Here is a 99,857-nt window from a genome sequence, read left to right as displayed (position 1 = left end):
GACATCCTCGCCCGGATCGGCGACCACAAGATCAACCGCCTCGACGACCTGCTGCCGTGGAACTGGGTGCCGCTCACTCAGGAGGACAAGGCCGTCGCCTGAGCTGCGGTCCTAACCGGCCGGTTACGTTTCAACGTGACACGCGGTGCGATCTCGTCGCTCAGTGGCCTCGATCAAGACAACACGCAGATGCAGATCACGGCTCCTGTTCAACCGGGAGATTCCGGCGGTCCTGTCGTCGATATGTACGGGCATGTCGTCGGCGTCGTGGTTAGCCGTCTCAGCGACAGGTATCTCCTCACCTCGTCAGGATCGATCCCACAGAACGTCAACTTCGCAATCAGGGGCGAGTTCGGCTCGGCCTTCGCGCGGATCAACATGATCGATCTGCCCGTTCCGGTGCCAACCGACCCTCTGTCCGGGGTCGATCTCGCGAAACGTCTCCAGGCGGCGACCGTTCGGCTCGATTGCTACTGAGCATGGCCTGACAGACCACGGGAGCTCTGCCCTCTTCTTAACGCAAGCTAACGCAAATTGACTAACGGTAGCTAACGCACTATGTCGAACGGTGGAGGCCAGAGATGACCGAAGCTCTTCACGTTCCCGCCGAGTTCCTCGGCAACAAGCAAACGAAGTCGGATCTCGATGCGATCCTGAAGGCGTTGTCAGACGACAAGACGCGCCGGATCGCCGAGGTCGCGCTGTCGCTGACCGCGCAGATCGTCGAACGTGACGAGGATGCGGAGGGAGATCTGACCGATGCCGAGCAGGAAGCGCTTGCGCTGTCGGGCATCGACACGTCGAGCGAGATGTCACGTGAGGACTTCTACGCATCGGAGCCAGTGAAAGAAGGTCTCAGCGGGCTTGCACGGATGACGGGGGAGGCGATCCCCCTGGCGGAGGCCGCGAGCCTGATGGGTGTCGGCGACAGTCGGCTGCGGCAGAGGATCAGCGACGGCAGCCTCGTGGCGATCCCGCGACCGCGCGGCCGGGGATGGCTTATCCCTGCGTTCCAGCTTTCCGAAAGGGGGGAGCTGCCGTACCTTTCCAAGGTCCTGAAGGCCGCTCGGACACGGCTTTCCGCCAGGGAGTACGACCGGTTGTTCCGTGCCCCTCAGGACGACCTCGAGGGGATGTCGATCAGGGACTGGCTGCTCGGCGGCGGCGACCCTGAACGTGCAGCGTTCATCGTGGCCTCGCAGTAACCGGGCCCGGGCTGCGTGGAGGGCCTGCCACCGTCACCTGGTGTCGACGCACTGCAGCGGATCGATCCGGACGTGCATGTCCTGCCAGCAGGCTCTCCTCTGGGAAGGGTCTGGTTCTCGAAGGTAGACTATCCGACCGGTCCTTTTGCCTTCCGGCGCTTCGAGCCGACATCATCCCGAAGAGAAGGTCACTGTCCGATCCCGCTCAGCACCGCCGCTGAACGAAGGTCGCGATGCCGGTCGTCCCGGGGCACAGAAGATCGACACGCAGACTTCAAGAGGTAACGAACGGTCGGTCAAATTGGATCTTTGGCATAGGGAGCTACGCCCGTGCCCGTCTTTGCGTCGTAGACAAGAAGCAACTACCGATCGCGGTCTGTCCAGCAGGGCGATCGGCGTTGCTGATCAGAGAATCGACCCTGTGCATCCACCCGAGGCTGCGCGCTGCGGCCTGGATCGAGAGTCATGAATCTAGACCGATGGGGGCCGGAGAGGCCTGATGCTGTGAGGGCTCACAGTTGCCCTCAAAAAGCAGCGTGATTATTCCCGCTGCAAGTGACGGAAAATACTGGTCGGAGTGAGAGGATTCGAACCTCCGGCCCCTGCCTCCCGAAGACAGTGCTCTACCAGGCTGAGCTACACTCCGACCGTGCGGCGTCCCTAGAGAGGGCGGCGAGGTTTGGCAAGGGTCATTCGGCTTTGTCGGGCGGGTCCTTCGGGCCGTGGACCCGGTCTTCGGGGTGAATCCCGCGCAGGCGCATGAGCGCGCTGATGCGCAGGCTCGACGGCGTCCCCGGCCGCGAGCGCGACCGCAGGACCGGGGTCGTCGAGGACGTGCCCGCGCGGCTTTCGCGCAGGACGATGTAGAGGCCGCTCGCGATGATGATGGACGTGCCGATGGCGGTGGCGGCGTCGAGGGTCTCGCCGAAGAAGACATAGCCGTAGACGGTGGCCCAGATGATCTGGGAGTATTGCATCGGCGCGACGATGGCGGCTTCGGCGGTGTTGTAGGCCGAGACGATGAGGCGCGCGCCGATCCAGCCGAGAAGCGAGATCAGGACCATCAGGCCGAGGTCCTCGACGGGCATCGGCTCGTAGATCCAGATGAGCGCGATCCCCATGACGAGGACGTTGGCGAGAAGGGGGTAGAGCAGCAGGACGACGGCCCGCTCGTCGGCGCCGATCTTGCGCACCACAACGGAGGCCACCGCTCCGCCGATGGCCGCGGTCAGGGCCGCGGCATGGCCGAGGCCAAGCTCGGCGCCGCCCGGGCGGAGCACCACGATGACGCCGACCAGGCCGACGATCACCGCCGCCCAGCGCCGGATGCGCACGACCTCCCCCAGGATCGGAATGGCGATCACGGTGATGATCAGCGGCGCCGCGAAGAGGATGGCGTAGGTCTGCGCCAGCGGCAGGACCGAGAAGGCGTAGAAGGCCGCGACTCCGGTGATCACCGAGGCCACGGTGCGGAGCGCGAGCCACCAGGGATGTGAGGGCACCAGTGTGCCGGGCTCCGCGTCGCGGATCAGCATCAGCGTCGCGAGCGGAAAACTGAGCAGGGCCGAGAAGAAGATGATCTGGAACGGCGCGTAGTCGCCGCCGAGAACCTTGACGATGACGTCGTGGGTGGCGAACACGCCGAAGGCGGCGAGGGCGAAGAGCGCGCCCCTCGTATTTGACTGCATCGGAGGACCCTGAGACCTGTCTCTCAGGGTCTTGTCACGACCGGGCGCGAGAGGTCAAACGCTCTCGGCGAGCTTTGCCACGATCGCGTCGCCCATCTCCGATGTGGTGACCGGCTGCACGCCGTCCTCGCCCAGAAGGTCGGCCGTCCGGAGGCCGTCCGCCAGCACCGCCTCGACCGCGGCCTCGACCCGGTCGGCCTCGGCGCCCATGTCGAAGGAGTAGCGCAGGGCCATGGCGAACGACAGGATGCAGGCGATGGGATTGGCCTTGCCGGTGCCCGCGATGTCGGGTGCAGATCCGTGCACCGGCTCGTAGAGCGCCTTGGGCCGGCCGTTCGCCATGGGCGCCCCGAGCGAGGCAGAAGGCAGCATCCCGAGCGAGCCCGTCAGCATGGCCGCGGCATCGGACAGGAGGTCGCCGAAGAGGTTGTCGGTGACGATCACGTCGAACTGCTTCGGCCAGCGGCAGAGCTGCATGGCGCCCGCGTCGGCATACATGTGGCTGAGCGCGACCTCGGGGTAGTCGCGGCCAACCTCGGTGACGACCTCGCGCCAGAGGACGCCCGATTCCATCACGTTGGCCTTTTCCATCGAGCAGAGCTTCCTGCCGCGGCGCATGGCGAGCTCGAAGGCGGAGCGGGCGACGCGCTCGATCTCGCTCTCGGTGTAGCGCTGGGTGTTGATGCCCACGCGCTCGTTGCCTTCCTCGATGATCCCGCGGGGCTCTCCGAAGTAGATGCCGGAGGTCAGCTCGCGGACGATGACGATGTCGAGGCCGGCCACCACGTCGCGCTTGAGAGAGGAGAAATCCGCAAGCGCATCGAAGCACTGGGCGGGGCGGAGGTTGGCATAGAGGTCCATCTCCTTGCGCAGGCGCAGGAGGCCGCGCTCGGGCTTCACGGAAAAGTCGAGGACATCGTATTTCGGGCCGCCCACCGCGCCGAGAAGGACGGCGTCGACGGACTGGGCCTTGTCCATCGTGGCGTCGGTGAGGGGGGTTCCGTGGGCGTCGTAGGCGGCGCCGCCCACCAGGTCCTCGGTCACGTCGAAGGCGAGGCCGCGGGTCCCGAACCAGTCGATGACCTTGCGCACCTCGGCCATGACCTCGGGGCCGATCCCGTCGCCTGCGAGGATGAGAAGGGAGGGATTGGCCATGGTCTTGGGCTCCGTTGCGTCGGGTCAGGGCTGATCGGGTCGGGGTCGCGTAGCGTGGCCGTCAGGGGGGGTCAAGCGGCGGCAGGGCGCGGCAGAGCGGCCGCAAGCCCTCGGCCAGCAGGTCCCATGTGCGGCGGATGCGCGGAGTGGACCGGATTGCCTCGTGCGCCGTCAGCCAGATCGGCAGGACGGGCAGGTCGAGGCCGGTCTCGATCCGCTCCACGCCGGGGTCGGCGTCGCCGACCGGGCGCTGGGCGAAGCCCGCGCCGGCCCCGGCCCGCACCAGCTCCCAGTAGACGGCATTGTCGTCGCAGCGGACGGGAAACCAGTCACGGGTCACCGTGACCCCGGCATGGGCGAAACCGTCGACCAGGAGGCGGCTGCGGTCGTGGCCCACGAAATCGAGCCGGAGCGCCTCTTCGGTCGTCCTGGGGCGGCCCGCCCGGTCGAGATAGGCTGTCGCGGCATAAAGACCAATGGGCACGTCGCCGAGGTGGCGGGTCACGAGATCGAGCTGGCGGGGACGGTACATGCGGACCGCGATGTCGGCCTCGCCATAAAGCAGGTTGCGGCTGTCATCGGAGGGCAGGATCTCCACCTCGATCTCGGGTTCCTCGCGGCGCAGGCGGGCAACAAGGGGGGGCAGGTGATGCAGCGCGGTGACGTCGCTGGCGGTGATGCGGACGACGCCGCTGAGCCGTTCCTCGCGGCCGGCTGCGGCGAGGGCGATGCGGCTTGCGGCCTCCTGCATCTGGCGCGCGGGGGCGAGGAGATCGGCCCCGGTTTCGGTCAGGGCGAGGCCGCGGGCATGTCGGCGAAAGAGCGGCGTGCCGAGGGCGGTCTCGGCGGCCTGCACATGCCGGCCGACGGTGGGCTGGGACAGGCCGAGGCGCGCGGCGGCTGCGGTGAGGCTGCCGGTCTCGGCCACGGCGAGGAAGGTCTGCAGGAGGGACCAGTCGAGTCGATCAATGTAAGCCATGCAGTATTGAATGGGCATCCATCGGAAATGGTCAATTTCCCTTCGGATTCGAATGGGCGACGGAGGAGCGTCATCGAAAGGAGGTTTCCATGCCCAGTATCCTGATCCTCGGTTCCAGCGGAAAGTTCGGCGCCCATTGCGCGAGCGTGTTCGGTGCGGCCGGATGGACCGTCGCGCGCTATCGGCGCGGCACCGACATGACGGCTGCGGCGCGCGGCGCGGATGTCATCCTGAACGGGCTCAATCCGCCGGATTACCACGCCTGGGACAGGCTGGTTCCCGAAATCACGGAGCAGGTCATCGCTGCGGCGAAGGCCTGCGGGGCGACGGTCATCCTGCCGGGCAACGTCTACAATTTCGGCTCCGACGGCGGCGTCTGGGATGAGAGGACGCCGCAGCGCCCCTGCTCGAGAAAGGGGCGGGTGCGGGTCGCGATGGAACGTCGTTATCGCGAATCGGGCGTGCGGACGATCGTGCTGCGGGCGGGGAATTTCATTGACCCGGACTCGGGCACGGACGTCATGGCGCTTCTTCTGTTGCGGCAGATCCGGCGCGGTCGCCTGACCGCGCCGGGGGATCCGGACGCGATGCAGGCCTATGCCTATGTGCCGGACGTGGCGCGGGCGGCGCTGGCACTTGCGGAGATCAGGGAGACCCTGCCGATCTTTGCCGATATCCCGTTTCCGGGCCATGCCTTCAGCCTTCGGGAGCTGCAGGCGGATCTCGAGTCGGCTCTGGGCAGGCGGGTGCGGATCGCGGGCTTTCCCTGGTGGGCGATGCGGCTCGGCGCGCCGGTCTGGGAGCTGGCGCGCGAACTGCTGGAGATGCGCTACCTATGGTCGGTCTCGCACCGGCTCTCCGGCGAGACGTTCGGGCGGCTTGTGCCGGGGTTCGTTGCGACCGACATCGCCACCGTCATGCGGGCCGGGCTGCCGCCGGATATCCGCCCAGACGAGGCGGTGGGGTCCCGCGGCCTCGGCCTCCGCGTGTAGCGGTGTCCGGGGGGCGGGCCAGAGGGTGCCCCCGTCGAGAACTTCCCAGTGGAGCGACGGCAGGACGTAGCTGACGCGCAGGTTGCCGGGGGCGCCGTCGGGCCAGTCGGCGGTGTCGAGAGCCGGATCGCCCCGGTGCCCGGGGTCCGCTGTCAGAAGGGCGCCGGGGCTGGAAGGGCGCGGGTCGAGAAGGTCGGGACGGGCGAGGAAGGCGGCCATCGCGGCGGTGTCGCCCTCGCCGTCCACGGGGTCGAGATTGGTCTTGGCGAGAAGCACGAAGGGCAGGTCGGGCCGGTGACCCAGCGCGCCGTCGAGCCAGGCCTCCCAGAGGCGCAGCTCGTCCCGGGCGCGCAGGCCGTTGCGGTCCTCGGGACCGTCGAAGACGGGAGGCGTCGCGGCGTGCGCGAGGATCAGCAGGCGTCCCTCGGGCGTATCGACGGGGACGACCCAGTGCCCGGTGGAAGAGAGGCGCTGCAGGGCCTGAGCCTCGGCCGAGGGGAAGGGGGCGCCGTCCAGTTGCGGCAGGACGGCGCCGGGAAGGTCGCGCCACAGGAGGGGTGTGAAGTCCCGCACAGCCCCGGTGTCGATCGGCCAGCGGGACAGCAGCGCCAACCCTCCGTCTCCGGCGAAGCGCCCGTAGCCCTGGGCATCCCGGGCGTCGCCACTGCGGCCGTCTCCATCCATGTCGAGCCCGGTGGGCATCCCCGAATTGGGCCGGAGGGCGAAGACATGGGGATACCCGCCCGCGACCCCGGCAAAGGCGCGGGCGGCGGCGAGGCCGCCGTCGTGGTCGAACTCGGCCAGGAGCAGGATGTCGGGGGAGACCGCGCGGATGATGGCGGCGGCGGCCATGGCCTGCCCTTCCTCGCGGAGGATGTCGCGCAGGAGCAGGCCCGGCCCGGCGCGGGAGAGAGGGGCGGAATAGACCGCGACCCGGATGGTTTCGGCGGCGGCGGCCGTGACCAGGAGAGCTGCCACGAGATGGCCGGCCAGGGCCGCGATCAGGCGGGGGCGAACGTATCCTCGCCGCGCGCCTCGGCGTAGGCGCGGCGCTGGTTGGAGATCATCTGCGCGACCCGGTTCATGGCGATGCCGCGCATGAAGAGGGAGGCCGGAAGAAACGCCCATGCGGTCATGGTCCAGATCAGCGTATGCGGGTTTTCGAGGCTCACCGGGTTCAGAAGTTCGGACGAGAGCTTCACCAGCGCCGGTATCACGAATGGCAGCAGAAAGCCTAAGATCAGGTTAATCTGGGCGTCCCGGCGCAGGCGCTCGACCACGTCGCCGCGACCGGTCGGGTCGAAGGTCGGCAGGTTCACCCAGACGTTGAAGCCGCCGAGCCGTGCCGGCCAGTGGCGCAGGCGGAGGATGACGACGAAGGCGCAGAGCGAGAGAATCGAGATGAGGTAGCTCAGGCCGGCGGCGGTGCGGACCTTTTCGATCAGGGCCGGGGAGCTGTGCTCGGGCATCATCAGCACCACGAGACGCACGGGCGAGTAGGGAAAATCGATCCACAGACCGACCTGATGTCCGATGACCGAGAACATGTCGGTCAGGGTGGTCGGATAGCTCTGGCCGCGGGCGATCAGCGAGAGCAGCAGGACGCAGGCGAAGAGCGACAGGAAGCGCACCCGGTTGAAGGGCGGCGCCTCTCGGAACTCCACGAGGCTGGGATAGTGCGAATTGTACTCGATCAGGGTGAAGAGGGCGCCGACGAGGGCCACCAGCACCACGATCTCCACCGTATCGACGGGCGTGCCGGGCAGGAGCGCCGAGGGTGTGGCGACCATGAGCACCACGAGCAGCGCCCGCAGGAGCGCCCCCGTCAGACGGGAGATCATGTCCCGAACTCCCGGTTCGGGTGGTGCAAAGCGCATGGCTGCCTGCCGCCTGTCGATTCCGTTCGGCGGTTGGCCGCCGACTGCCTCAGTTTTGCCATGATTCTGCCCAACTCGTTCCGACCCTTCAAGGCACGGCCGGAAGAAGGCCTGCGCAAGGTGGCGGTTTTGAGGCGAGTCTGGTGCAGGGGTGCAACCATTTTCGAGCACGCCTGTGGCAGGGTGAAGGCGGCTACGACATGCTGCGGGAGGGGCGGGTCAGACCCTCGACATGTTGACCGGGTGTGCCGCCGGAAAGTTAACCCTGAGGTAGGCTTCCCGGCGGTTTTCCGGCCGTCCCGGTCAGACCCAGGGGCGTTCGAGGCCTGCGCGGGCCTCGAAGGCGTCGATGGAGGGGCCTTTCTCGAGCGTCAGGGCGATGTCGTCAAGCCCGTTCAGAAGGCAGTGCTTCTTGAACGAATCGAGCTCGAAGCGGAACACCTGCCCGTCCGAAGCGGTGATTTCCTGGGCCTCGAGGTCGACGGTCATGCGGGCGTTGGCGCCTTTCTCGGCGTCGGCCATCAGGATGTCGACCTGCTCCTGGGGCAGGACGATGGGCAGGATGCCGTTCTTGAAGCAGTTGTTGTAGAAGATGTCGGCATAGCTCGGCGCCACGATGCAGCGGATGCCGAAATCGCGGATCGCCCAGGGCGCATGCTCACGGCTGGAGCCGCAACCGAAGTTCTCGCCGGCGATCAGGATCTCGGCCTCACGATACGCCGGCTGGTTGAGCACGAAGGAGGGGATCTCCGCGCCGTTGTCGTCGTAGCGCATCTCGTCGAAGAGGTTCACGCCGAGGCCGGTGCGCTTGATCGTCTTCAGGAACTGTTTGGGGATGATCATGTCGGTGTCGACGTTGATCTGGGGCAGGGGAGCGGCGATGCCTGTGAAGGTTTCGTACTTGTCCATGGGATCAGGGTCCTGTGGCGCGGGCCGGTCTGGGGCCGCGCGTTGCGTGTTGCGGGAGTTGCGCGGCCCGGCCGGACGCGGCGGTGATGCAGGCTGTGCACGGGGCGTGCACAGGCACGCCGAATGCAACGGCCGCAACGGCACTCCCAGGGCCGGACCGCGCGTCCATCAGGCGGGTTCCGGCGCGGGGGCCATCATCTCGCGGACGTCGGTCAGCCGGCCGGTGATCGCGGCGGCGGCGGCCATCTGCGGCGACATCAGGTGCGTGCGGCCGCCCCGGCCCTGCCGGCCCTCGAAATTGCGGTTCGAGGTGGCGGCGCAGCGCTCGCCGGGCGAGAGCTGGTCGGGGTTCATGGCGAGACACATGGAGCAGCCCGCGAGGCGCCATTCGAAGCCCGCCTCGCGGAAGATGTCGGCGAGGCCTTCCTCTTCGGCCTGGGCGCGCACGAGGCCCGAGCCCGGCACGACCATTGCGCGCTTCACGGCGATCTTCTTGCCCTTGAGCACCGCCGCGGCAGCGCGCAGGTCCTCGATCCGGCCATTTGTGCAGGAGCCGATGAAGACCGTGTCGATCTCGATGTCCGACAGTTTCGTGCCCGGCTTCAGGCCCATGTAGTCGAGCGCGCGGCGGGCGCCCTGCACCTTGCCGCCCTGGAAGCTCTCGGGGTCGGGGACCTCGGCGGTGATCGGCAGCACGTCCTCGGGCGAGGTGCCCCAGGTCACGACCGGGGCGATATCCTCGCCCCGGATCGTCACGACCTTGTCCCAATGGGCGTCGTCGTCGGAATAGAGCGTCTGCCACCAGGCCATCGCGGCCTCCCACTGCGCACCCTTCGGCGCGTGGGGGCGGCCCTTGATATACTCGAAGGTCTTTTCGTCGGGCGCGATCAGGCCGGCGCGGGCGCCGCCCTCGATGGCCATGTTGCAGACGGTCATCCGGCCTTCCATGGACAGGGACCGGATCGCCTCGCCGCAATACTCGATGACGTAGCCGGTGCCGCCCGCCGTGCCGGTCTTGCCGATCACGCTGAGGGTGATGTCCTTGGCGGTGACCCCGGGGCCGAGTTTCCCGGTGATCTCGACTTTCATGTTCTTCGACTTCTTCTGGATCAGCGTCTGGGTGGCGAGGACGTGCTCCACCTCGGATGTGCCGATCCCATGGGCCAGAGCGCCGAAGGCGCCGTGGGTCGCGGTGTGGCTGTCGCCGCAGACGATGGTCATGCCGGGCAAGGTCCAGCCCTGCTCGGGGCCGATGATGTGCACGATCCCCTGCCGGATGTCGGAGACGGGATAGTAGTGGATCCCGAAGTCCTTGGCGTTGCGGTCCAGCGCCTCGACCTGGATGCGGCTTTCCTCGTTGGTGATGCCGTTCACGCGGTCATCTGTCGTGGGCACGTTGTGGTCCGGCACGGCGATGGTCTTTTCGGGCGCGCGGACCTTGCGGTTCGCCAGGCGCAGGCCCTCGAAGGCCTGGGGGCTGGTGACCTCGTGCACGAGGTGGCGGTCTATGTAGAGCAGGCTGGTGCCGTCCTCGGCCTCGTGGGCGACGTGGGCATCCCAGATCTTGTCGTAGAGCGTCTTGGGGGACATCGGTCCTCTCCCGTCATGGAACGTGAAAACAGTCGTCGCAGGCGCACCCCGGGTGCGCGGCCGTCATGGGCGTGCGAGGATCGAGAAGGTCGCGCCATAGAAGCGCCAGGGCAGGCGCGCGCGGTCATCCATGTCGAAGAAGCGTTGCATGGGCCGCAGATACACCCGCGCCCGGCGTCAGGCAAGGGCGCGCGCCGGCCGGCACGCGGCCGGGTGACGGAGCGTCGTTTCGCGCTTGGGGTTGCCAGAGGCCACCCCGATGCGAGAATCTGACGACAGGCGAGGACAACATCGCCACAGCAACCTGTCGGAGCAGATATGACCAGAAGACTGTTTGCCGTGCTGATCGCGGCGGGAACGGGTGTCGCCAGCCCGGCGCTGGCCGTCGATGTGACCGGCGGATCGGTCACGCTGAGCTATTCGGGCCTTGTCGAGGAGGTGACGAACCGCGACGGCGACAGGGCGGACGCCGAGCGCCGGAGCCTTTCCGGATCGGCGGAAGTCGAACTGGGGCGGATCTTCGCGGTTCAGGGCGATCTCGCCTTCCACGGCTACGGCCTCGACGACGCGGGCGGGCAGAGCCTCGCGCTGCACGGGATCGTCCACGCCATGCCGGAGCTGTCCATCGGCCTCTTCGCGGGGATCGAGAGCCTCGACGGCCGCGACGCGGATTTCGCCGGGATCGAGGCGGTCTACGATTTCGCGCAGGGCACGGCGGAGGCGTTCTACGCCTCGGGGCAGTACGGCGGGTCGGATGGCCACGCCATGGGCATCTCGGGCGAGTACTACGCCAATCACTGGCTGTCCTTCACCGCCTCCGCCGCGAGCGCGGATTTCGGCGGCAGGCTGGAGGTGGGGCGGGCCGCCGTCGGGGCGCGGGTGGCGCTGGGCGCGGTGGACCTGACGGCGGAGTACGGCCGGGCCGACGTGGGCTTCGGCCGCTTCGGCGACGACGGGGCCTTTGCCAGCCTCGGCGCGACATACACCTTCGGGTTCAAGGGCGGGGCGACCTTCGAGGGGCGCAGCCTCGGCGCGCTGCTGCCGGGCCTGTGAGATGAGGGGACGGGCGCAGACGGGCGGCCGTCCCTTCATTGAATTGTGGCCCTCCTGTTGCTACCTTTGTGCCATGCCCGGCGCCGGGGCATTGGCAGGCGCGACAGTTCGGAGGACTGCACACTGTCTTTCCCCTCATTGGCGGCATATCCCGCTTCTGAAGGCGCCGGCATGACGGCCGCGCACCATTCGGCGACGAGCGAGACGATCCTCGACGCCATCCTTTCCTCACTCGATGACGACAAGGCCGAGGAGATCGTGACGATCGATCTGCGCGGACGGTCGGAAATGGCCGACTGGATGGTCATCTGTTCCGGCCGGTCCACCCGGCAGGTCGTCTCCATTGCCGAGAAGCTGACCGACCGGCTGAAGCAGGGGCAGGGCGTCCTCTGCAAGGTCGAGGGCAAGGAGAGCGGCGACTGGGTGCTGATCGACGCGGGCGACGTGATCGTCCATGTGTTCCGCCCCGAAGTGCGCGAGTTCTACCAGCTGGAGAAGATGTGGCTGCCTCAGGGGCAGTCCGCGGGCGCGACCGAGCGCTGATCCGGTGAAGGTCGTCATCGCCGCCGTGGGCCGGCAGCGGGCCGGGCCGGAGAAGGCGTTGTGGGATGACTACCTGCTGCGTTTCGACCGCACCGGGAGGGCCCTGGGCCTCGGACCGGCAAGGCTGGTGGAGGTCGAGGATCGCAAGGGCGGCGGTCCCGAGGCGGAGGCGGCGCTGCTGGATCGGGCGGTGCCCGGCGGCGCGGCGCTCTGCGTGCTCGACGAAAGGGGGCGGGGGATGACCTCGCCCGGGTTCGCGGAGCTGCTGGGCGGCTGGCGCGACGCGGGGCGCGGCGAGGCGGCCTTCGTCATCGGCGGCGCTGACGGGGTGGCGCCGGGGTTCAGGGAGCGGGCCGACCTGATGCTGTCCTTCGGGGCGATGGTCTGGCCGCACATGCTGGCGCGGGTGATGCTGGCCGAGCAGCTTTACCGCGCAGCGGCGATCCTTGCGGGGACACCCTATCACCGGGCCTGAGGCGGCCGGTCCGGGGCATCGCACCGGGAGAGACGGCGGGGCGGGACGGAACGGCGGGATCGGCCGCCGCGGACCCGGGACTTTTCGCGCATGGCGGCGTCAGGGCGGTCAGGTTGCGGTGTCGGCGGCGAGGGCGGCGATCCGCAGCGCCACGTCCGCGCGGGCGCGGGACGGGTCGTTGGAGGCGTGTTCCTCCAGCGAGACGCGCGCGCCGTAGGCCACGGCCCAGCGGCGCAGGCGGTCGGCCTCGACCCCGCTTTCGGCGGCGACCCGGGCGAGGCGGTCGCGGAAGGTGGCGGGATTCGCCGCGATCTCCTGCGAGGGATCGGCGAGGTCGGGCTGGAACAGCATCGGAACGTAATCGAAGGCCCGTTCACCGACCAGGCCGAGGGGGTCGATGGCGCGCCAGTCGCCCGGCCCGAAGAGGAGCGCGGTCGTGTGATGCAGGTCGCCGTGGAGGACCTGGGCGGGGCCGTCGGGCTCTGCCAAGAGGGCCTCGGCATGGCTGGCGGCGAGGGGGAACTTCGCCCGACCGCGCTGGGAGAGCAGGTGACGGAAGTGCTCGGCAAGACCGGGGATTCCCCCGGGCGCGGGCCGTTCGGTGCCGCGCGGCGCGTGGAGCCGGGCGGCGAGGGTGCAGAGGATGCGGACCGTCCCCTCGTCGTCCTGGACCGCGCGCCAGATCAGCCCCTCGGCCCGCCCGCCCCGCGCCATGAGGAGCGCGGGTCCGTCGATGGCGAGCACGTCGGCGGCCCCGCCGCCGCGCCACCACGTGAGCACCCGTGCGCCGGTCTGCTTGCCCGGGTCGAAGGAGATGCGCAGCATGGCCGCCCGCCGCCGCCAGACCACGGGCAGGAAGTCCGACTGGCGCGTGGCGAACGCCGGACCGTCGGGCCGGAGTTCCCATCGCCTGAGCCATGGCTGAAAACGTTGCATACAGACGCATACCCGGAAAACGCGAGTGGCCCAAACATCTAACTCTCATGGGCTGCAAGTGAAGGGCGGGAGCGGGTGGCGGACCGTCGCGACGCAGGCCCGGGCGGACCGGGCGGGCGAAGCCGGCCCGATGCGACCCGGCCCGGTCAGGAGAGCGGGCGGCGCGCCCGGCCGACCGCGGTCTGCCGGGGCGGTGGGGCGAATCCTCGGGCGGGACGTCTTGCCGCGTCGCCCGGCCGCAGGGGGCGGCGTCAGGCGGCCTCCGCCTCGGTGAGCAGGCCCGCGGCGACGAGGCGGGAGGCGAGGCCCCCGGGGCCGTCGAAGTGGTGGATGTGCCAGCCGCGGGCGGCGGCGGCGGCCACGTTCTCGGCCTTGTCGTCGGTGAAGAGCAGCGCCTCGGGTGGCTGGCCGGTCTCGGTCTCGAGGATCTCGTAGATCCGCGCACCGGGCTTCATGGCAGCATGGTGCGCGGAGATCACCCTGTGATCGAATTCCTCGAGGAAGGGATAGTGGCTCTCGGAGATCACGAAGGTCTCGCGGCCGAAGTTCGAGAGCGCGTAGACGGGCACGCCCTTGCGACGGAGCGCGCGCAGGAGCCGCACGGACCGGTCGATCACCGGGCCGGTGAGGTCGATCCAGCGCGTCTGCCAGGTGGCGATGGCCTCGTGCCAGTCGGGATGGGCGCGCACGAGGGCGGCGATCTCCTCGTCCAGGGGCGCGCCGTTGTCGACGCGCTCGTTCATGGCGAGAAGCGGCACCTCTGCGAAGAGGCGGGCGCTTTCGGCCGGGCCGAGGACGCGGTCGTAGAAGGCTTCTGGCGCCCAGTGGAAGAGCACGTTGCCGATGTCGAAGACGACGGCCTTGGGTGCGGTCATGGATGTGTCCTTGCGAGGCTGCGGAGGGTGCGTTCCAGCGCGTCGAGAAAGCGCGACCGGTCGGCGCGGGAAAAGGCGCGACCCGAGCCCTGCCGGAACGGATCGGCGGCGCGCAGGTCCGTCATCAGGTCGCGGCTCGCCAGCGCATGGCCGACGTTGGCGGAGGTCAGCGCCGTGCCGTCGGGCTTGAGCACCAGGGCGCCGGCGGCCACGGCGCGGGCGGCGAGAGGGATGTCGGAGGTGATGACGAGATCGCCGGGCCCGGCCCGATCGGCGATCCATCTGTCGGCCACGTCGGGGCCTTCGGGGACCACGACGATCTCCACCAGGGGGTTGGGGGAGGGGCGGATGCCGCCGTTCGACACGAGGACCACGGGGGTCGCGTGGCGGCTGGCCACGCGTTCGACCTCTGCCTTGACCGGGCAGGCATCGGCATCGACGTAGATCATGGGGCGGAACGGTCCGCGTCGGTGACCTGGTCCTGCCGTTGCGTGTCGGCGCCCGCCCCGGCCTCCTCGATCGCGACACGGGACATGGCGGTATCCGGGCGCGCGCCGTGCCGACGCGGCCCGCTGGTCGCAGGGTTGACCTGCACCGTGCCGGGGGCTTCGGCCCCGGAGAGGGCGGCCATGCAGACCGGGCCGGTGAACCGGTCGGCGGAGCCTTGTTCAGAGGCCGTGTGGCCGGCGGGGGAGATCCTCATGGGCGGGTCTTCCGGGTCAGGACCAGAGCGCCTCTGCGTGAAAGGCGATGTGGTCGGCGATGAAGGTGGAGACGAAGAAATAGCTGTGATCGTAGCCCGGCTGCAGGCGGATCTGCGCGGGCGCGCGGGCGCGGGCGCAGGCGGCGGCGAAGGCCTCGGTTCCCAGGAGGTCCCAGAACTGGTCGGCGGTTCCGGTGTCCAGCAGAAGGGGGATGTCGAGGCCCGTCGCCTCCATCAGCCGGGTGGCGTCGGCCTCCGCCCAGCGCTCGGTATCGGGGCCGAGGTAGGCGGTGAGCTGCTTTCGGCCCCAGTCGCTTTCTGTCGGGTTGCAGATGGGCGAGAAGGCGGAGACCGAGCGGAAGCGGCCCGGGTCGGTCATGGCCAGCGTCAGCGCGCCGTGGCCGCCCATGGAATGGCCGGTGATCCCCTGCCGTCCGGGGTCGACCGGAAAGTGGCGGGCGAGGAGGGCGGGCAGCTCCCCCGCCAGGTAGCTCTTCATGCGGAAGTGCGGAGACCACGGCGCCTCGGTCGCATCGACGTAGAAGCCGGCACCCTGGCCGAGATCGTAGGCGTCGTCGTCCGCCACGCCCTCGCCCCGGGGGGAGGTGTCGGGAAAGCAGAGCGCGATCCCGGCCTCGGCGGCATGGGCCTGGGCACCGGCCTTCACCATGGCGTTCTCGTGGGTGCAGGTGAGGCCCGAGAGATACCACAGGAGCGGCACCGGCGCGGCGGCGGCGGCGCCGGGGGGCAGGTAGAGGCCGAAGGTCATGTCGGTCCCCGTGGCCTCGGAACGGTGGGTGAGGACATGCTGGGTGCGGCCGAAGCAGCGGGTCTCGGACAGGGTCTGCATCGTGTCTCCGTCGCCGGGTGTCCGGGCGAGAGTGGCACGGGGAACCGCGGACCGGAAGGGTGGGACGGCGGGACGTCGCTCGCGCGTGCCGCGCATCGCCCCGCCCGCCGTCCCGCGGGGTGAGGTGTCCCGCAGGACGGGCAAGGGGAGAGGGCGCGAGGGAATATTTCGGGCCAGATGAGGAGGGGGCGGGGAACCCCGGGGCGGGCCGGGGGCTCAGGGCAGGGCCAGCACCCCGGCGATGATCGCGGGCAGGGTGAGGATCGAGAGGGCGGTGGACAGCAGGATCGCGGCGGAGACACGCTGGGGGGCGACGCCGTAGTGCTGGGCGAGGATGTAGATGTTGCCCGCCACGGGAAGGGCGGCGGCGGCGATCATCACCGCGGCGGGATAGGGCGCGACCTCGAAGAACCACAGGGCGGAGAGGGCGACGGCGGCCGGGTGGAGCAGGAGCTTCGCGGTCGTGAGCCAGCCCGCCACGGCAAGGCGTTCCGCGGATTTCGTGGCGAGGGACGCGCCGATGGCGAAGAGGGCGCCGGGGGTGGCGGCGTTGCCGAGAAGGACGAGGAAGTCCATCGCGGGGGCGGGCAGGGTCCAGCCGAGGGCGGAGACCGCCAGGCCCGCCACGATGGCCACGATCATCGGGTTCTTCACGAGGCCGAGGGCGACGGTGCCCAGCACCCGGGGCCGCAGGCGACCCTCGCGGGAGATCGTCACGAGGATCACGATCAGCGAGGAGAAGACCACGAGGTCCACCGCGAGCACCATCATGTTGTAGCCGATGGAGGCTTCGCCCAGCAGGAGCGCCAGCATGGGAATGCCGAGAAAGCCGGTGTTGCCGATGGCTGCGCATTGGGCCTCGACCGCGGCCTCGGCCATGCTGCGACGGCGCAGCAGGGCCACGAGGGTGGCCAGAAGATAGACCGCTCCCGTGCCGAGGAGATAGGCACAGACGAAGTCGCGGTCCCAGAGCTCGCCGAGGGAGAGGGTGGCGGAGAAGCGGAAGAGCATCGCCGAGAGGGCGAAGTAGAAGACGAACTTCGTGAGGTACGCGGTGGCCTCGGGGGGGAAGAAGCCGGTGCGGCCCGCCCCGTAGCCGAGGGCGATGAGCGCGAAGAACGGCAGGGTTTCGAGAAAGACCGCGAGCACGTCAGATCAGGCTGCGCATCCGGCCCACCGCGAGGCCTGCCCAGTTGCGCAACTCGGGCGCCAGGCGGGCCGCGACCGCCGGGTGGGCGGGGTCGGCCGCGCCGAGGCGGACGAGAAGGGCGGCGAGGGTGCATTCGGAGGCGCGGGCGGCGCCGTCCTCGATCTTGAGCGCGATGCCGAGGCCGGGGCCGGGCAGCATCGCCACGTTCACGCCCTCCGCCCCGCCCTTGATCGCGGCGCGGCCCGCGCAGGCGCGCATGAGCTCGGTGCAGGCGCGGCCTTCGCCGGCCACCAGTTCGGGATGGGCCGTCATGGCCTCGCGGATGCGGACCATGGCGCCCTCGCGGCCCTCCGTGCCGGAGGCAGTGGCGAATCGGGCCATGGCCCGGGCGAGGCCCCGGAGGCTGACCGCGAAATTCGGCGCCGAGCAGCCGTCGATGCCGTAGCCGGGACTGATCTCTCCGCAGAGGTCCTCGAGGGCGTCGCGGACGCGCCGCTGCACGGGGTGGGCGGGGTCGCAATAGTCGGGGCCCGCGCCGAGATGGCGGGACAGCTGCAGGAAGCCCGTGTGCTTGCCCGAGCAGTTGTTGTGGATCCGGCCCGGCGTGCCATGGGCGCGGATCAGGGCGTCGCGGGCGGGGCGGTCGCGGGGCTCCTCGGGGCCGCAGAGCAGCGCCTCGGAGGTGTGGTCCATTGCGGTCAGCCAGGCCGCCGCGAGGTCGGTGTGGTCCTGCGCCGCCTCGTGGCTGGCGCAGGCGAGGGCGAGGCGGCGCGGGGCAAGATCCGGAAGCGCCTCGGCGAGCGGCAGGGCCTGGATCGGCTTCAGGGAGGAGCGGGGATAGATGACGATGCCGGGATCGCCCCAGGCCTCGAGGACGGCGCCCGAGGCGTCGGCGATGACCGCGTGACCGCGGTGCAGGCATTCGCGGCGGTCGCCGCGCGTCAGTTCCACGAGGTCTGCCGGAGTCGACATCGATTTCGCCCTGTTCTAGCGCCCTGTTTTGCAGCGGCTTTCCGCACGCGGCCGTGACCGGGCGGGGGTTTCGCCCCACGGCGGAATCCTGCTACATGGGCCGGTAAAGGGTTGCAGCGATGTCTGCCAGCCGGAAAGAAGAGACGCGCCGGGCGCTGGACGCGGGGTCACCGAGCAGGGGCCGTGCGGTCCGCATCGCGGTGGGGCGGGCGGAACAGGACGGACCGGAACAGGTCCGGAGAGAACGTGGAGGCGGGAACGATGAGTTTCGGAGCGATGCGCAAGGGACTCCTTGCCGCGGCCTTGCTGGCCGCGACCGGCGCGGTCGCGCAGGAGTCGACGAACCGGGTCGCCGCAGATACGGACTGGAGCGTGTTCGTCGAGCAGAACCCGCGGGAATGCTGGAGCGTCTCGGCTCCGAAATCCACGCGGCTGGTGGATTCGAGCGGCAATCCCACGTCGGGCAATCGCGGCGAGATCCTGCTCTTCGTCTTCTTCCGGCCGGGACAGGGCGTGGAGGGCCAGGTGACCTTTACCGGCGGCTATCCTTTTGCGGGCGGCTCCACCGTGACCATGACCATCGGCGGTGAGACGTTCGAGCTTTTCACGGAGGGCGAGTGGGCCTGGCCCGCGACGCCGCAGGACGACGCGCGGCTGGTGGCGGCGATGCGGCGCGGCGCCGAGGCCGAGGTGCGTGGCCGGTCGGGCCGGGGCAACGTGACGATCGACGAGTTCTCGCTGCTCGGCTTCACGGCCGCGCTGGAAGAGGCACAGAACCGCTGTGCAGGCTGATACGGGGAATGGGCGCATGACGAGAGTTCTGACGGGCGCGGTCCTGGTGGCGTTCCTCGCGGGGAACGCCGCGGCACAGGAGGCGGCGACGCCCGAGGTCGAGACGGACTGGTATGTCTACGTTGCCGAGGACGGCTCGGAGTGCTTCGCCATGGCCTCGCCCCAGGAGGCGCGGTACTTCCGGGACGGGACCGAGGTGACGGCCAATACCGATCCGCCGTATCTCACGGTGGTCTACCGCCCGGCGGAGGGCGCCGAGGGGCAGGTGGCCTATCACGGCGGCTTCACCTTCGACACGGAGCAGACCATCGAGGTCACGGTCGGCTCGGCGGAGCACGAACTCTTCACCGAGGCGACATGGGCCTGGCCTGCCAACCCCGAGGCGGATGCCGCGCTGATCCGCTCGATGAAGCAGGCGTCCCAGGTGGAGCTGTCGTCCTTCTCGAACCGCGGGACGAACGTGGTGCACGATTTCTCGCTGCTGGGGTTCACCGCGGCGGTGGAAGAGGCGGAGCGGCGCTGCGCGGGGTGACGCCGCGGGCGGTTTCGCCTATATGTGACGGAATTGGGGAGGGGTCGCTCGGGGAGCGGCCCCTTTCGCACTGGATGACTGGGGGCGGCCCCGTGGAGAGACCGATGACCGACGCGCCAATCACCCAGGACGTGATGACGATTCCGCGCAGGCTGCCGGAGGGCGCCCGCGTCAACATCGTCGGCCTGACCCGCGACGCCCTGCGCGCCGCGCTGATCGAGGCCGGCACGCCCGAGAAGCAGGCGAAGATGCGCGTCAACCAGCTCTGGCAGTGGGTCTATCACTGGGGCGTGCGGGATTTCGCGGAGATGACGAACCTCGCCAAGCCCTATCGCGCGATGCTGGCCGAGCGGTTCGAGATCGCGCTGCCCGAGGTGGTGAGCCGGCAGGTCTCGGCGGACGGGACGCGCAAGTATCTCGTGCGGATCGCGGGCGGGCACGAGGTGGAGGTGGTCTACATCCCCGAGGAGGATCGCGGGACGCTGTGCATTTCCTCCCAGGTGGGCTGCACGCTGACCTGTTCCTTCTGCCACACGGGCACGCAGAAGCTGGTGCGGAACCTGACCGCAGGCGAGATCGTGGGCCAGATCATGCTGGCGCGGGACGATCTGGGCGAATGGCCGGAACCCGGGCAAGGGACGGGCGAGAGCGGGCCGAGGCTTCTGTCGAACATCGTGCTGATGGGGATGGGCGAGCCGCTCTACAATTTCGACAACGTGCGGGATGCCATGAAGATCGCCATGGACGGTGAGGGGATCGCCCTGAGCCGCCGCCGGATCACCCTGTCGACGAGCGGCGTCGTGCCCGAGATCGCGCGCTGCGCCACGGAAATCGGCTGCCAGCTCGCCGTCTCGTTCCACGCCACCACGGACGAGGTGCGCGACCGGCTGGTGCCGATCAACAAGCGCTGGAACATCGCGGCGCTGCTGGAGGCGCTGAAGGCCTATCCGAAGGCCAGCAACAGCGAGCGGATCACCTTCGAATACGTGATGCTGAAGGGCGTGAACGACACCGACGCCGATGCGCGGCGGCTTGTGGGGCTGCTGAGGGGCATTCCGGCGAAGATCAACCTGATCCCCTTCAACGAATGGCCCGGCGCGCCCTACGAGCGGTCGGAGTGGCAGCGGATCGAGGCCTTTGCCGACATCGTCTACAAGGCCGGCTATGCCGCGCCGATCCGCACCCCGAGGGGCGAGGACATCATGGCGGCCTGCGGACAGCTGAAATCCGCGACCGAGCGGGCGCGGAAGAGCCGGGCGGAGATCGCGGCGGAGACCGGGCTCGGCTGAGGCTTCCTCTTCCGGGCGGGGGGCTGTATCGGGTTCGGACCTGAGGACAGGGGAACCGCCATGGCCGACCGGCTGACCATCAACGGCATCGCTTTCGACGTTCTGTCGGTCCCTGCGCCCATCGGCGCCGCAGTGCTTCGCGACCCGGTCGTGGCGCAGGTGCGCACGCGGGTCGTGTGGTCCTGGGACGGTGCGGTTGCGCGCTTTCACGGGCCGGTGACGGAGCAGGGCGCGGTGCCCCTCGCGAACGCGCTGGTGTTCTTCGCGCCCGTGGTGCTGAAGGGCGGGGCCGTGGCGGCCGATCCAGCGAAGGCGAAGCGGCAGGGCGAGCGGTTTCTCGAGGCGACGGGGGCGGTTTCGGTGCCCGAGGCGGTCAAGGCGATCAGCGGCATCGTGCCCGTGGCGCGCAAGGTCGTGCCGCTCTCGCCCTACGAGGCGCTGAAGCCGTCCTGCACCTTCGAACTGGTGCAGGGAACGGATTACCTCGTCGTGCAGCTTGTCGAGCGGGCGAAGGAGCTTTCGGCCTGGCTCTGCCTGCCGAACCGGGTGAGCTACCGGCACAAGGTCGGGGAGGTCCGCGATCCCGAGGCGCTCGAGCCGGTCGCGGCCCGGCTCGACGGATACGAGCCGAGCTTCGCCGTTCCGGCCAGGTCGCGTGCCGCGAAGGGGCTGCGGCGGATCGGTCTGGAGCAGCGGGGGCGCGACCTCTTGCAGGCGCAGAAGGTGCTGCCCGAGGGCGTGGGCGGCGCCGTGGCACGGGACAACCTCGCCCGCGCGGCGCTCAGGCTCGAGGAGGAGCGGCAGGCGATCGGGCTGGCGCCGCGGCGGGTGAACTAGGGCGCGGCGGAGCGCTGTTTCGGGAAGCGTTCGGGAGAGATGGGTTGGAAACCCATCCTACCTTGGGGTGAGCGGACTCTTCGCCAACATCATCATCGGAATGATGGTCGACATTGCGGAACTGCGATCATGGCTCAGGTGGTACGGTTCTTGATCGCTGGGTAGGATCAGGCAAGTATCAGATCAGTAGGAATTCCGATCTGGGGTTGACCGATGAAATGGCCGAAGCTCCTGCGGACGGAAGTAGATCCTAGCGCCGAGAAGATGCTCAGGGAGGCGTCGGCCTTTGGTCGGAAGAGTTTTCTGACGCAGCAGTTGCTCGCCACCGGACATCTAGTCGGAGTGGAGGGCGCGGCTGAAATTCAAGATAATCCGGACGACATGCTGGCAATCGAACTTTCCTTCATGTGGGGGTGGTCCTTTGCATATGCCGAAGGTCGTGGCGGATGGCCGACGACGCCAGATCAGCGCGCGACACTGCAAATGATCCAGTATTGTATGGATCACCATAGTATGGACCTTGAGCAGGCTCGGGCAGAAGGTTCCGCTCTTGATCGAATGTGGAACGAGGTCGATCCGCTGTTCGATGCGCTGCAGAAACGTGGCCAGGAGTCCTTTCATGACCCCGATCAGCCAATTCTTGCATACGCCATTGAGCGGATCGCTCAATACCGGCAGGAGAACCCAACGGCAAGATAGCCGGTAAGGGCTACCGCCCCGGGATGACCACGCGGCGCTGACCGGCGCCTTCCCAGGTGTCGATCGCCTCGAGGGCCTCCTCGGCGGTCTCCACGTAGCGGAAGAGCTCGAGATCCTCGGGGGAGATCGTGCCGGCGTCGGCGAGGGCCTCCCAGTTGACGATCCGCTCCCAGAAGGGCCGCCCGAAGAGGAGGACCGGCACGCGTTCCATGCGGCCGGTCTGGATCAGCGTCAGGCTTTCGAAGAGCTCGTCCATGGTGCCGAAGCCACCGGGGAAGACGCAGATCGCGCGGGCGCGCATCAGGAAGTGCATCTTGCGGATCGCGAAGTAGTGGAAGTTGAAGCTGAGCTCGGGGGTGATGTAGGGGTTCGGGCTCTGTTCGTGGGGCAGCACGATGCCGAGGCCGATGGACCGGCCGCCTGCGTCCTCGGCGCCGCGGTTTCCGGCCTCCATGACGCCCGGCCCGCCGCCGGTGACGATGACGTCCGCGCCGCCGCCCGAGGCGACACTGCGCTCGGTCACCATCCGGGCGAAGCGGCGGGCCTGGTCGTAGTAGCGGCTGAGCTCTGCCAGCGTCTCGGTGCGGGCGGTGTCGCGCCGGGAGGGCTCGGGGATGCGGGCGCCGCCGAAGAGCACGATCGTCGAGACGATGCCGGCCTCGTCCATGGCCAGTTCGGGCTTAAGGAGTTCGAGCTGGAGCCGCACGGGCCGCAGTTCGGGCCGCGTCAGGAAATCGGGATCGTCGAAGGCGAGCCGGTAGGTGGGCGAGAGAGCCTGCGGCGTCGCCTGACGGTGTTCGGCCGTCGTGCGGTCGAGGCGGCTGTCGCGCAGGGGGTGGCGGTGCTTGTCGTCCATCTGGTCCTCGTCCGGGGCGGTCTGCCGGGTCGGACGCTAGATGGCAGGGTCCGGCGGGGAAGTCCAACGCGGGGTGCCGCGGGCCCGGACGTCGGGAGGGGACGGCGCCACGGCGGAGGCGGGCGCCGCCCGTGCGCTCAGCCGCCGGCGCGCAGCGTGACGGCGCAGCCCCGGCGCGCGTTCGTCAGGCCGATTTGCGCGCCGTTGCGGATCAGGTGCCAGGCGGGCGGCCAGCCGGGCACATGGGTGCGGACGTAGGAACAGCCGGTCGCGGGGTCGATCCAGTAGTCGCCCGAGGCGGGCTGCGTCATGGCGGGCGTGCGGGGCATCTGCTGGGCGATGGCCGAGAGAGGCAGGACCGTCAGGAGAGCTGCGGCGAGGGCGAGGGGTCTGGTCATGGAGAGGCTCCTGTCGAGGGGGACGAGGCCTTGTGCCGGGCGGTCCCGGCGGGGACGCGGTCCCGATGTGGCGGCGCCGGGGCGAAAGCCGCAGATTTTTCGCGTCCCCGCGCGATTGCGCCGGGGGGGACGTTGCGGCACAAGGCGCCAACTTAGCATGAGAGGAGCGCGAGGCATGTCCCTGCATCAGCTGGAATCCGTGATCGAGGCCGCCTGGGACGACCGCGACGGCATCACGCCCGCGACCGGGGGCGAGACCCGGGAGGCGATCGAGGCCACGCTGAACGCGCTCGACAGCGGCGAGCTGCGCGTGGCGGAGCGGGGGGCTGACGGAGACTGGCACGTCAACCAGTGGGCCAAGAAGGCGGTGCTGCTGGGGTTCCGGATCAAGGACATGGAATTGCAGCCCGGCGGGCCCCAGGGTGGCGGCTGGTGGGACAAGGTGGACAGCAAGTTCGCGGGCTGGGGCGAGGCGGAATGGCGCGCGGCGGGGTTCCGCGCCGTGCCGAACTGCGTCGTGAGGAAGTCGGCCTTCATCGGCAGGGGCGTCGTGCTGATGCCGTCCTTCGTGAACCTCGGCGCCTATGTGGGCGAGGGCACGATGGTGGACACATGGGCCACGGTCGGCTCCTGCGCGCAGATCGGCCGGAACGTGCATCTGTCGGGCGGCGTCGGGATCGGCGGCGTGCTGGAGCCGATGCAGGCGAACCCGACGATCATCGAGGACAACTGCTTCATCGGCGCGCGGTCCGAGGTGGTGGAGGGCTGCATCGTGCGGGAGGGGTCCGTGCTCGGCATGGGCGTCTACATCGGGCAGTCGACGAAGATCGTGGACCGGGAAACCGGCAGCGTGAGCTATGGCGAGGTGCCGCCGTACTCGGTGGTGGTCTCGGGCTCGATGCCGTCAGCCGGCGGCGTGAACCTTTACTGCGCGGTCATCGTGAAGCGGGTGGACGAGCGGACCCGCTCGAAGGTCGGGATCAACGAGCTTCTGCGGGACTGAGGCCTCCGGGGGCGTCCACGCGTGGACGGCCGGTCAGGGCATTGATTTCAATTGAAAATCGGCGCGCAACAGAATCGGGACGGTGCGGTCGCGCGTTCTTGAGGGTTTTGTGGCGGGGGAAGGGGGCGTTGCCGGGCCAAGCCCGGCCTACCCGGTGCGAGAGCGTTGTGCAGGTGCGGCGGCGCGGTGCGGGGCGCTGTGGAGGGGTGGCGGGGATTGCGGGCCTGTCCGGCGGCGGGCGGGGAGCGGTTGGAACACCCGCGGCGGGACGTGGTTCCCCCTTTACCGTGCGCCCGCACCGGCCGGCCCGGTCCGGACGCTCCGACCAACACGGAGGTACATTCCATGACACGTCTTGCCGCTCTTCTGACCCCGATCTGGCTGCTCGCGGCCTGCGAGAACCCAGCCGGCACCGCCGCCGCCGGCGCGGCCGCCGGCGCGCTGATCGACGACGACGAACCGGTGCGCGGGGCGCTGATCGGCGGCGCGACCGCCGCCATCGCGCAGGACGTGTTGCGGCGCACCCAGGCCGGCAACTGCGTCTACCGCGATCCGCAGACCGGCGGCACCTTCACCGCGGCCTGCCCGTAAGGCGCGGCGGAACACCGTCCCGGCCCGGCCGTTACCGCGGGTAGTGCCCGCAACGGCCGGGCGAACGGACGGAAAGGACTGACTCAATGCAAGGTGTAGGCTGGATCATGGCCATCATCATCGGCGGACTCGCCGGGTGGCTGGCCGAGAAATTCATGAACGCGAACATGGGGCTCCTGATGAACATCCTTCTGGGGATCGTCGGCGCCATCGTGTTCAACTTCCTCGCTTCGCTGATCTTCGGGACCGCGGCCTACGGCTGGTTCGGATCGCTGATCGCGGGGTTCATCGGGGCAAGCCTGCTGATCTGGGTCGCGCGGATGTTCAAGCGCTCCGCCTGAGGCGGACGGTGGCGGGCCGGGCTTGACGCCGGCCCGCCGCCGACCCACAGGAGGGCATGGCGCAAGAGGTCTACACCCTGCTCGTCGAGGTCGGCCGGAAGGCCGGCGACGGTCTGCCCGAGGCGGCGACCGGGGCGGCTCTCATGGTCTATGCGAGCGGCGTGGACGAGGCCGAGGCGGTGCGGGAAACCGTGGCGATCCTCAAGCGCGCCGACATGGCGCCGCTCGACGTGTCGGGCTACGGCACGCTGGCCGAGCGGGAGGCCGAGGGGCACGACATTCCCGAGGAGGAGCGGGCGCTGATGGCCCGCGCGCTCGAGGAGAACTCCGTCATCGTCGCGCAGATGACGCCCTTCTACGACTGAGGGCGGCGCGGCTCAGGCCGCGCTGCGGCGGTGGAGGAGATCCATCGCCTCGTAATCGGCCAGGGTCCGCGGCGGGGCCGGGTCTTCGCTCGGGCAGAGGGTACGCGGCATCCGGGCGAGCACCGTCCGCGGATGCAGGGCCTCCGGGCCGGGGCGCAGGGTCTCGCAGCCGAGGCCCGCCACGTCGAGCAGCGCGGGCCGGTCCAGCACCGGGGAGACGTAGCGCATGAGCGGCGGCGCGGGCTCGCGCCGCGCCATAGGGCTGCGCAGGAGCTGGGACGCGGTGCAGCGGACGCGGTCGGTGTCGAAGAGGTATTCCACGTCGGAGCCGGTCAGCTCGAACCGCTGCGCGCCGAAGGCGGAGATGTCGCGCGAAAGGCCCATGTAGGGCGAGAGCCATGGTCAGGGGCGGGGGGCCCGCGATGGAGGTCTCCGCCGCGATGCGGCCGTCGGGATCGAGGAGCGCGAGCCGCCCGCTTCGAGCGGGTCCGTCCCAGGCCACGGCGACGAGAAAGCCGTGCACGGCGCGCGCCGCATCGACGGGGAGCGAGGCGCTGGCGAGGCTCGGGCCCTGGCGGATCTCGATCCGCAGCCGGTCCCGGGCGAAGCGCAGGGCGACACCCGCCTCCCAGGGCGCGCGGGTGGCGTAATCGAGAAGCGGCAGGGCGGCGAAGGCCGGCTCGAACCGCCAGTCGAGGAGGAGCGTGCCGCGCGCCACGGGCCAGTCCGGCGACGCGCCGGACGCGGGCAGGAGGCGCGCGCCGTCCGGTCGGGGCGGCTCCGTGCGGAGGGCGAGCCAGCTCATCGGACGGCGCCGGGCGTCGGCCCTGCGGTCGTCGGTGCCGGGCTCCGGGGCGGCTTCGGGATCGGCGGCATGGTCACCTTCGCGCGGGTCGAGGGGGCGACCGCACGGACCGGCGCACGGGGGCGGGCCGGGCGTCGGGGGATACGGCTCGTGCGACCCTGCCTCGGGGTTCTCGTTGGGGAAAGTGTAGCCGGGCGCCGATCCCGTGTCACCGAGGCGCGTCGCAGCGTCGGAGGGTTGTCGCCCCGCCGCCACAGGGGTGGCGTTGCGGCGCGGGCCGCTTCGCGCTAGCGCTGGCCGCGAAGGAGAGCCCGCCCATGTCCCCGAGCCCCGATCCCGTCGCCCTGACCCAGGCCCTTGTCCGCTGCGCCTCCGTCACCCCGCGCGACGCGGGCGCGCTCGGGGTGCTGGAGGAGGCGCTGTCGGCGGCGGGCTTTGCCTGCGAGCGGGTGGAGAGGGGCGGTGTCGGCAACCTCTTCGCGCGCTGGGGCGAGAGGGGGGCTGTGCGGACCTTCGGCTTCAACGGGCATGTGGACGTGGTTCCGCCGGGGGATGCGGCGGACTGGTCCCGGCCGCCGTTCTCGGGCGAGATCGCGGAGGGCGCTCTCTGGGGGCGGGGCGCGGTGGACATGAAATCGGGCGTCGCGGCCTTTGCCGCCGCCGCAATCCGGTTCGTGACCGAGACGCCGCCCGGGGGCGGTGCGGTGATCCTCGCCATCACGGGCGACGAGGAGGGCGACGCGGTGGACGGCACGCGGGCGCTGCTCGACTGGATGGACCGGGAGGGCGAGCGGATGGACGTCTGTCTCGTCGGCGAGCCGACCTGCCCCGAGACGCTGGGCGAGATGATGAAGATCGGCCGGCGCGGGTCGCTCAACGCCTTCCTGACGGTGACGGGGGTGCAGGGGCATTCGGCCTATCCGGACCGGGCACGGAACCCGGTGCACGCGCTGGTGCGGCTGGCGGACCGGCTCGCCGCGCACCGGCTCGACGAGGGGACGGCGCATTTCGACCCCTCGACACTGGCGGTGGTGACAGTGGACACCGGGAACCCCGCGACCAACGTGATCCCGGAGCGGGCGAGGGCCACGGTGAACATCCGCTTCAACGACCTGCATTCCGGTGCGTCGTTGACCGGGTGGCTGGAGGCGGAGGCCGCGGCGGTGGGCGCCGAGTTCGGGGTGCATGTGGACGTGTCGGTGAAGGTCTCGGGCGAAGCCTTCCTGACGCCGCCGGGCGCGCTGTCGGATCTCGTCGCGGGCGCGGTGGAGGCGGAGACCGGGCTGCGGCCGGTCCTGTCGACCACGGGCGGAACCTCGGACGCGCGGTTCGTGAAGGACCACTGCCCGGTGGTGGAGTTCGGCCTCGTGGGCCGGGGGATGCATGCCGTGGACGAGCGCGTGGCGGTCGAGGACGTGGTCCGGCTGACGGCGATCTACGGGCGGGTGCTGGAGCGGTATTTCGCCGGGTGATCCTCGGGGGTGGCCGGTGGGTTGGAAACCCACCCTACGCGGGAGCCGCTTCTTTCGGGACGGCGAGGCTTGTGGCGCGGGCGGTGGGTTGGAAACCCACCCTACGCGGGAGGCGCTTTTTCCGGGACGGCGAGGCATGTGGCACTGGCGCGACGGGCTGGACCCTCGGCCGGGGGATGCATGGTGCGGTGAGGGGGCGGTGCGCAGGACTGCGTACCCGGGGAGAGGTGGGCTTTCGGCCATGACGGGGGCGGGCGGGCGTGCTAGGTGCGCTGCATGGCCCAGATCCCCTCCAAGGAGGAGGTCCTCGACTGGATCTCCGAGAACCCCACGCAGACGTCCAAGCGCGACATCGCCAAGGCCTTCGGCCTCAAGGGCGCGGCGCGGATCGACCTCAAGCGGCTCCTCAGGGAACTGGAGGACGAGGGGCATCTCGAGAAGCGCGGACGCAGCTACCGCGACCCCGACAAGCTGCCGCCGGTTGCGATCCTGCAGGTGACCGGGCCCGATGCGGACGGCGATCTTTTCGCGCGGCCGCTGGAATGGCAGGGGGAGGGGCCGGAGCCCCGGGTGCTCGTGATCCCGAGGGACAGCGATCCGGCACTGGGCGCAGGCAACCGCATTCTCGCCCGGCTGACCGAGGTCGAGGGCGAGGACCATGCCTACAGCGCGCGGCTGATCCGCAGGATCGGCTCCAACCCGCTGAAGATCCTCGGGGTGTTCCGCAAGGGCTCCGAGGGCGGGCGGATCCTGCCGGTGGACAAGGGCTCCGATCGGGAATGGACCGTGGCGCCGGGCGAGGACCACGGCGCGCGGGACGGCGAGCTGGTCGAGGCCGAACAGGCGGGGCCGAAGGGGCGCCTCGGCTTGCCGCGGGCGCGCATCCTCGCGCGGCTGGGCGATCCGTCGGAGCCGCGGGCGGTGAGCCTGATCGCCATCCACCAGCACGGGATTCCCGACCGCTTCCCGGATGCGGTGGTGGCGGAGGCGGACGGGATGACGCCGGCGGGCCTCTCGGGGCGGGAGGACCTGCGGGACCTGCCGCTGATCACCATCGACCCGTCCGATGCCCGGGACCATGACGACGCCTGCCACGCCCATCCGGACGAGGACCCGAAGAACACGGGCGGGCATGTGCTGTGGGTCGCCATCGCGGATGTGGCCCATTACGTCCGGCCCGGCTCGGCGCTGGACCGCGAGGCGAGGAAGCGCGGCAATTCCACCTATTTCCCGGACCGTGTGGTGCCGATGCTGCCGGACCGGCTGTCGGGGGATCTCTGCTCGCTCCACGAGGGCGTGCCGCGGGCCTGCATCGCCGTGCGGATGCGGATCGACGCCGAGGGCGAGAAGATCGGGCATTCGTTCCATCGGGGCCTGATGCGCTCGCCCGCCTCGCTGACCTACGAGGAGGTGCAGGCGGCCGTGGACGGAGAGCCCAATGACAGGACCGGGCCGCTTCTGGCGCCGGTGCTGGAGCCGCTCTATGCCGCCTATCGCGCGCTGAAGGCGGCGCGGGAGAGGCGGCAGCCGCTGGAGCTCGACCTGCCGGAGCGCAAGATCGTGCTGGGCGAGGACGGCAAGGTGGTGTCGGTCGAGCAGAAGGAGCGGCTGGACGCGCACCGGCTGATCGAGGAGTTCATGGTGCTGGCCAATGTGGCCGCCGCCGAGACCCTGATCGAGAAGCGGTCGCCGCTGCTCTTCCGGGTGCACGAGGAGCCCGATCCCGACAAGCTCGATGCGCTGCGCGAGGTGGCGGAGGCGGCGGGGCTGACGCTGGCCAAGGGACAGGTGCTGAAGACGGCGCATCTCAACCGGCTGCTGGGGCAGGCGGCGGAGACAGAGGAGAGCGAGCTCATCTCGATGGCGACGCTCAGATCCATGCAGCAGGCCTATTACAGTCCGGAGAATTTCGGCCATTTCGGTCTGGCCTTGCGGAACTACGCGCATTTCACCTCGCCGATCCGGCGGTACTCGGACCTCGTGGTGCATCGCGCCCTGGTGTCGGCCCATGGTTGGGGGAAGGACGGTCTTTCACGGGACGAGATCGAAGACCTGGAGGCGACGGCCAAGCATATCTCCGACACCGAGCGACGGTCGATGGCGGCGGAGCGGGACACGACGGACAGGTATCTGGCCGCCTATCTGGCGGACCGTGTCGGCGCGGAGATCGGCGGACGGATCGCGGGGATCGCGAAGTTCGGGGTCTTCGTGAAGCTCGACGGGACGGGGGCGGACGGGCTGGTTCCGATCCGCGACCTCGGTGACGAATATTTCCATTACGACCGCGACAGCCAGACACTCATGGGGTCCGAGACGGGGATCGAGATCCGCATGGGGATGCGGGTGAAGGTGCGTATCCGCGAGGTGGCGCCGGTGACCGGCGGGCTGATCCTAGACATGATCGACATGCCGGGCGGCGGCAGCGGCAGCGGCGGCGGTGGCAGGCCGGGTCGCAAGGGCGGGCCGAGAGGCAAGCCGCCGCGCCGCAAGATTGCGCAGGCCAAGCAGAAAGCCGCCAAGACGGCACGGAAGGTCAAGCGGACGCGGCGCTAGGCTGGCCTCGGGGGTGGGGGCTCGGCTAGGCTGACGGGAAAGCGGGACGACAGTGGAGGCCCGAGTGCGGATCATCGGCGCGCTGGTTCTGACAGTGACGGCTCTGGCCGCGTCCCCGGGCGTGGCCCAGGGGGCGCTGGGCAATCTGGCGACGGAGGATGGCGTGCGGGGCGAGGAGATCGGGACGGTCGGATTCGCGGCCTGGAAGGACGGGTTCCGCGAACGGGCGATCGCCCGGGGCATCGACGCCGCCACGCTGGACCGCGCCCTGCCGCGCATGGACTACAGCGAACAGATCATCCGGCTGGACCGCAATCAGGCGGAATTCGTCAAGCCGATCTGGGAGTATCTCGACACCGCCGTGTCCGAGGCGCGGATCGTCAACGGCCGGGCGGCGCTGGCGGCGAACGAAGCGCTGCTGCGGGAGATCGAGGCGCGCTACGGCGTGGACCGGCATGTGGTGGTCGCGATCTGGGGGCTGGAGAGCGCCTACGGGACCTATCGCGGCACCACGGACACGCTGTCTGCGCTGGCGACGCTTGCGGCCGATTCGCGGCGGGGGGCGTTCTTCGAGGGACAGCTGATCGCGGCGCTGCGGATCCTGCAGGGGGGCGACGCGGAGCTGGAGGAGCTGGAGGGAAGCTGGGCGGGGGCCATGGGGCACACGCAGTTCATGCCGACCTCGTACCTCGCCTTCGCTGTGGATTGGGACGGGGACGGGAGGCGGCATATCTGGGGCGACGATCCGGCGGATGCGCTGGCCTCGACGGCGGCCTATCTGGCGCGGTTCGGCTGGGTGACGGGGCAGCCCTGGGGGGTGGAGGTGCAGCTGCCGGAGGGGTTCGACTACCGTCTCGCGGATCGCGAGATCGAGCGGATGCCGCGGCAGTGGGCGGAGATCGGGGTTCTGGGGCTCGACGGGGCGGCGGTGCCGGACCACGGCGCGGCCTCGGTGCTGCTGCCGGCGGGGCACGAGGGGGCGGCCTTCCTCGTCTTCGAGAACTTCGCGGTGATCGAGAGGTACAACACGGCCGATGCCTATGTGATCGCGGTGGGGCATCTGGCGGACCGGATCCGGGGCGGGGCGGAGATCAGCGTGCCCTGGCCGCGGCATCTCGGCGGGCTCGCGGGGCCGGAGCGGATGGAGTTGCAGGAGCGGCTGACGGCGGCGGGGTTCGACACGCTGGGAATCGACGGGAAGATCGGGCCCAACACGGTGGCGGCGATCCGGGCCTACCAGGTCTCGGAGGGGCTGGTTCCCGACGGTTATGGTTCGCCGGCGCTGCTGGAGCGGCTGAGGTAGGCCAGCGTTTCACGATGAACAGCGCCTCAAGATATTGATGTAATTGAGATTTTCTGGTTAACGCCGTGCGGCGTCGGCCTGTCTCGGGGGCGGGGTTCCTATGCGCCCGGCTCCGCCGCAGCTGCCTCGATGGCCCGTGCGAGGCGGTCCACGAGCTGGGCGATCTCGGCCTCGTCGATCACGAGGGGCGGGCAGATGGCGATGGTGTCTCCTATCGCCCTGACGATGAGGCCGTTGTCCTCGGCCAGGGCGGCGACGCGGGGGCCGAAACGGGCGCTGGCGTCGAACAGGGTCAGAGGGTCGCGACGCGCCACGAGCTGGACGCCGGCGAGAAGGCCCGTGCCGCGGATGTCCCCGACGTTCGGATGCCCGCCGAGGCGGTCGCGCAGGCCGCCCAGAAGGACCGGCTCGAGCGCCTTGGTCCGCTCGGGGATGGCGAGCTCCTCGTAGAGGGCGATGGCCTCGCGCGCGACGGCGGCGGCGACGGGGTGACCCGAATAGGTCATGGTCAGGCCGAAGATGCCGAGGCGGCCCGAATAGGCGGAGATCGCGTCGAAGATGCGCGCGTTCATCATCAGGGCCGACATCGGGATGTAGGCGCTCGTCAGGCCCTTGGCGAGGACGATCAGGTCGGGCTCGAGGCCCATGCGGGTGGTGCCGAACATCTCTCCGGTGCGGCCGAAGGCGGTGACCACCTCGTCCGCGACGAGAAGGATGTCGTGCTTATTCAGGAGGCGCTGGAGGCCGTCGAAATAGCCCTCGGGCGGGACGATGACGCCGCCCGCGGCCATGACCGGCTCGGTGAAGAAGGCGGCGATGGTCTCCGGTCCCTCGGCGAGGATGCGGGCCTCGAGTTCGGCGAGGAGTCGGGCGACGAACTGCTCTTCGGTTTCGTCCGGCTGCGCCCCGGTGAGATAATGGGGCGTGGCGACGTGCAGAAAGCCGTCGAGCGGGAGGTTGAACCCCTCGTGGGCGTAGGATGTGCCGGTGAGGGAGGCCGCGGCGATGGTGTTGCCGTGGTAGGCGCGGTCATGGGCGAGGAACTTGCGCTTCTGCGGCTGGCCCACGGCGTTCCAGTAGTACCAGCAGAGGCGCGCGGCGCAGTCGGCGGATTCGGAGCCGGAATTGGCGAACCAGACATGCGACATGGGCACGGGGGCGATCTCGAGCAGCTTCTCCGCCAGCTCTATGGGCGCGGGATGCCCCTTGTGGTTGGTCAGGTGGTAATAGGCGAGCTTGCGCATCTGCGCCTCGCAGGCGGCGATGAGCCGTTCCTGCCCGTAGCCGAGCGAGATGCACCAAAGGCCGGACATGCCTTCGAGGTAGGTCCGGCCTTCGCCGTCGGAGACCCAGACGCCCCGGCCGCTCTCGATGATCTTCGGGCCGATCTCGAGGTGGCGAGCGAGGTCCGTCAGGCCATGGACGAGCGACCGGCGGTCGCGGGCTTCAAGGGAATTCGGAAGGGAGGGAAGGTCGGTGTCCACGTCGGGCCTCTGGAGGATGCGGCGGTCTTCGGCTGGCGGGGGCCTTGCGGCACCGGGCGGCGGCGCCTGTGCACGCGCCGCCGCCCGGGGGGCGGGTCACTGCGGGAGGCCGTCCGCCGGCGTGCAGTCGCCGCCCTGGATGCAGGAGACCATCTGCGCCAGTGTCTCGCGCGAGGGGTCCGGGAAGACGCGGGTGGCGCAGGGGTCGAGGACGAGAGTGGGGCCGCCGTCGTCCACGAGGACGAAGGCCAGCGCCTCCACCGGGCTCGGGAGCTGCCCGCACCAGGGGCCGCCGCAGACGGGCTGGAGGATCACCGGGCCCATCCAGCTCTCGGTGAAGCCCTCGGGGCCCAGGACATGGCCCATGAATTCGGAGACCACCGGCTCGGGCTGGGGATCGTCGGGCGTGCGCTCGGTGAGGAGGCCGCCGGGCATCCGGCCCGCGTCGAAGCTGAAGCGGCCGTGGATCACGGCGAAGACCCGCTCGGAGGCGTCCGCCTCCTGGAACGTGCGCGCGGGATCGGGCCTGAGGCAGGAGAGCGCCGCGGCGGGGGAAGCGAGGGCGGCCAGGACAAGGGCGGCCAGGGCGAGGCGGGGGGTCATATGAGGTCTCCGAATTCTTCGAGCACGCGGGCATAGACCGCCCGCTTGAATGGGACGATCCTCGGGACGACATCCTTGGGCGCCACCCAGTCCCAGGATGAGAATTCCGGGTGGTCGGTGTCGATCCGCACCTCGGCATCCTCTCCGAGAAAACGCAGGAGGAGCCATTTCTGGCTCTGCCCCCGGTAGCGCCCGCCCCAGCGGGTGTCGGCGACGCCGGGCGGGAAATCGTAGGAGAGCCAGTCCGAGGTCTCTGCCTCGATCCGCACGAGGCGGGCGGGGACGCCGGTTTCCTCTTCCAGTTCGCGCAGGGCGGCCTGTTCGGGGGTTTCGCCCGGGTCGATGCCGCCCTGGGGCATCTGCCAGGCAGGCTCGCTTTGGTCGGCGCGCTGGCCCATGAAGACGCGGCCGTCGCGGCTGGCGAGCATGACACCGACGCACGGACGGTAGGGGCGGCGCTCGGGCTCCATCAGGCGCGCTCGAGGGCGAGGCGGCCGGCGAGGGCGGCGAAGACCGCGGCGAAGCCCCGGCGTGCCCAGCGCATGGCGGTCTCGGAGCCGAGGACCCGGGTCCGGGCGGTGGCGGCGAAGAGGCCGTAGAGCACGAAGACGGCGAAGGTCATCGCCATGAAGACCGCGCCGAGAAGCGCCATCTCGGCGGTGGCTGTCGCGGGATCGCCGGACAGGAACGGCGGCAGCAGCGCGAGGAAGAAGATCGACAGCTTGGGGTTCAGGATGTTGATGAGCGCCCCGCGCCGGGCGATGCGCCAGCCGGGATCGCGGTTCTCCTGCGCCTTGACGGCGAGGGCGCCGCCGGCGCGCAGGCTGTCCCAGGCGAGCCAGAGGAGGTAGGCGACGCCCGCGTATTTCACCGTCGTGAAGAGGAGCGCGGAGGTGTGGAGCAGCGCCGCGAGGCCGAGGGCGGCGGCGGCGAGGTGGGGCACGATGCCCAGCGTGCAGCCCGCCGCGGCCCAGAGGGCGGCGCGCCGTCCCTGACCGAGGCCGAGGGCGAGGGTGTAGACGACGCCGGTGCCGGGGGCGATGACGACGACGAAGGCGGTGACGAGGAACTGCAGGCTGATCATGGGCACTCCGGGACGGTCCTGTCCGAGGGTCCCGGTTTTACGGGCGGCGTCAAGGCGCGGAGGCGGGGCGATGCCGGCAGGGGGCGGGCGGCGACGCGAGGGAGGCCGCGCCGCCGCCGGAGGGGCGTTACGGGTTCGCCACCTGTGCGGGCGCCGCGACCGCAGCCGCCGGGCCGAGGGCGGAGAGGCCCTTCAGGATGTCGAGCGCATAGGCGAGCTGGTAGTCCTCCTCGCGCAGGGCGGCGGTGGCCTCGGCGCGGGCGCGCTCCCGTTCGAGAAGCTCGGTTTCCTCCGGCGACAGGCTGTCGCTGGCGAGGGCGCCGCGCAGGTCGGCCTCGCCGCGGAAGCGGGGCATCTCCTCCTCCTCGGCATCCATCTCCTCGTCGAGGGGGCGGGGTGCCGGCTGTTCGACGATGATGTCGGGCGAGATGCCGAGGGCCTGGATCGAGCGGCCCGAGGGCGTGTAGTAGCGCGCCGTGGTGAGCCGCATGGCGGCGTCGCCGCGGAGGGGAATGACCGTCTGGACCGACCCCTTGCCGAAGCTCTGGGTGCCCACGACGATGGCGCGCCTGTGGTCCTGAAGGGCGCCCGCGACGATCTCCGAGGCGGAGGCGGAGCCCTGGTTGATCAGCACGACGATGGGCTTGCCCTCGGCGATGTCGCCCTCGCGCGCCTGGTAGCGGTCGCTGTCGATCGGGTCGCGGCCCCGGGTGGAGACGATCTCGCCCTCGTCGAGGAAGGCGTCGGTGACCCGGATCGCCTGGTCGAGCAGGCCGCCGGGGTTGTTGCGGAGGTCGAGCACGATGCCGGTGATTCCGTCCCAGCCTCCGGCCGCCTCCACCTGCTCCTCGAGCCCCGAGGTGAGGTTCGGATAGGTCTGGTCGTTGAAGGTGGAGACCCGCAGCACGACGGCCTGCCCCTCGGTGCGCGCGCGCACGGCGGTGAGGCGGATGGTGTCGCGGATGATCGAGACCTGGAAGGGTTCCGGCCGGTTCTCGCGCACCACGGTCACGGTGATCTCAGAGCCCACGGGGCCGCGCATCATTTCCACCGCCTCGTCGAGGGTGAGGCCGAGCAGGCTTTCGCCGTCCACCGCGGTGATGAAGTCGCCGGCCATGATCCCGGCGGCGTCGGCGGGCGTGCCGTCCATGGGGGCCACGACCTTCACATAACCCTCTTCCTGGGTCACCTCGATGCCGAGCCCGCCGAACTGGCCGCGGGTCTGCACGCGCATGTCGGCGGCGTCCTCGGGCGAGAGATAGGAGGAATGCGGATCGAGCGAGGTCAGCATCCCGTCGATCGCCGCCTCGATCAGGTCGCCCTCGTTCACCTCCTCGACGTATTGCGCGCGGATGCGTTCGAAGATGTCGCCGAAGAGGTCGAGCTGTTCGTAGACGCTGGCCTGGTTCGCGCCTTCCTGCGCGAGGAGGGGGCCGGCGACCTGTGTGGTGACGATCGCGCCGCCAAGGATGCCGGCGACGGCGGCCATCGCGAATCTCTTCATAGTCGTCTCCTCATGGCCGGGACGCGAACCACGCCGCCGGATCTACGGCACTCTGCCCGTTCCTGACCTCGACATATAGCGTCTCGGAGCGGGTGCCCGCCACGGGTCCCGTGGTTTCAGTCAAAATCTGTTGAACGTCTGCCGGCTCGGCCCCGCCCATGAGCCCGAGCGGCGTCCCGGCGGGGACCACCTCGCCGGGGGTGCCGTAGACCGTGGCGAGACCGGCGAGGACGATCAGGAGGTCCGGTCCCGGCTCGACGATGACGACCTGCCCGTAGTCGAGCAGCGGCCCCGCGTAGCGGATCGTGGCGGCCGCGGGCGCGGTGACGAGCGCGCCGGGGCGGGCGGCGAGGATCCAGCCGGGGCGGCGGATGCCGGCGGCGTCGGGCTGGTCGAACCCGCGCAGGAGCGTGCCCTCGACCGGCAGGGGAAGGCTGCCCGGCTCCGGCGCGGGCGGCGCGGCGCCGGGGCCCTCGGCGGCGACGGTGACGGGCAGGCCCTCGGCGAAGGCGGCGAGCGTGTCGGCGGAGGCGAGGAGCGCGGCCATGGCGATGCGGTCCTCGGAAAAGCGGCGCGGCAGGTCGGTGCGTTCGGCGATGGCCTCGGACAGGGCGGCGCGGGCCTCCTGGGCGCCTGCAAGGCCGCCCGAGAGCGTCTCCGCGGCCTCGTCCTGCAGGAGGCGCAGCAGCGCGAGCTCCTCGAGCTGGCTGCGCAGGGCCTCGGCCTCGGCATGGAGGGCAGGGGTCACGTCCGACAGGATCATGCCGGAGCGCGCGGTTCCCGTCGGCCCGGAGGGATGCAGCAGCAGGAGCGGAGCGGGCGCGGAGGACAGCGTGGAGAGCACGCCCAGAAGGCGGGAGACCTCGGCCTCGCGCGCCGCGAGATCGAGCTCGATGGCCCGGGCGCGGATCGCGGCGCGGCGGAGGCCGTCGCGCAGGGCGGCGAGCCCGTCCTCGTAGGCGCGCAGGGTCGCGGTCAGGGCCTCGACGCGGTCCCGGCCGCCCTCGGCGCTGTCGAGCAGGCGCGCCGCCTCCTCCAGCCGGGCGGCGGCCTCGGCGGCGGCCCGGGCGGGATCGTCCTGCGCGGCGGCAGGCCAGGCGAGCAGGAGGCAGAGGGCGAGAACCGCGCGGATCATCGCTCGATCAGGCTGCGCCCCGTCATCTCGGGCGGCAGGTCGAGGCCCATGAGGTCGAGCACCGTGGGCGCGAGATCGGCGAGGATGCCGTCGCGCAGCCGCACGCCCTCGGGACCGCCCCAGACGATGACGGGCACCGGGTTCAGCGTGTGCGCCGTATGGGGCCCGCCGGTCTCGGGATCGGCCATGAGTTCGCAATTGCCGTGGTCGGCGGTCACCACGATGGCGCCGCCCGCCTGCTCCAGCGCCTCCATGACGCGGCCCAGCCCCTGGTCCACCGCCTCGCAGGCCCTGATCGCGGCCGAGAGATCGCCGGTATGGCCGACCATGTCGGGGTTGGCGTAGTTCACCACGATGAGGTCGTAGCCCTTGCCGATGGCGGCGACGAGGCTGTCCGTGACCTCGGGGGCGCTCATCTCGGGTTGCAGATCGTAGGTCGCCACCTTGGGCGATTTCGGCATGTGCCGGTCCTCGCCCTCCTCGGGGGTTTCCTTGCCGCCGTTCAGGAAGAAGGTGACATGGGGGTATTTCTCGGTCTCGGCGAGGCGGAACTGCGTCAGCCCCTTGGAGGCGACCCAGGCGCCGAGGGTGTTGGTGACCTCGGTCTTGGGGAAGACGGTGGTCATGTAGCGGTCGTGGCTTTTCGAATAGTCCACCATGCCCAGGCGGGCGGCGAGGGTCGGGCGCCGGGAGACGTCGAATTCGGAGAAGTCCGGATCGCCGATGGCGGCGAGGATCTCGCGCGCGCGGTCGGCGCGGAAGTTGAGAAAGAAGATGCCGTCGCCGTCCTTCATCCCGGCATAGGTGCCGATGGTGGTGGCGGGCAGGAATTCGTCGGTGACGTCCTTGTCGTAGCCCGCGCGGATCGCGGCGACGGGGTCGTCGGCCCGGGCCTCTCCCTTCGCCTCCACCATGGTGCGGTAGGCCTTCTCGATCCGGTCCCAGCGGGTGTCGCGGTCCATGGCGAAATAGCGCCCGGTCACGGTGACGATCTTCGCCGCCCCGGGCAGGTCCGCGACGAGCTGCGACACGCAGTCCGCGCCGGAGCGGGGGGAGACGTCGCGGCCGTCTGTGATGGCATGGACCGCGACGGGCACGCCGGCCTCCGCGATGACGTGGGCGGCGCGCGCTAGGTGGCGCTGGTGGGCATGGACGCCGCCGGGGGAGGCGAGGCCGATCAGGTGGGCGGTGCCGCCGCTGTCCTTCAGCGTCTCGATGAACTCCGTGAGGGCGGGGCGGGTGTCGAAGCTGCCGTCCTCCATGGCGAGGTCGATCTGCCCGAGATCCATGGCCACGGTGCGGCCCGCGCCGATGTTGGTGTGGCCCACCTCGGAATTGCCCATCTGGCCCTTCGGCAGGCCCACGACGGGGCCATGGGTGGTGAGCGTGGCGTGGGGGCAGGTCGCCCAGAGCCGGTCGAAGGTCGGGGTCTCGGCCAGGGCGGGCGCGTTGGCCTCTCGGTCTTCGCGCAGGCCCCAGCCGTCGAGGATGCACAGAACGACGGGTTTTCTTGCCATGGGTCGTCTCCGGGTTCGTCGCGCCCGGCTTAACGCGGGCGGGCGGGGAAAAGAACCGTCCCTGTCCTCATCTGGCCAGAAATACTCCCTTACCTGCCGAAGCCGTAGAGCCGTTCGGTGATCGGGGTCCCGCCGATGCGGTCCGCGCGCGTCAGGAGCTGCCGCCCGCCCATCTTCTCGTAGAAGGCGCAGGCACGGGCGTTGGCCTCGACCACGAGAGCGGTGAAGGGCGCGGCGCCGCGCACGAAGGCCAGCAGCGCCTGTCCGAGACCGGTGCCGTAGGCCCGGGCGAGGACATAGAGGCAGTAGAGCTCGTCAGGGTAGGGGCGCGCCTCGGGCGCGGGGTCGCGCTGGGGACCCATCTGGGCGAAGCCGAGGCCGGGGGCGAGGGCGATGCGGCTGCCGCCGCGCGCGATCTGGCCGGACCATTGCGCAAGCCGCGCGTCGAGCGGGCGGGCCGCGATGGCGGAGGCGGGCAGGATCAGGCGGTAGGTTTCGGCCCAGGTCTCCACATGGAGCCGGGCCAGCATCGGCGCGTCGCGCGGCGCCGCGTCCCGGATGCCGAAGCCGGTCAATACTCCACGCCGATCTGTGCCTTGATCCCCGAGCGGAACGGGTGCTTGACCAGCTCCATCTCGGTCACGAGGTCGGCGGCCTCGATCAGGTCCGGGTGCGCGTTGCGGCCCGTCAGCACGACATGGGTCATGGGCGGCTTTTCCGCGGCGAGGAAAGCCAGCACCTCGGCGATGTCGAGGTAGTCGTAGCGCAGGGCGATGTTGATCTCGTCGAGCAGGACCATGCGGTTCGCCGGATCGCGGATCAGGTCCTTCGCGATCTTCCAGGCGGCCTGCGCCATCTCGGTGTCGCGGGTCTTGTCCTGGGTCTCCCAGGTGAAGCCCTCGCCCATGGTGTGGAACTGGCAGACGTCCGAAAAGCGCGCGAGGATCAGGTCGCGCTCGCCCGTGGACATGCCGCCCTTGATGAACTGCACCACGGCAGAGGGCATGCCGTGGGCGATGCAGCGGAAGATCATGCCGAAGGCGGCGGAGGACTTTCCCTTGCCCTTGCCGGTATGGACGATGATCAGGCCCTTCTCCTCGGTCTTGGTGGCCATGATCTTGTCCCGCGCGGCCTTCTTCTTGGCCATCTTCTGCGCGTGGCGCTCCGTGTCGTCGGTCATCGTCCGTCTCCTGTCTTGAGCGGCGATGGTGGCGCGGGTCAGAGTGGCGGGCAAGGGGGAGGTGGCCCATGCCCAACTACAACGACCTGCGTCCCGAGGCAGATTTCCGCGAGCGGGACTATGCGCTGGTGTTCCCGGGCATGACGCTCGTCGAGAAGCGGCGCTGCATCGAGGGGCTGCTGCGGCTGAAGATGGGGCTGGGCAGCCTGGTGCCGCCGCGCAGGACCGAGGCGAACCTGCTGATCGCAAGCTGGAACATCGTGCGGTTCGGGGCGAGCAAGCAGCGGCTGCCGGAGAGCTATTACTACCTTGCAGAGATCATCGCGGCCTTCGATCTGGTGGCCGTGCAGGAGGTGCGGACCTCGCTGAGGGAGCTGGAGCTGGTCATGCGCATCCTCGGCTCCGACTGGCGCTACATGGTCAACGACGTGACCGGCGGGCCCGCGGGGAACCACGAGCGGTCGGCCTACATTTACAACACGCGCCGGGTGGAGCTGTCGGGCCTCGCCGCCGAGATCGCGCTCTGGAAGGAGATGCGGGGGCCGGGCGCGCTGATCGAGCAGATCCAGCGGGCGCCCTTCGTCACCGGGTTCCGCGCGGGGTGGAAGGACTTCGCCATGGTGAACCTGCACCTCCAGCCGGGGGACGGGCGCAGGGACGTGGAACTGCGGATGGAGGAGGTGCGGCTGCTGCTGGCGGCGCTGGACCACAAGGCGCGGGAGGTCTGGACGGAGAACCTCGTGCTGGTGGGGGACATGAACCTCTATTTCGACGCCGACATTCCCACGGTGGCGGCGATCGAGGCGGCGGGGTTCCGCGAGAACGACGGGGCGAAGGGCATTCCGACCAACGTGGGCGGGACCGAGGCCTATGACCGGATGTTCTTCCGGGAGGGGGAGTATTTCAGCTTCGAGACCGCGGAGGGGCGGGAGATCGGCGGGGTGTTCGATCTCTTCGGCTTCGTGTTCCGGGACGAGGACTGGCCGGTCTACCGCGCGGAGATGGCCGCCGATCACGGCACCCCCGCGCGGGCCGCCGCGATCCCCCACGACGATGCGCTGGCGGAGAGCTACTACCGGAACCCGTGGCGCAAGAACCAGATCTCCGACCACCTGCCGGTCTGGGTGGAGTTGCGGTCCGACGATTCGGCGAAGTTCCTCTCGGGCAACCTCGGCGCGCTGGGGTCATGAAAAAGGCGGCGCCGGGGGCGCCGCCTTTGGTCGCGGTGGCGAGATCACTCGGCGGGGACGGCGTGGCCGGCGCGGGGCTGGCCGAAGTGCCGCCGGTTCAGGTGCCAGACGAGGGCGATCATGGCGACCTGCAGCGCGAGGGCGACGGCGGTGAGCGCCCAGTAGGCCGCGCCGAACTTCGCGATGAGCTCCGCGCCGACGAGGCCCTTGTTGATCCAGAAGTGCATCATCACCGAGAGCGCCACGCCCGGGCAGACGAGGGCGTAGGAGCCCGGGCTGTTGCCGTCGCCGGTCAGAAAGGCCGAGGCATAGCCCTGGCGGCGGAGCACCAGGAGGCCAAGGGCGGTGAAGGCGAGCTGCACGGCGAGGATCTTCGTCAGTGTCATGAAGGTGGCGGCGTCTTCCACATGGGCGCCCAGCGTCGTGTGCAGGCCGTGGGACTGGCGCAGCCACATGATGCCGAGGACCGTCAGGAGCGGGACGACGATCAGGAGCGTGGGGCCGGATTCCCTTGCCGTGCCGTGCTGGAGCATGGAGGCGAAGGCGGTCACGGCGGCGACGGCGGCATAGAGCGCGGCGACGGTGCCGAGCGCGCCCGAGAGCACGAGGCTGAGGCCCACGACGGAGGGCACGGTCGAGAGGGCGGCGGGGGCCGAGAGACCCACGGCGACCATCGACAGGGCGAAGGCGGGCAGAAGCTGCGCGAAGCTGTTGTTGGCGGTCACGTCGAAGATGCCGCCCGAGGACAGGATGCGCCCGAGGAAGTGGCCGATCTGCGCGAAGGCGAGGGCCGCGATGGCGAGGAAGGCGACCATGGCGAGCGGGAAGAGGTATTCCACGACGCCCCAGAGGCCGGGGACGAAGACGAGGCCGAGGATGAAGCCCACGTTGACCGTCATGGCGAGCGCGAGCGGCAGGGCGAGAAGCTGCGTCTCGGCGTTGGAGCCGCGCAGTTTCGTATAGGCCTCGGTGCGGCGGAAGGCCTGCATCTGCCGCAGGTTCCAGACGAGCGACTTGACGTTGAGAATGGCGAAGCCCGCGATGCCGGTCACGGCGGCGGCGATGGCGAGTTTCAGCGCGGGGCCGCCCGCGGCCCAGGCGGCGGCGATGTCCTCGAACACCGGCACCGGCTGGCCGGGATGGGGCACCCAGAACATCAGATACATGAAGAAGGTGACGGCGAGCCCTCCCGCGCCGAGCGAGGCGAGGAAGTAGAGCGGCGAATAGCGGTCCGCGGGGCGGGGGCTGGGTGTCATGGCGAGACTCCGATTCGATACATTACACAGTTGGTATATATCGGCGGCGTAACGCCCGGATTGATACATGTCAAAGACGGAATGTCTTAGCGGGGGAGGTCCAGCGGCGCGCTGTCAGACAGGCTCTTGGCGAGGTAGCTGCGCACGCGGGCGGGGTCGGGGTGGCCGAGGCGTCCGAAGGTCCGGTAGCCGTGCCGCTCGTAGAAGCCGGGCGCCTGGAAGCCGTAGGTGTCGATGAAGATGCCGAGCATCCCCTCGGCTCGGGCCTTGTCCTCTGCCTCCGAGAGGAGCCGCGATCCAAGGCCGAGTCCGCGGTGGGAGGGCGCCACGGCCAGGAAGCGCACGAAGAGCCAGCCGTAGAGGCGATAGCCCGCGAAGCCCGCGACGACCTGTCCGTCCTCGTGCAGCTCGAGCGCGAAGGGCGCGTTGTCGAAGGAGTGGCCGGCGGCGGTGGCGTGATCGGACGGCCAGTCGGTGAGGCGCTTGTGACTCGTCTCTTCGGGATCGGTGGGGATGATCGTCCGGATTGTGCTCATGAAACAGGCAGAACCCGGCGGGCGGGCGGGGTCAAGTCTTCGTGATGGGCAGGAGGCCGCTGCGTCAGGGGCGGTCCGGCAGGAAGGTGCCGATCCGGAAGGTGGTCGCGACGGGGGCGCGAAGGTTTCGCAGGATCGCAAGGGGGAGTGGTGGCAGGATGACCGCGAACCCGCCCGGACCGTGGCGGGATGTTGAGGTCTTGCAGAAGGACGACCACGATGAAGATTTCGCCTCGAGTCTCCCTGTTTCTCTTCGCCGGAATGCTGGCCCTGGCCGGGTTGTCGGGATTGATCGGGTAACCCGACCGCGGTCTGGAGCGGGTGCCGGGCGGCGGTCCGGCCGACGGGCGGAGGCGTGCCGGGCAGAAGCCCGACCTACGGGCGGGAGGGCGGCGTCGCGGCGAGGGTCTCGATCCGGGCGCGGGCGGAGTTGGAGGCGGGCGTCCAGAGGCCGCGGTCGATGGCCTCCGCGAGTCGCTGGGCGATCTCGGTGAGGGCGGACGGGTTGGCGTCCTCGATGAAGGCGCGGGTGGCGTCGTCCTCGAGGAAGGCCTTTTCCACGAGGTCGAAGTGGTGGTTGCGCACCGCGCGGGTCGTGGCGGCGAAGGCGAAGAGGTAGTCCACCGTCGCGGCGATCTCGAAGGCGCCCTTGTAGCCGTGGCGTTTCACCCCCTCGATCCATTTGGGGTTCACCACGCGGGACCGGATGACGCGGGCGATCTCGTCCTCGAGCGTGCGGATGCGCGGGCTTTCGGGGCGCGAGTGGTCGTTGTGGTAGGAGGGCCGCTCGCGGCCCTGGAGCGTGGCGACGGCGGCCGCCGCGCCGCCCTCGAACTGGTAGTAGTCGTCCGAGTCGAGCAGGTCGTGCTCGCGGTTGTCCTGGTTCTGGACGATGGCCTCGACGGTTTCGAGGCGGGCTTCGAGCCCCGCGCGGTCAGGGCGGCCTTCCTGGCCCGCGGTATAGGCGTAGCCGCCCCAGTCGAGCCAGGCCTCGGCGAGGTCGGCGCGGTCGGACCAGAGGCGTTCGTCGATCATGGCCTGGAGGCCCGCGCCGTAGGCACCGGGCTTCGCGCCGTAGATGCGGGGGCCGGGGCTGTGGGCGGCCGCGTTCATGTCGGGGGGTTCGTGGAGGGCCTGCACGGCGCGGGCGGCGCTGTCGAAAAGGTCGATGAGGGCGGGGAAGGCGTCGCGGAAGAAGCCCGAGATGCGGAGCGTGACATCGACGCGGGGTCGGTCGAGGACGGCGAGCGGCAGGATCTCGAAGCCGGTGACGCGGCGGGACAGGGCGTCCCAGGTGGGCTTGACGCCCATGAGCGCCATGGCCTGCGCGATGTCGTCGCCGCCGGTGCGCATGTTGGACGTGCCCCAGGCGGTGACGAGCAGGCTGCGGGGCCAGTCGCCCTCGCGCTGGAGGTGGGTCTCGATCAGCAGGTTCGCGGAGTTCCACCCGAGCGCCCAGGCGGTCTGGGTGGGCACGGCGCGGCTGTCGACGGAGAAGAAGTTGCGTCCCGTGGGCAGCGTGTCGAGGCGGCCACGGGTGGGCGCGCCGGAGGGGCCGGGGGGGATGGCGCGGCCTTCCAGAGCGGTCAGGAGCCCGGTGCCCTCGGCCGGGCCGCAGGCGGCGACGGTGGGCAGGATGCGGGTGTCGATCTCGGAGAGGACGGCGGCGCTCGCCGCGCCCTGCGGGCGAGTCTCGCCGTCGACGAGTCGCCGGGCGAAAAGTTCGAGGCGTTCGACCGTGTCGCCGTTGCTGCGCCAGGGGTCGGGGGTGAGGTCCGCGAGCGCCGGCGGTTTCTCCGCGGCGGGGGCGGCCATGTCGCAGTCGAGGGGATCGAGGGAGAGGTCGAGATCGGCGGCCAGCGCGCGCAGGAGCGAGGCGTCGGGGCCGGTGCCGGAGCCTCTTGGGACGCGCGCGAGCGCGATGGCGAGGTCGCGGGCGAGGGCGCCCTTGGGCGACTGGCCGAAGACGTGGAGGCCGTCGCGGATCTGCGCCTCTTTCAATTCGCAGAGCCAGGCGTCGAGTTTCGCCAGATCCGTCTCCGCCTCGCCGCGGAGGCCCGCGTCGGAGGCGAGGCCGGTGGCCTGGCTGAGGGAGAGGATCTCCCCGCGCAGGCGCGCGGCGCGGGCGGGATCGAGGCCGGCGGCCTCGTAATATTCGTCCACCAGCGCCTCGAGGTCGCGGAGGGGGCCGTAGGTCTCGGCGCGCGTCAGGGGCGGGGTGAGGTGGTCGACGATCACCGCCTGCGCGCGGCGCTTGGCCTGCGTGCCCTCGCCGGGGTCGTTGACGATGAAGGGGTAGACATGGGGCATGGGGCCGAGCGCGATCTCGGGCCAGCAGGTTCCGGACAGGGCCAGCGCCTTGCCGGGGAGCCATTCGAGAGTGCCGTGCTTGCCCATGTGCACGATGGCATGGGCCTCCCAGTGCAGGCGGAGCCAGAGGTAGAAGGCGAGGTAGTTGTGGGGCGGCACGAGGTCGGGGGAGTGGTAGGTCTCCTCGGGGTCGATGTTGTAGCCGCGGGCCGGTTGCAGCCCCACGGTCACGTTTCCGAAGCGGTGGATCGAGAGGGCGAAGGCCGCGCCCGCCTCGGGCCGGTCTCCCGAAGGGAGTATTTCGGGCCAGATGAGGAAGGGGTCGGTCTCGGGCGGGCCCCAGCGGTCGGTGAGCTGGCGCTTGGCGTCCCAGGGGAGGGCGTCGAACCAGGCCTTGTAGGTGGCGAGGGGGAGGCGTTCGCCGCCCTCCTTCGCGGCGCGGTCGGGGAGCCAGTTGGTGGGGCCCGCAAGGAGGCGGTCCATCAGGGCGGCGCCGTCCGCCGGAGGCTCGGTGGTGTAGCCCGCCTCCCGCATCAGGTGCAGGGCGTGGGCGGTGGCGGCGGGGGTGTCGAGGCCGACGCCGTTGGCGAGGCGGCCGTCGCGGTTGGGGTAGTTGGCGAGGACGAGGGCCACGCGGCGGTCTTCCGCGGGGGTGCGGCGGAGGCGGGCGGTCCGGGCGGCGAGTTCGGTGACGAAGTCGATGCGGTCGCCCCGGGGCCGGTAGGCGGCGATGGGGCACTGGGTGGCCTCGTCGATGCCCGCGGCGTCCTTGAAGCTGATGGCCCGCGCGAGAATCCGGCCGTCGATCTCGGGCAGGGCCACGTTCATGGCAATGTCGCGGGCGGAGAGGCCGGTGAGGCCCTCGGACCAGGCCTCCTCGGTGCCGCCCGAGAGCACGATCTGGTAGACCGGGGCGCCGTGGCGGCCGGCGAGGGGGTTCTCGGCGCCGTCGCCCGAGGGGGTGCCGGTGGCGAAGGCGGTGGCGTTGAGGATCACGTCGGGGGGCGCCTCTGCGAAGGTCTCCCGCAGGAGCGCGGCGCCGAGGGGGTCCTTGAGGGAGGAGACGTAGACGGGCAGGGGCGCGAGCCCCGCGCGCAGGAGGCTGCGGGTCAGGCGGGCGACCGGGGCGAGGCCCGCGCCCTGCAGGAGCGCGCGGTAGAAGATCACCGGGACGATCGGGGCGCCTTCCGGCCAGTGCGCGCGGATCGCGGCGAGGTCCGGGTCGGTCTCTCCGGGCCAGTGGAGGCCGGCCTTGAGAAGCGGTTTCGCCGGGGGCGGGCGGTCGGGCTCGTCCCGGGCGAGGGCGCGGGCGCGGGCGAGAAAGCGGGTGGCGTTCTCGGGGCCGCCCTCGACGAGGCAGGACCAGAGGGCGTCGTAGTCCTCGGCCGGGAGGGTGGACAGGGCGCGGAGTTCCGGGTCGGGCTTGTCGTCGCCGGGCAGGAAGGCCACAGGCACGCCCGCCTCGTGGAGCCGGGCGGAATATTGCGCGAGGCCGTAGCGCCAGTAGCCCGCGCCGCCGAGAAGGCGGGCGATCACCAGCCGGCAGCGGGTGGCGCAGGTGTCGAGATGCAGGTCCACCGACATCGGGTGGCGCAGGTGGGCGAGGCTGGCGAGGCGCAGGGCGGGCGGGTCGTCCATGGCGCCGCGGGCCTGCGCGAGGAGCGCGAGCTCGGTGTCGGCGGCGGAGATCACCAGCACCTCGGCGGGGGTCTGGCCCAGGTCGACGGGCTCCTGGCCGTCGTCGGCCTGGCCCGGAGTGGCGGCGAGAAGGTGCATCAGCGGAACCGGGGCCGGGGCGCGGGGCTTGGGCCGGTATGAGCGAGAAGAAAGACAGACCCGATCGGCACAGGCCGGACAGACCCGACCTGGACAAGCCCGCCAGGCCCGAGGACCGGACCGCGATCGACCAGCTCGGGAAGAAGCCGGTGCAGGGTCCGGAGAATATCGAGCAGGGGCGGAAGTATCCGCAGAAGCCCCCGCCGAACGACTGAGGGCCGGACGACGCGTTGCCGCCCTCCACGCTCCTCGGGCGGGGGAGGTGACCCGGGCGCATGCCTTCTGTCGGCGCGGGAAGGGGGGCTGTCTGCCCTCCATGTGGCAAGCGCGGGGCGCTCGCGCCGTCCCCCCGAGGACCGTGTCTCGCAAGAGAAACGCAGGGGGAAGGCGCTGGCGGCGGAGCGGTGGGCGCCCGTTCGGAAGAGCCCGGCGCAGGGCCTCGCGTGCGGCCCGTCACCCCAGGCCGCCAGTGGCCAATGAGGACGCCGGAGGCCGATCACGTCAGGCGCTTTTCCATGAAGATGCTGGTGGCGTTCTCGCGATAGGCCCCGAATGGCCCGCAGGGGACGAAGCCGTGGCGGGCGTAGAGCTTGCGCGCCTCCTCGAGCAGGGTGCCCGTCTCCAGCCGCAGCATGTCGAGGCCTTCGAGCCGGGCGACCTGTTCGAGCCGGTCGAGGATCAGCGCCGCGACGCCGCGACGGCGGGCCTCGGGCGCGGTGAACATGGATTTCACCTCGCCGTAGTCGCCGCGCAGCGCCAGCGCCCCGGTGCCGAGGCAGGCGCCGTCCTCGCGGGCGACGAAGAAGCGGATGTCGGGGGCGGTCAGCTCCTCGATCGACAGGAAATGGTTCTCCTCGGGCGCGAAGAGATCCTGCATCAGCGCGTGGCTCGCCTCGAGCAGGGCCCGCGGACCGGGGTCGCGCGGATCTGCCGGGGCGACGGTGATCATGCCGAGAGCGCCGTGGAGATGGCGGCGCGGTCGAGGCCCGACTGGCCGATGACGACGAGGCGGGTGGCGCGGTCGGGGCCCGCGGCGCGGTCGAACCAGGTGTCGACGCGGGGGCCGACGGCCTGGACGGCGAGGCGCATGGGCTTGCCCGAGACCGCGGCGAAACCCTTGAGGCGCAGGATGTCGTGGGCGCGGATCACCTCGGCCACGGTTTCGGCGAAGGCCTTGGGGTCGGCGATCTCGCCGCGCTCGACGACGAAGCTTTCGAAGGCGTCGTGGCCATGGTCGTGGTGGTGATGATCGTGGTCGTCGTCGTCGTGGTGGTCGTCGTCATCATCGTGGTGGTGATGGTGGTGAACTTCGTGGCGGGCCTCGAGGTCGGTTTCGGCGGCCGTGTTCCGGCCCAGCAGGACCTCGACGGGAAGGGCGCCCATGGCGGTGCGGAGGACCTGGACTCCGGGGCGGGCGGCCTCGCCGAGACGGTGGCGCAGGGCCTCGGCGGCCTCCTCGCCGAGGAGGTCGGACTTGTTCACCACGATCATGTCGGCGCAGGCGATCTGGTCGTCGAAAAGCTCCGAGAGCGGGGTCTCGTGGTCGAGGGTGTCATCGGCCGCGCGCTGGCGGTCGACGGCCGCCTCGTCATGGGCGAAGCGGCCCTCGGAGACGGCCTGGCCGTCCACCACGGTCACCACGCCGTCGACGGTGAGGCGGGTGGCGAGGCCGGGCCAGTTGAAGGCGCGGACCAGCGGCTGGGGCAGGGCGAGGCCCGAGGTCTCGATCACGATGTGGTCGGGGGGTGTGGCGCGGGCGAGGAGTTTTTCCATCGTGGGGACGAAATCCTCGGCCACGGTGCAGCAGATGCAGCCGTTCGACAGCTCCATGATGTCGTCGTCGGAGCAGGTGGCGTCGCCGCAGCCCCTGAGACTTTCGCCGTCGACGCCGAGGTCGCCGAACTCGTTGATGATGAGGGCGATCCGCTTGCCGTTCGCGTTCTGCAGCATGTGGCGGATCAGGGTCGTCTTTCCGGCGCCGAGAAAGCCGGTGACGATGGTCGCGGGGATCTTGGCGGGCATGTCCGGGTCCATCCAGGGTAACGGGAAGGGTAGCGGGACAGCGCGCGGCGGCCGCGCACTGTCCGCAGGATGCGTTCGCCGCGTGTCAGTGCGCAGGGCCGTGGAGGCGCGGATGCGTGAGATGCACGTTGCGCAATCCGCCCCGGCCGGCCTTGGCCGCGGCCAGCACGGCGAGGTCGAGGACCGGCTCGATCAGGATGACGAGGAGATAGGCCATGCCGAAGGTGCCCACGGCGGACAGGGTCTCCGCGCCCGCGCCCTGGCCGTAGATCGCCCAGAAGGCGACCCAGGCGACGATGCCGCCCTGGTAGGCCGCCGAGAGCTTGAGCACCTGCAGGTAGGACAGGTCCACGTAAGCCGTGCCGGGCGCCACGATCCGCCGGGCGAGGCCGGCGATGGCGAAGAGCGGGAAGAGCAGCGTGGTCACGTTGACCCAGTACATCGGCAGGTCGGAGGGCGCGAAGAACAGCGACTGGATCGCGAGACCGGCGGCGAGGCCGAGCGCGGCGGGGGCGATGCCGAGCAGCAGCAGGATCGTCGTGCCGAGGATGAAGTGCACCTCCGACACGCCCACCGGGAAGGTCGGCAGGACCTCGAAGAAGATGAAGACGGTGGCGGTGGCGATGACGCTGCGGGTGGCCAGCGGGATGGCGCCGTGGGCCTTGAGGTCGTCCCACGCGAATTTCGCGGCGAGGCCGAGGCCCCCCGCGGCGGTGCCATAGGCGAGCGCCATCTTGGCGCCGTGGACGATTCCGGGTTCGATATGCATCTGTTCTGTCCCCTTTGCCGTCCCTCCGACGGCGTGGTTGATATGGCCGCGGGAGTGGTCTCCGGCGGTGCGCGGCAGGTCTCCTGGCTCGCGGGTCGCTGCGACCTGTCGCCTTCCCGGAGCGGGTGCCCCAGTGGCCGAGTGACAGGCCGCTCGCCGCTGACAGTCGCGGGGGCGGCTGCGGAATTGGGCCTCCTGGATGGATCGGCCCGCACCGCATTCCCTTTTGAGCCCCGACCGCTGGGCGGCCTTCGCGGGGCACCGTGCGGGGACTGTTGTGCGTCCGTGACAGCATTGGCGTCAAGTTCGTTTGCGACCTGTCGGCGCGCTCGTCCGCCCTTACGGGCGGTCTCGCCAGCGAATGCGCTATATCTTGGGGATAAGGCGGCGGGGGTGGGCCGATGTGGTGGCGCGCGCGTTGACATGCCGCGGCGGGGTTCGGCAGAGTCTCCCAGCAGGCAGAATCGGACCCCTCATGAAATTCACGCGGCTCAGGCTGAACGGCTTCAAGTCCTTCGTGGACCCGACGGACCTTGTCATCGCGCAGGGGCTGACCGGCGTCGTGGGGCCGAACGGCTGCGGCAAGTCGAACCTGCTCGAGGCCTTGCGCTGGGTGATGGGGGAGAACCGGCCCACCGCCATGCGCGGCGGGGGCATGGAGGACGTGATCTTTGCCGGGGCGGCGACGCGGCCCGCGCGCAACCATGCCGAGGTGAGCCTGGTGCTCGACAATTCCGAGCGACTCGCGCCGGCGGAGTTCAACGACTCGGACCTGCTGGAGATCACGCGGCGGATCACGCGGGACGTGGGCTCGGCCTACAAGGTCGGCTCGAAGGACGTGCGCGCGCGGGATGTGCAGATGCTGTTTGCCGATGCCGCGACGGGGGCGCATTCGCCCGCGCTGGTGCGGCAGGGACAGATCAGCGAGCTGATCAACGCGCGGCCGCGGTCGCGGCGGCGGGTGCTGGAGGATGCGGCGGGGATCGGCGGGCTTTACCAGCGGCGGCACGAGGCGGAGCTGAAGCTGAAGAGTGCCGAGGCCAACCTCGCCCGCGTCGACGACGTGGTGGAGCAGCTCGCCGCGCAGCTGGCGCAGCTCGCCCGGCAGGCGAAGCAGGCGGCGCGCTACCGGGAAATCGGCGCGGCGCTGCGGCAGGCGGAGGGCGCGCTGCTCTACATGCGCTGGCGCGAGGCGGATGGCGTCAGGCTCGAGGCCGAGGCCGCGCTGCGGGAGGCGGTGGTCGCGGCGAGCCGGGCCGAGGGCGCCGCGCGCGCGGCGGCGGCGGCACGAGAGACGGCGGAGGCCGCCCTGCCGCCCCGGCGCGAGGAGGAAGCGGTTGCCGCGGCGGTGCTGCAGCGGCTGGCGGTGGAGCGCGACGGGCTGGTCGCCGAGGAGACGCGGGCGCGGGCGGCGCTGGACGCGCTGGAGGCGCGGATCGCGCAGATGGGACGGGACCTCGAGCGCGAGGCGGCGCTGAATCGCGACGCGGGTCAGTCGATCGCGGCGCTGGAGAAGGAGGCGGGCGAGCTGGCGAGGGCAGGCGAGGGCCATGACGCGGCGCTCGACGAGGCCGAGGCGCGGGCGGCGGAGGCGGCCGACGTGCTGCGGGACCGCGAGAGCGACCTGACGCGGCTGACCGAGGACATGGCGCGCCTGTCCGCGCGGCACCAGGCGGCGCACCGCCGGGTGGAGGACAACGGGCGCACCCTCGCGCGGGCGGAGGCCGAGGCCGCAAGGGCGGAGGCGGCGAAGGGCGAGGCGGCACGGGCGCTGGAGGCAGCGGGACGCGCCATGGACGAGGCCGCGGAGCGGGATGAGACGGCGCGGGCCACGGCGGAGAAGGCCGAGCGGACGCTGGCCGAGGCGGATACCGCGCTGACCGAATGCCAGGGCCGCGAGGCGGAGGCGCGGGCGGCGCGGTCGGGCGCCGAGGGCGAGACGGCGGCGCTGCGCGCGGAAGTCGCGGCGCTCGAGCGGCTGGTGGCGCGGGACCAGCCCGACGGGGCGCAGTTGCTGGACCGGCTGTCGGTGGACCCGGGCTACGAGCGGGCGCTGGGCGCGGCGCTCGCAGACGATCTGCGCGCGCCGCTCGTTGCGGCGGACGCGGCCTCGGGCTGGGTGGTGCTGCCGGGCTATTCGGAGGCGGCCGCGCTGCCCGGGGGCGTGCGCGCGCTCTCGGAGGTGGTCGGGTTCCCGGATGTGCTGGCGCGGCGGATGGGGCAGGTGGGCCTTGTCGAGGCGCGGGACGGCCCGGCGCTGCAGGCGGCGCTGGCGCCGGGGCAACGGCTGGTGTCGGTGGAGGGCGACCTATGGCGCTGGGACGGGTTCCGGGCTGGCGCCGAGGATGCACCGAGCGCCGCCGCCTTGCGGCTGCAGCAGCTGAACCGGCTGACGGAACTGAAGCGCGATCTGGAGGAGGCGCAGGCCCGGGCGCAGGGCGCGCGGCAGGCGCATGAGGCGCTCTCGGCGCGGATGGCGGACCTGCGCGGCGCGGACAAGGCGGCCCGGGACGCGCGGCGGCAGGCGGACCAGCTGGTGGCCGAGGCCTCGCGCGCCATGAGCCGGGCCGAATCGGACCGCACGCTGGCGGAGGGCAAGCTGGAGACGGCGGGCCTGGCGGTGGCGCGGTTCCGCGCGGAGGCCGAGGGCGCGCGGGGCGCGCTTCGGGAGGCGGAAGCCGCGGTGCGGGACCTGCCGGACCTGAGCGTGGCGAAGGGCGAGCTCGACCAGGTGAAGGCCGCGGTGGAGGCGGCGCGGATCGCGATGATGTCGCGGCGCTCCGCGCTGGACGAACTCCGGCGCGCGGGCGAGGCGCGGGCGGCGCGGGCGCGGACGGTGGCGAAGGACCTCGACAGCTGGCGCGCGCGGCTCGCCACGGCGGCGGAGCGCAGCGCGGAGATCGAGGCGCGCCGCGCGGAGGCGGAGGCGGAGCGGGCGACGGCGACGGGCGTTCCGGCGGAGATCGCCGGGCGGCGCGAGCGGCTGGCGCAGGGGATGGAGCAGGCCGAGGCGCGGCGCCGGGCCGCGGCGGATGCGCTCGCGGAGGCGGAGAGCGCCGCCCGCGCGGCGGTGGTCGCCGAGCGCGATGCCGAGCGCGCGGCGGGCGATGCGCGCGAGGCGCGGGCGCGGGCCGAGACGCGGGTGGAGGCGGCGCGCGATGCCGTGGCGGCGGCCGTGACGCGCTGCGTCGAGACGCTGGAGCTGGCACCGGACGCGCTGCCCGGGGCCCTCGGGCTCGATGGGGAGCGGCTGGGCGAGGCGCAGGCGATCGAGGCGCAGGTCAACGGGCTGAAGCGCCAGCGCGATGCGCTGGGCGCGGTGAACCTGCGCGCGGAGGAGGATGCCGCGGAGGTGCGGGTGGAGCATGACGCGCTGGTGCGCGACAAGACCGACCTCGAGGAGGCGATCCGCACGCTGCGGTCCGGGATCGCGAGCCTGAACCGGGAGGGGCGAGAGCGGCTGCTGACGGCCTTCGAGGAGGTGAACCGGAATTTCTCGACGCTCTTCACCCACCTCTTCGGGGGCGGTGAGGCGAACCTGCTGCTGGTGGAAAGCGACGATCCGCTGGAGGCGGGGCTCGAGATCATGTGCCAGCCGCCCGGCAAGAAGCTGCAGGTGCTGTCGCTTTTGTCGGGGGGCGAGCAGACGCTGACGGCGCTGGCGCTGATCTTTGCCGTGTTCCTCGCCAATCCGGCGCCGATCTGCGTGCTGGACGAGGTGGACGCGCCGCTGGACGACGCCAACGTGGGGCGGTTCTGCGATCTTCTCGACGAGATGACCCGGCGCACGGAGACGCGGTTCCTGATCATCACCCACCACGCCGTGACCATGAGCCGGATGGACCGGCTCTTCGGGGTCACCATGGGTGAGCAGGGGGTGAGCCAGCTGGTTTCCGTGGATCTCAGGCGCGCCGAGGCGATGGTGGCCTGACGGCGGGACGCCGCTCGCGCGGGACGCGCATCGCCCCGCCCGCCGTCCCGCATGGCGCCCCGCCCCCCTGGCGGCGCGTTCTGCGGGCGGTGCGTGTCGATACTTGTGGCCAGAGACGACGCAGGGAGGGGGGTGGTGGCCGCCGGTCGGCGCGGGTCAGAGGTCCCGGCGCGGCGGGACGTCGACGCTGACGATGGTGCCGGCGGAGCCCCGGCCGACGGAGAGGCCGGCGTCGAGGGCCTCGACGAGCTGGGCGACGATGCGGCCGCCGAGGCTGCCCTCGTCGGGCCAGGTGGCCCCGGGCGGCAGGCCCACGCCGTCATCGGAGATCTGCAGGCGGAGCGTGCCGTTCGACAGCGCCTTGAGCCGCATCTCCACCACGCCCGCGTCCCGACCCACGAAAGCGTGCTGCATCGCGTTGGTCATCAGCTCCGACGTGATCAGGCCCAGGCGGGTGGCGTCCTCGAAGGGCATGGACACGGCATCCACGTCGATATTCACGCGCACGCCGCGGCGGCCGTCGATATGGGCGATCGCGTTGGCCACCCGGCTGAGGTAGGAGCCGAGCGACACCGGCGCGCGGTTCGAGGAGCCGTCCTTCACCGCCTCGGACATCTCCTCGTAGAGGAGCTGCAGCGCCTCGATGCGGTGGGACAGGGTCTCGAATTCCTCGCGGGCGCTGGAGGCGCGGGCCTGCACGCGGATCATGCCGACGATCATCGACAGGTGGTTCTTCACCCGGTGCTGGATTTCCGACAGGGCCGCGTCGAGTTCGCGCGAGCGCACCTCGGGCGGTTTCGGGCCGTTCTCGGGCAGGGCCATCTGCACACCGAGGAAATAGCGCGGGCGGCTGCTGTCGTCCGCCAGGGGCGCGATCATCAGGCGGTTCCAGAAGGCGGTGCCGTCGGCGCGGTAGTTCCGCAGGTCCGTTGTCACCGAGCGGCCCTGGGCCACCGCGTCGCGGAGCGTGTCGAGGCTCTCGCGGTCGGTCTCGGGCCCCTGCAGGAAGCGGCAGTTGCGGCCGATGGCGGCGGCGCGGGAATAGCCTGTCACCTCGGTGAAGGCGTCGTTGACGTAGACGATCGGGTTGTCGGCCTGCCGGGGGTCGGTGAGGACCATGGCGAACGGGGCCTTGGTCAGGGCGCTGAGGGCGATCTGACCGCTGTCGAGGGGGAGGGATGCTTCGTCGAGTGGTGTCGTCACGGGTCGCGGGGCCTCGGTTGTGTCTGAAGGTCGTGATCTCGGGCCGCCGTCGCTGCCCGGCGTCTCGTCGTCTGCACGTCATGCCTGCCCCGGTGCCGGGACAACGGGTCGACAGGTGTCGAATGCACGACGTGCCGCATGGTTCCATGCTTTCTTGGAGTCATGTGCGGAAAATAGCGGAGAGGGCGACGGTTGCCAGGCCGAGGGCCCAGGCGCGCCAGAGGAGGGCCACCGCCGCGTCGATCCGGGCGGGACCGGGAGAGGGGTCTCCCGCGGGGTTCACGAAGGGATCGTCCGTCAGCTTGCCGCCGTAGCTGCGCGGGCCGGCGAGGGCGGTCTCGGTGGCGCGGGCCATGGCGGCCTCGGGCCAGCCCGCATTGGGCGAGCGGTGGCGGCGGGCGTCGGCGAGAAAGCCGGTCCAGCCGGAGGGCGCGCCGGCGGCGAGCCACAGGAGGAGCGCGGTGAGACGGGCCGGGATCCAGTTCGCCACGTCGTCGGCGCGGGCGGCGGCCCAGCCGAAGGCCTCGTGCCGGGGCGTGCGGTGGCCGATCATGCTGTCGGCGGTGTTGAGCGCCTTGTAGGCGACGAGGCCGGGAAGGCCGCCCAGGAGGAACCAGAAGGCGGGGGCGGTGACGCCGTCGGAAAGGTTCTCTGCGGCGCTCTCGATGGCGGCGCGGGCCACGGCGGGTTCGTCCATCGCGGCGGTGTCGCGGCCGACGATCATCGCCACCGCGCGGCGCCCGTCGCCGAGCGAGACGCGCAGGGCGCGGGCGACGGCGCGCACATGGTCCGACAGCGAGCGCTGGGCCAGCAGGATCGCGGCGACGATCACCTCTGCGGCCATGCCGGGCAGGGCGGCGAGGGCCGCGCCGGTGAGGAGCGCGCCGGCGAGGAGGAGCGCGAGCGCAAGACAGCCCTTGAGCCGGCGATGGGGGCCGCGGTTCAGGTGGCGGTCGAGGATGGCTATGGCGCGGCCCATCAGGACGGCAGGGTGGGGCAGGCGGGACCAGAGCCAGCGCGGCTCTCCGAGGGCGGCATCGAGAAGGAGCGCCGCGACGAGGGCGGCGGTCATGCCAAGGCGTCCTCGAGGCGGGGCCAGCCTGCGGGCGCGGGCAGGCCGAGGCGCAGCCAGCCCCGGGACCAGGGAAAGATGCGGGACCAGATGCGGTGGCGGGCGAGGCGGTCCTGCCAGGCCGCGGCGTCGCCGGTCTCGTAGAGCCGGAAGAGCGGCGTGCCGCCGAGGGGCCGTGCGCCACGGCCGGCCATGAGCCGGTCGAGCCGCGCGGCGTCGGCGGCGAGGCGCGCCCGGGTGCTCTCGGCCCAGGGGATGTCGGAGAGGGCGGCGGCGCCGATGGCCAGCGCCGGACCGGAGACGGGCCAGGGGCCGAGGCGCTCGGCGAGATCGGCGAGGGTCTCGGGATGGGCGATGGCCGCGCCGAGGCGCAGGCCCGCGAGGCCCCAGAACTTGCCGAAGCTCTTCAGGATCAGCGTGCCGGGGCGGGCGGTGGCGGCGATCAGGCTGCGACCGGGATCCGTGTCGCAGAAGCTCTCGTCGACCACGGTCAGGCCCGGGCCGAGATCGGCGGCGGAGCGGAGCCGCCCGTCCGGATTGTTGGGATGGACGAGGACGGTGACCGGCGCCGGCGCCTCGGTCAGGGTCCGTCCGGCGAGGCGGAAGGCGGCGGCGTGTTCGTTGTAGGTGGGACCGGGGATGCGGACCGGGCCCGGGGGCGCGATGTCGGGCAGGCGCACGATGAGCGCCGAGGCCCCTGGGGCGAGGACGAGGCCCGCGCTCTCGGGGACGGCCCAGAAGCGGCGCGCGGCGGCCTCCAGCCGGGCGGTGGCGGCGGCGTCGGGCAGCGCGGTCCAGGCCCCGGCGGGGAGGTCCGGCAGGGGATAGGGGACGGGGTTGATGCCGGTGGAGAGGTCGAGCCAGTCGCTGCGCGTGCCGCCCCAGCGCGCGGCGGCGGCGTCGAGTCCGCCGCCGTGATCGCGCGGCGCCCCGGCGCGGGTCATTCGGGAAGCGGCGGGTGGCGGGTGACGAAATGGCCCTTCACGCCCTCGGGCCACTGGCGGTAGGGAACCTGGCCGGTCGCGGATCCGGCATGGAGCGCGGCATAGTCGAGGATCGCGCGGGCGGCTTCGGCGCCCGGCTCGAACCGGCCGAGAGTGTAGCAGAGCTTGCCGGCGGACTGGATCGCGACGTTGCAGCCGTGGCTGCAGCCCATGAGACAGGAGACCCGGCGGAGCGCCACGCCCTCGGGCCGGGGCAAAGCCTCGACGGCATGGGCCAGCGCCTCGCCGTCGGTCATGGCGGGAGCGCGGGCCTCGAAGTCCTCGCGCTTGCAGGTGTCGCAGATGGTGATCCAGGTCGTCATGACGCTCTCCGGTCGGGCCGTGCCGGTTCAACCGGATCGCGGGCGGCATGGCAAGGACCGGCGGTTTCCGCAAGGTCGGCCGAGGTCAGGGCAGGTCCGGTAACACTTCGTTAAAGTTTTCCCATTTACGATGAATGCCAGTGAAAAGGATCGCGGTGTGCGCCCGACGTCTCCGGGGCGGCGGTCCGATAAACAGGCGGGGAGACAGGGGAGGTGCGGCATGCAGGTGCTGATCGTCGAAGAGGATCGCCGGCTGTCCGAACTCTGGACCGGGTACCTGACACGGGCGGGTCATGCGGTGGATTCCCGGGCGGATGCGGAGTCTGCCATCGAGGCCCTGTCGGAGCGGACCTATGACATCATCGTGCTGGACCTCGTCCTGAGCGAGGGCAGCGCGCTCGCGGTGGCCGATTACGCCGAGGTCCGCCATCCGGGCGTGCGGGTGATCTTTGTCACCAACACGCGATTCTTCTCGGACGGCTCGATCTTTGCGCTCAGCGCCAATGCCTGCGCCTTTCTGCCCACGCACATGCCGCCCGAGGACCTCGCCGCGATGGTCGAGCATCACGGCGCGGCCCATTGACGGACGGTCACTCGGCGGCGAGGGGCAGACGGTCGCGGCCGTGGGGCGCGTCGAAGTCGAGATCCGGGCCGATGGGCACGATCCGGTGCGGGTTCACCGATTCGTGGCTGCGGTGGTAGTGGTGCACGATGTGGTCGAAATGCACCGTGTCGGCCACGCGGCTGCCGTCCGGCGCCTGCCACTGGTAAAGTTCGCGGGTGAAGCCCCAGAGGTTCGGGTAGTCGACGATCCGGCGGCGGTTGCACTTGAAATGGCCGTGATAGACCGGGTCGAACCGCAGGAGCGTGGTGAAGAGCCGCCAGTCGGCCTCCGTGATGCGGTCGCCCATGAGGTATCGGCTCGAGGAGAGCCGGTCCTCGAGCCAGTCCAGCGTCTCGAAGAGCGGCACGACGGCGGCGTCGTAGGCTTCCTGCGTCGAGGCGAAACCCGAGCGGTAGACGCCGTTGTTGAGCGTGTCGTAGATTCGCGCGTTCACGGGCTCGATCGCCTCGCGCAGGTCCTCGGGCCAGTAGTCGTCCCGGTTGCCGGTCAGCCCGTCGAAGGCGGAGTTGAACATCCGGATGATCTCGGAGGATTCGTTCGACACGATGGTCTCGCGCGTCCGGTCCCAGAGGACCGGAACGGTCACGCGGCCGGAAATCCGGGGATCGGCCTTCACGTAGACGTCCCGCAGGAAGGGCAGGCCGTGGAGCGCGTCGCCCGTGGCCCCGTCCCAGTCGTCGGCGAAGGTCCAGCCGTCCTCGAACATCAGCGGATGCACGACGGACAGGCCGATCAGAGGCTCGAGCCCCTTGAGCTTGCGGAAGATCAGCGTGCGGTGCGCCCAGGGGCAGGCATGGCTGACATAGAGGTGATAGCGGCCGGCCTCCGCCTTGAATCCCCCCTCGCCCGAGGGGCCGGGGCTGCCGTCCGCCGTGATCCAGTTGCGGAACCCGGAGGTGCTGCGGCGGAACTCCCCGCCGGTGGATTTCGTCTCGATGGGGCCGCTGTGCCAGGTGCCGTCGACGAGTTGTCCCATGGGACCTCCGCTTGCTGTGTCCAAGTCAGGTAGGAAGCCCGGGCGTCGCCGGACACCCGGACCTGAGCGCACGGACCCCTGCACCCGCGCACATGGGCGCAGGGCGCAGTTCCCGTTTGCGCCCGTGGACGCCGCGCGGTAGTCCGGTCGGAGACGAAGCCCTTTCCCGGGCCGGAGCGGAGGCGCCGGCGGGTCCGACCCAGACAGGGGGGCCTTCCTGCGCATCGTCGAGTGGATCGGCGCACGCCGCAGGCCTGGGGCCCGACCCGGAGGAGCCCATGCGCCTTGCCATCCTGATCGCGACCCTCACCGCGGGACCGGCGCTTGCCCATCCCGGCCACCTGGCCGAGGTGGCGGGGCACGGCCACTGGATCGCCGGGGCCGCCATCGGCCTTGCCGTCCTGGTGGGGCTCTGGAGCAAGGCGCGGGAGCGCGGGGCCGCATCGGACGAGCCCGAAGAGGGGGCAGAGGACGACGCCGAGCCCGAGGAGGCACGCGCGTGAAGACCGGGGTCCTGTTGTGCGGGCACGGGTCGCGGTCGTCCTCGGCGGTCTCCGAATTCGCCACCCTGGCCGAGAAGCTGCCGCCGCTGCTGCCGAAGGAGTGGATGTGCACGCACGGCTATCTGGAATTCGCGAACCCGGTGCTGCGCGACGGGCTCGATGAGCTGCGCGAGGCGGGGTGCGAGCGGATCCTGGCGGTTCCGGGGATGCTCTTCGCGGCGATGCACGCCAAGAACGACATTCCCACGGTGCTGAACACCTATGCCGCGACCCACGGGATCGACGTGCATTACGGGCGCGAACTGGGCGTCGATCCGAAGATGATCGCCGCCGCCGCCGCGCGGATCGAGGCGGTGCTCGACGATGCCGTGCCGCGGCACGAGACCTGTCTCGTGGTGATCGGCCGGGGCGCCTCGGACCCCGACGCCAACGGCAATGTCGCCAAGATCGCGCGGATGCTGCACGAGGGCATGGGCTTCGGCTGGTGCGAGGTGGGGTTTTCCGGCGTGACCTTCCCGCTGGTGGAGCCGTGCCTCGAGCATGTGGCGAAGCTGGGCTACAGGCGGGTGGTGGTGTTTCCATATTTCCTGTTCTCGGGCATCCTGATCGACCGCATCTACGGCTTCACCGACCGCGTCGCCGCCGCCCATCCGGAGATCGAGTTCCGGAAGGCGGGGTATCTGGGCGATCATCCGCAGGTGCTGGCGACCTTCGCCGAGCGGGTGACGGAGCTGGTGGGCGAGGTGCCGCCGCCCAACTGCGCCATGTGCAAGTACCGCACGCAGGTTCTGGGCTTCGAGGCCGAGGTGGGGGCCGTGCAGGAGAGCCATCATCACCTTGTGGAGGGGCAGGGGGCGAGCGCGCCGGGCTCGAACGTGGCCGATTGCGCGCTCTGCGAGGATTTCTGCACGGGGCTCTGCCGGCTGGAGGCGCAGAACGGTCATCATCATCACCACCATCATCACGGCCATGACCATGATCATGACCATGATCACGGGCATCATCATCACCATCATGCGCCCTATCCTCACGCCGATCATCCCCACGGGCCGGAGAGCGCCCGCAAGACGCGCGTGAGATGATGGATTTTCTGGCCCATGGGCTCCGCCCGGTCACGGCGCGATCCTGCCACTGGCAGGATCGCCGCTGCGCGGACCGCCGTGAACTCCCGGGGGGACCGGGGGGCTGGCCCCCCGGTCCGCGACGTCCGTGAGACCCTACCTCCGCGATCCGGCGGCGATCTATGCCGAGAGCTTCGAGACCGTGCGGCGCGAGGCGCGGCTGGAGCGGTTTCCGCCCGCCATGGAACCCGTGGTCGTGCGGCTGATCCATGCCTGCGGGATGATCGAGATCGCCGACCGGCTGGCCTTTTCCACCCGCGCGGCGGAGGCCGGGCGCGCGGCGCTGGCGGCGGGCGTGCCCGTGCTCTGCGACTGCGAGATGGTGGCGGCGGGAATCACGCGGCGGTTCCTGCCCGCGGGCAACGAGGTGGTGGTCACGCTGAACGATCCGCGCGTGCCGGCCCTTGCGCAGGCGGGGGAGACGACGCGGTCGGCCGCGGCGGTGGAGCTGTGGGAAGAGCGGATCGGGGGCGCCGTGGTGGCGATCGGCAATGCGCCCACCGCGCTCTTCCGGCTCTTGGAACTTCTGGATACGGGATGGCCGAAACCCTCGGTGATCCTGGGCTTTCCGGTGGGTTTCGTCGGGGCGGCGGAATCGAAGGCGGAGCTGGCGCGCGATCCGAGGCACTGCGACTACATCGCCCTGCGCGGGCGGCGGGGCGGGTCTGCCATGGCCTCGGCGGCGGTGAACGCGCTGGCGCGGGGCGCTCTGGAGGGCGACGCGTGAGCGCGCCCTGGCTGCACGTCGTGGGGATCGGAGAGGACGGGCTGGCGGGGCTCGCCCCCGCCACCCGCGCCGTGGTGGAGGCGGCGGAGGTGATTCTCGGCGGCGACCGGCATCACGAGCTGGCGCCGAACGTGACGGCGGAGCGGATCGCCTGGCCCTCGCCCTTCGATGCGATGATCGACACGATCCGGGGCCTGAAGGGGCGGCGCGCGGTGGTGCTGGTGACCGGCGATCCCCTCTGGTTCTCGGTTGGCGCGCGCATTGGCCGGGCCATCGACCCGAGGGAGATCGTCTATCATCCGCAGCTCTCGGCGTTCCAGCTGGCCGCCGCGCGGATGGGCTGGAGCCTCGCCGATGTGGAGACGCTGACGGTCCATGGCCGTCCGGTGGAGCAGATGATCGCCTTTATCCAGCCCGATGCGCGGCTGCTCATCCTGACGACGGGCGCGGACACGCCCGGACGGATCGCCCGGTTCCTGACGGAGCGGGGCTTCGGCGGCTCGCCCATGACGGTGCTGGCGAGCATGGGCGGGCCGGAGGAAGCGCGGTTCGACGGGGTGGCGGCGCGCTGGGATCACGAGGTTCCGGCGTTCAACACGCTGGCGGTGGACTGCCGGGCAGCGCCCGATGCGGCGCTTCTGCCGCGGGTTCCGGGGCTCGACGATGCGCTGTTCCGGTCGGACGGCACGATGACCAAGCAGGAGGTCCGCGCGGCGACGGTGGCGAAGCTGATGCCGATGCGCGGGGCGCTCTTGTGGGACATCGGCACGGGCTGCGGATCGGTGGCGATCGAGTGGATGCGCGCAGCGCATTACGCCCGCGCCATCGGGATCGAGCCGCGCGCCGACCGGCGGGCCATGGCCGCGGAGAACGCGCTGGCGCTGGGCGCGCCGAGGCTGGAGCTGCGGGACGGGACGGCGCCGGGTGAGCTGGAATTTCTTCCAGCGCCGGATGCGGTGTTCATCGGTGGCGGGCTGTCGGAAGAGGTCTTCACCGCGTCCTGGCGGGCCTTGCGGCCCTTGGGGCGGCTGGTGGCGAACGCGGTGACGCTCGAGTCCGAGGCGCTGCTGCTGGCGCTGCACAAGGCCCATGGCGGGCAGCTGTCGAAGATCTCGGTGCACCGGGCCGAGCCGGTGGGCGGGCTCACGGGCTGGCGGCCGCTGATGCCGGTGACGCAATGGAGCCTCGTGAAGAGGTGACGGGCCGGGATTTCGAGTATTTCTGGCCAGATGAAGCCAGGGGGTGCGCGTGACCGGGCGGCTTTACGGCGTGGGCGTGGGGCCGGGCGCGCCCGATCTGGTGACCCTGCGTGCGGCACGGCTGATCGGGGGGGCGGCGGTGATCTGTTATCCGACGCTGGCGGGGGCGGCGTCCTTCGCCCGGGGCATCGTGGCGGGGCTGATCCCGGAGGGCGCGGAGGAGATCGTCATCGACCTGCCGATGCGGACCGAGCGCGCGCCGGCGCAGGCGGCCTATGACGAAGGTGCCGCGCGGATCGCGGAGCGGCTGGGCGCGGGGGTGGACGTGGTGTGCCTCTGCGAGGGGGACCCGTTTCTCTACGGCTCGTTCATGTATCTGCACGCGCGGCTGGCCGGGCGGTTCGCGGTGGAGGTGGTTCCGGGGGTGAGTTCGGTGACCGCCGCCGCCGCGGTGGCGGGGCGGCCGCTGGTGGCACGGAACGAGGTGTTCGCCATTCTCCCTGCACCGCTGCCGGAGACGGAGATCGCGGCGCGTCTGGCGGGATCGTCGAGCGTGGCGCTGATGAAGCTGGGGCGGCACATGGCCAAGGTGCGCGCGGTGATCGACGCGGCCGGGCTGACGGACCGCTCGGTCTACGTCGAACGGGCGACGCTCGAGGCCGAGGTTGTGCTGCCGCTGGCGGAGGCGCCGGAGGTGGCACCGTATTTTTCCATGATCCTCGTCACGAAGGAGGCCGATCCATGGCTGTGACCCCGGTGGTTCTGGCGCTGTCGGCCTCGGGCGAACCGGTGGCGCATCGCATCGCGGCGGCGCTCGGGGCAAAGGTGCACGGGCGGGCGGGGCGCGTGGGGCGGGCGGATGCCGTCTTCGCCAATGCGCTGGATCATGCGCGGGACCTCTTTCTTGCCGGAACGCCGATCATCGGGGTCTGCGCGAGTGGTATATTGATCCGAGGGATCGCGCCGCACCTGTCGGACAAGCGCGGCGAGCCGCCCGTTCTGTCGGTCTCGGACGACGGGTCGGTCGTGGTCCCGCTGCTGGGCGGCCACCGGGGGGCGAACCGGCTGGCGCGGCAGGTGGCCGAGGCGCTGGGCGCGGTGGCGGCGGTGACCACGGCGGGCGACGTGGCGCTGGGCGTGGCGCTCGACGAGCCGCCGCCGGGCTGGCGGCTGGCCGACCCGGAGGCCGCGCGCGGCGCGATGGCGGCGCTGCTGTCGGGGCGGCGCGCGCGGATCGACTGCGAGGGCGGCGAGGTCCCGGACTTTCTCGACGGCCTGCCGAAGGCCGCGCCGGGCGAGGACGCGGCCGTGCCGATCCTCGTCACCGAGGGCCCCGCGCCCGGCGGGGAACTGGCCTATCACCGGCAACGTTACGCGCTGGGTGTCGGCTGTGCGCGAAACTGTCCGCCCGAGGAGCTGGCGAAGCTGGTCGGCGCGACGCTGGAGGCCTTCGAGATCGCCCCGGGCGCCATCGCCGGCCTCTTTACGCTCGACCTGAAGGCCGACGAGCCCGCGGTGCTGGCGCTCGCCCGGTCGCTGGACCTGCCGCTGCGGCTGTTCGAGGCGGCGGAACTGGAGGACGAGACGCCGCGCCTCTTGAACCCTTCCGAGGTGGTCTTTGCCGAGGTCGGCTGCCACGGCGTGGCCGAGGCCGCGGCCCTGGCCGGCGCGGGACCCGAGGCCGGGCTCTTCGTCGAGAAGAGCAAGAGCGCCAATGCGACCATGGCGCTCGCGCGCGCGCCCGCGCCCATCGCCGCGTTGCCGGGGCGGCGGCGCGGGCGGCTGTCGGTCGTGGGGATCGGGCCCGGTCAGGCGGCCTGGCGGACGCCGGAAGTGTCGCGGCTTGTCGCCGAGGCCGAGGAACTGGTGGGCTACGGTCTCTATATTGATCTCCTGGGGGCGCTGGCGGCGGGCAAGCCGCGCCGCGACTTCCCGCTGGGCGGCGAGGAGGACCGCTGCCGCTACGCGCTGGAACGGGCGGGCGAGGGCGCGAACGTGGCGCTGGTCTGTTCGGGCGACGCGGGGATCTACGCGATGGGCGCGCTGGTGTTCGAGCTGCTGGATCGGCCCGCCGACCGGGGGGGCGTCAGCGCCGCCGCGCGCCGGGCCGAGGTCGTCTGCGCGCCCGGCGTCTCGGCGCTGCAGGCGGCGGCGGCCCGGGCGGGCGCGCCCCTGGGGCACGACTTCTGCGCCATCTCGCTGTCGGACCTGCTGACCCCGCGCGAGGACATCCTGAAGCGCATCCGGGCGGCGGCGGAGGGGGATTTCGTCATCGCCTTCTACAACCCGGTGTCGCGGAGGCGGCGCACGCTGCTGGCCGAGGCGCGGGATATCCTGCTGGCGCATCGTCCGGCGGACACGCCGGTGCTGCTGGGCACCGACCTCGGGCGGCCGGACGAGAGCCTTCGCTATCGCAGGCTCGATGCGCTGGAGGTGGACGAGGTGGACATGCTGACGGTGGTTCTGGTGGGCTCCTCCGCCTCGCGGCTGGCGCAGCTCGGCGAGGGGCCGCGGATGTACACGCCGCGCGGCTATGCGAAGCGGATCGACGGAGGACGCGCATGACGGTTCATTTCATCGGCGCGGGTCCCGGCGATCCGGAGCTTCTGACGCTGAAGGCGGCGCGGCTGATCGAGAGCTGCCCGGTGTGCCTCTATGCCGGCTCGCTGGTGCCCGAGGCGGTGGTCGCGCGCGCGCCCGAGGGGGCGCGTGTGATGGATACCGCGTCGATGACGCTGGACGAGACCCATGCGGAGATCCTGGCGGCAGAGACGCGCGGCGAGGACGTGGCGCGGGTGCATTCGGGCGATCCGTCGCTCTATGGCGCCATTGCCGAGCAGATCCGGCGGCTGAAGGCGGATGGCATTCCCTACGCGATCGTGCCGGGCGTGCCGGCCTATGCCGCCGCCGCCGCCGCCCTGGGGCAGGAGCTGACGGTGCCCGAGGTGGCGCAGTCCATCGTGCTGACGCGGATGTCGATGAAATCGACCTCCATGCCCGAGGGCGAGCGGCTGGAGGTCTTTGCCCGCAGCGGCGCGACGCTGGCAATCCATCTGGGGATTCGCGCGCTGCGGGAGATCGAACGGCAGCTCAGTCCGTTCTACGGGCCGGAGTGCCCGGTCGCGGTGGTCTATCGCGCCTCCTGGCCCGACCAGATGATCCTGCGCGGCACGCTGGCCACCATCCATGCCGCGGTCCGCGAGGCAAAGATCACCCGGACGGCGCTGATCCTTGTCGGACCGGCGATGGCAGATAACCACGGTTTTCCGGACTCCGCCCTCTATGATGCGGCAAAACCGCATGTTCTGCGGCCTCGCATACGCGGCGAGAAAGCGTGACGCGCGGGCCGCGTCTCTGCGCTGCGGCGCCACGCGACGCTTGATTTTGCCGCGGGCGCACCCACCATTGGAAACGAGGGCGGGAAGGACGGGCGATGGACCAGTTTTCGAAGCAGGTACAGGACGGTCTGAAGGCGGCGCGGCAGGCGCGGGACAAGCGGCGTGCGCGGCTATACATAGAGGCGGGAGGTCAGCGGATCGCGGTGGTGCGGGCCTGGTCCACGGGCTTTGCCGTGGAGGCGGGCACGGCCGATCCCGCGCGCGGCTACGTCGATCTCTACGAGGGCGCGCGCCACCTGTCGCGCTGCCTGATCGTCACCTCGCGCGAGGAGGACGGCGAACGGGTCTACGAGTACAAGCGCGCGACCGCGGCGACCGATGCGGCGCCCGTCGATTTCGAGCGCGCGCCGGGCGGGCCCGCGGGGCTGCTGCCGCAGGCCTGACTACTGAACGTCCGCGAAGGCGTCCTGCAGGCGCGAGACGGCCTCGTCGATCCGGATGCGCTGGGTGCCGAGGTTGAAGCGCATGGCGCAGTCGCCGCCCGTGCCGAAGCTTGGGCCGGGCGAGGGGCCGAGGCGGGCCTCCTCGACGATGCGGCGGCGCACCTCCTCCCAGGACATGCCGAGGGGAGAGAAATCGACCCAGGCGAGATAGGTCGATTGCATGGGCATGGCCGACAGGCCCGGGATCGCGGCCACGCCTTCGGAAAAGCGCCGGGCGTTCTCTGCAAGATAGGCGCAAAGCTCGTCGCACCAGGCCGCGCCTTCGGGGGTATAGGCGGCGCGGGTGAGTTCGACGCCGTAGATGTTCGGCTGGATGTCGAGCGCGTGGAGCACCTTGCGGAAGCGGGCACGCAGGGTCTCGTCGGCGATGGTGATGCTGCCCGTCCGGCAGCCCGCGATGTTGAAGGTCTTGGAGGCGGCGGTGAGCATGACGAGCCGGTCCAGCGAGTCGGGGGCGGCCACGGGCATGGGGACATGACGCTCGCCCGGAAAGACGAGGTCGTGGTGGATCTCGTCGGAGAGGAGGATCAGGTCGTGGCGGGCGCAGAAGTCGGCCATGGCGCGCTGCTCCTCGGGCGTCCAGATGCGGCCGGCGGGATTGTGCGGCGAGGAGATCAGCATGATCCGCTCGGTGCCGGTGAGGCTCTGCTCCAGCCTGTCGAGGTCGAGGGCGAAGCGCCCGTCCCCGGCGACGAGGAGCGGGCTTTCGCGGACCTCGCGCTCGTTGCGGCGGATCTTCATCGCGAATTCGTGGTAGACGGGGGAGAAGATGATGACCGCGTCGCCGGGCTCGCTGAAGGCCTGCAGGCAGAGGGCGATGCCGTTGCCCAGACCGTGTGTATGGCTGACGTGGTCGGGATCGGCCTCCCAGCCGTGGCGGGATGTCATCCAGGCGGCGACGCTTTCGGAGAGGGCGTCGGCGCCGGTGAAATAGCCGAGCATGCCGCTTGTCGACAGGCGCTGCGCGGCCTCGGCGATCACCGGAGCGACATCGAAATCCATGTCGGCGATCCACATGGGCAGGGCGTCGGGACCGGGGGGGCCCATGACCCGCTCCGCCGAGGCCCACTTGGTCTGCCAGGTGCCCGCGCGTGCGGTGATCCGGTCGAAGGTCATGGAGGTCTCCTGTCTGCCCGTTCCGGACGCTAGCCCCGGGCGGGCCGAACGCAAGGGGCCGTGTTGCGCGGGGGGCGGGCTTGGCCTAGATCAGCGCCATGGCAAAGCGTCCCATCCTCATCCATCCCGACCCGCGGCTGAAGGCCGTCGCCGAGCCCGTGGGCGCGATCACGGACGAGATCCGTCAGCTGGGCGCCGACATGCTCGAGACCATGTACGACGCGCCGGGGATCGGGCTTGCCGCGCCGCAGGTGGGCGTGCTGCAGCGGGTGCTGGTGATGGATTGCGTGAAGGACGAGACGCAGCCGCCGCGGCCCATGGTGCTGGTGAACCCCGAGATCACCTGGTCCTCGGAGGAGGTCAGCACCTACGAGGAAGGCTGTCTGTCGATCCCCGAGCAATATGCCGATGTGGAGCGGCCCGCCGAGGTCGACGTGCGCTGGACTGCGCTCGACGGCTCCGAGCAGAGCGAGCGGTTCGCGGGGCTCTGGGCGACCTGCGTGCAGCACGAGATCGACCACCTGAACGGCAGGCTCTTCATCGACTACCTGAAGCCCCTGAGGCGGCAGATGATCACCCGCAAGATGGTCAAGCTGAAGCGCGAGAAGGCGCGGGCGTGAGCGAGGCCGCCGCGCGGCTGAGGATCGTGCCCTGGCCCGCACAGGTGCTGCGCCGGCCGGCGGACCGCGTGGAGGCGGTGACGGACGAGGTGCGCGCGGTCTGGGAGCGGATGATCGCGGTGATGGAGGCGATGCCGGGCGTGGGCCTTGCCGCGCCGCAGATCGGCGTGCCGTTGCGGCTCGCGGTGGTGGATGCGAGCACGGCGCGGGGGCAGGCGGTGCGGATGGCAAACCCGGAGGTGCTCCACGAGAGTGTCGAGTTGAGGGAACACGAGGAAGCCTCGCCGAACCTGCCCGGCGTCTCGGCGGTGATCGCGCGGCCGAGGGCGGTGACGGTGAGGTTCCGGAACGCGGATGGCGCGGTGGAGGAGCGGGATTTCGTGGGGCTGTGGGCGACGAGCGTGCAGCACCAGATCGATCACCTCGAGGGGCGGATGTATTTCGACAGGCTGAGCCGGCTGAAGCGGGACCGGCTGATTGCGAAGGCGCGCAAGGCGGGACGGCAGGGAACGGAATAGTCGCGACTATTCGGGACAAGGAGCAGGATCATGCGGATCGCGTTCATGGGTACGCCGGAGTTTTCCGTCCCCGCGCTCGACGCGCTGCTCGGGGCCGGGCACGAGGTGGCCTGCGTCTACAGCCAGCCCGCGCGGCCCGCGGGGCGGGGCAGGGCGGTGCGGCCCTCGCCCGTCGCGCGCCGGGCGGAGGACGCGGGGCTGCCCGTGCGGACGCCCGTGTCGCTGAAGGGTGCCGAGGAGCAGGAGGCCCTTGTCGCCCTCGGCCTCGATGCGGCGGTGGTGGTGGCCTATGGCCTGATCCTGCCGCGCGCGGTTCTCGCCGCGCCGCGCCTCGGCTGCCTGAACATCCATGCCTCGCTTCTGCCGCGCTGGCGCGGGGCGGCGCCGATCCACCGGGCGGTGATGGCGGGAGATGCCGAGACGGGTGTCTGCATCATGGCGATGGAGGCGGGGCTCGACACCGGGCCCGTCTACCTGCGCGAGGCCGTTCCGATCGGCCCCGGGGACACCACGGGGGACCTGCATGACCGGCTGTCGGCCCTGGGCGCGCGACTGGTGGTGGCGGCGCTGGACGGGCTCGAGGAGCGGACCGCCGAGCCGCAGCCCGCTGAGGGCGTGACCTATGCGACCAAGATCGACAAGGCCGAGGCGCGGATCGACTGGAGCCTGCCGGCGGTGGAGGTGGACCGCCGAATCCGCGGGCTCTCGCCCTTTCCGGGCGCCTGGTGCGAGGCGGCGGGCGAGCGGCTGAAGCTCTTGCGCTGTGAGCTGGCCGAAGGCGCCGGCGCGCCGGGGGAGGTGCTCGACGGCGCGTTGACCGTGGCCTGCGGCACCGGCGCCGTGCGGATCACGGACCTGCAGCGCGCAGGGCGCGGGGTGCAGGATGCGGCGGAGTTCCTGCGGGGGATGCCGCTCCCGCCCGGCACGGTCCTGGGAGGGTAGAGCATGTTTCCGAGCCTGATCGGCACCGTCGTCATCGCGGGGATCGTGGGATACCTGTCGGAGAAGTCCGGTTTCACCCGCAACGGCATCCTGCCGTCCATCATCATCTGCGTGGGCGGGGCGTTCGTGTTCTACTTCGTCACGGCGATGTTCGGCCTCGGGTTCCGGCAGCCGGGCTGGAACGCGATCCTCGCCTCCGTGGGGGCGCTGCTGATCGTGCCGACCCACTGGCGCGGGCGGCGCTGAGGGGCCTCAGCGCTTGAACGGCGCCATGCCGGCGCGGGCGAGTTCGTCGGCGCGCTCGTTCTCGGGGTGGCCGGCATGGCCCTTGACCCAGCGCCAGGTCACCTTGTGCCGCCGCGCGGCCTCGTCGAGGCGGCGCCAGAGGTCCTCGTTCTTCACGGGCTTCTTCGTCGAGGTGGTCCAGCCCTTGCGCTTCCAGCCGGCGAGCCATTCGGTGATGCCGCCCTTCACATAGGCGCTGTCGGTGACGACGGTGATCGTCGCGGGCCGTTCCAGCGCCTCGAGCGCGTGGATCGCGGCGAGAAGCTCCATGCGGTTGTTGGTGGTATGGGCCTCGCCGCCCTTGAGCTCGCGCTCGCGGACGACCGTGGCGCCATCCTTCGCCTGCAGGAGCGCGCCCCAGCCGCCGGGGCCGGGATTGCCGGAACAGGCGCCATCGGTGAAGGCAAAGAGCTCGGGCATGGCTCAGAAGATCACGGGGGCGAGGCAGAGAAGGACGATGGCGGTGAGCCCGGTGCGCAGGGGCATCCACCAGTCGGGTGCGAGGCCCCAGCGCGCGAACTGCCAGTCGAGGAGCAGGAGCCCAGCGAAGCCCGCGGCGAGGTAGGTGGCCGCCGAGGTCGGCCCGCCGCCGGTGAAGAAGAACGCCCAGAGCGCCGGGATGACCGACAGCGCGTAGCCGGCGGCGGCGCGGGAGCCGGTCGTCCTGGTCGCGAAGCCCCAGAGCACGCCGGACATGAAGCTCAGGATCACCGCCCCGTAGAAGAGCTGCACATAGGGGCCGACGAAGCGCGGCCCGAGGGTCTGCGCGCCCCAGAGGTGCAGCGACGGGGACAGGGTCGTGAGCGCGCCCCAGAGGAAGGGGAGCAGCCCGGCGAGGCCGAGGAGAAGGGCGGGCAGGGGCGGCGCGGTCATGGGCGCAGATTGCGCGAGGCGGCGGGATTGGCAAGGGGCGGGCGAGGCGGCGGGACGTCGCTCGCGCGTGCCGCGCATCGCCCCGCCCGCCGTCCCGCGGGGCACGGGCGTCCAGGGGTCCGTGGTCCGGTCGGGCCGCGGCGCCTTCAGAAGGTCGACGCCCGCGCCGCAGAAGAGCGTGTCGGTGCCGCCGCCGCCGCCCTCGAGGCCGTCGGTCACGACCACCTCGAAACGCCCGTCGTCTGCGTACTGCGGCCGGGCCTCGATCCGCCCTGTCGTCGGATCGAGACCGAGCCAGTCGGGCAGCGCGCGCCCCGGGACGGTGCGAGGGTGAAGGGCAGCATGTGCGCGGGATCGGCAGGTCTCGGCGGGCTCGGGGCTGTCGCGCAGAATGGACGGCAGCCAGCGCGCGCGTCAGTTCCGCGGCCGCGTCTTCGAGACCACCGGGCTCTTCGACAGCCCCGCCGAGCACGCCACGGTCCGGACCCGGACGGAGGCTCTCCGGGCCGAACCGGCTCATGGGCTTCGCCTGCCAGCACAGCCTAGGGCGGATCGGCTCCCGGCAGTCATGCGGGCGTTCGCGCGACCCGCCAGGACAGTCAGGCTGCCGCGGGGAGGGCAGGTCCCCGGATGGTCAGTCGTCGAGGTTGTCGAGCAGCGCCGCGATCCGGCGCGCCCGGGTGTCGGCGCGCTTCGCGGTGGCGATGGTGTAGAGGGCGGCCCTGCGCCGGCCGGGGGTGAGCGCCTCCCAGGCCGCGGTTCGGCCCGCAGCACGCAGGGCCGCCGCGACATCGTCCGGCAGGTCGACCGCGTCGTCGGGCGCGGGGCGCAGCCTGACCTCGACGACCTCGCCGGGTGCGACGCCGAGCGCGTCGAGGAGGCTCTTGCCGGTCCAGAGGAAGGTGTGCGGGGTCACGGGCGCCCGGCTGAGGGCGAGGTTGACGGGATGGTCGGCGATCTCACCCTCGACGCGGCGCGCGCCGGCGTCGGCGAGCGCCCGGGCGACCTCCTCGGGAAGCGGCAGCACGGTATAGGTCCGGGGGCCCCAGACCAGGGGCTCGATCCGGCCTTCGAAACGGATGTAGTCGTCCATGCGGTCATCCGGCTCTGCCACGGATCGCGCGCCCCGTCATCCGAGGCCCGCGTCGACGCCAGACTTCAGCTTGCCGAGCTTGCGGCGCAGCTGGGCCTTGCGGCGGTTCTGGTAGGCGCGCACCACCGGCAGGGCGAGGCAGTAGATCACCGTGGCGGTGACGATGCCGGGCAGGATCCCGCCCACCGTGTAGGGCACGAAGACCTCGCGGTAGAAGACCGCGAGACGCGACCAGTCCGCCGTCGCCGGGGTGAAGACGGACATGACGTTGTGCCACAGGTCCGCCGAGGCGGCCGCGAACTTGCGTGCGAAGCTCTCCTCGAAGCCCGCCTCGGGGCGGGTGCCGAGGAGCCAGTAGCCGGTCTGCAGCGACACGATCCCGATCGGGACGTAGGTCAGCGGGTTGCCGAAGAAGGTGGCAAGGATGGACGCGAGGATGTTGCCGCGCATGATCCAGGCGAGGGCTGCCGAGATCACGAAGTGGAGCCCGTAGAAGGGCGTGAAGGTCACGAAGACGCCGGCCCAGATGCCGCGGCAGATCTTCTCGGGCGTATCGGGCAGGCGGCGGAGGCGGTGGCGGACGTATTGCGCGGCCCGGCCCCAGCCACCCTTGGGCCAGACCGCCCGAAAGACGATCTCCCAGACCGGGCGCCTGTCCCTGCGTTTGAAGACCACGCCTGTCCCGCCTCTCCCTGACCGCCGGCCCCGAAGGGAACGGGGTTCACGTCTCTCCTGTCGTCGCCGCGCGGGCGGGGTCCCGGTGACGCTCGATGAAGGCGACGTTGGTGTCGGCCTCCAGCGCGGTCATGACCCGGTGCAGATGCTCCACGTCGCGCAGGTCCACGTCCATCAGAAGCCGGTAGTAGTCCGGCTTGCGGTCGATGAACTCGAGATGGGAGATATTGGCGGATTGCTCTCCAATCAACGTGCAAATCCGCCCGAGCACGCCCGCGTCATTGGTGATCGCGAGATCGAGCGTGACGGCATTGGCGGCCGGGTGCGTGCCTTCCTGCCAGTGCAGGTCGACCCAGCGGTCCATGTGATCCTCGTAGCGGGCGAGGACCTCGCAGTCGATGGCATGGACGATGACGCCGCGGCCCCGCGAGGTGATGCCGACGATCCGTTCGCCGGGCACGGGCTGACAGCAGGGCGCGCGGGCGTAATGGCTGCCCGACGACAGGCCCACGACGGCGCGGCCGGCCTCGATCTCCTCGCCGCGGCCGGCGTCGACGAGCTCGGGGTAGATCGCACGGACGACCTCGCGACTGGTGAGCTCGGCCGACCCCAGACGTTCGAGAAGCTCGTCGGTATCCTCTAGCGCCAGCGCCCGGGCGGCGGTCCGGAGCGCCTTGTCGGTGGCCTTCTTGCCGACGTTCTCGAAGGCCACGCGCGCCAGTTCCCGGCCGAGCTTGATGAACCGCTCGCGGTCCTCCTCGCGCAGGCGGCGCCGGATCGCGGCCTTGGCGCGGCCGGTAACGGCAATCTCGATCCAGGTCGATTGCGGCGTCTGGCCCTCGGCGGTGACGATGTCGACGGACTGACCGTTCTTGAGCCGCGTCCAGAGCGGCACCCTGAGCCCGTCCACCTTGGCGCCGACGCAGGCATGGCCGACCTTGGTGTGCACGGCATAGGCGAAGTCGATGGGGGTGGCGCCCCGCGGCAACTTGATCACGTCGCCCTTGGGCGTGAAGCAGAACACCTGGTCGGTGTACATCTCCAGCTTGACCATATCGAGGAACTCGTCGTGGTCGTGCCCGGCGTCGAGCTGGCTCGTGAGCGTGGCGATCCAGCGCTGGGGATCGACGGCGAAGGGGTTCTCCACCCGTTCGCCGTCGCGGTAGGACCAGTGCGCGGCGACGCCGGTCTCGGCCACCTCGTGCATCGCGTGGGTGCGGATCTGCACCTCCACCCGCTTGCCGTCGCGGCCCGAGACCGTGGTGTGGATCGAGCGGTAGCCGTTCGATTTGGGCTGGCTGATGTAGTCCTTGAACCGGCCGGGCACCGCGCGCCAGCGGCGGTGGATCGCGCCCAGGGCGCAGTAGCAGGCTTCCTCGTTGTCGGTGATGACGCGGAAGCCGTAGATATCCGAGAGCCGGCTGAACCCCTGCTCCTTTTCCTGCATCTTGCGCCAGATCGAATAGGGTTTCTTGGCCCGGCCGTAGACCTCGGCGGCGATGCCGGCCTTCTCGAGCTCGGCCTCCATGTCGGCGGTGATCTTCTCGACCACGTCGCCGGTCTCCTTCTGCAGGGTCAGGAAGCGGCGCATGATGGATTCGCGCGCAGCGGGGTTGAGGACCCGGAAGGCGAGGTCCTCGAGTTCCTCGCGCATCCACTGCATCCCCATGCGGCCGGCGAGGGGCGCGTAGATGTCCATGGTCTCGCGGGCCTTCTGGGCCTGCTTCTCGGGCTTCATGGACTTGATCGTCCGCATGTTGTGCAGACGGTCGGCGAGCTTCACCAGCGTGACGCGCAGGTCCCGGCTGGTGGCCATGAAGAGCTTGCGGAAGTTCTCGGCCTGCTTCGTCTCGGTGGAGGAGAGCTGCAGGTTGGTGAGCTTCGTCACCCCGTCCACGAGGGAGGCGATGTCGCGGCCGAACTGGGCCTCGACAGTCGCGAAACTGGCGCGGGTGTCCTCGATCGTGTCGTGCAGGAGGGCGGTGACGATCGTGGCATCGTCCATCTGCATCTCGGCGAGGATGGCGGCCACGGCGACGGGATGGGTGAAGTAGGGCTCTCCCGAACGGCGGAACTGCCCGGCGTGCATCTCTTCGCCGAAGGCCCAGGCGCGGGCGATCAGGTCGCCGTCGCTGCCCGGGTTGTAGCTGCGGACGAGGCCGATGAGCGCCTCGGATGTGACGGCCGGGCGCGTCCGCTCCAGCATGGTGTCGACCTTATCGCTGGCCCTGGGCCTCCATGAGCGCGCGCAGGAGCTTTTCTTCGGACATCTCGTCGTCCGCGGGATGATCCGCCGGCTCCGACTGGCCCATGAGCAGTGCCATGGCGTCGTCTTCGGGCTCGTCGACCTCGATCTGGCTCTGCTGCTTCTCGATCATCCGCTCGCGCAGGGCGTCGGCCTGCTGCGTCTCCTCGGCGATCTCGCGCAGGGCCACGACCGGGTTCTTGTCGTTGTCGCGGTCGACGGTCACGGGCGCTCCGGTCGCGATCTCGCGAGCGCGGTGGGCGGCGAGCATCACCAGCTCGAACCGGTTGGGAACCTTGTCAACGCAATCTTCGACGGTCACGCGGGCCATGGGGCCTCCAGTCTCGGGGAAGGAAACAGAGGACCCTCTCTAGCCGGGCCAAAAGGGATTGACAACCCGATTCCGATCTGTCCCATGGGGTCCGCCCGGCAGGAACCGGACGCCGCGGACCGCAGCGCCGGTCCTTGCGCCCGGCACAATTCTTCTGCAGGGCGGGATATTGAAGCGGGTCACCGAGCCGTTACATAGAATATCAGGTGGGGTCGACCATGGGTTTCCCCAAGGGGAATTGTCACGATCATCGCGGATCCCCAAGTCGGCTTCTCAAATCTTAGGTCCAATGACCCGGGAGGATGCGACCGGGCAGGAGATTTCAGGAATGTTTTACCGGGACGAGCGACTGGCGCTCTTCATCGACGGCTCGAACCTCTATGCGGCCGCCCGGTCGCTGGGTTTCGACATCGACTACAAGCTGCTCCGGCAGGAGTTCATGCGCCGGGGCAAGCTGCTCCGGGCGTATTACTACACGGCCCTTCTGGAGAACGACGAGTATTCGCCGATCCGGCCGCTGGTGGACTGGTTGCATTACAACGGCTTCACCATGGTGACGAAGCCCGCGAAGGAATTCACCGACAGCCAGGGTCGCCGCAAGGTCAAGGGCAACATGGATATCGAACTGACGGTCGATGCCATGGAGACGGCGCAGCATGTGGATCATATCGTGCTGTTCTCGGGCGACGGCGATTTCCGCCCCCTGGTCGAGGCGTTGCAGCGCCGGGGCGTGCGGGTCTCGGTCTGCTCCACCATCCGCAGCCAGCCGCCGATGATCGCCGACGACCTGCGCCGGCAGGCCGACAACTTCATCGAGCTCGACGAGCTGCGCGAGATCGTCGGCCGCCCGCCGCGGGAGCCGCGGGGCGACCGCAACAACGACGCAGAGGAACTCGTCGACGGGGAGTGAGCGGGCGCGCCGCGCGATTCATCTAGCTTACCCAAGGGAAATTATGTATCCGGGACCTCGGGTTTCCCGCCTCCCGCGGGCTGCCAAGAGCCGAGGTTGCCATGCGCCGAATCCTGTTTCTGGTGCTGTTGTTCCTGTTGGCCCCCGTGGTGCCCGTCGGCGCCCAGATCCACGACCCGGAGGCGCCCTGCGGACGAGACGAGAACGGGGTTCCGTATGGCTGCGACCGTGACTCGGCCGCCAATCTCGAGGCGGCCTGCCTGACGCGGGCGGATCCGGCGATCTGTCTCGGCTATCACTACCGGGCCTGTGCGATGCAGGGGATGCAACTCGCCTGCTCGCTGTATTCCCTCGGAAGCAACTGCCAAGGTGGTGATCCTGGGATGTGCCAGCATTACGTCAACCTTCTTGCCGCGAACCGCAGTTGCGTGCTCGACGGCGATCCGGCGGCTTGCACATGGCTGAGGCAGGCCTTGGGCGGCTGAGGCTGCCCTGTCCGGGCCGGGCCGCGCGCCGCGCAGGGCGCGCCGGGCCGATGGCGGGTTGGCTGGCGAGGCGTGGCACCCTGAAACCGGGCTTCGTCGCGGCGCGTTGCTGCGGAGATGTCCGCGTCCCTTTCCCTTGCGACCCTCTTTGTGGCCGCCCTTGGCGCGGCGACGATCCTGCCGTTCCAGTCGGAGGTCGTCTTCGTCGGGCTGCAGGCGGCAGGGGCCGCGCCGGTCTGGCTGCTGGTCGTCGTCGCGTCCGTGGGCAACACGATCGGCTCGGTGATCACCTACCTGATGGGGCTCGGGCTGGAGCGGTTCCGGGGCCGCCGCTGGTTTCCGGTGTCCGACAGCCAGCTAGACCGGGCGCAGAGGATCTACAACCGCTGGGGACTCTGGTCGCTGCTGCTGACCTGGGCGCCGTTCGGGGATGCCATCGCCCTTGCGGCCGGGGTCATGCGGACGCCTTGGCCCGTCTTCACCCTGCTGGTCGCCATCGCCAAGACCGGGCGCTACATCGTGCTGGCACTGGCGACGGCGGGGGTGATCGGGGCGGCGGGCTGACGGCGGCGCTGAGTCGCCTTGCGGTGACGGCGCCGCTCTCTTAGGTCTCGGACCTGAAGGAGAGCGCCATGCCGAAGCCCCCCCTCACCCTTCTGCTCGCCGCGCCGCGCGGGTTCTGCGCCGGCGTGGACCGGGCGATCAAGATCGTGGAGATGGCGCTCGAGAAATGGGGCGCGCCGGTCTATGTGCGGCACGAGATCGTCCACAACCGCTATGTCGTCGACGATCTGCGCGCCAAGGGCGCGGTCTTCGTCGAGGAACTGGACGAGTGCCCCGACGACCGGCCGGTGATCTTTTCCGCCCATGGCGTGCCCAAGGCCGTACCCACCGAGGCGGCGAAGCGGCAGATGGTCTATGTGGACGCGACCTGCCCCCTTGTGTCGAAGGTGCATATCGAGGCAGCGCGACACCACGAGAACGGGCTGCAGATGGTCATGATCGGCCATGCGGGCCACCCCGAGACGCTGGGCACCATGGGGCAGCTTCCCCAGGGCGAGGTGCTGCTGGTGGAGACGGTCGAGGACGTGGCCGGGGTGGAGGTGCGCGATCCCGAGCGGCTGGCCTTCGTCACCCAGACGACGCTGTCGGTGGACGACACGGCCGACATCGTGGAGGCGCTGAAGGCGCGGTTCCCGGCCATCGTGGGGCCGCACAAGGAAGACATCTGCTACGCCACCACCAACCGCCAGGAGGCGGTGAAGGCGATCGGCCCCCGCGCCGACGCCCTGCTCGTGGTTGGCGCGCCGAACTCCTCGAACTCGAAACGGCTGGTGGAGGTCGCGCGGAAGGCGGGCTGCCCCTATGCGCAGCTTGTCCAGCGGGCGACGGATATCGACTGGCGGGCGCTGGAGGGGATCGGATCTCTGGGCGTCACGGCGGGGGCCTCGGCGCCCGAGGTGCTGATCGACGAGGTGATCGACGCGGTGCGCGCGCGCTACGACGTCACGGTCGAGCGGGTCACGACCGCCGAGGAGAATGTCGAGTTCAAGGTGCCGCGGGTGCTGCGCGAGCCCGCCTGAGAGCCCGCGGCGTTGCAATCGGTGCAGGGCCGCCTAAGGTCCGCCGTGCGAAAGGCCGGAAGGGACGCGCGATGGAGCATCTGAGACTGGGCGTGAACATCGACCATGTGGCGACGGTGCGCAACGCGCGCGGGTCGGCCTATCCCGATCCGGTGCGCGCCGCGAAGCTGGCCGAGGAGGCGGGCGCGGACGGGATCACCGCCCATCTGCGTGAGGACCGCCGGCACATTTCCGACGACGACATCGCCCGGCTGGCCGAGACCCTCACGCTGCCGCTGAATTTCGAGATGGCGGCGACCGTGGAGATGCAGGCCATCGCCCTGCGGCACCGGCCGCATGCGGTGTGCATCGTGCCCGAGCGGCGGGAGGAGCGGACGACCGAGGGCGGGCTCGAGGTGGCCAAGGAAGAGAACCGGCTGGCGCATTTCATCGCGCCCCTGGCCGAGGCGGGTTGCCGCGTGTCGATCTTCATCGCCGCGGACCGGCGGCAGATCGAGGCTGCGCACCGGATCGGCGCCGCGGTGGTGGAACTGCACACCGGCGCCTATTGCGACCTGCACCACGAGGGCCGCCTTGCCGCGCGCGACGCGGAACTGGAGCGGCTGCGCGACATGGCGACCTTTGCCCACGGGCTGGGGCTCGAGGTTCATGCGGGCCACGGGCTGACCTACGAGACGGTCGGGCCGGTGGCGGCGCTGCCCGAGGTGCGGGAGCTGAACATCGGGCATTTTCTGGTGGGCGAGGCGATCTTCCGCGGTCTGCGCCCGGCCATTGAGGAGATGCGGCGGCTGATGGACGCGGCGCGGGCCGAGGCCGCGGCCTAGCCCGTCGCCGGATGCGGGCCCCAGGCCGCGGCGACCGCGTCGGGGTCGAGCACGGGGGCGCGGGTCTCGGCGGGGAGGACCGTCAGGCGCAGGCGGGCCGCGGCGGCCATGGTCTCGTGGGGCGGCGAGGCGACCATCCCGGGCGGCTCGAGGATCAGGACGGGCGTGTCCGGCCGGCACCAGATCAGGTTTCCCGCTTCCGCGCCCCGGACCATGGCGATGCCGCGCGCGCCCGCGAAGGCGGCGGCCTGATCCGCGACGGAGTGCGCGTCGCAGACGTAGCCCTGCGCGGCATGGCCCCGCGCTCTCAGGGCCTCGACCGCGGCGTCGATGCCCTCGAGGCTGCGGCGGCCGGCGCCGTAGCCCTTGGACTCCGCCGGTCCGTCGCGGTCGTAGTAGTCGGGCTGGTCGGCGCGGCGGATGACGAGGAAGGGCGCGGGGGCGGGTTCGCGTGCGGCGGCCAGGAGCGGCGGCAGGAGCCGGTCGCGGAGCGCCCGCAGGTCGGCGGGCAGGGCCGCGATGGCCGCCGGGTCGCAGAGCGCCGCGTGGAGATCGGGCCGGGTCCGCGGCAGCGCGGCGAGCTTGTCGTGGAAGGGGTGCACCGGGTCGTCGACGGGGCCCCGGGGCGCGCAGATGATCCGGGCATCGAGAGCGGGCAGGGTGATGATCTCGGCATCGCCAGGCGGCGGGCCGTCGTCGATCCGCAGGTCGAGGTGGACGTCGCGGGCCGCCTCGACGAGTTTCGGGGTCAGCACCGGGCCGCAGGACCGCATCAGGATCGGCCCCGTCAGCCTGCGGGTCAGCGCGATGTCGAGCGCGGGAAGCAGGTAGCCCCACAGGAAATGGTAGTAATGCTCAATGGAGCCGATGGCATCCGCCCGTTTGAAGAGGACCGGACGGCGGCGTCGGAAGAGGCGCATCACTCCGCGCCGGCGCCTGTGGCGGGAGCGGGCCGGAAACCGCAGAGGGCGTCGTAATTGGCGAGGGCGTGGCGCATCGCGTCCCGCAGCGTCCGCCCGAGATCGTGCTGCGGGCGCCATCCGAGGGCGCTGATCCGCGAGATGTCCGGCATCCTCCGGTCGCAATCTTCGTAACCCGCGCCGTAGAACGCCTCGCCCGGCACGGACTGCGTTCGCAGCGGCACGGGCCGCCCGGTCTCTTCGGCGAAAAGGTCGGTCATCAGCGCGGCGAGTCCGGCGATGGTGATCTCGTTGGCCGGGTTCCCGACGTTGTAGATGCGGTTCCGGGTCTCCTCGGGGTGGGCGAGGATGGTGGTGATCGCGGAGACGGCGTCCTCGACATGAGTGAAGCAGCGCCGGGCCGTGCCGCCGTCGACCAGCGGCAGCGGCCGCTCCTCGACCAGAGCGTTCATGAAGCTGGCGAAGACGCGTGGCTGTTCGGCGGAGGGGCCGAGCCAGTCCATCAGCGCGCCGACGAAGTTGAAGGGTCGGATCAGGGTGTAGTGCAGCCCGCCCTCGAGACCGTGGGCATGGATGATCCGGTCGAGCATCTGCTTGGCGCAGGAATAGATCCAGCGGTGGTTGTCGATCGGCCCGAGGATGCAGTCGGTCGAATCCTCCGTGAAGGGCGCGTCGCGCCCGCCGGTCTTGCCGTAGACCTCGGAGGTCGAGAAATGGATGAGGCGCTTGCCATGGCGGCGGCAGGCCTCGACGACCTTGAGCGAGCCCATGAGGTTCAGCTCCACCATATCGAGGGGCCTGTCGAGAAAGCGCTTGGGCTGAACCAGCGCCGCGAGGTTCACGACCACGTCCGCGCCTGCCACGGCCCGGTCGAGGAGCGCGTCGTCGGTTCCGAGATCGAAGGGCGTGAACGCGCAGCGGGCGTCGGGCCCCATCCGGAAGGCGAGCTTGCGCGGGTCGGTATCGTAGACATGGGGACGGAAGGCATTGTCCTGGGCCAGCCGGGCGGCGAGGTTCGTGCCCACGAAGCCGGCGCCTCCGATCAGCGCGACGCAGGCGCGTCCGGTGTCGGCTCCGTCAGCCATCGCGGCTCCCCCTGCCATCGGTCATCCCGGACTCCTTCTCGCGCGGTCACCCGATGTCCCCCGGTGCTCTGCCCCGCGGTCCCGGACGGCGAGTCGAGGGGGAGGGACCGTCAACACATTTGAACTGAAAGATGTGATGTTCCAAGTCTTTTCGCTCCGGGCGACCGGATTGCGGCCCGCGGCGCCGGCGCCCGGCCGTTGTCTTGGCAGGCGCGCCGTGGCAGGGAGCGCGGGCTGGCCAAGGGGCAGGGGCATGATCCTCGGAATCGGAACGGACCTCGCCAATATCGAGCGGATCGAACGGGCGCTGGAGCGGTTCGGGGACAGGTTCCGGAACCGGGTCTTCACCGAGGCCGAGCAGCGCCGGGCCGAGCGGCGCGCCGATGTGGCGGGCACCTACGCCAAGCGCTGGGCGGCGAAGGAGGCCTGTTCCAAGGCGTTGGGCACGGGCCTCAGGATGGGGATCGCCTGGAAGGACATGAGCGTCACCAATCTCGGCACCGGTCAGCCGGTCATGCATGTCACCGGCTGGGCGGCCGACCGGCTGGCGCAGATGACGCCGCCCGGGCACCGGGCGGTGATCCATGTTTCACTCACCGACGATCATCCCTGGGCGCAGGCCTTCGTGGTGATCGAAGCCCTGCCCGAGGACTGAGGGGGACGCCGCGCGGCGCCCCGCGGAGGAGGGGTCAGCCGCCCATGCCCTGCTCTTCCATGTAGGCGCGGTGGCGGAGTTCGTCCTCGAGCGCGCGCTCGAAGATCTGCTTCATCGGCGCATCCGCCTCGGCGTTCTGGCTGGCGTGGCGATAGGCGGCCACGGTGTCGTCCTCGTTCGTCTTCATCGCGCTCAGGACCGCGCTGTCGCCGCCGAGCTTTGCGATGGCGACCTTGCCGGTGGTCAGGAGCGATTTCGCGTCGCTCTCGGTCGGCACATGGATGTCCATGCGCGCGGCCATCTCCTTCAGCTCGTCCACATGGCGGGTGTGGTCGCGGCGGAATTCGGCGATGCGGTCGCTGTGGCCCGGGTCCTTCAGCCGCTCGATCGTCGCGTCATAGGCCGCGATGGCGTCGTATTCGAGCTGAAGCAGGTTCTGGATCAGCTTGGCGGCGCTACCTTCGGTTCCGACGGTGGTGACCATGGGTCTCTCCTTTTTCGCTGGGGTTCAGATCTGTTCGCGCTGGGCGCCGGACTTCGGCCGCGCGCGGCCGAGGTCGGGTTTCTGGCCGAGGGGGTCGACCGTCTCGCGGACGCTGTATTCGGCGCGGCCGTCGAGAGAGGGCCCCGAGGTCCAGCGCCCCTCGGGGGTGGCTTCGTCCAGCGAGGTGTTGAGGAAGTAGTAGCTGTGCTCCATCGCCTCGTGGTCCTCGGGCGTGGAGGTCGGGACCGGCAACTGGCCCTTCCAGCCGCCCAGTTCCTCGATCACGGCGAGCCACTGCTGCTGGTGCATCGTGTCCCGGGCGATGAGGAAGGACAGCATGTCCTTCATCCCGGCATCGTCGGTCATGTTGTAGAGCCGCGAGGCGAGGACCCGCCCGCCGGCCTCGGCGGTGGCGTTGGCGAGCATGTCGGCGGCGATGTTGCCGGTCGCGTAGACATGGCTCATGTCGAAGGGCACGCCGTTCGAGTTCACCGGCATGGCCGAGAGGCCCGAGGACAGGATGTGCCGGGGGTTGGCTCCGCCCATGATCGCGTTGACCACCGGGTCCTTCGCAGCCTCCTCCTGCGTCGAGAGCGGTGCGCCCTCGAGGTTGAGCGCGACGGCATGGCCGAGAAACTCGATATGGCTCAGCTCCTCGGTCGCGGTCATCATCAGAAGGTCGCGGTACTTCGCGTCCCCCCGGGCGCCCATGGCCTGGAAGAAGTACTGCATGGCCACGCGGATCTCGCCCTCCACGCCTCCGATGGCCTGCTGCAGAAACTTCGCGAATTGCGGGTCGGGGGTATCGACGCGCACTTCGTACTGAAGCTTGCTGGAATGGTGGAACATGGGTGGCCTTCCGTCATCGTGGTCCCTCGCCCCGTGAACCGGGGGCGCGGGTGCCTGTTCCCGGGGACGTGACCGCAGATGCCTGTCCGGGCGGAGCGCCGCCGGGGCGCCAGCTTGACTTGCCCTGCCCCGGCGACCATGAAGCGCCGGCACGCAAACGGGGACGGATTGGGCATGGCCGAAAAGGACGGGATTCTTCACGGCATCTGGGAGACGGTGAAGACGATCGTCTACGCGCTCCTGATCGCCGGCGTCTTTCGCACGCTGTTCTTCCAGCCGTTCTGGATCCCGTCGGGCTCCATGAAGGACACGCTGCTGATCGGCGACTTTCTCTTCGTGAACAAGATGGCCTACGGATATTCCTACGCGTCCTGCCCGTCGATCCGAATTCCCGCCTTGGGCGTGGACATCACCGCCGAGGATTTCTGCGGCGTGTTCAAGTCGGACGGAAACGATCCCGAGGCACCGGGCGGCGGCCGGCTCTGGGGGTCCGAGCCCGAGCGGGGCGACGTGGTGGTCTTTCGCCACCCGGTCACGGGCCGCGATTTCATCAAGCGGCTGATCGGCCTGCCTGGCGACCGCATCCAGATGCAGGGCGGGCGGCTCGTGATCAACGACGAGCCCGTCGAGATCACCGATGCGGGGATCTTCGAGGAGATCTTTGCCCCTCAGGGGCCGCAGCAGCAGCGTCCGCGCTGTTCCAACGGTGCGGTCGGCATCGGCGCGGTCTGCGAGAAGCGTCGCTATATCGAGACCCTGCCGAACGGCGTGAGCCACTCCATTCTCGACATTCAGCGTCAAAGCTTCGACGATACGGGCGTCTACACCGTGCCGGCGGGACACTACTTCTTCATGGGCGACAACCGCGACAACAGCCGGGACAGCCGCGAAAGCCAGGCCTCGGGCGGCGTCGGCTTCGTTCCGTTCGAGGACATCGTGGGCCGGGCGGACCGGATCATGTTCTCCTCGGCGGGCCGGTCGATGCTGTTCTTCTGGACCTGGCGCAGCGACCGATTCTTCAAGGAAATCGAGTAGGCCGGTGGGCGCGCTCCGCGGGTTCTTCATCGGCGGATTCGACTGGCACGGGTCCGCCGGACGGGGGCCGGTCGTCGTCGCGCTCGTGACGCTGCTGGCGATCGAGTTCGCCGCCCATCCGATCAGCGAGGCGCTGGGCGGCCTGCTGTCGCCGCGGCAGATCTACGGCGCACTTCTCGCGCTGGTCTATGTGCAGCTCTTCGGCACCATCGTGCGCCGCCTTCACGATGCGGGCCGGTCAGGCTGGTGGCTGCTCCTCGCGGTTCTGCCCTACATGCCGTTCCTGATGTTGCTGGCGCTGCTGGTTCTGCCGAGCGCGGCCGCGCCGGAGCGCCGGCCGCCGAGCCGGTGGCGGCGGATCGGTTTCGCGCTGACGCTGTGTCTGGCATTGATCGAGTTCAGCCGGCTGTTCTGGATCGACCATCTGGTGGACAGCGATCACATGGAGCCCGCCCTGCTCTCGGGCGATTTCGTCGCCGCCACCACGCTCTTCGGCGCGCCCGAGCGGGGGGAGTTGGTGATCCACGCGGGACCCGGTGCGCGGCTGACCGTGATGCGGGTCATCGGGATGCCGGGAGAGCAGGTGGCCCAGCGGGAGACGGGGCTCGAGATCGACGGCGAGCCGGTCGCCTATCGCGCGGCGGAGAACGATGAGGCCCTCCGCATCGAGGAGCTTCCCGGCGGCGTGTCCCATGCGATCGTCCCCGCCTCCGAAGGCTTTCCCCGCGTGGCGGAAATACCCGAGGGCTACGTGCTTCTGCTGGGCGACAACCGGGCGCTCGACGCTGCGTTCGCCAGCGAGCCGCGGCTCGGGGCGCGGATCGTGCCGGTCTCGGACGTGCGCGGGAGCGTGGGGCGCATTCTCTATTCCAGCGCGGACTGGCGCTCGGGCGTGCCGGCCTGGGTGGCGGCGATGCGCTGGGGTCGGATCTGGAGCGTGCCGCGATGAAGCTCTCGGCCGATCTCGCCGCCTTCAGCGCGCGGCTGGGGCACCGTTTCGCGCGGCCCGAGCTTCTGGTCACGGCGCTGACGCATCCCTCCATCGGCTCGGCGACGCGGCCCGACAACCAGCGGCTCGAGTTCCTCGGCGACCGGGTGCTGGGTCTCGTGCTCGCCGAGGCGCTCTTCGAGGCGGACAGCAGTGCCTCGGAGGGCCAGCTCGCCCCGCGGTTCAACGCGCTCGTCCGCAAGGAGACCTGCGCCGAGGTGGCGCGCGAGATCGACCTCGGCGCGGTGCTCAAGCTGGGGCGGTCCGAGACGAAATCCGGCGGTCGCCGCAAGGAGGCGCTGCTTGGCGATGCGATGGAGGCGGTGATCGCCGCGGTCTATCGCGACGGGGGCTTCGAGGCCGCCCGCGCCCTGGTGCTGAGGCTCTGGGGCGCCCGGGTCGCCGAGGCGCGCGCCGTGGGCCAGGACGCCAAGACCGCGCTGCAGGAATGGGCCCAGGCCAGGGGCGCGCCGCCGCCCGACTACGTGGAACTGGGCCGCGAGGGGCCGGACCACGCGCCGCTCTTCACGATCGAGGTGCGCCTCGCCGACGGCCGCAGCGCCAAGGCCCGCGCCGGATCGAAACGGCAGGCCGAACATGCGGCGGCGGCGGCCCTGCTGGCAGAGGTGTCCTGACGCAGCGGCCCAAATCAGCGCCGACCGCGATCACCCCGCACCCCTCCCCCATTTTTCTGGCTTGAAATATCCCGGAGGGGTCCGGGGAGGCGGAGCCTCCCCGCGGATCGGCCCGCAGAGCGGGCCGAAACCCCTTGCCCCATTGCACCGCCCCGAGGAAAGGCGCATCTGCACCCCATGAGCGATCCCACCCTTCCCACCCGCGCGGGCTTTGTCGCGCTGATCGGCGAGCCCAATGCGGGCAAGTCCACGCTGACCAACCGCCTTGTCGGCGCCAAGGTCTCCATCGTCACCCACAAGGTGCAGACGACGCGCGCGCGCATCCGCGGCGTGGCGATGGAAGGGCAGGCGCAGATCGTGCTGGTGGACACGCCCGGCCTGTTCCGGCCCCGGCGCAGGCTCGACCGGGCGATGGTGGCCGCGGCCTGGGGCGGGGCGGCGGATGCCGATATCGTCGTGCTGCTGGTGGAGGCCCATCGCGGCCTGACGCCGGGCGTCGAGGCGATCCTCGAGAGGCTGGGCGACCTGCGCAAGGGCACGCCGGTGGCGCTCGCGATCAACAAGATCGACCGGGTGAAGGCCGAGAGCCTGCTGGCGCTGACCGAGGCGCTGAACGCCCGCCACGAGTTCGAGCGGACCTTCATGATCTCCGCCGAGAGGGGCCATGGCTGCGACGCGCTGAAGGCCTGGCTGGGGGAGAGCCTGCCCGAGGGGCCGTGGCTCTATCCCGAGGACCAGATCGCGGACCTGCCGCTCAGGATGCTCGCCGCCGAGACCACGCGGGAGAAGCTGACGCTGCGCCTGCACCAGGAACTGCCCTACGAGCTGACGGTCGAGACCGAGAGCTGGCAGGAGCGGGACGACGGCTCCGCGCGGATCGACCAGATCGTCTATGTCGCCCGCGACGGGCACAAGGGCATCGTCCTCGGCCGCAAGGGCGAGACGATCAAGGCCGTCTCCACCGCCGCCCGGGCCGAGCTGGAGGAATTCCTCGGCCGGAGGGTGCATCTCTTCCTTCAGGTGAAGGTGCGTCCGAACTGGCTCGAGGAGGCGGAGCGCTATTCCGAGATGGGGCTCGACTTCAAGGACGGCGCATGAGCGCACGGCTCGCGACCGGGCTCTGGGTGGCGGCCTATCTGCAGCGGCTGCAGGTCGAGGGGACGGGCGTCTACATCGCCGCCCGGGGCGATCCGACCGCCGGGGCGGTTCTGGTGAAATGTGCCACGCTCGACGGCCGCGCCACGGCCCATGAGCGGGTGACGGACTGGCAGACCGGCGGACGGCGCTGGGAACTGGTGGCCGAGGGACCCGAGGCCGAGGTCGATGCGCTCGTCGCCCGCCAGCGGGATCGGGACCCCGATCTCTGGGTGATCGAGGTGGAAAGCCGCGAGGGACGCACGCTGCTCGACGATCCGGGGCTCTCCGCCTAGCCCCGTCGCGCCTGGAGCGCCCGTCCCATCGCCACGAGGGCGAGGCCCATGGCGAGGAAGAACACCGCGATCCCGGCGATCCAGAGGAGCGTCGTGCCGAGGCCCTGCTCGCCGAGATCGAGGAACGGGTAGGGATACCAGCCGGTATGGGGCGCGCGCAGGAAGACATAGGCGACATAGGCGCCGGGATAGGCGAGCCAGGCCGCCGCCTGCCGTGCGGAAAGGTCCCGCTTCGGCGCGAAGACCGTCCACTGCACGAGGGTCAGGAGCGGCACGACCGTGTGCAGGAGCAGGTCCGCGAGGCGGCCGAGGCCCGTGAAGTCCACGATATCCGCGAGGAGCACATGGTAGACGATGCCCACGATCAGGATCGAGGTCGCGAGCCCGAGGCCGAGCCCCGCCGGCAGGGCCCGTCCCCGGAGCGCCGCCGCGCCGAAGGCCGCGCCGATCAGGAGGTTCGTCAGGATGGTGAAGAAGTAGACCAGCTCCCAGACAGCGGCGAGGATCCCGTCGCCGTCCTCCTGCATCGTCAGCCCGACGCGCAATCCCACGGCCCCCAGAGCCAGCAGCGCGATCAGCGCGCAAAGGAGGCGGTCGGGCGGGGAGAGGTGCATGGGCGGGAGCGTTGTCCTTGGGGCGGGCGCGCCGCTACATAGGCCGGAGGAGCGGGGCGGAGAAGGGCCGAGATGCAGTGGCAAGACGAGGGCGTGATCCTGCGCCGCCGCTCCCACGGGGAAAGCGCCGTCATCATCGACGTGCTGACCGCCCTGCACGGCCTGCATTCCGGTCTGGTTCGGGGTGGCGGCAGTCCCCGGATGGCGGCGCATCTGCAGCCCGGAACGCAGGTCGTCGCGACCTGGACCGCGCGGCTCCAGGATCATCTCGGCACCTACCGGGTGGAGCCGCTGCGGTCGCGGGCGGCGGGCTTTCTCGGGGACCGGCTGGCGCTCGAGGGGCTCAACGCCGTGGCCGGGCTGCTGGTCTTCGCCCTGCCCGAGCGCGAGGCCTGTCCGGAGCTCTATGCGCGGACCGTGACGCTGCTCGACCTGATGGGTCGGACGGAGGCCTGGCCGCTGGCCTATCTGCGCTGGGAGCTGGCGCTGCTGGAGGAGCTGGGCTTCGGGCTCGACCTCAGCCGCTGCGCGGCCACCGGGGTCACCGAGGGGCTGGTCCATGTCTCGCCCCGCACCGGCCGCGCGGTGAGTGCCGCGGGCGCAGGGGACTGGGCCGACAAGCTCCTGCCGCTGCCGCCGGTGATGCGCGGAGAGGGCGAGGCGCCCGACGCGGAGATCGTGGAGGCGCTGGGCACCACGGGCTTCTTTTTCGAGCACAGGCTTGCCCCCGCGCTGGGCGACAGGTCCCTGCCGGAGGCGCGGGCGCGGCTTGTCGCCGCGCTCAGTCGGGCGCTGCGGTGAAGACCATCTCGCGGCCGGAGGAGGTGGAGAGGATCAGCACGCCGCCCAGCACCTCGGCGAATTCCATGGCGGCAAGGGCCTCGAAATAGGCGGCCTCGGCGCCGAGGTCCGGGCAGGCGCGGCGGCTCGCGGCGATCGGTCCGGCCTCGAACCACGGGTAGGGGGCGAGCTGGGCCGCGTTGTAGAGGTTGCACGGCCCCTCGCCCGCCAGTTCGCCCGGCGCGGGAAAGGTCAGGGTGGCGCGGGCGGGAAATGGCGCGCCGTCGATCTCCGCGAGCACGAAGGTGGCGTCCGCCCCGCCATAGGCCCAGACGCTCTCGTCGCAGGCCGCGAGCGTGGGCAGCAGGACGCAGAGCGCCTGGAACATCAGGCGGCCTTCGACGGGACGCCGTGGGCCAGGACGAAATCGGCGGAGGCGGCGATGCCGTCCTCTGCCGGTACGAAGGGCCGTCCGAGCACCGGCACGCTCTCGGAGGCGTCGACGGCCAAGGGACGCCCCACCTCGCCCAGGATGCCGCGGATCGAGGAGTCGAAGAGCGCGAGGCCCCGCAGCATGAACTTCGGCGCGACGCGGGTCGCAATCCGGCGCTCGGGATGGCGCCGTTTCAGAAAGGCGGCGACCTCGGGGAAGCGCATGACGCCCGCCGAGGCGAGGAGGCGTCGCCCCACCGTGTCCTCCTGCTCGAGCGCGGCGAGATGGAGCGCGCTGACATCGGCCAGGTCCACGATGGGGAGGGGCAGGTCCGGCAGCATCGGATCCCTGCCGCTCAGGATGCGCTCGATCAGGCCGAGCGAGGTGCCGTAATGCCGGTCCATGGGCCGGCCCATGACCGCCCCCGGGTTCACCGTGGTCAGCCGGATCGACGGATGCGCCTCGGCGAAGTCCCAGGCGGCCGTCTCGGCGAGGGTCTTCGATTTCGTGTAGGCATTCGCGCTGGAATGGCCGGTGTCGGTCCAGTCCGCGGCGGTGTAGGCCCGCCCGTTCGACGGGCCGTCGGAATACATCACCGCTGCGACCGAGGAGGTCAGCACCACCCGCGAGACGCCCGCGGCCTCGGCGGCGCGGAGGGCGCGCAGGGTGCCGTCCACGGCGGGGCGGATCAGGTCGTTCTCGTCCCTCGGCTGGGACATGGGAAAGGGGGAGGCGGTGTGCAGGACCGCGTCCACGCCTGCCATGGCCTCGGTCCAGCCCGGGTCCGCGGTGAGGTCGAGGCTCACGAACTCGAGCCGGTCGAGCCCGTCGGGGCCGACGGCGGCGCGCACCTCGTCCGCGCGCGTCTCGGATCGCAGGGAGCCGCGGACGCGATGGCCCGCGTCCAGGAGGTCCTTCGCGATGCGCTTGGCGATGAAGCCGGTAATCCCGGTCAGCAGTATCGTCTTCGATGCGGTCATGATGGCCCCCTGTATTCCCCTAAGGTGGGCGCGGGGGTGCGCAGATCAAGGCGATCAGACGCCGGGGCTCATGCGGCGGAACTGGAGGCGGGTGCCGGTGTCGGTGACGAGCTCCAGCGCCGGGGCGCCCGAGGGCACGTCCTGCCGCGCCACCCGGGACAGAAGGTCGAGAAGCTGGCGTTCCGCGGCAAGCTGCGGGCAGGCGGTCCGGCCGGTCTCGAGGCGCTCCATCCGCAGCGCCGGGCCGGTGCCCCGGGCGAGGGTGCCGGAATAGGCATTGCAGGGTCCGCGGAAGCTGAAGCGGTCCCGCCCGAGGCCGACTGCCGCGGGAACGCTCACCGGGGCGCCGTTCACGGCCGCAAGCTGCCAGTCGAGGGGCAACGCAGGCGGCGACGGAGCGGGGCGCCCGCAGGCGGAGACGACGAGCAGGGCGGCGAGGGCGAGGGGCGCTTTCATGGCGGGGAGGCTAGCGTGTTCTGCGCGGGACGCCAGAGGGCTTCGGGACAGGGAGAGGGTATCCGGCGCGGATCGCGGCACTCCGGACGTGGCAACCGGATCCGGTTAGGGCCCTCCCGAAAGCCTGCGGCGCCCCTGGACCGGACCCTCCGCGTATCGCATGATGCTCACCCCAGCAGGCGGCGCGCAATAACCTGCGCCTGGATCTCTGCGGCACCCTCGAAGATGTTGAGGATGCGGGCGTCGCAGAGGATGCGGCTGATGGCGTATTCCAGCGCGAAGCCGTTGCCGCCGTGGATCTGCAGGCCGTTGTCGGCGGCGGCCCAGGCGACGCGGGCGCCAAGCAGCTTCGCCATGCCGGCCTCGAGATCGCAGCGGCGGCCCTCGTCCTTCTCGCGGGCCGAGAAATAGGTGAGCTGCCGCGCGATCATGATCTCCACCGCCATCATGGCGAGCTTTCCGGCCACGCGGGGGAAGGCGATGAGCGGCTTGCCGAACTGCTTGCGGTCCTGCGCGTATTGCATCGACACATCGAGCGCGGATTGCGCGACGCCGATGGCGCGGGCGGCGGTCTGGATGCGGGCGCTCTCGAAGGTCTCCATCAGCTGCTTGAAGCCGTGGCCCTCCTCTCCGCCCAGAAGGTTGTCGCCCGAGACGCGGAAGTCGTCGAAGTTGAGGGTGTATTCCTTCATGCCGCGGTAGCCGAGCACCTCGATCTCGCCGCCCGAGAGGCCCTCGTCGGGGAAGGGATGCGCGTCCGTGCCGGGGGTCTTTTCCGCCAGGAACATCGACAGGCCCTTGTAGTCGTCGGTCTCGGGCTTGGTGCGCGCCAGCACCGTCATCACATGGGTGCGGGCGGCATGGGTGATCCATGTCTTGTTGCCGGTCACGATCCAGTCGTCGCCGTCGCGGCGCGCCTTCGTGCGCAACGATCCGAGGTCGGAGCCGGTGTTGGGCTCCGTGAAGACGGCGGTCGGCAGGATCTCCCCGGAGGCAAGACCCGGGAGCCATTTTTCCTTCTGCGCCTCGGTGGCGCCGCAGAGGATCAGCTCGGCCGCGATCTCGGAGCGGGTGCCCAGCGAGCCCACGCCGATATAGCCGCGGCTGAGTTCCTCGGAGACGACGCACATGGACATCTTCGACAGGCCGAAGCCGCCGTATGCCTCGGGGATGGTGAGGCCGAAGACGCCCATTTCGGCGAGCTCGGCGATGGTCTCCATCGGGATCAGCTCGTCCCTGAGGTGCCATTCGTGGGCGTGGGGGATGACCTTGTCGACGGAGTAGCGGCGGAACTGCTCGCGGATCATCTCGAGCTCGTCGTCGAGGCCGGTGCGGCCCACGGTGATCTCGGCCGAGCGTTCCTGCATCAGTGCGACCAGGCGCGCGCGGGCGGCGGGCGTGTTGGCGCCGGCGATCAGGCGGGCGGCGGGTTCGCCGGGCTGCGCGGTCAGGCCCATGTCCGACAGGCGCAGGATCTCGCCCTGGCTCATCGGGATGCCGCCGAAGATCTGCGCGAGATATTCGCCGAAGGCGATCTGCAGGAGCAGCTCCTCGACTTCGCCGAAGGTGCCTTCGGCCGTCAGCCGGTCGGCCCACCCCTGCATCTGGCGGAGCGATTCGACGTAGGTGGCGAGCCAGGCGAGTCCGTGGGCGGCGTCCTGGTGCGCCTCGACGAGGGCGCCCGAAACCCGGCCGTTCTCGACGACGAGCCCGCGCAGGCGGCTGCGCGCCTCCTCCAGCAGGCCCTCGATCTGCGGCAGGGCTGCGGCGGTCAGGTCGCGCAGGTCCTGGATCACCGGGCTGGCGGCGAGGGTCGGATCGGTTCCGTCGTGGGCCATGGGCTCGCTCCTGAATCGGTTTCGGCCCAGATAGAGCCTTCGCAGATGCAGCGCAATAATAAGTCTCAAAAGGCGCCATTCCAGTACAAAACTGTCGCGGTCGTTTTGCTGGTGCGGTGTGTGAGGCCATGCGCTATCGGGCCTCATGGAGCCTCTCACCGACCTTCTGCCGCTGTCCCTCATCCTCTTTTCCATCGGCGTCACCCTTGTCGCGGGCGTGGTGAAGGGCGCCGTGGGTTTTGCCATGCCGCTGATCATGGTGTCGGGCATGGGCATGATGCTCGAGCCGCAGCTGGTGGTGGCGGGAGTGATCCTGCCGATCCTGCTGGCCAACGGCCTGCAGGTGGTGCGGGCGGGCCTGCAAGGTGCGCTGGAGGCGGTCCGCGAATTCTGGGCGTACATCCTGATCGTCTGCACGATGATCCTGATTTCGGCCCAGTTCCTGACGATCCTGCCTGCCGACGCCATCTTTCTCGCGCTGGGCGCAACGGTCACGCTCCTTTGCGCGATCCAGCTTCTGGGGCTGAGGATCATCATTCCGCCCGCGTGGCGGCGGTCGATGTCCTTCGTGGCGGGGTTCCTGTCGGGGGCGATCGGGGGGCTCGCGGGGACGTGGGGGCCGACGACGCTGCTCTATCTTGTCGCGGTGGAGACGCCCAAGGTGCGGCAGATCACGGTCCAGGGGGTGATCTACGGGCTCGGCTCGGTGATGCTGCTGCTCGGCCATCTGCGCTCCGGCGTGCTGAACGGGCAGACGGTCTGGTTCTCCGCCCTGCTCATCGTGCCGGCACTGGCAGGGATGGCGGTGGGGTTCCGCATCCAGGACCGGATCGACCAGGAGACCTTCCGCACGGCCACGCTCGCCGTGCTGCTGATCGCGGGGCTGAATCTCGTGCGGCGCGGCCTCGTCTGAGACCGCGCCGCGAAAGCGAGCCGGGCGCCGGAGCGCCCGGTCGAGGGGTCGCTTATTGCTGGACCGGAAGATCGCGCTCGACCGCGTCTTCTTCGCTGTACTCGTAGTCCTCGGCAATCTGCTGCGCTTCGTCGTCGAGTTCGACGAGTGCCAGCTGGTCGCCGTCATAGGCCACATGGTCGAGCGGGATGCCGGCATTCTGGCCTAGGCCAAGGGCTTCGGCATCGCCCAGGATCATCAGCACCTGACCTTCGTAGCGGACGAAATCGGTTGGCGTGCCGAGGCTCTCGCCGTCCGGGGTCATGACCTCGAGGTCCATCAGGTCGCCGATGGTCATCTGACCGTCCATGCTGCCTTCGGCGTTCATGGAATCGCCGCCGGACTGCTGGTCGGTCGCGTCGGCCTGCTGCTGGTCGGCGCCCTGCTCACCGCTCTCCTGGGCGGACGCGCTGGCCTGCTGGCGACGCTCTTCACGCTGCTCCGGCGTCTCGAACTGGATCGTCGGCTGGCCGACGTTCGCGATCTCGACGGTCGGCTCTTCGGTGAAGGTGACGTTCACGTTCGGCTCGGAGCCTTCGTAGCTGATCTCCGGGTCGGACGAGTTGATGTTGACCTGCGGCTCGCCCTGAGCGGTCTCGAACGTGACCTGCGGGCTCGTGCTCTCGATCTGCGTGTCGCCCGCAACTTCTTCGGTGCCGTCGGCGGCGTCCGTTTCGATCCGCTGCGCCTGGGCCTCGCCCTCGGTGTCCTCGACGCCGAGATCAAGCTCGAGCTCGGGATCGGGCTGGCGCACGGTGATCTGCGGATCGCCCTGAGTCACTTCGACGTCGGGGTCCATCATGTTGACGGCGACCTCGGGGTCGGAGGTCTGGACGTAGATCGTGGGCGCGGGGATCTCCACGCGGACGATGAGCTCGGGAATCTCGACCGACACCGAGGGCTGTTCCTGCCGCACCTCGATCTGCGAGGGCTGCTCGGTCACGTCGACGGAGGGCTGCTGCTGCGTGACGTTCACTTCCGGCGGGGGAACCTGGACGTCGACCTCGGGCTCGGGCACCGTGACCCGGGCATCGCCTTCGAGCTCGGCCGTTTCCGTCACCGTGACCTCCTCGGTCACTTCGGCGGTTTCGGTCTCCTGCTCGGTCTCGGTGGCGGAGTCGGTCTCGGCGGCCGAGAGCTCGCCGTCGGTCTCGTCCTGCTGCTGCTGGCCTTCGGCCTGCTGCTGCTCCTCGCCCTGCATCTGGTCCTCTTCGTCCATGGTCAGGGCGAGTTCGGCGCAGGCGTCCGCATCGTCACGGTTCAGAGCGTCGACGACGACCTCGACGTCGTCGTCGGGGACGAGGTTGTCGGCCTCCTGCAGACGGTCGATGAGCTGCTGGCAGTCCTGGTTCAGGCCGGCGGCCTGATCCTCGTCGATCTCGAGACGGGTCTGGGCGGGAGCCGACGTGGCGAGGCTCAGCGTCAGCGCAGTACCGGCCAGGAGCGTAAGCGTCTTTCGAGTGGTGGTGGTCATGGACCTCTCCTCTTCGTGAGTATCTTACGACTCTCGAACAGGGGGGTCCGGCTGTTGTTCCAAGGAAATCGCAGAGGCGCCGGCGCGGAGCTGCGGACCGGCGCCTCTGAAAGTTCAGCCGATGGCGACGGCCTTCACGTCGTCGTCGATGAAGGGAACATACTGCGCGAAGTTCTCGGCGAACATCTCGACGAGCTTCTCGGCCGCGGCGTCATAGGCCGCGGGATCGTCCCAGGTGCCGCGGGGATCCAGCAGACGGTCGTCGACGCCGGGGCACGACAGCGGCACCTCGAAACCGAAATGCGCATCCTTGCGGAACTGCCCGTCCTCGAGGCTGCCGTCGAGGGCATGGGTCAACAGGGTGCGCGTGGCCTTGATCGGCATCCGGTGCCCGGTTCCGTAGGCGCCGCCGGTCCAGCCGGTGTTCACCAGCCAGCAGGTCACGCCATGGCGGGCGATCTTCTCCTGAAGGAGCTTGCCGTAGACTTCGGGCCGGCGCGGCAGGAAGGGCTTGCCGAAGCAGGTGGAGAAGGTGGGCTCGGGCTCGCTCACGCCGCGCTCGGTCCCGGCGACCTTGGAGGTGAAGCCAGAGAGGAAGTGATACATCGCCTGCGCCGGGGTCAGCCGCGCGATGGGCGGCAGCACTCCGAAGGCGTCGCAGGTCAGCATGACGATGTTCTTCGGGTGCCCGGCGATCCCGCTCTCGCTCGCGTTCGGGATGTAGTGCAGCGGATAGGCGCTGCGCATGTTCGGCGTCAGGCTGTCGTCCTCGAAATCGAGCTCCTTGGTCTCGGGGTCGAAGACCATGTTCTCGATCACCGTGTTCCGCATGAAGCAGGTGGCGTAGATCTCGGGCTCCGCCTCGGGCGAGAGGCTGATCGTCTTGGCGTAGCAACCGCCCTCGAAGTTGAAGAGGCCCCGTTCTGACCAGCCGTGCTCGTCGTCGCCCAGCAGCGTGCGGTTCGGATCGGCCGACAGCGTCGTCTTGCCGGTGCCCGACAGGCCGAAGAAGATCGCCGCGTCCACGGGGTTGTCCTTGGCGTGGTTGGCGGAGCAGTGCATCGCCATGACGCCCTTCTCCGGCAGGATGTAGTTCAGCAGGGTGAAGACGGATTTCTTGTTCTCGCCCGCGTATTCGGTGCCGCCCACGAGGATCAGCTTCTCGTCGAAGTTGAAGGCGATGACCGTGTCGGTGCGGCAGTCGTGACGCTCGGGGTCCGCGAAGAACGAGGGGCAGTTGATGATCGTCCACTCGGGCGCGAAGTTGTCGAGCTCCTCGGCCGCGGGACGGCGCAGCATGTGCCGGATGAAGAGGCCGTGCCAGGCGAGTTCGGTCACGAGACGCACGTCGAGCCGGTGCTCGGGGTCGGCCCCGCCGAAGAGGTCCTGCACGAAGTAGTCGCGGCCCTGCATGTGGGCCATCATGTCGGCCTTGAGCCGCGCCCAGCCCTCGGGCGACATCGGGGCGTTGTTCTCCCACCAGATCACGTCTTCGGTGGTCGGCGTGCGCACGACATGCTTGTCCTTGGGCGACCGGCCGGTGAACTTTCCGGTGGTCACGAGCAGGGTCTTGTTCTGCCCCTCGGTGCCCTCGCCGCGCGCGAGCGAGGCCTCCCGGAGACCGTCCTCGTCGAGGTTGTAATGGACAGAGCCCAGCCCCGTGATGCCTTGGTGCTCCAGCTTCATCCCAGGATTGACGCGACCGATGTCCATTCCATCCGCTCCGAAATAATCTTGCGGGACTGCCCCGCCGGACTCGCGTAACACGGTCGATTTGCCTGTGAACAGAGGGGTTTGCGACGGTTAGCGCAACCATTTCGATGTTAGCGCAACCTTGTTGCCGCGCGGCGCGTGGTGTCGGCTCCGGGGCGGCGTCAACCGGAAATCAACACATTTGCGGCGCAATTGGGCCACGGGGCAGAGACAGTGTGGCCCCCAGGGATTGATTCGTTCCCGGATTTGAGCAGAAGCTTGCGGAAAGACAGGCAAAACATGTCACAAGAGCAGAGAAGGCAGCAAAAACATGTCCAAGATCGCCCTGGTGGACGATGACAGGAACATCCTGACGTCCGTCTCGATGACGCTCGAAGCAGAGGGCTTCGAGGTTGAAACCTACAATGACGGCCAGACCGCCCTCGACGCGTTCAACCGGCGCATGCCGGACATGGCCGTGCTCGACATCAAGATGCCCCGCATGGACGGGATGGACCTGCTCCAGCGGCTGCGCCAGAAGTCCGCGATGCCGGTCATCTTTCTGACTTCCAAGGACGACGAGATCGACGAGGTCCTGGGCCTGCGCATGGGCGCCGACGACTATGTCAAGAAACCGTTCAGCCAGCGCCTGCTGGTGGAGCGGATCCGCGCGCTGCTGCGCCGGCAGGACGCCATCGCCGGCGACGTGCCCGAGGCGACCGAGGAGACCAAGGTCATGGTCCGCGGCAACCTGACGATGGACCCGCTGCGCCACGCGGTGACCTGGAAGAGCCAGGACGTCGCCCTCACGGTCACGGAATTCCTGCTCTTGCAGGCGCTGGCCCAGCGTCCCGGCTTCGTCAAGTCACGCGACCAGCTGATGGACGTGGCCTACGACGATCAGGTCTATGTCGACGACCGCACCATCGACAGCCACATCAAGCGCCTGCGCAAGAAGATGCGCGCCGTCGATGACGAGTTCTCGGCCATCGAGACTCTCTACGGCATCGGTTACCGCTACAACGAAGACTGAATCCCGGGGCATCGGCGTGACCATCGCGCCCAAGATCGACATCCATGACCTCGGTTCCGTCCGCCGTGCAGCGGCCGGGACCGAGGCCGTCGTGCTGGGCGACGACTGGGTCGCGCCCGAGGCGGCCGCCGACATGGCGCTCCGCGAAACCCGGCGCGCGCGCGGGCTGCGCGGGCTGATCTCCTCGCCGCTGGCGCGCAAGATCATCACCTTCAACCTGCTCGCGCTGATCGTCATGGTCGCGGGCGTTCTCTATCTCAATCCCAGCCGCGACAATCTGGGCAACCAGCGCGGGCAGGCCCTGCTGAACAACGCGGCGCTCATCGCCAGCGTATTCGAGGCGCAGCTGCCCCCCGACGGCGCGATGACGCTGGGGCCGGGCGGGCTCGATCCCGCGGCCACTCTCGGCGTGCTCGACCTGAGCAGCGGATCGAGGGTCGCGGTGCACGGTGCGGACGGCGCCCTGATCGTCTCCGTCGCGGCGACCGCCGCCGTGGAGGCGGGCGAACCGACCTTCCTGACGGACCTGCTGTTCGGCGTCTGGGATACCTTCGTCGGCCTGTTCGCCCCGGGCCAGCAGATCGTCCCGGTGCGCGACGCGGCGGATCCCGGCGTGGCGGAGGCGCAGAGGGCGCTCGGCGGCACGCCGACGCTGCGCGGTCTCACCGACCCCGAGGGACGGTCCTTCTACGTCGCGGCCGCCCCGATCCTGCAGGGCGGCACGCCGATCGGCGCGGTGGTGCTCACCTCCGCCTCGGGAGAGGTCGACGCCCTCGTCCGCGGCGAGCGGGAGCAGCTTCTCCAGATGTTCCTCGTGGGCGTCGTGGTGTCCGTCGTGCTGAGCCTGATGCTCGCCTCGACCATCGCCAACCCCATCGCCGATCTCGCCGCCGCGGCGGAGATCGGCCGCGACCGGAACGCCCGGAAGATGTCCCCGCGCAAGGTCCGGATCCCCGATCTGTCGGGGCGACCGGACGAGATCGGCCGCCTGTCGGGGGCGCTTCGTGGAATGGTCGCGGCGCTGCACGGGCGCATCGAACTGAACGAGCAGTTCGCCGCCGACGTGGCGCACGAGATCAAGAACCCGCTCGCCTCGCTCAGATCGGCGGTCGGCACGCTCCGGCGGGTCGAGCGCGCGGACCAGCGCGAGAAGCTCCTCGACATCATCGACCACGACGTGCGCCGGCTCGACCGGCTGGTCTCCGACATTTCCAACGCCTCGCGGCTCGACGCGGAGCTCGTCAAGGAGGAGGAGGAGAGCTTCGATCTGCTGCAGATGCTGGGACGTCTCGCGGAGCATCTGGGCCGGGAGGCCGAGACCAATGGGATCGATTTCATCACCGATCTGCCGCCCGGCCCGATCATGATCCAGGGGCTCGAGGGCCGGCTGGCGCAGGTCTTCGTCAACATCGTGAGCAATGCCATTTCCTTCTGCGAGGACGGCGACGCGATCCGGCTCTGGGTGCGGCAGCGCGACAACCGCGTGCTCGTGGTGGTCGAGGACACCGGTCCGGGCATCCCCGACAGCGCGCTCACGAAGATTTTCAAACGCTTCTACTCCGAGCGGCCGCCAGACCATTTCGGCAACAATTCGGGTCTCGGCCTCGCGATCTCCAAGCAGATCGTGGAGGCCCACGGCGGCGCCATCTGGGCCGAGAACATCCGCCCGACCGAGGCCGACCCGGTGTCCGAGCCCCTCGGCGCCCGCTTCGTCGTGGGTCTGCCGGTCTGACGCCGGGATGGCGGCTCGGTCCGGCCTCACGCTCCACGCGACGACCGTGGCGACCGGGGGCCGGGGCCTTGTTATTCTTGGGCCCGGCGGCTCCGGAAAGTCCGCCCTCGCGCTGCAGCTGATGGCCTGCGGCGCGGCGCTCGTGGCCGATGACACGACCCGTCTCGAGGCCACGACGGAAGGACTCCTTGCCACCGCCGCCCCGGCCACGCGGGGGCTGATCGAGGCGCGCGGCGTGGGCATCCTGCGCGCGCCGACCGCGCCGGGCGCGACCGTGGAGCTGGCGGTCGATCTCGGCGAGACCGAGACCGAACGCCTGCCGCCGCAAAGGACGATAAGCTTTCTCGGACGAGAGGTCCCCTTGATCCTGCGGTCAAACGCCCCCCATTTTGCAGCTGCAGTATGGCAGTGCCTGAAGGCGGGACGACACGCATGACATCGGTTCCCGAAACCGGAGAGGAGACGCGGCTGGTGCTCGTCACCGGGCCGTCCGGCGCGGGCCGGTCGACCTGTATTCAGGCGCTGGAGGATCTGGGCTACGAGGTGATCGACAACATGCCGATCAGCCTCGCCCCGAGGGTGGTGGAGGGGCCGCCCCTCGGCCGGCCTCTTGCGCTGGGCCTCGACGTGCGCA

At 70.4% G+C, this 99,857-nt stretch carries 104 protein-coding genes, 1 tRNA gene, 1 pseudogene and 1 riboswitch (1 of these 107 only partly in view); of the genes and pseudogenes, 50 read left to right on the top strand and 56 right to left on the bottom strand.

Annotated features, from left to right (window positions below; genetic code table 11):
* The first annotated feature begins 135 nt into the window (after nt 1-135).
* Together EAT49_RS10760 and EAT49_RS10755 are read left to right on the top strand one after the other, a co-directional pair.
* Nucleotides 136-477, top strand: coding sequence for a serine protease (locus EAT49_RS10760; protein ID WP_246003820.1), 342 nt, complete (start codon nt 136-138; stop codon nt 475-477).
* A 104-nt stretch (nt 478-581) separates the two neighbouring features.
* The gene (locus EAT49_RS10755) at nt 582-1,205 is read left to right on the top strand and encodes a hypothetical protein (protein ID WP_123642309.1); all 624 of its coding nucleotides are present in this window, start codon (nt 582-584) and stop codon (nt 1,203-1,205) included.
* A gap of 569 nt (nt 1,206-1,774) precedes the next feature.
* Here EAT49_RS10755 and EAT49_RS10750 read toward each other — a convergent pair.
* From EAT49_RS10750 to EAT49_RS10735, 4 genes are all read right to left on the bottom strand, one after another.
* A tRNA-Pro gene (locus tag EAT49_RS10750) sits at nt 1,775-1,851 on the bottom strand.
* Nucleotides 1,852-1,894: 43 nt separating this feature from the next.
* Complete coding sequence (locus EAT49_RS10745; protein WP_123642308.1) at nt 1,895-2,893, bottom strand: DMT family transporter; 999 nt, start codon at nt 2,891-2,893, stop codon at nt 1,895-1,897.
* A 54-nt stretch (nt 2,894-2,947) separates the two neighbouring features.
* Complete coding sequence (gene leuB / locus EAT49_RS10740; protein ID WP_123642307.1) at nt 2,948-4,048, bottom strand: 3-isopropylmalate dehydrogenase; 1,101 nt, start codon at nt 4,046-4,048, stop codon at nt 2,948-2,950.
* A 61-nt stretch (nt 4,049-4,109) separates the two neighbouring features.
* Nucleotides 4,110-5,027, bottom strand: a complete 918-nt coding sequence (locus tag EAT49_RS10735) for a LysR family transcriptional regulator (RefSeq protein ID WP_123642306.1) — start codon at nt 5,025-5,027, stop codon at nt 4,110-4,112.
* A gap of 89 nt (nt 5,028-5,116) precedes the next feature.
* Between EAT49_RS10735 and EAT49_RS21775 the strand changes: the two are divergent.
* Nucleotides 5,117-5,659, top strand: a pseudogene (locus EAT49_RS21775) (Rossmann-fold NAD(P)-binding domain-containing protein); the annotation flags it as partial.
* 201 nt (nt 5,660-5,860) lie between these two features.
* Here the strand turns inward: EAT49_RS21775 and EAT49_RS10725 are convergent.
* The 4 genes from EAT49_RS10725 to leuC form a co-directional block, all read right to left on the bottom strand.
* Nucleotides 5,861-6,997, bottom strand: coding sequence for an endonuclease/exonuclease/phosphatase family protein (locus EAT49_RS10725; protein ID WP_246003819.1), 1,137 nt, complete (start codon nt 6,995-6,997; stop codon nt 5,861-5,863).
* 23 nt (nt 6,998-7,020) lie between these two features.
* Nucleotides 7,021-7,860 (bottom strand): hypothetical protein, encoded by an 840-nt coding sequence (locus tag EAT49_RS10720; RefSeq protein WP_123642304.1) that lies wholly within the window; start codon nt 7,858-7,860, stop codon nt 7,021-7,023.
* A 339-nt stretch (nt 7,861-8,199) separates the two neighbouring features.
* Entirely contained in the window at nt 8,200-8,805 is a 606-nt protein-coding gene (gene leuD, locus EAT49_RS10715) for a 3-isopropylmalate dehydratase small subunit (protein ID WP_123642303.1), read from the bottom strand.
* Nucleotides 8,806-8,973: 168 nt separating this feature from the next.
* Nucleotides 8,974-10,395, bottom strand: a complete 1,422-nt coding sequence (leuC, locus tag EAT49_RS10710) for a 3-isopropylmalate dehydratase large subunit (protein ID WP_123642302.1) — start codon at nt 10,393-10,395, stop codon at nt 8,974-8,976.
* Between the two features lie 318 nt (nt 10,396-10,713).
* Between leuC and EAT49_RS10700 the strand changes: the two genes are divergently transcribed.
* The 3 genes from EAT49_RS10700 to rlmH all read left to right on the top strand — a co-directional run bounded on the left by EAT49_RS10700 (nt 10,714) and on the right by rlmH (nt 12,466).
* On the top strand, nt 10,714-11,448 hold the full coding sequence (locus tag EAT49_RS10700; RefSeq protein ID WP_123642301.1) for a hypothetical protein: 735 nt from the start codon (nt 10,714-10,716) through the stop codon (nt 11,446-11,448).
* Nucleotides 11,449-11,619: 171 nt separating this feature from the next.
* Entirely contained in the window at nt 11,620-11,991 is a 372-nt protein-coding gene (gene rsfS, locus EAT49_RS10695) for a ribosome silencing factor (RefSeq protein WP_123642300.1), read from the top strand.
* Nucleotides 11,992-11,995: 4 nt separating this feature from the next.
* Entirely contained in the window at nt 11,996-12,466 is a 471-nt protein-coding gene (gene rlmH, locus EAT49_RS10690) for a 23S rRNA (pseudouridine(1915)-N(3))-methyltransferase RlmH (RefSeq protein WP_123642299.1), read from the top strand.
* Nucleotides 12,467-12,574: 108 nt separating this feature from the next.
* Here rlmH and EAT49_RS10685 read toward each other — a convergent pair whose 3' ends face one another.
* From EAT49_RS10685 to EAT49_RS10655, 7 genes are all read right to left on the bottom strand, one after another.
* A complete protein-coding gene (locus tag EAT49_RS10685) occupies nt 12,575-13,402 on the bottom strand; it encodes an aminoglycoside phosphotransferase family protein (RefSeq protein WP_123642298.1) in 828 nt (275 codons plus the stop codon).
* Between the two features lie 251 nt (nt 13,403-13,653).
* Nucleotides 13,654-14,277, bottom strand: a complete 624-nt coding sequence (locus EAT49_RS10680; protein ID WP_123642297.1) for an HAD-IA family hydrolase — start codon at nt 14,275-14,277, stop codon at nt 13,654-13,656.
* A complete protein-coding gene (locus EAT49_RS10675; RefSeq protein WP_123642296.1) occupies nt 14,274-14,726 on the bottom strand; it encodes a YaiI/YqxD family protein in 453 nt (150 codons plus the stop codon). Before EAT49_RS10675 ends, EAT49_RS10680 begins: the two co-directional genes overlap by 4 nt.
* The gene (locus EAT49_RS10670; RefSeq protein WP_123642295.1) at nt 14,723-14,980 is read right to left on the bottom strand and encodes a hypothetical protein; all 258 of its coding nucleotides are present in this window, start codon (nt 14,978-14,980) and stop codon (nt 14,723-14,725) included. The genes EAT49_RS10675 and EAT49_RS10670 overlap by 4 nt, the downstream gene beginning before the upstream one ends.
* 16 nt (nt 14,981-14,996) lie before the next feature.
* The gene (gene fghA, locus EAT49_RS10665) at nt 14,997-15,830 is read right to left on the bottom strand and encodes an S-formylglutathione hydrolase (RefSeq protein WP_123642294.1); all 834 of its coding nucleotides are present in this window, start codon (nt 15,828-15,830) and stop codon (nt 14,997-14,999) included.
* Nucleotides 15,831-16,046: 216 nt separating this feature from the next.
* Nucleotides 16,047-16,979 (bottom strand): AEC family transporter, encoded by a 933-nt coding sequence (locus tag EAT49_RS10660; RefSeq protein ID WP_123642293.1) that lies wholly within the window; start codon nt 16,977-16,979, stop codon nt 16,047-16,049.
* Between the two features lies 1 nt (nt 16,980).
* On the bottom strand, nt 16,981-17,952 hold the full coding sequence (locus EAT49_RS10655) for an asparaginase (protein WP_123642292.1): 972 nt from the start codon (nt 17,950-17,952) through the stop codon (nt 16,981-16,983).
* A 276-nt stretch (nt 17,953-18,228) separates the two neighbouring features.
* Between EAT49_RS10655 and EAT49_RS10650 the strand changes: the two genes are divergently transcribed.
* From EAT49_RS10650 to EAT49_RS10630, 5 genes are all read left to right on the top strand, one after another.
* Nucleotides 18,229-18,744, top strand: coding sequence for an invasion associated locus B family protein (locus tag EAT49_RS10650; protein WP_123642333.1), 516 nt, complete (start codon nt 18,229-18,231; stop codon nt 18,742-18,744).
* Nucleotides 18,745-18,760: 16 nt separating this feature from the next.
* Nucleotides 18,761-19,276 carry an invasion associated locus B family protein gene (locus EAT49_RS10645; RefSeq protein ID WP_123642291.1) on the top strand — a complete coding sequence of 172 codons (516 nt, stop codon included), beginning with the start codon at nt 18,761-18,763 and terminating at the stop codon, nt 19,274-19,276.
* A 104-nt stretch (nt 19,277-19,380) separates the two neighbouring features.
* On the top strand, nt 19,381-20,565 hold the full coding sequence (rlmN, locus tag EAT49_RS10640; protein WP_123642290.1) for a dual-specificity RNA methyltransferase RlmN: 1,185 nt from the start codon (nt 19,381-19,383) through the stop codon (nt 20,563-20,565).
* 60 nt (nt 20,566-20,625) lie between these two features.
* The gene (locus tag EAT49_RS10635) at nt 20,626-21,402 is read left to right on the top strand and encodes a hypothetical protein (RefSeq protein WP_123642289.1); all 777 of its coding nucleotides are present in this window, start codon (nt 20,626-20,628) and stop codon (nt 21,400-21,402) included.
* Nucleotides 21,403-21,615: 213 nt separating this feature from the next.
* A complete protein-coding gene (locus EAT49_RS10630) occupies nt 21,616-22,101 on the top strand; it encodes a hypothetical protein (protein WP_123642288.1) in 486 nt (161 codons plus the stop codon).
* Nucleotides 22,102-22,111: 10 nt separating this feature from the next.
* On the opposite strand, the gene EAT49_RS10625 is transcribed toward EAT49_RS10630, so the two are convergent.
* Both EAT49_RS10625 and EAT49_RS10620 read right to left on the bottom strand, forming a co-directional pair.
* Complete coding sequence (locus EAT49_RS10625) at nt 22,112-22,957, bottom strand: LOG family protein (RefSeq protein WP_123642287.1); 846 nt, start codon at nt 22,955-22,957, stop codon at nt 22,112-22,114.
* Nucleotides 22,958-23,094: 137 nt separating this feature from the next.
* Nucleotides 23,095-23,355: a hypothetical protein gene (locus EAT49_RS10620; RefSeq protein WP_123642286.1), complete on the bottom strand. Its 261-nt coding sequence runs from the start codon at nt 23,353-23,355 to the stop codon at nt 23,095-23,097.
* Nucleotides 23,356-23,530: 175 nt separating this feature from the next.
* Here EAT49_RS10620 and dapD point away from each other — a divergent pair, with 175 nt between their 5' ends.
* The 4 genes from dapD to EAT49_RS10600 all read left to right on the top strand — a co-directional run bounded on the left by dapD (nt 23,531) and on the right by EAT49_RS10600 (nt 25,655).
* Complete coding sequence (gene dapD, locus EAT49_RS10615) at nt 23,531-24,358, top strand: 2,3,4,5-tetrahydropyridine-2,6-dicarboxylate N-succinyltransferase (protein WP_123642285.1); 828 nt, start codon at nt 23,531-23,533, stop codon at nt 24,356-24,358.
* Between the two features lie 345 nt (nt 24,359-24,703).
* A complete protein-coding gene (locus EAT49_RS10610) occupies nt 24,704-24,949 on the top strand; it encodes a hypothetical protein (RefSeq protein ID WP_123642284.1) in 246 nt (81 codons plus the stop codon).
* 86 nt (nt 24,950-25,035) lie between these two features.
* Complete coding sequence (locus EAT49_RS10605; protein ID WP_123642283.1) at nt 25,036-25,290, top strand: GlsB/YeaQ/YmgE family stress response membrane protein; 255 nt, start codon at nt 25,036-25,038, stop codon at nt 25,288-25,290.
* 56 nt (nt 25,291-25,346) lie between these two features.
* Entirely contained in the window at nt 25,347-25,655 is a 309-nt protein-coding gene (locus tag EAT49_RS10600) for a hypothetical protein (RefSeq protein ID WP_123642282.1), read from the top strand.
* 12 nt (nt 25,656-25,667) lie between these two features.
* On the opposite strand, the gene EAT49_RS10595 is transcribed toward EAT49_RS10600, so the two are convergent.
* Nucleotides 25,668-26,039 (bottom strand): Hint domain-containing protein, encoded by a 372-nt coding sequence (locus tag EAT49_RS10595; RefSeq protein ID WP_123642281.1) that lies wholly within the window; start codon nt 26,037-26,039, stop codon nt 25,668-25,670.
* Nucleotides 26,040-26,777: 738 nt separating this feature from the next.
* On the opposite strand from EAT49_RS10595, the gene dapE reads away from it, so the two are divergent.
* The 3 genes from dapE to EAT49_RS10580 all read left to right on the top strand — a co-directional run bounded on the left by dapE (nt 26,778) and on the right by EAT49_RS10580 (nt 31,788).
* Nucleotides 26,778-27,932, top strand: a complete 1,155-nt coding sequence (gene dapE / locus EAT49_RS10590; protein ID WP_123642280.1) for a succinyl-diaminopimelate desuccinylase — start codon at nt 26,778-26,780, stop codon at nt 27,930-27,932.
* Between the two features lie 276 nt (nt 27,933-28,208).
* Nucleotides 28,209-30,485 (top strand): ribonuclease R, encoded by a 2,277-nt coding sequence (gene rnr, locus EAT49_RS10585; RefSeq protein WP_123642279.1) that lies wholly within the window; start codon nt 28,209-28,211, stop codon nt 30,483-30,485.
* A gap of 64 nt (nt 30,486-30,549) precedes the next feature.
* A complete protein-coding gene (locus EAT49_RS10580; protein ID WP_425459520.1) occupies nt 30,550-31,788 on the top strand; it encodes a lytic murein transglycosylase in 1,239 nt (412 codons plus the stop codon).
* A 98-nt stretch (nt 31,789-31,886) separates the two neighbouring features.
* Here EAT49_RS10580 and EAT49_RS10575 read toward each other — a convergent pair whose 3' ends face one another.
* From EAT49_RS10575 to cobO, 9 genes are all read right to left on the bottom strand, one after another.
* Nucleotides 31,887-33,272, bottom strand: coding sequence for an aminotransferase (locus EAT49_RS10575; protein WP_123642277.1), 1,386 nt, complete (start codon nt 33,270-33,272; stop codon nt 31,887-31,889).
* A 96-nt stretch (nt 33,273-33,368) separates the two neighbouring features.
* Nucleotides 33,369-33,875 carry a hypothetical protein gene (locus tag EAT49_RS10570; protein WP_123642276.1) on the bottom strand — a complete coding sequence of 169 codons (507 nt, stop codon included), beginning with the start codon at nt 33,873-33,875 and terminating at the stop codon, nt 33,369-33,371.
* On the bottom strand, nt 33,872-34,345 hold the full coding sequence (locus EAT49_RS10565; protein ID WP_123642275.1) for an RNA pyrophosphohydrolase: 474 nt from the start codon (nt 34,343-34,345) through the stop codon (nt 33,872-33,874). The genes EAT49_RS10570 and EAT49_RS10565 overlap by 4 nt, the downstream gene beginning before the upstream one ends.
* The gene (locus EAT49_RS10560; protein WP_123642274.1) at nt 34,345-34,959 is read right to left on the bottom strand and encodes a LysE family translocator; all 615 of its coding nucleotides are present in this window, start codon (nt 34,957-34,959) and stop codon (nt 34,345-34,347) included. Before EAT49_RS10560 ends, EAT49_RS10565 begins: the two co-directional genes overlap by 1 nt.
* Nucleotides 34,960-35,086: 127 nt before the next feature.
* On the bottom strand, nt 35,087-36,463 hold the full coding sequence (locus EAT49_RS10555) for a S41 family peptidase (protein ID WP_123642273.1): 1,377 nt from the start codon (nt 36,461-36,463) through the stop codon (nt 35,087-35,089).
* Between the two features lie 10 nt (nt 36,464-36,473).
* The gene (locus EAT49_RS10550; RefSeq protein WP_123642272.1) at nt 36,474-37,598 is read right to left on the bottom strand and encodes a murein hydrolase activator EnvC family protein; all 1,125 of its coding nucleotides are present in this window, start codon (nt 37,596-37,598) and stop codon (nt 36,474-36,476) included.
* Entirely contained in the window at nt 37,595-39,115 is a 1,521-nt protein-coding gene (gpmI, locus tag EAT49_RS10545) for a 2,3-bisphosphoglycerate-independent phosphoglycerate mutase (protein WP_123642271.1), read from the bottom strand. Before gpmI ends, EAT49_RS10550 begins: the two co-directional genes overlap by 4 nt.
* A gap of 89 nt (nt 39,116-39,204) precedes the next feature.
* Entirely contained in the window at nt 39,205-39,690 is a 486-nt protein-coding gene (locus EAT49_RS21125; protein WP_185020725.1) for a GNAT family N-acetyltransferase, read from the bottom strand.
* On the bottom strand, nt 39,687-40,295 hold the full coding sequence (gene cobO, locus EAT49_RS10535; protein WP_123642269.1) for a cob(I)yrinic acid a,c-diamide adenosyltransferase: 609 nt from the start codon (nt 40,293-40,295) through the stop codon (nt 39,687-39,689). Before cobO ends, EAT49_RS21125 begins: the two co-directional genes overlap by 4 nt.
* Before the next feature lie 68 nt (nt 40,296-40,363).
* Between cobO and EAT49_RS10530 the strand changes: the two genes are divergently transcribed.
* The gene (locus tag EAT49_RS10530; protein ID WP_123642268.1) at nt 40,364-41,485 is read left to right on the top strand and encodes an endonuclease/exonuclease/phosphatase family protein; all 1,122 of its coding nucleotides are present in this window, start codon (nt 40,364-40,366) and stop codon (nt 41,483-41,485) included.
* A 44-nt stretch (nt 41,486-41,529) separates the two neighbouring features.
* Here EAT49_RS10530 and EAT49_RS10525 read toward each other — a convergent pair whose 3' ends face one another.
* The 6 genes from EAT49_RS10525 to EAT49_RS10500 form a co-directional block, all read right to left on the bottom strand.
* On the bottom strand, nt 41,530-42,741 hold the full coding sequence (locus tag EAT49_RS10525) for a TsoY family (seleno)protein (protein WP_123642267.1): 1,212 nt from the start codon (nt 42,739-42,741) through the stop codon (nt 41,530-41,532).
* 86 nt (nt 42,742-42,827) lie between these two features.
* Complete coding sequence (locus EAT49_RS10520; protein WP_123642266.1) at nt 42,828-43,277, bottom strand: GNAT family N-acetyltransferase; 450 nt, start codon at nt 43,275-43,277, stop codon at nt 42,828-42,830.
* Nucleotides 43,278-43,652: 375 nt separating this feature from the next.
* Nucleotides 43,653-47,363 carry a cobaltochelatase subunit CobN gene (cobN, locus tag EAT49_RS10515; RefSeq protein WP_123642265.1) on the bottom strand — a complete coding sequence of 1,237 codons (3,711 nt, stop codon included), beginning with the start codon at nt 47,361-47,363 and terminating at the stop codon, nt 43,653-43,655.
* A 496-nt stretch (nt 47,364-47,859) separates the two neighbouring features.
* Nucleotides 47,860-48,312: a GNAT family N-acetyltransferase gene (locus tag EAT49_RS10510; RefSeq protein ID WP_123642264.1), complete on the bottom strand. Its 453-nt coding sequence runs from the start codon at nt 48,310-48,312 to the stop codon at nt 47,860-47,862.
* Complete coding sequence (gene cobW, locus EAT49_RS10505; RefSeq protein ID WP_123642263.1) at nt 48,309-49,385, bottom strand: cobalamin biosynthesis protein CobW; 1,077 nt, start codon at nt 49,383-49,385, stop codon at nt 48,309-48,311. The genes EAT49_RS10510 and cobW overlap by 4 nt, the downstream gene beginning before the upstream one ends.
* A gap of 85 nt (nt 49,386-49,470) precedes the next feature.
* The gene (locus EAT49_RS10500) at nt 49,471-50,154 is read right to left on the bottom strand and encodes an energy-coupling factor ABC transporter permease (RefSeq protein ID WP_123642262.1); all 684 of its coding nucleotides are present in this window, start codon (nt 50,152-50,154) and stop codon (nt 49,471-49,473) included.
* A gap of 56 nt (nt 50,155-50,210) precedes the next feature.
* Nucleotides 50,211-50,435, bottom strand: a riboswitch (cobalamin riboswitch).
* Nucleotides 50,436-50,629: 194 nt separating this feature from the next.
* Here EAT49_RS10500 and smc point away from each other — a divergent pair.
* The gene (gene smc / locus EAT49_RS10495; RefSeq protein ID WP_123642261.1) at nt 50,630-54,085 is read left to right on the top strand and encodes a chromosome segregation protein SMC; all 3,456 of its coding nucleotides are present in this window, start codon (nt 50,630-50,632) and stop codon (nt 54,083-54,085) included.
* A gap of 156 nt (nt 54,086-54,241) precedes the next feature.
* On the opposite strand, the gene EAT49_RS10490 is transcribed toward smc, so the two are convergent.
* The 4 genes from EAT49_RS10490 to EAT49_RS10475 all read right to left on the bottom strand — a co-directional run bounded on the left by EAT49_RS10490 (nt 54,242) and on the right by EAT49_RS10475 (nt 57,666).
* Nucleotides 54,242-55,288 (bottom strand): PAS domain-containing protein, encoded by a 1,047-nt coding sequence (locus EAT49_RS10490; protein WP_246003817.1) that lies wholly within the window; start codon nt 55,286-55,288, stop codon nt 54,242-54,244.
* 160 nt (nt 55,289-55,448) lie between these two features.
* Complete coding sequence (gene cbiB, locus EAT49_RS10485) at nt 55,449-56,360, bottom strand: adenosylcobinamide-phosphate synthase CbiB (protein WP_123642260.1); 912 nt, start codon at nt 56,358-56,360, stop codon at nt 55,449-55,451.
* Entirely contained in the window at nt 56,357-57,304 is a 948-nt protein-coding gene (locus EAT49_RS10480) for a threonine-phosphate decarboxylase (RefSeq protein WP_123642259.1), read from the bottom strand. The genes cbiB and EAT49_RS10480 overlap by 4 nt, the downstream gene beginning before the upstream one ends.
* Nucleotides 57,301-57,666, bottom strand: a complete 366-nt coding sequence (locus EAT49_RS10475) for a DUF1636 family protein (protein ID WP_123642258.1) — start codon at nt 57,664-57,666, stop codon at nt 57,301-57,303. The genes EAT49_RS10480 and EAT49_RS10475 overlap by 4 nt, the downstream gene beginning before the upstream one ends.
* Nucleotides 57,667-57,886: 220 nt before the next feature.
* Between EAT49_RS10475 and EAT49_RS10470 the strand changes: the two genes are divergently transcribed.
* Nucleotides 57,887-58,249 carry a response regulator gene (locus tag EAT49_RS10470; RefSeq protein WP_123642257.1) on the top strand — a complete coding sequence of 121 codons (363 nt, stop codon included), beginning with the start codon at nt 57,887-57,889 and terminating at the stop codon, nt 58,247-58,249.
* A 7-nt stretch (nt 58,250-58,256) separates the two neighbouring features.
* Here EAT49_RS10470 and EAT49_RS10465 read toward each other — a convergent pair whose 3' ends face one another.
* Nucleotides 58,257-59,267 (bottom strand): glutathione S-transferase family protein, encoded by a 1,011-nt coding sequence (locus EAT49_RS10465; protein ID WP_123642256.1) that lies wholly within the window; start codon nt 59,265-59,267, stop codon nt 58,257-58,259.
* Between the two features lie 278 nt (nt 59,268-59,545).
* On the opposite strand from EAT49_RS10465, the gene EAT49_RS10460 reads away from it, so the two are divergent.
* The 8 genes from EAT49_RS10460 (at nt 59,546) to EAT49_RS10425 (ending at nt 66,598) form a co-directional block, all read left to right on the top strand.
* A complete protein-coding gene (locus EAT49_RS10460) occupies nt 59,546-59,770 on the top strand; it encodes a DUF6732 family protein (RefSeq protein WP_123642255.1) in 225 nt (74 codons plus the stop codon).
* Nucleotides 59,767-60,852 (top strand): sirohydrochlorin chelatase, encoded by a 1,086-nt coding sequence (locus EAT49_RS10455; protein WP_123642254.1) that lies wholly within the window; start codon nt 59,767-59,769, stop codon nt 60,850-60,852. Before EAT49_RS10460 ends, EAT49_RS10455 begins: the two co-directional genes overlap by 4 nt.
* Nucleotides 60,853-60,979: 127 nt before the next feature.
* Entirely contained in the window at nt 60,980-61,618 is a 639-nt protein-coding gene (locus EAT49_RS10450) for a precorrin-8X methylmutase (RefSeq protein WP_123642253.1), read from the top strand.
* Nucleotides 61,615-62,817: a precorrin-6y C5,15-methyltransferase (decarboxylating) subunit CbiE gene (gene cbiE, locus EAT49_RS10445; RefSeq protein ID WP_123642252.1), complete on the top strand. Its 1,203-nt coding sequence runs from the start codon at nt 61,615-61,617 to the stop codon at nt 62,815-62,817. The genes EAT49_RS10450 and cbiE overlap by 4 nt, the downstream gene beginning before the upstream one ends.
* Before the next feature lie 49 nt (nt 62,818-62,866).
* Nucleotides 62,867-63,568 carry a precorrin-2 C(20)-methyltransferase gene (gene cobI, locus EAT49_RS10440; RefSeq protein ID WP_123642251.1) on the top strand — a complete coding sequence of 234 codons (702 nt, stop codon included), beginning with the start codon at nt 62,867-62,869 and terminating at the stop codon, nt 63,566-63,568.
* Nucleotides 63,559-65,382 carry a precorrin-3B C(17)-methyltransferase gene (gene cobJ, locus EAT49_RS10435; RefSeq protein ID WP_123642250.1) on the top strand — a complete coding sequence of 608 codons (1,824 nt, stop codon included), beginning with the start codon at nt 63,559-63,561 and terminating at the stop codon, nt 65,380-65,382. Before cobI ends, cobJ begins: the two co-directional genes overlap by 10 nt.
* Complete coding sequence (cobM, locus tag EAT49_RS10430; RefSeq protein WP_123642249.1) at nt 65,379-66,155, top strand: precorrin-4 C(11)-methyltransferase; 777 nt, start codon at nt 65,379-65,381, stop codon at nt 66,153-66,155. Before cobJ ends, cobM begins: the two co-directional genes overlap by 4 nt.
* Before the next feature lie 95 nt (nt 66,156-66,250).
* Nucleotides 66,251-66,598, top strand: coding sequence for a hypothetical protein (locus EAT49_RS10425; protein ID WP_123642248.1), 348 nt, complete (start codon nt 66,251-66,253; stop codon nt 66,596-66,598).
* Here EAT49_RS10425 and EAT49_RS10420 read toward each other — a convergent pair whose 3' ends face one another.
* The gene (locus EAT49_RS10420) at nt 66,599-67,774 is read right to left on the bottom strand and encodes a MalY/PatB family protein (RefSeq protein WP_123642247.1); all 1,176 of its coding nucleotides are present in this window, start codon (nt 67,772-67,774) and stop codon (nt 66,599-66,601) included.
* A 98-nt stretch (nt 67,775-67,872) separates the two neighbouring features.
* Between EAT49_RS10420 and def (EAT49_RS10415) the strand changes: the two genes are divergently transcribed.
* Genes def (EAT49_RS10415) through EAT49_RS10400 form a run of 4 tightly spaced genes read left to right on the top strand, consistent with a single transcriptional unit; the run spans nt 67,873 to nt 70,100 of the window.
* On the top strand, nt 67,873-68,394 hold the full coding sequence (gene def, locus EAT49_RS10415) for a peptide deformylase (RefSeq protein WP_123642246.1): 522 nt from the start codon (nt 67,873-67,875) through the stop codon (nt 68,392-68,394).
* Entirely contained in the window at nt 68,391-68,912 is a 522-nt protein-coding gene (gene def, locus EAT49_RS10410; protein ID WP_246003816.1) for a peptide deformylase, read from the top strand. Before def (EAT49_RS10415) ends, def (EAT49_RS10410) begins: the two co-directional genes overlap by 4 nt.
* A gap of 30 nt (nt 68,913-68,942) precedes the next feature.
* Complete coding sequence (gene fmt / locus EAT49_RS10405; RefSeq protein WP_123642245.1) at nt 68,943-69,854, top strand: methionyl-tRNA formyltransferase; 912 nt, start codon at nt 68,943-68,945, stop codon at nt 69,852-69,854.
* Between the two features lie 3 nt (nt 69,855-69,857).
* Nucleotides 69,858-70,100, top strand: coding sequence for a hypothetical protein (locus EAT49_RS10400; RefSeq protein WP_123642244.1), 243 nt, complete (start codon nt 69,858-69,860; stop codon nt 70,098-70,100).
* 6 nt (nt 70,101-70,106) lie between these two features.
* Here the strand turns inward: EAT49_RS10400 and rnhA are convergent, their stop codons facing one another.
* The 6 genes from rnhA to rpoZ form a co-directional block, all read right to left on the bottom strand.
* Nucleotides 70,107-70,559, bottom strand: coding sequence for a ribonuclease HI (gene rnhA / locus EAT49_RS10395; protein WP_123642243.1), 453 nt, complete (start codon nt 70,557-70,559; stop codon nt 70,107-70,109).
* 3 nt (nt 70,560-70,562) lie between these two features.
* On the bottom strand, nt 70,563-71,012 hold the full coding sequence (locus EAT49_RS10390) for a DUF3429 domain-containing protein (protein ID WP_123642330.1): 450 nt from the start codon (nt 71,010-71,012) through the stop codon (nt 70,563-70,565).
* A gap of 634 nt (nt 71,013-71,646) precedes the next feature.
* Nucleotides 71,647-72,105 carry a YdeI/OmpD-associated family protein gene (locus EAT49_RS10385; protein WP_123642242.1) on the bottom strand — a complete coding sequence of 153 codons (459 nt, stop codon included), beginning with the start codon at nt 72,103-72,105 and terminating at the stop codon, nt 71,647-71,649.
* A 36-nt stretch (nt 72,106-72,141) separates the two neighbouring features.
* Nucleotides 72,142-72,780: a DUF2062 domain-containing protein gene (locus EAT49_RS10380; protein WP_123642241.1), complete on the bottom strand. Its 639-nt coding sequence runs from the start codon at nt 72,778-72,780 to the stop codon at nt 72,142-72,144.
* 46 nt (nt 72,781-72,826) lie between these two features.
* Entirely contained in the window at nt 72,827-74,986 is a 2,160-nt protein-coding gene (locus tag EAT49_RS10375) for a RelA/SpoT family protein (RefSeq protein ID WP_123642240.1), read from the bottom strand.
* A gap of 10 nt (nt 74,987-74,996) precedes the next feature.
* Nucleotides 74,997-75,356, bottom strand: coding sequence for a DNA-directed RNA polymerase subunit omega (rpoZ, locus tag EAT49_RS10370; RefSeq protein WP_123642239.1), 360 nt, complete (start codon nt 75,354-75,356; stop codon nt 74,997-74,999).
* A gap of 328 nt (nt 75,357-75,684) precedes the next feature.
* Between rpoZ and EAT49_RS10365 the strand changes: the two genes are divergently transcribed.
* The 5 genes from EAT49_RS10365 to EAT49_RS10345 all read left to right on the top strand — a co-directional run bounded on the left by EAT49_RS10365 (nt 75,685) and on the right by EAT49_RS10345 (nt 79,158).
* Nucleotides 75,685-76,266 carry a LabA-like NYN domain-containing protein gene (locus EAT49_RS10365; RefSeq protein ID WP_123642238.1) on the top strand — a complete coding sequence of 194 codons (582 nt, stop codon included), beginning with the start codon at nt 75,685-75,687 and terminating at the stop codon, nt 76,264-76,266.
* A gap of 101 nt (nt 76,267-76,367) precedes the next feature.
* Nucleotides 76,368-76,751, top strand: coding sequence for a hypothetical protein (locus tag EAT49_RS10360; protein WP_123642237.1), 384 nt, complete (start codon nt 76,368-76,370; stop codon nt 76,749-76,751).
* 117 nt (nt 76,752-76,868) lie between these two features.
* Nucleotides 76,869-77,315 (top strand): YqaA family protein, encoded by a 447-nt coding sequence (locus EAT49_RS10355; RefSeq protein ID WP_123642236.1) that lies wholly within the window; start codon nt 76,869-76,871, stop codon nt 77,313-77,315.
* A 68-nt stretch (nt 77,316-77,383) separates the two neighbouring features.
* Nucleotides 77,384-78,334, top strand: a complete 951-nt coding sequence (gene ispH, locus EAT49_RS10350) for a 4-hydroxy-3-methylbut-2-enyl diphosphate reductase (protein WP_123642235.1) — start codon at nt 77,384-77,386, stop codon at nt 78,332-78,334.
* A 71-nt stretch (nt 78,335-78,405) separates the two neighbouring features.
* Nucleotides 78,406-79,158 carry a pyridoxine 5'-phosphate synthase gene (locus EAT49_RS10345; RefSeq protein ID WP_123642234.1) on the top strand — a complete coding sequence of 251 codons (753 nt, stop codon included), beginning with the start codon at nt 78,406-78,408 and terminating at the stop codon, nt 79,156-79,158.
* Here the strand turns inward: EAT49_RS10345 and EAT49_RS10340 are convergent.
* Both EAT49_RS10340 and EAT49_RS10335 read right to left on the bottom strand, forming a co-directional pair.
* Nucleotides 79,155-80,078, bottom strand: a complete 924-nt coding sequence (locus EAT49_RS10340) for a glycosyltransferase family 61 protein (RefSeq protein ID WP_185020724.1) — start codon at nt 80,076-80,078, stop codon at nt 79,155-79,157. The two genes, EAT49_RS10345 and EAT49_RS10340, sit on opposite strands and share 4 nt — an antisense overlap.
* On the bottom strand, nt 80,078-81,163 hold the full coding sequence (locus EAT49_RS10335) for an NAD-dependent epimerase/dehydratase family protein (RefSeq protein WP_185020723.1): 1,086 nt from the start codon (nt 81,161-81,163) through the stop codon (nt 80,078-80,080). The genes EAT49_RS10340 and EAT49_RS10335 overlap by 1 nt, the downstream gene beginning before the upstream one ends.
* A 253-nt stretch (nt 81,164-81,416) precedes the next feature.
* Here EAT49_RS10335 and acpS point away from each other — a divergent pair, with 253 nt between their 5' ends.
* Nucleotides 81,417-81,818 (top strand): holo-ACP synthase, encoded by a 402-nt coding sequence (acpS, locus tag EAT49_RS10330; RefSeq protein ID WP_123642231.1) that lies wholly within the window; start codon nt 81,417-81,419, stop codon nt 81,816-81,818.
* 34 nt (nt 81,819-81,852) lie between these two features.
* Here the strand turns inward: acpS and EAT49_RS10325 are convergent, their stop codons facing one another.
* Nucleotides 81,853-82,302 (bottom strand): DUF2383 domain-containing protein, encoded by a 450-nt coding sequence (locus EAT49_RS10325; protein ID WP_123642230.1) that lies wholly within the window; start codon nt 82,300-82,302, stop codon nt 81,853-81,855.
* A 24-nt stretch (nt 82,303-82,326) separates the two neighbouring features.
* A complete protein-coding gene (locus EAT49_RS10320) occupies nt 82,327-83,151 on the bottom strand; it encodes a manganese catalase family protein (RefSeq protein WP_123642229.1) in 825 nt (274 codons plus the stop codon).
* Between the two features lie 174 nt (nt 83,152-83,325).
* Here EAT49_RS10320 and lepB (EAT49_RS10315) point away from each other — a divergent pair, with 174 nt between their 5' ends.
* The 5 genes from lepB (EAT49_RS10315) to EAT49_RS10295 all read left to right on the top strand — a co-directional run bounded on the left by lepB (EAT49_RS10315) (nt 83,326) and on the right by EAT49_RS10295 (nt 87,239).
* Nucleotides 83,326-84,186 (top strand): signal peptidase I, encoded by an 861-nt coding sequence (lepB, locus tag EAT49_RS10315; RefSeq protein WP_123642228.1) that lies wholly within the window; start codon nt 83,326-83,328, stop codon nt 84,184-84,186.
* A gap of 4 nt (nt 84,187-84,190) precedes the next feature.
* Entirely contained in the window at nt 84,191-85,135 is a 945-nt protein-coding gene (gene lepB, locus EAT49_RS10310) for a signal peptidase I (protein WP_123642227.1), read from the top strand.
* Nucleotides 85,132-85,809: a ribonuclease III gene (rnc, locus tag EAT49_RS10305; RefSeq protein WP_123642226.1), complete on the top strand. Its 678-nt coding sequence runs from the start codon at nt 85,132-85,134 to the stop codon at nt 85,807-85,809. Before lepB (EAT49_RS10310) ends, rnc begins: the two co-directional genes overlap by 4 nt.
* Before the next feature lie 177 nt (nt 85,810-85,986).
* Nucleotides 85,987-86,907, top strand: a complete 921-nt coding sequence (gene era, locus EAT49_RS10300; protein WP_123642225.1) for a GTPase Era — start codon at nt 85,987-85,989, stop codon at nt 86,905-86,907.
* Complete coding sequence (locus EAT49_RS10295; protein ID WP_123642224.1) at nt 86,904-87,239, top strand: DUF1491 family protein; 336 nt, start codon at nt 86,904-86,906, stop codon at nt 87,237-87,239. Before era ends, EAT49_RS10295 begins: the two co-directional genes overlap by 4 nt.
* Here the strand turns inward: EAT49_RS10295 and EAT49_RS10290 are convergent.
* On the bottom strand, nt 87,236-87,853 hold the full coding sequence (locus tag EAT49_RS10290; RefSeq protein ID WP_123642223.1) for a Pr6Pr family membrane protein: 618 nt from the start codon (nt 87,851-87,853) through the stop codon (nt 87,236-87,238). The genes EAT49_RS10295 and EAT49_RS10290 overlap by 4 nt on opposite strands.
* A 72-nt stretch (nt 87,854-87,925) precedes the next feature.
* On the opposite strand from EAT49_RS10290, the gene recO reads away from it, so the two are divergent.
* Complete coding sequence (recO, locus tag EAT49_RS10285; RefSeq protein ID WP_123642222.1) at nt 87,926-88,654, top strand: DNA repair protein RecO; 729 nt, start codon at nt 87,926-87,928, stop codon at nt 88,652-88,654.
* On the opposite strand, the gene EAT49_RS10280 is transcribed toward recO, so the two are convergent.
* The 4 genes from EAT49_RS10280 to EAT49_RS10265 form a co-directional block, all read right to left on the bottom strand.
* Nucleotides 88,635-89,021, bottom strand: coding sequence for an META domain-containing protein (locus EAT49_RS10280; RefSeq protein WP_123642221.1), 387 nt, complete (start codon nt 89,019-89,021; stop codon nt 88,635-88,637). The two genes, recO and EAT49_RS10280, sit on opposite strands and share 20 nt — an antisense overlap.
* Nucleotides 89,021-90,046: an NAD-dependent epimerase/dehydratase family protein gene (locus EAT49_RS10275; RefSeq protein WP_123642220.1), complete on the bottom strand. Its 1,026-nt coding sequence runs from the start codon at nt 90,044-90,046 to the stop codon at nt 89,021-89,023. The genes EAT49_RS10280 and EAT49_RS10275 overlap by 1 nt, the downstream gene beginning before the upstream one ends.
* A gap of 54 nt (nt 90,047-90,100) precedes the next feature.
* Nucleotides 90,101-90,502 carry an META domain-containing protein gene (locus tag EAT49_RS10270; protein ID WP_123642219.1) on the bottom strand — a complete coding sequence of 134 codons (402 nt, stop codon included), beginning with the start codon at nt 90,500-90,502 and terminating at the stop codon, nt 90,101-90,103.
* A gap of 167 nt (nt 90,503-90,669) precedes the next feature.
* Nucleotides 90,670-92,340, bottom strand: coding sequence for an acyl-CoA dehydrogenase family protein (locus EAT49_RS10265; protein ID WP_123642218.1), 1,671 nt, complete (start codon nt 92,338-92,340; stop codon nt 90,670-90,672).
* Nucleotides 92,341-92,485: 145 nt separating this feature from the next.
* Between EAT49_RS10265 and EAT49_RS10260 the strand changes: the two genes are divergently transcribed.
* On the top strand, nt 92,486-93,253 hold the full coding sequence (locus EAT49_RS10260; RefSeq protein WP_123642217.1) for a sulfite exporter TauE/SafE family protein: 768 nt from the start codon (nt 92,486-92,488) through the stop codon (nt 93,251-93,253).
* A gap of 52 nt (nt 93,254-93,305) precedes the next feature.
* Here EAT49_RS10260 and EAT49_RS10255 read toward each other — a convergent pair whose 3' ends face one another.
* Both EAT49_RS10255 and EAT49_RS10250 read right to left on the bottom strand, forming a co-directional pair.
* Nucleotides 93,306-94,766, bottom strand: coding sequence for a hypothetical protein (locus EAT49_RS10255; protein ID WP_123642216.1), 1,461 nt, complete (start codon nt 94,764-94,766; stop codon nt 93,306-93,308).
* 114 nt (nt 94,767-94,880) lie between these two features.
* Nucleotides 94,881-96,479, bottom strand: coding sequence for a phosphoenolpyruvate carboxykinase (locus tag EAT49_RS10250; RefSeq protein ID WP_123642215.1), 1,599 nt, complete (start codon nt 96,477-96,479; stop codon nt 94,881-94,883).
* A 310-nt stretch (nt 96,480-96,789) separates the two neighbouring features.
* Here EAT49_RS10250 and EAT49_RS10245 point away from each other — a divergent pair, with 310 nt between their 5' ends.
* The 4 genes in view from EAT49_RS10245 to rapZ are tightly spaced (at most 16 nt apart) and all read left to right on the top strand, a layout consistent with a single transcriptional unit that may run on beyond the window.
* Complete coding sequence (locus tag EAT49_RS10245) at nt 96,790-97,491, top strand: response regulator transcription factor (protein ID WP_123642214.1); 702 nt, start codon at nt 96,790-96,792, stop codon at nt 97,489-97,491.
* A 16-nt stretch (nt 97,492-97,507) separates the two neighbouring features.
* Nucleotides 97,508-99,223 (top strand): sensor histidine kinase, encoded by a 1,716-nt coding sequence (locus EAT49_RS10240; protein WP_123642213.1) that lies wholly within the window; start codon nt 97,508-97,510, stop codon nt 99,221-99,223.
* Between the two features lie 7 nt (nt 99,224-99,230).
* Nucleotides 99,231-99,659, top strand: coding sequence for an HPr kinase/phosphorylase (locus EAT49_RS10235; RefSeq protein ID WP_123642212.1), 429 nt, complete (start codon nt 99,231-99,233; stop codon nt 99,657-99,659).
* On the top strand, nt 99,656-99,857 hold the start of the coding sequence (rapZ, locus tag EAT49_RS10230) for an RNase adapter RapZ (protein WP_123642211.1). It continues 725 nt past the right edge of the window; only the first 202 of its 927 coding nucleotides appear in the window; its start codon is at nt 99,656-99,658; the stop codon falls past the right edge of the window. Before EAT49_RS10235 ends, rapZ begins: the two co-directional genes overlap by 4 nt.

The organism is Histidinibacterium lentulum (assembly GCF_003789055.1).
GTDB lineage: Bacteria > Pseudomonadota > Alphaproteobacteria > Rhodobacterales > Rhodobacteraceae > Oceanicola > Oceanicola lentulus.
The sequence above is the reverse complement of the archived record's forward strand: the minus strand, read 5'-3'. Positions and strand labels throughout refer to the sequence as shown.

Coding starts and splice junctions, on each gene's coding strand:
- EAT49_RS10755 (WP_123642309.1), top strand. CDS start 582: ATGACCGAAGCTCTTCACGTTCCCGCCGAGTTCCTCGGCAACAAGCAA.
- EAT49_RS10745 (WP_123642308.1), bottom strand. CDS start 2,893: ATGCAGTCAAATACGAGGGGCGCGCTCTTCGCCCTCGCCGCCTTCGGC.
- leuB (WP_123642307.1), bottom strand. CDS start 4,048: ATGGCCAATCCCTCCCTTCTCATCCTCGCAGGCGACGGGATCGGCCCC.
- EAT49_RS10735 (WP_123642306.1), bottom strand. CDS start 5,027: ATGGCTTACATTGATCGACTCGACTGGTCCCTCCTGCAGACCTTCCTC.
- EAT49_RS10720 (WP_123642304.1), bottom strand. CDS start 7,860: ATGATCTCCCGTCTGACGGGGGCGCTCCTGCGGGCGCTGCTCGTGGTG.
- leuD (WP_123642303.1), bottom strand. CDS start 8,805: ATGGACAAGTACGAAACCTTCACAGGCATCGCCGCTCCCCTGCCCCAG.
- leuC (WP_123642302.1), bottom strand. CDS start 10,395: ATGTCCCCCAAGACGCTCTACGACAAGATCTGGGATGCCCACGTCGCC.
- EAT49_RS10700 (WP_123642301.1), top strand. CDS start 10,714: ATGACCAGAAGACTGTTTGCCGTGCTGATCGCGGCGGGAACGGGTGTC.
- rsfS (WP_123642300.1), top strand. CDS start 11,620: ATGACGGCCGCGCACCATTCGGCGACGAGCGAGACGATCCTCGACGCC.
- EAT49_RS10685 (WP_123642298.1), bottom strand. CDS start 13,402: ATGCAACGTTTTCAGCCATGGCTCAGGCGATGGGAACTCCGGCCCGAC.
- EAT49_RS10680 (WP_123642297.1), bottom strand. CDS start 14,277: ATGACCGCACCCAAGGCCGTCGTCTTCGACATCGGCAACGTGCTCTTC.
- EAT49_RS10675 (WP_123642296.1), bottom strand. CDS start 14,726: ATGATCTACGTCGATGCCGATGCCTGCCCGGTCAAGGCAGAGGTCGAA.
- EAT49_RS10670 (WP_123642295.1), bottom strand. CDS start 14,980: ATGAGGATCTCCCCCGCCGGCCACACGGCCTCTGAACAAGGCTCCGCC.
- fghA (WP_123642294.1), bottom strand. CDS start 15,830: ATGCAGACCCTGTCCGAGACCCGCTGCTTCGGCCGCACCCAGCATGTC.
- EAT49_RS10655 (WP_123642292.1), bottom strand. CDS start 17,952: ATGTCGACTCCGGCAGACCTCGTGGAACTGACGCGCGGCGACCGCCGC.
- EAT49_RS10650 (WP_123642333.1), top strand. CDS start 18,229: ATGCGCAAGGGACTCCTTGCCGCGGCCTTGCTGGCCGCGACCGGCGCG.
- EAT49_RS10645 (WP_123642291.1), top strand. CDS start 18,761: ATGACGAGAGTTCTGACGGGCGCGGTCCTGGTGGCGTTCCTCGCGGGG.
- rlmN (WP_123642290.1), top strand. CDS start 19,381: ATGACCGACGCGCCAATCACCCAGGACGTGATGACGATTCCGCGCAGG.
- EAT49_RS10635 (WP_123642289.1), top strand. CDS start 20,626: ATGGCCGACCGGCTGACCATCAACGGCATCGCTTTCGACGTTCTGTCG.
- EAT49_RS10630 (WP_123642288.1), top strand. CDS start 21,616: ATGAAATGGCCGAAGCTCCTGCGGACGGAAGTAGATCCTAGCGCCGAG.
- EAT49_RS10625 (WP_123642287.1), bottom strand. CDS start 22,957: ATGGACGACAAGCACCGCCACCCCCTGCGCGACAGCCGCCTCGACCGC.
- EAT49_RS10620 (WP_123642286.1), bottom strand. CDS start 23,355: ATGACCAGACCCCTCGCCCTCGCCGCAGCTCTCCTGACGGTCCTGCCT.
- dapD (WP_123642285.1), top strand. CDS start 23,531: ATGTCCCTGCATCAGCTGGAATCCGTGATCGAGGCCGCCTGGGACGAC.
- EAT49_RS10610 (WP_123642284.1), top strand. CDS start 24,704: ATGACACGTCTTGCCGCTCTTCTGACCCCGATCTGGCTGCTCGCGGCC.
- EAT49_RS10605 (WP_123642283.1), top strand. CDS start 25,036: ATGCAAGGTGTAGGCTGGATCATGGCCATCATCATCGGCGGACTCGCC.
- EAT49_RS10600 (WP_123642282.1), top strand. CDS start 25,347: ATGGCGCAAGAGGTCTACACCCTGCTCGTCGAGGTCGGCCGGAAGGCC.
- EAT49_RS10595 (WP_123642281.1), bottom strand. CDS start 26,039: ATGGGCCTTTCGCGCGACATCTCCGCCTTCGGCGCGCAGCGGTTCGAG.
- dapE (WP_123642280.1), top strand. CDS start 26,778: ATGTCCCCGAGCCCCGATCCCGTCGCCCTGACCCAGGCCCTTGTCCGC.
- rnr (WP_123642279.1), top strand. CDS start 28,209: ATGGCCCAGATCCCCTCCAAGGAGGAGGTCCTCGACTGGATCTCCGAG.
- EAT49_RS10570 (WP_123642276.1), bottom strand. CDS start 33,875: ATGACCCCCCGCCTCGCCCTGGCCGCCCTTGTCCTGGCCGCCCTCGCT.
- EAT49_RS10565 (WP_123642275.1), bottom strand. CDS start 34,345: ATGGAGCCCGAGCGCCGCCCCTACCGTCCGTGCGTCGGTGTCATGCTC.
- EAT49_RS10560 (WP_123642274.1), bottom strand. CDS start 34,959: ATGATCAGCCTGCAGTTCCTCGTCACCGCCTTCGTCGTCGTCATCGCC.
- EAT49_RS10555 (WP_123642273.1), bottom strand. CDS start 36,463: ATGAAGAGATTCGCGATGGCCGCCGTCGCCGGCATCCTTGGCGGCGCG.
- EAT49_RS10550 (WP_123642272.1), bottom strand. CDS start 37,598: ATGATCCGCGCGGTTCTCGCCCTCTGCCTCCTGCTCGCCTGGCCTGCC.
- gpmI (WP_123642271.1), bottom strand. CDS start 39,115: ATGGCAAGAAAACCCGTCGTTCTGTGCATCCTCGACGGCTGGGGCCTG.
- cobO (WP_123642269.1), bottom strand. CDS start 40,295: ATGACCGACGACACGGAGCGCCACGCGCAGAAGATGGCCAAGAAGAAG.
- EAT49_RS10530 (WP_123642268.1), top strand. CDS start 40,364: ATGCCCAACTACAACGACCTGCGTCCCGAGGCAGATTTCCGCGAGCGG.
- EAT49_RS10525 (WP_123642267.1), bottom strand. CDS start 42,741: ATGACACCCAGCCCCCGCCCCGCGGACCGCTATTCGCCGCTCTACTTC.
- EAT49_RS10520 (WP_123642266.1), bottom strand. CDS start 43,277: ATGAGCACAATCCGGACGATCATCCCCACCGATCCCGAAGAGACGAGT.
- cobN (WP_123642265.1), bottom strand. CDS start 47,363: ATGCACCTTCTCGCCGCCACTCCGGGCCAGGCCGACGACGGCCAGGAG.
- EAT49_RS10510 (WP_123642264.1), bottom strand. CDS start 48,312: ATGATCACCGTCGCCCCGGCAGATCCGCGCGACCCCGGTCCGCGGGCC.
- cobW (WP_123642263.1), bottom strand. CDS start 49,385: ATGCCCGCCAAGATCCCCGCGACCATCGTCACCGGCTTTCTCGGCGCC.
- EAT49_RS10500 (WP_123642262.1), bottom strand. CDS start 50,154: ATGCATATCGAACCCGGAATCGTCCACGGCGCCAAGATGGCGCTCGCC.
- smc (WP_123642261.1), top strand. CDS start 50,630: ATGAAATTCACGCGGCTCAGGCTGAACGGCTTCAAGTCCTTCGTGGAC.
- cbiB (WP_123642260.1), bottom strand. CDS start 56,360: ATGACCGCCGCCCTCGTCGCGGCGCTCCTTCTCGATGCCGCCCTCGGA.
- EAT49_RS10480 (WP_123642259.1), bottom strand. CDS start 57,304: ATGACCCGCGCCGGGGCGCCGCGCGATCACGGCGGCGGACTCGACGCC.
- EAT49_RS10475 (WP_123642258.1), bottom strand. CDS start 57,666: ATGACGACCTGGATCACCATCTGCGACACCTGCAAGCGCGAGGACTTC.
- EAT49_RS10470 (WP_123642257.1), top strand. CDS start 57,887: ATGCAGGTGCTGATCGTCGAAGAGGATCGCCGGCTGTCCGAACTCTGG.
- EAT49_RS10465 (WP_123642256.1), bottom strand. CDS start 59,267: ATGGGACAACTCGTCGACGGCACCTGGCACAGCGGCCCCATCGAGACG.
- EAT49_RS10460 (WP_123642255.1), top strand. CDS start 59,546: ATGCGCCTTGCCATCCTGATCGCGACCCTCACCGCGGGACCGGCGCTT.
- cobJ (WP_123642250.1), top strand. CDS start 63,559: ATGGCTGTGACCCCGGTGGTTCTGGCGCTGTCGGCCTCGGGCGAACCG.
- cobM (WP_123642249.1), top strand. CDS start 65,379: ATGACGGTTCATTTCATCGGCGCGGGTCCCGGCGATCCGGAGCTTCTG.
- EAT49_RS10425 (WP_123642248.1), top strand. CDS start 66,251: ATGGACCAGTTTTCGAAGCAGGTACAGGACGGTCTGAAGGCGGCGCGG.
- EAT49_RS10420 (WP_123642247.1), bottom strand. CDS start 67,774: ATGACCTTCGACCGGATCACCGCACGCGCGGGCACCTGGCAGACCAAG.
- def (WP_123642246.1), top strand. CDS start 67,873: ATGGCAAAGCGTCCCATCCTCATCCATCCCGACCCGCGGCTGAAGGCC.
- fmt (WP_123642245.1), top strand. CDS start 68,943: ATGCGGATCGCGTTCATGGGTACGCCGGAGTTTTCCGTCCCCGCGCTC.
- EAT49_RS10400 (WP_123642244.1), top strand. CDS start 69,858: ATGTTTCCGAGCCTGATCGGCACCGTCGTCATCGCGGGGATCGTGGGA.
- rnhA (WP_123642243.1), bottom strand. CDS start 70,559: ATGCCCGAGCTCTTTGCCTTCACCGATGGCGCCTGTTCCGGCAATCCC.
- EAT49_RS10390 (WP_123642330.1), bottom strand. CDS start 71,012: ATGACCGCGCCGCCCCTGCCCGCCCTTCTCCTCGGCCTCGCCGGGCTG.
- EAT49_RS10385 (WP_123642242.1), bottom strand. CDS start 72,105: ATGGACGACTACATCCGTTTCGAAGGCCGGATCGAGCCCCTGGTCTGG.
- EAT49_RS10375 (WP_123642240.1), bottom strand. CDS start 74,986: ATGCTGGAGCGGACGCGCCCGGCCGTCACATCCGAGGCGCTCATCGGC.
- rpoZ (WP_123642239.1), bottom strand. CDS start 75,356: ATGGCCCGCGTGACCGTCGAAGATTGCGTTGACAAGGTTCCCAACCGG.
- EAT49_RS10365 (WP_123642238.1), top strand. CDS start 75,685: ATGTTTTACCGGGACGAGCGACTGGCGCTCTTCATCGACGGCTCGAAC.
- EAT49_RS10360 (WP_123642237.1), top strand. CDS start 76,368: ATGCGCCGAATCCTGTTTCTGGTGCTGTTGTTCCTGTTGGCCCCCGTG.
- EAT49_RS10355 (WP_123642236.1), top strand. CDS start 76,869: ATGTCCGCGTCCCTTTCCCTTGCGACCCTCTTTGTGGCCGCCCTTGGC.
- ispH (WP_123642235.1), top strand. CDS start 77,384: ATGCCGAAGCCCCCCCTCACCCTTCTGCTCGCCGCGCCGCGCGGGTTC.
- EAT49_RS10345 (WP_123642234.1), top strand. CDS start 78,406: ATGGAGCATCTGAGACTGGGCGTGAACATCGACCATGTGGCGACGGTG.
- EAT49_RS10340 (WP_185020724.1), bottom strand. CDS start 80,078: ATGCGCCTCTTCCGACGCCGCCGTCCGGTCCTCTTCAAACGGGCGGAT.
- EAT49_RS10335 (WP_185020723.1), bottom strand. CDS start 81,163: ATGGCTGACGGAGCCGACACCGGACGCGCCTGCGTCGCGCTGATCGGA.
- acpS (WP_123642231.1), top strand. CDS start 81,417: ATGATCCTCGGAATCGGAACGGACCTCGCCAATATCGAGCGGATCGAA.
- EAT49_RS10325 (WP_123642230.1), bottom strand. CDS start 82,302: ATGGTCACCACCGTCGGAACCGAAGGTAGCGCCGCCAAGCTGATCCAG.
- EAT49_RS10320 (WP_123642229.1), bottom strand. CDS start 83,151: ATGTTCCACCATTCCAGCAAGCTTCAGTACGAAGTGCGCGTCGATACC.
- lepB (WP_123642228.1), top strand. CDS start 83,326: ATGGCCGAAAAGGACGGGATTCTTCACGGCATCTGGGAGACGGTGAAG.
- rnc (WP_123642226.1), top strand. CDS start 85,132: ATGAAGCTCTCGGCCGATCTCGCCGCCTTCAGCGCGCGGCTGGGGCAC.
- era (WP_123642225.1), top strand. CDS start 85,987: ATGAGCGATCCCACCCTTCCCACCCGCGCGGGCTTTGTCGCGCTGATC.
- EAT49_RS10295 (WP_123642224.1), top strand. CDS start 86,904: ATGAGCGCACGGCTCGCGACCGGGCTCTGGGTGGCGGCCTATCTGCAG.
- EAT49_RS10290 (WP_123642223.1), bottom strand. CDS start 87,853: ATGCACCTCTCCCCGCCCGACCGCCTCCTTTGCGCGCTGATCGCGCTG.
- recO (WP_123642222.1), top strand. CDS start 87,926: ATGCAGTGGCAAGACGAGGGCGTGATCCTGCGCCGCCGCTCCCACGGG.
- EAT49_RS10280 (WP_123642221.1), bottom strand. CDS start 89,021: ATGTTCCAGGCGCTCTGCGTCCTGCTGCCCACGCTCGCGGCCTGCGAC.
- EAT49_RS10275 (WP_123642220.1), bottom strand. CDS start 90,046: ATGACCGCATCGAAGACGATACTGCTGACCGGGATTACCGGCTTCATC.
- EAT49_RS10270 (WP_123642219.1), bottom strand. CDS start 90,502: ATGAAAGCGCCCCTCGCCCTCGCCGCCCTGCTCGTCGTCTCCGCCTGC.
- EAT49_RS10265 (WP_123642218.1), bottom strand. CDS start 92,340: ATGGCCCACGACGGAACCGATCCGACCCTCGCCGCCAGCCCGGTGATC.
- EAT49_RS10260 (WP_123642217.1), top strand. CDS start 92,486: ATGGAGCCTCTCACCGACCTTCTGCCGCTGTCCCTCATCCTCTTTTCC.
- EAT49_RS10255 (WP_123642216.1), bottom strand. CDS start 94,766: ATGACCACCACCACTCGAAAGACGCTTACGCTCCTGGCCGGTACTGCG.
- EAT49_RS10250 (WP_123642215.1), bottom strand. CDS start 96,479: ATGGACATCGGTCGCGTCAATCCTGGGATGAAGCTGGAGCACCAAGGC.
- EAT49_RS10245 (WP_123642214.1), top strand. CDS start 96,790: ATGTCCAAGATCGCCCTGGTGGACGATGACAGGAACATCCTGACGTCC.
- EAT49_RS10235 (WP_123642212.1), top strand. CDS start 99,231: ATGGCGGCTCGGTCCGGCCTCACGCTCCACGCGACGACCGTGGCGACC.